This is a genomic window from Demequina sp. TMPB413 (assembly GCF_020447105.2).
In the GTDB taxonomy this organism is placed as follows: domain Bacteria; phylum Actinomycetota; class Actinomycetes; order Actinomycetales; family Demequinaceae; genus Demequina.
Genome location: NZ_CP096184.1, coordinates 1,870,737 through 1,986,079 on the forward strand (window position 1 = coordinate 1,870,737; position 115,343 = coordinate 1,986,079).

Annotated in this window: 101 protein-coding genes, 2 tRNA genes, 1 pseudogene and 1 riboswitch (2 of these 105 cut by a window edge); of the genes and pseudogenes, 31 read left to right on the forward strand and 73 right to left on the reverse strand. The window is 66.3% G+C overall.

Translation table 11 applies throughout. From position 1 onward, the window contains the following. On the forward strand, positions 1-75 hold the end of the coding sequence (locus LGT36_RS09030; protein ID WP_226097619.1) for a glycoside hydrolase domain-containing protein. The gene continues 2,133 nt to the left of window position 1, outside the view; only the last 75 of its 2,208 coding nucleotides appear in the window; its start codon lies beyond the left edge, outside the window; its stop codon occupies positions 73-75. A gap of 9 nt (positions 76-84) precedes the next feature. Next, complete coding sequence (locus LGT36_RS09035) at positions 85-1,434, forward strand: glycosyltransferase (protein ID WP_226097618.1); 1,350 nt, start codon at positions 85-87, stop codon at positions 1,432-1,434. On the opposite strand, the gene LGT36_RS09040 is transcribed toward LGT36_RS09035, so the two are convergent. Genes LGT36_RS09040 through glp form a run of 3 tightly spaced genes read right to left on the reverse strand, consistent with a single transcriptional unit; the run spans position 1,431 to position 4,316 of the window. Next, a complete protein-coding gene (locus LGT36_RS09040) occupies positions 1,431-2,450 on the reverse strand; it encodes a hypothetical protein (protein WP_226097617.1) in 1,020 nt (339 codons plus the stop codon). The two genes, LGT36_RS09035 and LGT36_RS09040, sit on opposite strands and share 4 nt — an antisense overlap. A 58-nt stretch (positions 2,451-2,508) precedes the next feature. Next, the gene (locus tag LGT36_RS09045) at positions 2,509-3,099 is read right to left on the reverse strand and encodes a GNAT family N-acetyltransferase (protein ID WP_226097616.1); all 591 of its coding nucleotides are present in this window, start codon (positions 3,097-3,099) and stop codon (positions 2,509-2,511) included. After that, positions 3,096-4,316 (reverse strand): gephyrin-like molybdotransferase Glp, encoded by a 1,221-nt coding sequence (gene glp / locus LGT36_RS09050; protein ID WP_226097615.1) that lies wholly within the window; start codon positions 4,314-4,316, stop codon positions 3,096-3,098. The genes LGT36_RS09045 and glp overlap by 4 nt, the downstream gene beginning before the upstream one ends. Positions 4,317-4,417: 101 nt before the next feature. Here glp and LGT36_RS09055 point away from each other — a divergent pair, with 101 nt between their 5' ends. Next, positions 4,418-5,047, forward strand: a complete 630-nt coding sequence (locus tag LGT36_RS09055) for a 5-formyltetrahydrofolate cyclo-ligase (protein WP_226097614.1) — start codon at positions 4,418-4,420, stop codon at positions 5,045-5,047. A gap of 9 nt (positions 5,048-5,056) precedes the next feature. Further along, positions 5,057-5,335 carry an FmdB family zinc ribbon protein gene (locus LGT36_RS09060; RefSeq protein WP_226097613.1) on the forward strand — a complete coding sequence of 93 codons (279 nt, stop codon included), beginning with the start codon at positions 5,057-5,059 and terminating at the stop codon, positions 5,333-5,335. On the opposite strand, the gene LGT36_RS09065 is transcribed toward LGT36_RS09060, so the two are convergent. From LGT36_RS09065 to LGT36_RS09085, 5 genes are all read right to left on the reverse strand, one after another. Then, the gene (locus tag LGT36_RS09065; RefSeq protein ID WP_226097612.1) at positions 5,307-9,443 is read right to left on the reverse strand and encodes a hypothetical protein; all 4,137 of its coding nucleotides are present in this window, start codon (positions 9,441-9,443) and stop codon (positions 5,307-5,309) included. The genes LGT36_RS09060 and LGT36_RS09065 overlap by 29 nt on opposite strands. A 139-nt stretch (positions 9,444-9,582) precedes the next feature. Then, on the reverse strand, positions 9,583-11,094 hold the full coding sequence (locus LGT36_RS09070) for a methyl-accepting chemotaxis protein (protein WP_226097611.1): 1,512 nt from the start codon (positions 11,092-11,094) through the stop codon (positions 9,583-9,585). 84 nt (positions 11,095-11,178) lie between these two features. Continuing rightward, a complete protein-coding gene (locus LGT36_RS09075) occupies positions 11,179-12,531 on the reverse strand; it encodes an EAL domain-containing protein (RefSeq protein WP_226097610.1) in 1,353 nt (450 codons plus the stop codon). 126 nt (positions 12,532-12,657) lie between these two features. Further along, on the reverse strand, positions 12,658-14,007 hold the full coding sequence (locus LGT36_RS09080; protein ID WP_226097609.1) for an NAD(P)/FAD-dependent oxidoreductase: 1,350 nt from the start codon (positions 14,005-14,007) through the stop codon (positions 12,658-12,660). Then, entirely contained in the window at positions 14,004-14,303 is a 300-nt protein-coding gene (locus LGT36_RS09085) for a thioredoxin family protein (protein WP_226097608.1), read from the reverse strand. The genes LGT36_RS09080 and LGT36_RS09085 overlap by 4 nt, the downstream gene beginning before the upstream one ends. 54 nt (positions 14,304-14,357) lie before the next feature. Here LGT36_RS09085 and LGT36_RS09090 point away from each other — a divergent pair, with 54 nt between their 5' ends. Next, the gene (locus LGT36_RS09090; protein ID WP_226097607.1) at positions 14,358-14,777 is read left to right on the forward strand and encodes a heavy metal-responsive transcriptional regulator; all 420 of its coding nucleotides are present in this window, start codon (positions 14,358-14,360) and stop codon (positions 14,775-14,777) included. Between the two features lie 36 nt (positions 14,778-14,813). Here LGT36_RS09090 and LGT36_RS09095 read toward each other — a convergent pair whose 3' ends face one another. The 15 genes and pseudogenes from LGT36_RS09095 to manA all read right to left on the reverse strand — a co-directional run bounded on the left by LGT36_RS09095 (position 14,814) and on the right by manA (position 36,919). Further along, entirely contained in the window at positions 14,814-16,121 is a 1,308-nt protein-coding gene (locus LGT36_RS09095; protein ID WP_226097606.1) for an FAD-dependent oxidoreductase, read from the reverse strand. Beyond that, entirely contained in the window at positions 16,118-17,011 is an 894-nt protein-coding gene (locus tag LGT36_RS09100; protein ID WP_226097605.1) for a hypothetical protein, read from the reverse strand. Before LGT36_RS09100 ends, LGT36_RS09095 begins: the two co-directional genes overlap by 4 nt. Positions 17,012-17,124: 113 nt before the next feature. Further along, the gene (locus tag LGT36_RS09105; RefSeq protein ID WP_226264542.1) at positions 17,125-19,272 is read right to left on the reverse strand and encodes a DEAD/DEAH box helicase; all 2,148 of its coding nucleotides are present in this window, start codon (positions 19,270-19,272) and stop codon (positions 17,125-17,127) included. 454 nt (positions 19,273-19,726) lie between these two features. Next, a complete protein-coding gene (locus tag LGT36_RS14145) occupies positions 19,727-19,858 on the reverse strand; it encodes a hypothetical protein (protein ID WP_255633197.1) in 132 nt (43 codons plus the stop codon). A gap of 66 nt (positions 19,859-19,924) precedes the next feature. Further along, positions 19,925-21,096: pseudogene (locus LGT36_RS09110) on the reverse strand (IS3 family transposase). Between the two features lie 289 nt (positions 21,097-21,385). Then, positions 21,386-21,628, reverse strand: coding sequence for a YrhB domain-containing protein (locus tag LGT36_RS14240; protein WP_226095074.1), 243 nt, complete (start codon positions 21,626-21,628; stop codon positions 21,386-21,388). Between the two features lies 1 nt (position 21,629). Then, positions 21,630-30,104 carry a DUF6531 domain-containing protein gene (locus LGT36_RS09115; RefSeq protein WP_226264494.1) on the reverse strand — a complete coding sequence of 2,825 codons (8,475 nt, stop codon included), beginning with the start codon at positions 30,102-30,104 and terminating at the stop codon, positions 21,630-21,632. Between the two features lie 259 nt (positions 30,105-30,363). Continuing rightward, a complete protein-coding gene (locus tag LGT36_RS09120; protein WP_226095386.1) occupies positions 30,364-31,170 on the reverse strand; it encodes a GGDEF domain-containing protein in 807 nt (268 codons plus the stop codon). Beyond that, the gene (locus LGT36_RS09125) at positions 31,167-31,553 is read right to left on the reverse strand and encodes an STAS/SEC14 domain-containing protein (RefSeq protein WP_226095387.1); all 387 of its coding nucleotides are present in this window, start codon (positions 31,551-31,553) and stop codon (positions 31,167-31,169) included. The genes LGT36_RS09120 and LGT36_RS09125 overlap by 4 nt, the downstream gene beginning before the upstream one ends. Positions 31,554-31,628: 75 nt before the next feature. Continuing rightward, positions 31,629-31,702: riboswitch (cyclic di-GMP riboswitch) on the reverse strand. A 100-nt stretch (positions 31,703-31,802) separates the two neighbouring features. Beyond that, a tRNA-Arg gene (locus LGT36_RS09130) sits at positions 31,803-31,875 on the reverse strand. Positions 31,876-31,906: 31 nt separating this feature from the next. Next, a complete protein-coding gene (locus LGT36_RS09135) occupies positions 31,907-32,893 on the reverse strand; it encodes an aldo/keto reductase (RefSeq protein WP_226095388.1) in 987 nt (328 codons plus the stop codon). A 45-nt stretch (positions 32,894-32,938) separates the two neighbouring features. Then, the gene (locus LGT36_RS09140) at positions 32,939-33,595 is read right to left on the reverse strand and encodes a C40 family peptidase (protein ID WP_226095389.1); all 657 of its coding nucleotides are present in this window, start codon (positions 33,593-33,595) and stop codon (positions 32,939-32,941) included. Positions 33,596-33,731: 136 nt separating this feature from the next. Beyond that, a complete protein-coding gene (locus LGT36_RS09145) occupies positions 33,732-34,448 on the reverse strand; it encodes a metal-dependent transcriptional regulator (RefSeq protein ID WP_226095390.1) in 717 nt (238 codons plus the stop codon). Beyond that, positions 34,445-35,770 (reverse strand): UDP-glucose/GDP-mannose dehydrogenase family protein, encoded by a 1,326-nt coding sequence (locus LGT36_RS09150; RefSeq protein WP_226095391.1) that lies wholly within the window; start codon positions 35,768-35,770, stop codon positions 34,445-34,447. The genes LGT36_RS09145 and LGT36_RS09150 overlap by 4 nt, the downstream gene beginning before the upstream one ends. 15 nt (positions 35,771-35,785) lie before the next feature. Continuing rightward, positions 35,786-36,919, reverse strand: coding sequence for a mannose-6-phosphate isomerase, class I (manA, locus tag LGT36_RS09155; protein ID WP_226264493.1), 1,134 nt, complete (start codon positions 36,917-36,919; stop codon positions 35,786-35,788). A gap of 41 nt (positions 36,920-36,960) precedes the next feature. Here manA and serC point away from each other — a divergent pair, with 41 nt between their 5' ends. Together serC and LGT36_RS09165 are read left to right on the forward strand one after the other, a co-directional pair. Further along, entirely contained in the window at positions 36,961-38,079 is a 1,119-nt protein-coding gene (gene serC / locus LGT36_RS09160) for a phosphoserine transaminase (RefSeq protein WP_248642058.1), read from the forward strand. Then, the gene (locus LGT36_RS09165) at positions 38,076-38,816 is read left to right on the forward strand and encodes a CAP domain-containing protein (protein WP_226095788.1); all 741 of its coding nucleotides are present in this window, start codon (positions 38,076-38,078) and stop codon (positions 38,814-38,816) included. The genes serC and LGT36_RS09165 overlap by 4 nt, the downstream gene beginning before the upstream one ends. 11 nt (positions 38,817-38,827) lie before the next feature. Here the strand turns inward: LGT36_RS09165 and LGT36_RS09170 are convergent, their stop codons facing one another. The 3 genes from LGT36_RS09170 to LGT36_RS09180 are packed head-to-tail and all read right to left on the reverse strand — an operon-like array spanning position 38,828 to position 41,311. Then, positions 38,828-39,994, reverse strand: coding sequence for an MFS transporter (locus LGT36_RS09170; RefSeq protein WP_226095789.1), 1,167 nt, complete (start codon positions 39,992-39,994; stop codon positions 38,828-38,830). Between the two features lie 25 nt (positions 39,995-40,019). Continuing rightward, the gene (locus LGT36_RS09175) at positions 40,020-40,928 is read right to left on the reverse strand and encodes a DUF3027 domain-containing protein (RefSeq protein WP_226095790.1); all 909 of its coding nucleotides are present in this window, start codon (positions 40,926-40,928) and stop codon (positions 40,020-40,022) included. Beyond that, positions 40,928-41,311: a cold-shock protein gene (locus tag LGT36_RS09180; RefSeq protein ID WP_226095791.1), complete on the reverse strand. Its 384-nt coding sequence runs from the start codon at positions 41,309-41,311 to the stop codon at positions 40,928-40,930. The genes LGT36_RS09175 and LGT36_RS09180 overlap by 1 nt, the downstream gene beginning before the upstream one ends. A gap of 117 nt (positions 41,312-41,428) precedes the next feature. Between LGT36_RS09180 and LGT36_RS09185 the strand changes: the two genes are divergently transcribed. The 3 genes from LGT36_RS09185 to LGT36_RS09195 are packed head-to-tail and all read left to right on the forward strand — an operon-like array spanning position 41,429 to position 43,852. Beyond that, a complete protein-coding gene (locus LGT36_RS09185) occupies positions 41,429-42,124 on the forward strand; it encodes a response regulator transcription factor (protein ID WP_226095792.1) in 696 nt (231 codons plus the stop codon). Then, the gene (locus LGT36_RS09190; protein ID WP_226095793.1) at positions 42,121-43,575 is read left to right on the forward strand and encodes a HAMP domain-containing sensor histidine kinase; all 1,455 of its coding nucleotides are present in this window, start codon (positions 42,121-42,123) and stop codon (positions 43,573-43,575) included. The genes LGT36_RS09185 and LGT36_RS09190 overlap by 4 nt, the downstream gene beginning before the upstream one ends. Before the next feature lie 10 nt (positions 43,576-43,585). After that, complete coding sequence (locus tag LGT36_RS09195) at positions 43,586-43,852, forward strand: DUF4031 domain-containing protein (protein ID WP_226095794.1); 267 nt, start codon at positions 43,586-43,588, stop codon at positions 43,850-43,852. Positions 43,853-44,310: 458 nt separating this feature from the next. Here LGT36_RS09195 and groL read toward each other — a convergent pair whose 3' ends face one another. The 3 genes from groL to LGT36_RS09210 all read right to left on the reverse strand — a co-directional run bounded on the left by groL (position 44,311) and on the right by LGT36_RS09210 (position 47,066). Beyond that, positions 44,311-45,945 carry a chaperonin GroEL gene (gene groL, locus LGT36_RS09200; protein ID WP_226095795.1) on the reverse strand — a complete coding sequence of 545 codons (1,635 nt, stop codon included), beginning with the start codon at positions 45,943-45,945 and terminating at the stop codon, positions 44,311-44,313. A gap of 221 nt (positions 45,946-46,166) precedes the next feature. Then, positions 46,167-46,760 (reverse strand): LytR C-terminal domain-containing protein, encoded by a 594-nt coding sequence (locus LGT36_RS09205; protein WP_226095796.1) that lies wholly within the window; start codon positions 46,758-46,760, stop codon positions 46,167-46,169. 9 nt (positions 46,761-46,769) lie between these two features. Next, positions 46,770-47,066 carry a DUF3263 domain-containing protein gene (locus LGT36_RS09210; RefSeq protein ID WP_226095797.1) on the reverse strand — a complete coding sequence of 99 codons (297 nt, stop codon included), beginning with the start codon at positions 47,064-47,066 and terminating at the stop codon, positions 46,770-46,772. A gap of 86 nt (positions 47,067-47,152) precedes the next feature. Between LGT36_RS09210 and LGT36_RS09215 the strand changes: the two genes are divergently transcribed. Next, a complete protein-coding gene (locus LGT36_RS09215) occupies positions 47,153-47,821 on the forward strand; it encodes a uracil-DNA glycosylase (RefSeq protein ID WP_226095799.1) in 669 nt (222 codons plus the stop codon). Positions 47,822-47,837: 16 nt separating this feature from the next. Here the strand turns inward: LGT36_RS09215 and LGT36_RS09220 are convergent, their stop codons facing one another. The 3 genes from LGT36_RS09220 to LGT36_RS09230 form a co-directional block, all read right to left on the reverse strand. Next, the gene (locus LGT36_RS09220) at positions 47,838-49,373 is read right to left on the reverse strand and encodes a signal peptidase I (protein ID WP_226095801.1); all 1,536 of its coding nucleotides are present in this window, start codon (positions 49,371-49,373) and stop codon (positions 47,838-47,840) included. A gap of 35 nt (positions 49,374-49,408) precedes the next feature. Then, positions 49,409-49,822 carry a hypothetical protein gene (locus LGT36_RS09225; protein WP_226095802.1) on the reverse strand — a complete coding sequence of 138 codons (414 nt, stop codon included), beginning with the start codon at positions 49,820-49,822 and terminating at the stop codon, positions 49,409-49,411. A 337-nt stretch (positions 49,823-50,159) separates the two neighbouring features. After that, entirely contained in the window at positions 50,160-51,188 is a 1,029-nt protein-coding gene (locus LGT36_RS09230; RefSeq protein ID WP_226264589.1) for a LacI family DNA-binding transcriptional regulator, read from the reverse strand. Positions 51,189-51,456: 268 nt separating this feature from the next. Here LGT36_RS09230 and LGT36_RS09235 point away from each other — a divergent pair, with 268 nt between their 5' ends. The 4 genes from LGT36_RS09235 to LGT36_RS09250 are packed head-to-tail and all read left to right on the forward strand — an operon-like array spanning position 51,457 to position 55,635. Then, positions 51,457-52,461: a glycosyl hydrolase family 32 gene (locus tag LGT36_RS09235; RefSeq protein WP_226095246.1), complete on the forward strand. Its 1,005-nt coding sequence runs from the start codon at positions 51,457-51,459 to the stop codon at positions 52,459-52,461. Beyond that, positions 52,458-53,777 carry an extracellular solute-binding protein gene (locus tag LGT36_RS09240; protein WP_226095245.1) on the forward strand — a complete coding sequence of 440 codons (1,320 nt, stop codon included), beginning with the start codon at positions 52,458-52,460 and terminating at the stop codon, positions 53,775-53,777. Before LGT36_RS09235 ends, LGT36_RS09240 begins: the two co-directional genes overlap by 4 nt. Before the next feature lie 56 nt (positions 53,778-53,833). Continuing rightward, positions 53,834-54,769 (forward strand): carbohydrate ABC transporter permease, encoded by a 936-nt coding sequence (locus LGT36_RS09245; RefSeq protein ID WP_226095244.1) that lies wholly within the window; start codon positions 53,834-53,836, stop codon positions 54,767-54,769. A gap of 5 nt (positions 54,770-54,774) precedes the next feature. Beyond that, positions 54,775-55,635 (forward strand): carbohydrate ABC transporter permease, encoded by an 861-nt coding sequence (locus tag LGT36_RS09250; protein WP_226095243.1) that lies wholly within the window; start codon positions 54,775-54,777, stop codon positions 55,633-55,635. 58 nt (positions 55,636-55,693) lie between these two features. On the opposite strand, the gene LGT36_RS09255 is transcribed toward LGT36_RS09250, so the two are convergent. From LGT36_RS09255 to LGT36_RS09275, 5 genes are all read right to left on the reverse strand, one after another. Next, positions 55,694-55,766 (reverse strand) — tRNA-Thr (locus tag LGT36_RS09255). Between the two features lie 45 nt (positions 55,767-55,811). After that, positions 55,812-56,618, reverse strand: coding sequence for a thioredoxin domain-containing protein (locus LGT36_RS09260; protein WP_226095242.1), 807 nt, complete (start codon positions 56,616-56,618; stop codon positions 55,812-55,814). Positions 56,619-56,646: 28 nt separating this feature from the next. Continuing rightward, a complete protein-coding gene (locus LGT36_RS09265) occupies positions 56,647-57,450 on the reverse strand; it encodes a thioredoxin domain-containing protein (protein ID WP_226095241.1) in 804 nt (267 codons plus the stop codon). Between the two features lie 11 nt (positions 57,451-57,461). Continuing rightward, positions 57,462-57,995 carry a MauE/DoxX family redox-associated membrane protein gene (locus LGT36_RS09270; RefSeq protein ID WP_226264590.1) on the reverse strand — a complete coding sequence of 178 codons (534 nt, stop codon included), beginning with the start codon at positions 57,993-57,995 and terminating at the stop codon, positions 57,462-57,464. Between the two features lie 76 nt (positions 57,996-58,071). Next, positions 58,072-59,685: a serine/threonine-protein kinase gene (locus tag LGT36_RS09275; RefSeq protein WP_226264591.1), complete on the reverse strand. Its 1,614-nt coding sequence runs from the start codon at positions 59,683-59,685 to the stop codon at positions 58,072-58,074. Between the two features lie 180 nt (positions 59,686-59,865). Here LGT36_RS09275 and LGT36_RS09280 point away from each other — a divergent pair, with 180 nt between their 5' ends. From LGT36_RS09280 to LGT36_RS09290, 3 genes are all read left to right on the forward strand, one after another. After that, positions 59,866-61,026, forward strand: a complete 1,161-nt coding sequence (locus tag LGT36_RS09280; protein WP_226094737.1) for an ABC transporter ATP-binding protein — start codon at positions 59,866-59,868, stop codon at positions 61,024-61,026. Positions 61,027-61,122: 96 nt separating this feature from the next. Beyond that, positions 61,123-62,568: a DUF4032 domain-containing protein gene (locus LGT36_RS09285; protein WP_226095068.1), complete on the forward strand. Its 1,446-nt coding sequence runs from the start codon at positions 61,123-61,125 to the stop codon at positions 62,566-62,568. 4 nt (positions 62,569-62,572) lie between these two features. Beyond that, positions 62,573-63,436 carry an HAD hydrolase family protein gene (locus LGT36_RS09290; protein WP_226095069.1) on the forward strand — a complete coding sequence of 288 codons (864 nt, stop codon included), beginning with the start codon at positions 62,573-62,575 and terminating at the stop codon, positions 63,434-63,436. A 24-nt stretch (positions 63,437-63,460) separates the two neighbouring features. Here the strand turns inward: LGT36_RS09290 and rlmB are convergent, their stop codons facing one another. From rlmB to LGT36_RS09315, 5 genes are all read right to left on the reverse strand, one after another. Further along, positions 63,461-64,414, reverse strand: a complete 954-nt coding sequence (gene rlmB, locus LGT36_RS09295) for a 23S rRNA (guanosine(2251)-2'-O)-methyltransferase RlmB (RefSeq protein ID WP_226095070.1) — start codon at positions 64,412-64,414, stop codon at positions 63,461-63,463. Continuing rightward, a complete protein-coding gene (gene cysS, locus LGT36_RS09300; RefSeq protein WP_226095071.1) occupies positions 64,414-65,835 on the reverse strand; it encodes a cysteine--tRNA ligase in 1,422 nt (473 codons plus the stop codon). The genes rlmB and cysS overlap by 1 nt, the downstream gene beginning before the upstream one ends. A 191-nt stretch (positions 65,836-66,026) precedes the next feature. Then, entirely contained in the window at positions 66,027-66,494 is a 468-nt protein-coding gene (gene ispF, locus LGT36_RS09305; RefSeq protein ID WP_226095072.1) for a 2-C-methyl-D-erythritol 2,4-cyclodiphosphate synthase, read from the reverse strand. Next, complete coding sequence (gene ispD / locus LGT36_RS09310; RefSeq protein WP_226096159.1) at positions 66,491-67,159, reverse strand: 2-C-methyl-D-erythritol 4-phosphate cytidylyltransferase; 669 nt, start codon at positions 67,157-67,159, stop codon at positions 66,491-66,493. The genes ispF and ispD overlap by 4 nt, the downstream gene beginning before the upstream one ends. Next, on the reverse strand, positions 67,156-67,638 hold the full coding sequence (locus LGT36_RS09315) for a CarD family transcriptional regulator (protein WP_226096160.1): 483 nt from the start codon (positions 67,636-67,638) through the stop codon (positions 67,156-67,158). Before LGT36_RS09315 ends, ispD begins: the two co-directional genes overlap by 4 nt. A gap of 170 nt (positions 67,639-67,808) precedes the next feature. On the opposite strand from LGT36_RS09315, the gene LGT36_RS09320 reads away from it, so the two are divergent. After that, positions 67,809-68,288 (forward strand): hypothetical protein, encoded by a 480-nt coding sequence (locus LGT36_RS09320; protein ID WP_226096161.1) that lies wholly within the window; start codon positions 67,809-67,811, stop codon positions 68,286-68,288. A gap of 301 nt (positions 68,289-68,589) precedes the next feature. Here the strand turns inward: LGT36_RS09320 and pstB are convergent, their stop codons facing one another. From pstB to LGT36_RS09350, 6 genes are all read right to left on the reverse strand, one after another. Next, positions 68,590-69,369: a phosphate ABC transporter ATP-binding protein PstB gene (pstB, locus tag LGT36_RS09325; RefSeq protein ID WP_226096162.1), complete on the reverse strand. Its 780-nt coding sequence runs from the start codon at positions 69,367-69,369 to the stop codon at positions 68,590-68,592. An 11-nt stretch (positions 69,370-69,380) separates the two neighbouring features. Continuing rightward, complete coding sequence (gene pstA, locus LGT36_RS09330; protein ID WP_226096163.1) at positions 69,381-70,349, reverse strand: phosphate ABC transporter permease PstA; 969 nt, start codon at positions 70,347-70,349, stop codon at positions 69,381-69,383. Further along, positions 70,349-71,353: a phosphate ABC transporter permease subunit PstC gene (gene pstC / locus LGT36_RS09335; RefSeq protein ID WP_226096164.1), complete on the reverse strand. Its 1,005-nt coding sequence runs from the start codon at positions 71,351-71,353 to the stop codon at positions 70,349-70,351. The genes pstA and pstC overlap by 1 nt, the downstream gene beginning before the upstream one ends. 91 nt (positions 71,354-71,444) lie before the next feature. Then, on the reverse strand, positions 71,445-72,566 hold the full coding sequence (gene pstS / locus LGT36_RS09340) for a phosphate ABC transporter substrate-binding protein PstS (protein WP_370634322.1): 1,122 nt from the start codon (positions 72,564-72,566) through the stop codon (positions 71,445-71,447). A gap of 154 nt (positions 72,567-72,720) precedes the next feature. Further along, positions 72,721-73,413, reverse strand: a complete 693-nt coding sequence (locus LGT36_RS09345; protein ID WP_226096166.1) for a response regulator transcription factor — start codon at positions 73,411-73,413, stop codon at positions 72,721-72,723. Beyond that, a complete protein-coding gene (locus LGT36_RS09350; RefSeq protein WP_226096167.1) occupies positions 73,410-74,522 on the reverse strand; it encodes a cell wall metabolism sensor histidine kinase WalK in 1,113 nt (370 codons plus the stop codon). Before LGT36_RS09350 ends, LGT36_RS09345 begins: the two co-directional genes overlap by 4 nt. 143 nt (positions 74,523-74,665) lie before the next feature. Between LGT36_RS09350 and phoU the strand changes: the two genes are divergently transcribed. After that, complete coding sequence (gene phoU / locus LGT36_RS09355; protein WP_226096168.1) at positions 74,666-75,325, forward strand: phosphate signaling complex protein PhoU; 660 nt, start codon at positions 74,666-74,668, stop codon at positions 75,323-75,325. 102 nt (positions 75,326-75,427) lie between these two features. Here phoU and LGT36_RS09360 read toward each other — a convergent pair whose 3' ends face one another. From LGT36_RS09360 to nadC, 6 genes are all read right to left on the reverse strand, one after another. Further along, positions 75,428-76,171 carry a phosphoglyceromutase gene (locus LGT36_RS09360; protein ID WP_226096169.1) on the reverse strand — a complete coding sequence of 248 codons (744 nt, stop codon included), beginning with the start codon at positions 76,169-76,171 and terminating at the stop codon, positions 75,428-75,430. 80 nt (positions 76,172-76,251) lie between these two features. Further along, positions 76,252-77,331, reverse strand: a complete 1,080-nt coding sequence (locus LGT36_RS09365; protein ID WP_226096170.1) for a beta-propeller fold lactonase family protein — start codon at positions 77,329-77,331, stop codon at positions 76,252-76,254. A gap of 62 nt (positions 77,332-77,393) precedes the next feature. After that, positions 77,394-77,705, reverse strand: coding sequence for an Lsr2 family protein (locus LGT36_RS09370; protein ID WP_226096171.1), 312 nt, complete (start codon positions 77,703-77,705; stop codon positions 77,394-77,396). Positions 77,706-77,853: 148 nt separating this feature from the next. Next, entirely contained in the window at positions 77,854-78,042 is a 189-nt protein-coding gene (locus LGT36_RS09375; RefSeq protein ID WP_226096172.1) for a hypothetical protein, read from the reverse strand. Then, the gene (gene lysS / locus LGT36_RS09380) at positions 78,039-79,505 is read right to left on the reverse strand and encodes a lysine--tRNA ligase (protein WP_226096181.1); all 1,467 of its coding nucleotides are present in this window, start codon (positions 79,503-79,505) and stop codon (positions 78,039-78,041) included. Before lysS ends, LGT36_RS09375 begins: the two co-directional genes overlap by 4 nt. Positions 79,506-79,573: 68 nt before the next feature. After that, positions 79,574-80,503, reverse strand: coding sequence for a carboxylating nicotinate-nucleotide diphosphorylase (gene nadC / locus LGT36_RS09385; protein ID WP_226096173.1), 930 nt, complete (start codon positions 80,501-80,503; stop codon positions 79,574-79,576). 121 nt (positions 80,504-80,624) lie between these two features. On the opposite strand from nadC, the gene LGT36_RS09390 reads away from it, so the two are divergent. From LGT36_RS09390 to LGT36_RS09410, 5 genes are all read left to right on the forward strand, one after another. Continuing rightward, complete coding sequence (locus LGT36_RS09390) at positions 80,625-80,894, forward strand: metal-sensitive transcriptional regulator (RefSeq protein WP_226096176.1); 270 nt, start codon at positions 80,625-80,627, stop codon at positions 80,892-80,894. A gap of 125 nt (positions 80,895-81,019) precedes the next feature. Continuing rightward, positions 81,020-81,289 (forward strand): hypothetical protein, encoded by a 270-nt coding sequence (locus LGT36_RS09395; protein ID WP_226096177.1) that lies wholly within the window; start codon positions 81,020-81,022, stop codon positions 81,287-81,289. A 5-nt stretch (positions 81,290-81,294) separates the two neighbouring features. Next, on the forward strand, positions 81,295-83,565 hold the full coding sequence (locus LGT36_RS09400; protein ID WP_370634323.1) for a DUF6571 family protein: 2,271 nt from the start codon (positions 81,295-81,297) through the stop codon (positions 83,563-83,565). Continuing rightward, positions 83,552-84,262 (forward strand): hypothetical protein, encoded by a 711-nt coding sequence (locus LGT36_RS09405; RefSeq protein WP_248642059.1) that lies wholly within the window; start codon positions 83,552-83,554, stop codon positions 84,260-84,262. The genes LGT36_RS09400 and LGT36_RS09405 overlap by 14 nt, the downstream gene beginning before the upstream one ends. Positions 84,263-84,269: 7 nt before the next feature. After that, positions 84,270-84,917 (forward strand): hypothetical protein, encoded by a 648-nt coding sequence (locus LGT36_RS09410; RefSeq protein ID WP_226094515.1) that lies wholly within the window; start codon positions 84,270-84,272, stop codon positions 84,915-84,917. Here the strand turns inward: LGT36_RS09410 and LGT36_RS09415 are convergent. Both LGT36_RS09415 and LGT36_RS09420 read right to left on the reverse strand, forming a co-directional pair. Then, positions 84,907-86,022 (reverse strand): PrsW family glutamic-type intramembrane protease, encoded by a 1,116-nt coding sequence (locus LGT36_RS09415; protein ID WP_226096501.1) that lies wholly within the window; start codon positions 86,020-86,022, stop codon positions 84,907-84,909. The two genes, LGT36_RS09410 and LGT36_RS09415, sit on opposite strands and share 11 nt — an antisense overlap. Further along, positions 86,019-86,591, reverse strand: a complete 573-nt coding sequence (locus tag LGT36_RS09420; protein WP_226096500.1) for a hypothetical protein — start codon at positions 86,589-86,591, stop codon at positions 86,019-86,021. Before LGT36_RS09420 ends, LGT36_RS09415 begins: the two co-directional genes overlap by 4 nt. 115 nt (positions 86,592-86,706) lie before the next feature. Between LGT36_RS09420 and LGT36_RS09425 the strand changes: the two genes are divergently transcribed. After that, positions 86,707-88,386 carry an FAD-dependent oxidoreductase gene (locus LGT36_RS09425; protein WP_226096499.1) on the forward strand — a complete coding sequence of 560 codons (1,680 nt, stop codon included), beginning with the start codon at positions 86,707-86,709 and terminating at the stop codon, positions 88,384-88,386. Positions 88,387-88,680: 294 nt separating this feature from the next. On the opposite strand, the gene LGT36_RS09430 is transcribed toward LGT36_RS09425, so the two are convergent. The 16 genes from LGT36_RS09430 to dacB all read right to left on the reverse strand — a co-directional run bounded on the left by LGT36_RS09430 (position 88,681) and on the right by dacB (position 108,409). After that, positions 88,681-90,372, reverse strand: a complete 1,692-nt coding sequence (locus tag LGT36_RS09430) for an L-aspartate oxidase (protein WP_226096498.1) — start codon at positions 90,370-90,372, stop codon at positions 88,681-88,683. Between the two features lie 106 nt (positions 90,373-90,478). After that, positions 90,479-94,255, reverse strand: a complete 3,777-nt coding sequence (locus LGT36_RS09435) for an endo-1,4-beta-xylanase (RefSeq protein WP_226096497.1) — start codon at positions 94,253-94,255, stop codon at positions 90,479-90,481. A gap of 173 nt (positions 94,256-94,428) precedes the next feature. Then, entirely contained in the window at positions 94,429-94,932 is a 504-nt protein-coding gene (gene panD / locus LGT36_RS09440) for an aspartate 1-decarboxylase (RefSeq protein WP_226096496.1), read from the reverse strand. Between the two features lie 18 nt (positions 94,933-94,950). Continuing rightward, entirely contained in the window at positions 94,951-95,829 is an 879-nt protein-coding gene (panC, locus tag LGT36_RS09445; RefSeq protein ID WP_226096495.1) for a pantoate--beta-alanine ligase, read from the reverse strand. A 1-nt stretch (position 95,830) separates the two neighbouring features. Next, positions 95,831-96,730, reverse strand: a complete 900-nt coding sequence (locus tag LGT36_RS09450; protein ID WP_226096494.1) for a Rossmann-like and DUF2520 domain-containing protein — start codon at positions 96,728-96,730, stop codon at positions 95,831-95,833. After that, positions 96,714-98,270 (reverse strand): PH domain-containing protein, encoded by a 1,557-nt coding sequence (locus tag LGT36_RS09455; RefSeq protein ID WP_226096493.1) that lies wholly within the window; start codon positions 98,268-98,270, stop codon positions 96,714-96,716. The genes LGT36_RS09450 and LGT36_RS09455 overlap by 17 nt, the downstream gene beginning before the upstream one ends. Continuing rightward, a complete protein-coding gene (locus LGT36_RS09460; RefSeq protein ID WP_226096492.1) occupies positions 98,267-98,746 on the reverse strand; it encodes a PH domain-containing protein in 480 nt (159 codons plus the stop codon). Before LGT36_RS09460 ends, LGT36_RS09455 begins: the two co-directional genes overlap by 4 nt. A 4-nt stretch (positions 98,747-98,750) precedes the next feature. Continuing rightward, complete coding sequence (locus LGT36_RS09465) at positions 98,751-99,230, reverse strand: DUF3180 domain-containing protein (RefSeq protein ID WP_226096491.1); 480 nt, start codon at positions 99,228-99,230, stop codon at positions 98,751-98,753. Positions 99,231-99,277: 47 nt separating this feature from the next. Further along, positions 99,278-100,306 carry a 2-amino-4-hydroxy-6-hydroxymethyldihydropteridine diphosphokinase gene (folK, locus tag LGT36_RS09470; protein ID WP_226096490.1) on the reverse strand — a complete coding sequence of 343 codons (1,029 nt, stop codon included), beginning with the start codon at positions 100,304-100,306 and terminating at the stop codon, positions 99,278-99,280. 4 nt (positions 100,307-100,310) lie between these two features. After that, entirely contained in the window at positions 100,311-101,165 is an 855-nt protein-coding gene (gene folP, locus LGT36_RS09475) for a dihydropteroate synthase (RefSeq protein WP_226096489.1), read from the reverse strand. A 5-nt stretch (positions 101,166-101,170) separates the two neighbouring features. Next, positions 101,171-101,794: a GTP cyclohydrolase I FolE gene (folE, locus tag LGT36_RS09480; protein WP_226096488.1), complete on the reverse strand. Its 624-nt coding sequence runs from the start codon at positions 101,792-101,794 to the stop codon at positions 101,171-101,173. Between the two features lie 7 nt (positions 101,795-101,801). Beyond that, positions 101,802-103,793, reverse strand: coding sequence for an ATP-dependent zinc metalloprotease FtsH (gene ftsH / locus LGT36_RS09485; protein WP_226096487.1), 1,992 nt, complete (start codon positions 103,791-103,793; stop codon positions 101,802-101,804). Positions 103,794-104,112: 319 nt separating this feature from the next. After that, the gene (locus LGT36_RS09490) at positions 104,113-105,021 is read right to left on the reverse strand and encodes an endonuclease domain-containing protein (RefSeq protein ID WP_226264642.1); all 909 of its coding nucleotides are present in this window, start codon (positions 105,019-105,021) and stop codon (positions 104,113-104,115) included. Between the two features lie 343 nt (positions 105,022-105,364). Beyond that, positions 105,365-105,904: a hypoxanthine phosphoribosyltransferase gene (gene hpt / locus LGT36_RS09495; protein WP_226095231.1), complete on the reverse strand. Its 540-nt coding sequence runs from the start codon at positions 105,902-105,904 to the stop codon at positions 105,365-105,367. Between the two features lie 29 nt (positions 105,905-105,933). Next, entirely contained in the window at positions 105,934-106,959 is a 1,026-nt protein-coding gene (gene tilS / locus LGT36_RS09500; RefSeq protein WP_226095226.1) for a tRNA lysidine(34) synthetase TilS, read from the reverse strand. Positions 106,960-107,002: 43 nt separating this feature from the next. Beyond that, positions 107,003-108,409 (reverse strand): D-alanyl-D-alanine carboxypeptidase/D-alanyl-D-alanine-endopeptidase, encoded by a 1,407-nt coding sequence (dacB, locus tag LGT36_RS09505; protein WP_226095227.1) that lies wholly within the window; start codon positions 108,407-108,409, stop codon positions 107,003-107,005. Between the two features lie 64 nt (positions 108,410-108,473). On the opposite strand from dacB, the gene LGT36_RS09510 reads away from it, so the two are divergent. Next, positions 108,474-108,995 carry an inorganic diphosphatase gene (locus tag LGT36_RS09510; protein WP_226095228.1) on the forward strand — a complete coding sequence of 174 codons (522 nt, stop codon included), beginning with the start codon at positions 108,474-108,476 and terminating at the stop codon, positions 108,993-108,995. Positions 108,996-109,109: 114 nt separating this feature from the next. Here LGT36_RS09510 and LGT36_RS09515 read toward each other — a convergent pair whose 3' ends face one another. After that, positions 109,110-110,438 carry a C40 family peptidase gene (locus tag LGT36_RS09515; RefSeq protein ID WP_226095229.1) on the reverse strand — a complete coding sequence of 443 codons (1,329 nt, stop codon included), beginning with the start codon at positions 110,436-110,438 and terminating at the stop codon, positions 109,110-109,112. 173 nt (positions 110,439-110,611) lie between these two features. Between LGT36_RS09515 and LGT36_RS09520 the strand changes: the two genes are divergently transcribed. The 4 genes from LGT36_RS09520 to LGT36_RS09535 form a co-directional block, all read left to right on the forward strand. Continuing rightward, complete coding sequence (locus LGT36_RS09520) at positions 110,612-111,808, forward strand: homoserine O-acetyltransferase (RefSeq protein WP_226095230.1); 1,197 nt, start codon at positions 110,612-110,614, stop codon at positions 111,806-111,808. Between the two features lie 543 nt (positions 111,809-112,351). Then, positions 112,352-113,707, forward strand: a complete 1,356-nt coding sequence (locus LGT36_RS09525; protein ID WP_226096557.1) for a bifunctional o-acetylhomoserine/o-acetylserine sulfhydrylase — start codon at positions 112,352-112,354, stop codon at positions 113,705-113,707. Between the two features lie 40 nt (positions 113,708-113,747). After that, a complete protein-coding gene (locus tag LGT36_RS09530) occupies positions 113,748-114,968 on the forward strand; it encodes a homoserine O-acetyltransferase (protein WP_226096558.1) in 1,221 nt (406 codons plus the stop codon). Positions 114,969-115,053: 85 nt separating this feature from the next. After that, positions 115,054-115,343, forward strand: the 5' portion of a protein-coding gene (locus LGT36_RS09535; protein ID WP_226096559.1) for an endo-1,4-beta-xylanase. Its footprint extends 991 nt past the window's final position; only the first 290 of its 1,281 coding nucleotides appear in the window; it begins with the start codon at positions 115,054-115,056; its stop codon lies beyond the right edge, outside the window.

Below are 115,343 nucleotides of genomic sequence, written 5' to 3' on the forward strand. Positions count from 1 at the left end.
CCCACACCCTCGGCGTGGGGCACCGAGACTCGTCCCCCCTCTCACCCCCACCCCGCTCTGCCCACCCACCCCTAGGAGGCAGCCATGAACAACCCCACCCACCGTCGTCTGGTCATCGTGGTGCGCGCCGATCCGGTGATTTGCGGCCACAGCGGCGAGGCTCGCAACCTTGCCGAGGTTGCCCTCACGCGCGGCTTTGACGACGTCAGCATCGTGACGTGGCCCCTCGAGAGGCTCGAACAAGCGGGCCTGCCGCTCAAGCCAATGGACACCGTGTTGCCGTACTCCCCCGGCATCACGGTGGAACGTCCAGGGCCCGTTGGCGGCTACAAGATTCCCGACGGCAGGTACCAAGCCGGCATGGTGGGACGGCTCGTGGAGCTCTTCACCGACGGCGTGCCCACCGTGTGCCTGTCGCTGTACTTGCACCCTCACACCACCGCGGTCGACCAAGCGCTCCGGATCGCGAGAGCCACCGGCAAGCCAGTGCGCGTCACGACCATCGCCGAGGCCGTCGGCTCGGACGTCACTGAGGCGGTGCGATCCGCAGTCGAACACGGCGAGATGGGCGCTGCCGCGGCGCTCCTCGCGACCTACCTGGGCCAAGACCACTGCGTCGCGGTGTCCCACTACACGAAGCGCGTCATCGTGGAGTCAGCTCAGCAGGTTGACCTCTTGTTCGGCACCTCCTTCGCCGAGCAATGCGAGAGCCGCATCGGCATCTCCTACCCCGCCATCGATACGTCGGCCTACCTCAATCTCGACCCCTCGACCACCGCCAAGGTCTTGAGCGAAAGGGGGCTCGATCACGGCCGCTACGTGTTGTACCTGTCGCGACTCCAAAAGGCCAAGGGCGTCGAGGACCTCATCAAGGGCTTCGCAGCCTCGGAGGCCTGCAGCGACAGGACGCTTGTGGTCGCCGGGCGCGGGCCCGACCTTGACCACTTCAAGGACGTCGCCCACGCCAGCACCGCGAGCGGGCGCATCAGGTTTCTCGAGGACGTGGGGGACGAAGAGAAGCCGCACCTCATGGCGGCGTGCGCGGCCTACGTGCTTCCCTCTCGGCCAAGCCCCGAGTTCACCGAGACCTTCGGGATCGCGCTCGTGGAGAAGATGCTGGCCGGCGGGGGCCCCGTCATCACGTGCGACACCGGCGGCATCCTTGAAGCCGTCGGCGACACCGCCATGGTGGTGCCCGTCAACGACCCTGGTGCCATCGGCGTGGCCCTCAACGTCGCTGTCGGCGGTCTCGACTTCACCGATCGCGAGTGGTGGCAAACCCGCGCGCGTGAGCACGCGATGCAGTTCGACAGGGAGAACGTCTTCGACAGGCTCTTCGCGCGCGTCACGATCAACACTGCGGAGACGCCACTCGTGGCGAACGCATCGAGGGTGAGGATCGCCGCCGCGCCTGACGGCTTTCGTGCGGCCTAGGCGCTTGCTTGACGACGCTTGGCGAGGATCGCGTCGAGCGCACCGGTGACCGGGACATCGCGAGCGGTCTGCTCGGCCCTCGTCTCGGCCTGAGACGCCTTGTGTGAGGCGTGGGACGAGGCCGCGTAGTCATCTTCCGACAGTTGCCGTGCGGCCTGCTGCCGTACCGAGGCTTTGAGCGCGTAGGCGGGTACCGGCATCGTCTTGGGTCGCCACGCGGCGTTGCGCGATTCCGTGGCTTCCCCGCGTGCCGAAGCATCTGCCGGGACGGAAGCCTGCTGTGCCGCGACCGCACGACGAGGCGTGGAGATCGCAGGCGCCTTCAGTGGAGCCAGGTCGGTCGCCGTGATGATCCTGATCGCCTGAGTCGCCACCTCGCTCGGCTGCACGTCCTGGCCGTTCGCACGGGCGGCGGCGACCACTCGCAGCGCGCGGGTGGCCGTGGCCGCAGCGCGCACCTCGCGGTCAACGGCGCGGATTTGCGCCAGCGCCTTGCGTTCGGCGGCGCCTGCGCGGGCAGATGTGCCGATCGTCGTCACCATCACGCCTGTTGCCACTCCGGCGATCAGGGCGGGCATGGCAGTCGTGACAGCGACTACCCATGCTGCCAGCGTGACGAGCGTCGCGAGCGCCGAGAAGAAGGCCCGGCGCCGTGCACGCGCGGCGCGCTGAGCGATCGACCCGAGCCGGTCGCGGCGCATCGCGTTGCTTTCGCGCTGGGCGTGGGTTGCAGCGCGATCAAGGGGGCCGTGGGGCCGAGACATGTGCGACTCGCTCACGGAGGCGACTCGCACTCGCGCCGCGCCTGTCACCAGCAGGGGCACCTCTGACGAAGCGCTCGCCGCGTCGATGGGTGCCACGCGCGCCGCGGTTGCCCGTACCACGCGCATGTCAGCGCTGTAACGGTCCTCTGTGCGCACCAGCGCGTAGTCGCTCCGCTCGCGGATGCGTTGGGGCAGGACATAGGCAAGCACCAGTCCTACGGCGATGATTGCGAGAAGTCCTGCGGGAGGCATGAGACGACGGTACGGCGGCGTCGGGCACGTCTCAGGGACCTGGCACGGCGTGTCAGTCTCAGGGATTCTCGACGGCGCCCGTCCACCAGGTTCCGGTGCGCTTTTCATTCGCCGTCACGGCGAAGATTCGGTGGTCGCGCCACGCGCCATCGATGAAGAGGTACGAGGATCGCATGCCTTCTTCACGCAACTCGAGTTTGTGAGCCACGGCGAGCGAGGCCTCGTTCTCTGGCCTGATCGCGATCTCGATGCGGTGCAGACCTTCAGCGAAGGCAAACTCACTGAGCAAGACGACGGCTGCCGGTGCAATGCCCTGACCGGCCACGCGCTGAGAGACCCAGTAGCCGAGGGTCCCCCCACGCTCCGGGCCCCACTCGATGCGGCCTAGGGAGGCCCTTCCCACCAATGCGCCGTCGCGCTCGATCACGAAAGGGAAGCTGCGGCGTGCACGCCACGAGGCACGCTCGCGGCGCACGTACGCACGAAAGGACAGGGGCGCGTCGTGCGCGCCTGGCGGGGAGGACGCCTCCCAGGGACGCAACCACTCTCGATTTCGCTCCCGCAGCCCGATCCACTCTTGCTCGTCGCGTGGGCGAAGGAGCCGCAGTTTAACGCCGTCGCGCTCGAGGCGCGGCTCACCGAACCTCATCGGCGCCACCAGAGAATCGGCAGGGAGTCGCCCTCGTTGACCTCAACGATTTCCTCGGCGACCAATGCAACGCCGTCGGCCGCGGCAATGTCTCGCAACAGCGGGCTCGCGGGATCGCCAACGGGGACCACCGCATGCGTCGACCCATGAGCGCGCTGAACGGGCACCACTTGAGCGAAACCAAACGGCGCCCTCCAGCCCTTCTCGACCGTCACGGTATGACGCTCGACCTCCAGGCCTCGCATGCGCGTGATCGCATCGATGCCGTAGCCAGCGAACGCCGCGGCAACGTCGACGGGGTTGCCCGGCAGAGCGAGTAAGGGCACCGCGTGCGCATCGCCGTCGCCCACCGTGCCGACTCCCTGGCGGTCGCCTGGCATCAGCCGCACCTGGTGGAGTTCGCCGCCGTACGCATGCCTCAGGAGCGGGCCCACGACATCGTGCCAGTCGTCGGAGACTCCGCCGAGCGTCACGACGAGGTCTGCCTGGAGCGCGGCGTCGGCCACCGCCGTGCGGAGCATCGGTGCGTCATCTGGCACGGCCAGTGTTCTCACCACGCGTGCCCCAGCTGACGTCAGCAGAGCGGCCAGCAGAGGGCCAGAGGCATCGATGGTTGGCTGAGCAGGCGCCAAGGAAGGGTGCTTGCTGCCGGCGTTGCCGCGCAACTCGCTGCCCACCGCAATCACCGCCACGCGGGGCGAGGGGAACACCCTCGCGGTCGCATAGCCGCAAGCCGCGAGGGAGGCGACGTGGCCGGCTCCCAGCACGGTGTCGGCCGCCACGACCACATCGCCAGCCTTCCAGTGGCCGCCAGCGTCCACGACTCCTTCGCCAACCTCGGCTTCCACGTCAAGGAAGAGCGCGGTATCCGCTTCCGTGGGGCGCGCCACCACGGCGTCGGCTCCGTAGGGAAGCGCTCCACCCCTCGCGATTCTCGCGACGGTGCCAGGCATCAGCCGCGTGGGGCCGTGGCCAGGCAACACATCGTGAGTCACGGGGAGCGAGACGGGTCGCATCCTGGCTCCCCGCAGGTCCCCCGACCTCACGGCAAAACCGTCCCAGGCGGCGATGGGAAGCGCTGGCACGTCAGTCCGCGCCACCATGTCCTGGGCGAGAACGCAACCCATGGCGTCGGCAAGCACCAAGTCGAGCGGTGCCAAGGGAGAAAGCCGCGCAAGGACATCCGACCGATGCTCTTCGAGGCTGCGCGACGTCACCCAGGCATTGTCCTGTGCCGCGCTCGCGCCGTGCAACAACTGCGCCAGCGCGGCGCTCGGGTTGTCACGCGGATGTCGCCAGGGTTTGACACAATGGGCCCATGACCCCCTTGTCCCACATCGATACGCGCACCATGCCTCCAGCCGAGGCGAAGTCCGCTTGGAGGAGCGCAGTGCGACAGGGGCGGTTGCAACGCGGCGAGCGCCGGATGGTTGAACACGCCGAATCATTCCGCGATCACGTGCTCGCGTTGCCAGAGATCGAGGGCATCACGTGTGTGTCGATTTACGCATCTCGCAACCATGAGCCGGGAACGCTCCCGCTCATCACTGCTTTGCATGAGCGCGGAGTGGAAGTGTTGATGCCGCGGCTTGGAGACGGCCTGGTGCGAGGCTGGGGCGTGTTCTCCAGCGCCGACGACATTGCGGAGCGCGCGCCTGGTCGCCCGCCAGAGCCGTCAGGCGAGTTCCTCCCGGCAACACGGCTCGCCGACGCCCAACTCATCGTGGTACCAGCCCTGGGAGTCGACAGCCTCGGCACCCGGCTCGGCCAAGGAGCAGGGTGGTATGACCGCGCACTCGCCGACGCGACGCCTGGCGTGCCGATCGTCGCGCTCGTCTTCGACGACGAGTTTTACGACGCCGAGGTGCGCGCCCTTCCGCGCGAGCGCCACGACGTGCCAGTGACCATCGTGGTCACGCCGTCAACCGTTGCCCGAATCCCCGCGTAAAATCTCCCCATGCCCACCTACTCGTACGCTTGCAGCGCGTGCGGACACCGATTCGATGAGGTCCAATCGATTCATGACGACGCGCTGACCACTTGTCCCGCGTGTGACGGCCAGATCCGTCGCGTCATCTCGGCCGTCGGAGTCACCTTCAAGGGTTCAGGCTTCTATCGGACCGACTCGCGTGCGAGCGCGAAACACAGCTCTTCCTCTTCTGCGAAGCCCAAGAGCGAGTCGAAGCCCGCGCCTGCGCCCAAGCCAGCTACCAGTGCGGCGGCCGATCCCGCTTAATCTCGTCGTCGCGGCTGGCGCCGGCATCGCCCCATGCGGCATCCTCGTCTTCCCACGCTCGCGTGGGGATGAGTGGCCGGTCGACACCCACACGCGACGGTTCCACCACCGCCGGCTCTGGGTCGGTGTCTTCTTCGCTCGGGTGGTCCTCGTCGCTACCCGACTCGTCGCCGTCCAGGTCTGAGTCCGGCTCGTCCGCGTCGTCGAGCTCGCCTTCGGCGGTGTCATCGTCGTCAGCTTCATCGGCTGGCTCGTCCGCTTCATCATCGGACTCATCGTCGTCCGCTTCGTCGTCGGACTCATCGTCGTCCGCTTCGTCGTCGGTCGGCTCATCGACGGCTGCTTCGTCGTCCTCCGCCTCATCGGCCGTGTCGAGCGCGTCGCCCCAGAGGGTTGCGTCGTCGAAGAGGGTCGGTTCGGCTGCGTCGATGTCAGGACCGGTGCGATCCGCTACCTGCACCGCTACCTCCGGCGCGGCTTCCACCTCGGCTTCGATCTGGGATTCCGTCCCGACCTCGGCCACCGAGGTTTCCTCCACGTCGCCGCCTGTGAGCGCACGCTTCACTTGGGCGGCCGCGGCCACCGGATCCATGAACACGTCGATCGTCCACAAGGGAACGACCTTCCATCCAAGGGCCTCGAGATGGCGGTACTGCCAACGCAAGCGATCGCGCACGGAGCCCCGCGGGCCCGACGGCGGCTCGTCGGTGACCACTGCGATGCTGTAGCCACGGTCGCGGGTGCCGCCGACCACCATCGGAATCGCCTGGCCACCCACTCCGTAGCGAAGGCGCACCGCCAATCCCTCAGCTTGAAGCAGTCGCGCCACATCGGCCAAGAGCCAGTCGGAGGGACCGGGACCCGAACGCTCCGACGGCACCGGAGGCTTCTTGGTCGCCTCGACCAAGTCTGCAAGTGCGAGGACGCCGTCGACGTGCTCGTGACTGTGCGCAATGTGGGTCAGGTGATAGGGCGCGAGGGCGCTGATCACCGTGACCGTCGATCGCGAAGCGACGAGCGCCTGGGCCAGTGCGCCTGCGCCGTGCTCCGTCGTCAATATGCCCATCTCAGCGGGGCCAACTCCGCGATGGTCGCGCGCAAAGCCAAGGCTCAGCACCACCTCGTCAACACTGAGGCCAGCGGCCTCCCCGCACACGACGACGGGAACCCGATCGGCGACGGCCACGTCGCGCTCTTTGAGAGCGTCGGCCACCCGAGCGGCGTGAAGATCGTTGCCTGCCACGACCGCAACGCTCCGGCGGGGTGACGTCGAGGCGGCACGCACGACCGTCTCTACCGCCGCCGCTACCTCGGCGCGCGTCGATTCGACCGTGGTGCGCCCTGCCACCGGCTGCGCTACGGCGTCGACAATCGTCACCGCCAAACCACCCTGGGTGCCCGGCTCCCCCGGGGCAGGAATGGCGGCAATCGCCTTGTCGTAGCCGAGCCCTGACAACACCGCGGTCACGCGCGTATCCCTCGCTTGGGGCAAAGCCCGCAAGGCGACGTGTGGCAACAGATCGGCGAGGTCGGTGACGGCCGATCGGGTCGCACTGCGCGCGTCGGCGACGACCACCACCTGAGTGGCGCGCGCAATGGCGGGGATGATCTGCGCGGTCGCGAGGGATTCGGCGCCATACACAATGACCAGGTCAACGCACCGCGTCGGGGGTAGCAGGTGCGCCACTTGCTCGGCGCGCGCAATCACCACCGGCCGCAGGGCGGCAACAACGGCTCCGAAGTCGCGCCGTACATCCCTGACGGAGACCTCCGTGCCTTCCATCAGCGTGGCGAAGAGGTCCCGTGCGTCGGCTGGGTGACGTGCGATCGCCTGGCGCCGATGCTCGGCCACCGCCCTCATCAGGGGGCCGACGCGCCGCTCGCCGAACTGCGCGTCAAGTTCAAGGTAGCGCCGTACCGCCGCGCCGAGCGCTCCCGCCTGAATCAGGGTCGGGTCGGCCTCGACAATGCCGTCGAAAGCGGCGGCCCACCAGGAGAACTCGAGGTCGACGCGAATCTGCTCTGGCGAGGCCTGTCGGGCCTCGAGGTCGGCAAGCAAAGCCTCAAAACCCGGCGCTGCCAAGTCCATGGATGCTGGCCGCATGGGCGCCCGATCAATACCGCCGGGCACGCCGTCGGCGAGGTCTTCGAGCGCTGCGACAAGTTCACCCCACTCGGTGTCAGCGGGCTCCTCAATCCCTGACGCGTTCGGCAACACGGGAGCCAATACCGCCCATGCCCTCTCGACGCGTTCCAGCCTGGCCGCGTAGTCGTTGTAGCCGTCGGGAACGACCGGCCATCCGCCTGACGAACAGTGAGCGCGCCACGTCTCCGCCTCCGCTGCTGCGGCCACCAAGCGCGTGTGCAGGGCGCGGCTGTCCCTGCCAGGCCGCAAGAGTTCTCCTGCCCGGCGCACGAGCGCGCGCCTGACCCGGCGCGGCATGTCCGAATCGTCGTCCTCACCACGAGGCGTGGTCGCAGTCACCAAGTCGGATAGCGAGCGGTGATACACGGCGGGAGAGAACGTGTCCAACGTGATCTGCACTGCGCTGAAGAGCTTCACTTGCTCTCGCCATACCGCCAGGTTCTGGGCCTCATCGACTCCCGTGTCGCGAGCGGCCGCTTGAGCATCGGCGCGCAGGCCTGGGACCATGCGCACCAACACCGCGAGCGCCTCGTCAAGCTCCCCACCGTGCTCGTCGGAGGTGGCGATGCGGTACCACCACGGCGCGATCTGGTCGGCGGGTTCGGCATCCGGCTCATCCGGCCACTCAGCCTCGCCGTGCAGTCGTTCCACGATGGCAGCGGCGACGTGACCCAGGCCGTGCTCCGCGACGGCGGAAGCCGCGTCCGAGCCGAGCCGCACGCCGGTACCTGGCTGGGGTTCCTGACCGGTAAGGCGGACGATGGCTTGGACGGTCTCGAACGCGCTCACCCCCCAGGGGCGGTGCGGCCGATGCAGGGCGTCGTAGCGGTTCGCCGCGTCGGCCCTCGCAGCAAGCAGTTGCTCCCCGAGCACTCGCAGCCCCTGCTCGTCGATCTGGGGAGTGTCGAGCGTGAGAGACGCGAGCAAGCGCGAGCGCGACTCGGCGTTCCACGCCGGCACGACGCCCGTGAGCGCCACGTCTCCCGCGCCCGTCGCGGCAAGCGCGGCGTCGACGGCCTCGAGGGCGTCATCGGATCCGCCCACGACCATCGCCGTGCGGCCGGACGCTGCGGCGTCGGCCGCGATGGCTGCGACGACGGCGGTCGCGTCCGAACCTGGTGGAGCGTCGACCGCTACTGAGCGCCCGAGCGCCACCGTGTCGAGCACAAAGAACGATGAGTCGTCGAGGTCGCCCATGCCTCGTTCGGCGAACGGATCGCGCTCCACGGTTGCCCAGCGCGGCAGCGGGTCTGCGAGGGCCGCTCTCGCGTCTTCGTCGCCAGCGATCGCGGCGACCACATCGGAGATGCCGATGACGGGGTCGAGGTCGTCCAGGTCGTCGAGCAACCGCTGTTCGGGATCGTCGAAGGCTCCGATGAGCAGTCGCTCTCGCACCTCGAGCTGCTCGAACAGGTCGCCCTGATCGCGCACCTCCGCCCACAGGGGGCGCGGGTCAAACTCCTTGCCGTCGAGCGTGCGCGGGGCCCTCGATGCGAGGTCGGCCGGGCCGCCCCTGTCCCGCAGAATCGCGGCAAACACAGGGTTGAGGAAGGCGTCGTGCCGCAGCGTGATGACGAGGTCATCTTGGCGCGCGGCGTCAAGTGACAACGGCCTCAAGAGGAGCGGCATCTCGCAGTCTTCCCACGAGACGGTGCCCACCACAAGCGCTGCCGTCCACATCCCCGTGGTGGCGGCAACGGTGAGGGATTCATCGAGGATGAGTCGCCCGCGCAAGGACGCTGCGGCGTACTCCTCCCGATCCTGCACGAGGGTAGACAGCAGGGTCGCGCGGCCAGCGAACAGTTGCGCAAGTCCGGAGGGGTGTGCGTGCTCGAGTTCGATGACCGCAGACTGCGTTGCGGTGAGGTTGCGCAGCGGCGACACCGTTGACCGGGAACTCAAATGCGCCCGCCATTGGCTCAGCGCGTCAGCAACCAGCGCGCGCGAGATGTAGTCCACCACGAACCTACGGTAACGATGTCCCTTGCCCGCGAGGGTCTGCCACGCCGCACCCGCTGATCACACGACAATGCGCGCCGACTTGTACAGCCGACGCGCATCGTTACGGAGATTGTGAACCCTGCTCCCTAGCCGCGTCAACTCAGCGAGAAGCGACTGTTTCTCGACCCGAAACTGAGCGTCTCCAGCCGATCATTGTCTCGGTGAGTACCTGCGACGCCTCGAAGAAACTGCCCCCGATCGCGGTGTCCGCGCGAGCCCCAGCGAGGTCCCTCGCATCGACCTTTTTCAGCACATTTGCGGCCTCACGGTGGAACGCGGCGTGGAGCGCCTTGCTAGTCGCGTACAACTCCTCCTGGCCAGGTTCTGCCACGCTTCCCTTGAGCCACGCACCGAAGGCGCACTGGTCGTCTTCGCCGACGGTGGCGACGTTGTGCTGGTGCGCGCCATTCGCGACGGCCGCCGCGAGCCTGAACTTCCATGCGCCGTGTGCGGCGACCGCGTTGGTGATCTGCTGCAACGTCGACGGGGTGCGCTGGGACTGCTCTGTGGCGGCAAGCCGAAAGCCCCTGAGCAGTTCCGACAACTCCACCGACATGCGGGTGAGTTCGCTCGACGACTCGAGAGTCGTTCCGACGCCGCGGTTGGCGGCCGTTGCCGCTTCCGCCACTCCCGTGATGCTGGCCGCGATCTCCGACGATCCCGACGATGCCTCGGTGATGTTCCGACTCATCTCATTGGTGACGGACGTCTGCTCTTCCACCGCCGAGGCGATCGTCGTCTGTGTCTCATTGATTTGCTCGATGATCTCAGAGATGTGTCCGATCGCCTCCACAGCGGACTCGGAATCGGCCTGGATCGCCTCGACTCGCCTGGCGATGTCTTCGGTCGCCTTCGCGGTTTCTTGAGCGAGGTCCTTGACCTCTTCTGCCACCACGGCGAAGCCCTTGCCAGCGGCCCCGGCACGCGCGGCCTCGATCGTGGCGTTGAGCGCGAGCAAGTTGGTCTGAGCCGCGATCGAGGCGATCGCCTTGACCACGTGGCCGATCTCTTCGGAAGACTCGCCCAGCTGGGTCACCGTAGCGTTGGCGGCCTGCACGGCCTTGACGGCATCACTTGCTACGGACGCAGCCGAGCCAGCATTGTGGGCAATCTCTCTGATAGAGGCGGACATCTCCTCCGTCGCGCCAGCCACTGTCTGCACGTTGGCCGACACCTGTTCGGCACCTGCAGCAACGGCGCTTGCCTCGCTCGCGGAGACCTCGGCGCTGTGGCGGATTTCGAAGGTCGACACGTTGAGTTCTTCTGCGGCCGCCGTGAGTCCTGTGGCATCCTCCGCAACGGTCGCGAGCAGCGCTGAGATGGCGCCGACCATGGCGTCGTAGCTGCGGAACGCGCTTGCGCATTCGCCGTGACGGGTGGTGGTGCCTTGCTGGGAGAGGTCGCCCTCAGCGGCCGCCTGCAGTAGCGCGTTCAAAGACGCGAGCGGGGTGGAGACCAGACGCGTCCACCACCAAGTACACGCGCCGACGGCGACGGCGCCGACCACGAATGGCACCACCGGCCCCCCTATCGGGGAGTAGGCAGCAGATGCGAGCACCACCGCAATGCACAAGGAGTAGCTGAGAGCTACCCGGATTCGAAAGCCCCACATGTTGCACCCCTGCCATCGGCGGTTGTCGTCAACGGCCAATCGACCCCGCTGCGACTGAAGTGGGGGACGTAATGCCTACCGTTGTTAACGTTCACGGCGCGCGAAGAGCCTGCGACCGCCGCCCGCACCCTCGTCGGGGTGCTCGTGGCTGGATTCTTGAGGATCCCTGGCAATGGGCGCGGTTGGTTCCAGCGCCATTCCGTTTCCGCCGACGCGAGGGATTCGCCTCATGAGGTGGCGCGCAATGTCGTCGACGGTCGCGTTGTCTTGAGTCACGAGTGCGAGTATCTTGCCGTCAGGTTCGCCCCTGCCAAGAAGCGCAAAACCTCCCGCCGGGCTGATGACCACCAAGAAGGGCACCGAGGCAAGCGGATCGTCGGCGGTGAGGCGCACGCCGCGGAGGCCGGGAAGCGGCTCTTCCTCGATGCCGACGCCGAAGGCAGCCGACAGAAGCGGGACATCCTGTTGAGGGAAGGTGGCGGCAACGTCGCCGTCAAACCCGTCGCGCCCCACGCCAGCAAGGATGATCGGCGCCGCCCCCGGCGCGATGGAACCTCGGGCGATCACCCTGGCCCACTCCACGAAATGGTCGGGATCCACCCTGCGCGTCTCGACGTGGTCGACAAGATCCCATGGCGTCCGCCCCGCGACGTCGCCATCGGACGGGGCTACGAGCGGTATCGGCTTGCGAGGGGCACGGAGGTTGTGCGGAAGCGGGCCGGGCGCACCGAGGTGGTGGCCCTGCCCATACGCGGCGCCCAGCGCGCGAGCGAAGTGAACGTCCTCTTCGTTCTCGATCGACTCGACACACAGTGAGGCGCCCGTGCGCTCGGCGTGCCTCGTCGCGGCAAGAATCACGGCGGCGGCCGACGCATCGGACACCGCCCGCAGCAAAGCGAGGTCAATCTTGACCATGTCTGGCCGCATGACCGGAATCATGGCGTTCGCTCCCGGACCGGAACCCACGTCGTCAAGCACGATGCCCCAGCCCATTTCCCGGGCCCTGCGCTCGACGGCGAGCAACTGGGCGGGATCCTCCGCGAGGGCGCGGTCATTGACCTCAACCATGACGCGTAGCGACGACTCGGCCTTGTGCACCACGGGTAGCAAGTCGTCGGGGCACTCGACCCCGAGCGACTCCGGTTCGGCATTGATCAGCAGTGTCAGGGCCGGGGGCGCGTCGGAGTCCAGGAAGGTCTCGAACGCTGCAGCCCGGCACACCCAGTCAAGCTCCGCGGTGTACCCGTGCTGACGGGCCGCACCAAAGAGCGCCCTGGGGCTCTCCATCGCACTCCCGTGCGGCCCCCTGGCTAACGCCTCAAAACCGACGATCTCCGTGGTCGCCAGATCAAACACGGGTTGAAATACCGGGTGAACCGCCCGCGAGCGAATCACCTCGGCGATCTGGGCGGCCTGGGCCATGGCTTCGCTCGTCATCACTTCTCACTCTCGACGGGGAGTCGCCCGATCGTGGCAGGGGGACAAAGGTCCCGCATTGGGCCTCGCAACCACTATCAGCCGGTTTCCGGGGACCGGTCAACTCGAGGTGGCCAATGCCTCCTCTCAGAGCATCGAACCGAGATCCGAGCCGACCGAGGGATACGCGGCGGTCGCCGACTTCATCTGCCTGGTGGTGATGCCCAGCTTCATCGCCATGGCGATGGTGTTGATCAATTCACCGTACTCGGGTCCGAGGAGGTGTGCGCCGACAACCAGGTCGGTCGAGCGGTCCACGAGGATTTTGCTGGCTGCGGTGGTTTCGCCGATGCGATAGTTGGAGTACCAGCCACTGGTGTCCCGGTAACGGACCTCGACGTCGAGGCCCTTGTCCCGCGCCTCCTGCTCAAGCATCCCGACGCGGACGAGTTCGGGGATCGTGAATACGGCCGTTGGGATACCCGTGTAGTCCGGAACGGCGGCGGCGCCCTTCAGCATGTTGGATGCCGCGACCTTGCCCTCAAACAGCGCGACTGGAGTGAGTGGCATTCCCGGGGTGTTTGCCGCATCGCCCGCCGCATAGACGGCCGGATTCGTGGTGCTCTGCAGGTGCCCGGCCACGCTCACCCCACGCTCACTCCACTCGACGCCCGCGGCGCCAAGGTTGAGCCTGGCGAGATCAGGGAGTCGGCCAGCGCCATGTACGACAAGATCGCACTCGATCGTTTCGGTCGCGCCGGATCGCTCGACGCCTACCTGGAGGCCAGATGCCGTCTGGTGGATACCGGTGATGGTGGTCGAGCGTCGTACGTCGATCCCTGCGGTAGCGCCGCGCGCGACAAGCAGCTCGACGAGATCGGGGTCGAATCCCTTAAGCGGCCGCGCTCCGCGATCGATGATCACCGGCGTGCTTCCAGCGCGTGCGGCAATGTGGGCGAACTCGAAGGAGATGAACCCACCGCCGACGAACAGGATCCGCTTGGGGAGTTTGTCGAGTTCCATGAACTCTGTGCTGTCGGCCATGTGCTCGTGACCCGGGAAGTCGAGCGGACGGGGGCGGGCGCCCGTGGCGATCAGGAAGTGTGACGCCTCGTACGGAGCGCCGTCCACCTCAATGTGGTTCCTATCGGTGAACGCGACCGAGCCGTGAAGTGTGGCCACTCTTTTGCTTGCGAGGCCATCTTCCATACTCTGCGGCATGGGGTCAACGAACCCGTGCTTGTGGCCCATGAGATCGCCCCAGTTGATCGACAGGCCGTTGGCATCGATGCCCTTGCCCTGCATCAGCCGGGCGCTGTCGATGACCTCCGCACCACGCCGCAGGATCTTCTTCGGGTCACATCCCCGCAGCGCACAGGTGCCGCCGTACGCTAGCTCGTCGACGATCGCAACACTCCATCCTTGGGACGCGCACTTGTTGGCAGCGCCGATTCCAGCCATTCCGGCGCCGATCACGATGAGGTCGTACGTTGTCATGAGTGCGCCACCGCCTGGCGCAACTGCTCAAGGGTGGGTGCCCCGGCCGGACCCTGTGGAGTCTCGTAAATGCGGCACGCCAGTCCGACACTTGCATCGGCATGTGCAAACGGGTCCATTCCGTCGATGAGGATGGTGGGCGAGCCGTGGAAACCGACCCGCTCGGCGTCCTCACCTGTCTCGACATTCTGATGCCTGATCCCGAGGTCAGGGCGCTCCGCCGCGAGCACAGCGAGGCGTTCGTCGGCAATCTTCCAATTCGGGCAGCCGTCAAAGTACTGCAGTGTGATGTTCATACGGCGACGGTAGACCTTGAAGCGGACTATAAGGTCAAGGGGTAGCCTGTAGGCATGCAGATCGGGGAACTGTCCCACGCAATAGGCGTGACGAGCCAGACCATTAGGTTCTACGAACGCGAGGGGCTCCTGCCCCCTCCACGGCGGACCTCTAATGGCTACCGCGACTACGACGAATCGAGCGCAAATCGCTTGCTTTTCATCCGCGGCGCACAGTCCGCCGGGCTCACCCTTGCCGAGATTGCGAGCGTGATCGACCTGCGCGAGGAGGGGCAAGCGCCGTGCACGCACGTGGTTGCCTTGCTTGGCGCAAAGCTCGAGAGCGTCCGAGCACGGCAAGCCGAGCTGCGCATGCTCGAGGCGGAACTGGACCGACTCGTCGCCCGTAGCCGCATCCTTGACCCCGCCGAATGCTCTGATGCGAGCATCTGCCACATCCTGGGCGCCGCGCAGCAAGAGCAACGCGACAACTGAAAGCGCGCGACGAGGGCTCTCCTTCGCACGGCCGAGTCACCGTGACGGGAGCGATACCTTGTCCGACTCTGCGTGAGGCACGCGCGGACCCGCCACCCGTGTGCTGGTCGCCGCGCGCACCTGAGCCCGCACGAAGGGCGCACGAGGCATCGTGGCGCAGAGCTTCAGTTGGTCGCGCCACGAAGCGTCCTCGTCCAAGAAGGACAGCACGCGGGGCGCTGGATTGCGTGCGAACAGTGTGGCGAAGATGTCCGGAGCCTGCGCCGGATCTGCGTGCATGACGCGCAGCAGCGCGTGGTCGAGGGTGCGGGCCCAGTGACACTCGCGTGCGGCGCTGGCGGGATGGCGGCCGCTCGCCACACAGGAGGCGATGGCGGCGCTATGGCGCTGGATGCGCTCGAAGCCGTAGCCGGTGCTCGCCTTGACCATGCCGGCCCTCGCGCCAATGGGAACAATCCAGCCGGAGGGCTTGGCGACTGGACCGCGCTCCAGCGGGATGATCCCCACCTCGTGCCCTGTCACGCGGTAGGCGCCCGCACGCACGTGTTCGCGCAAATACTGGCGCACCCGGCTCTCTTGGAGCGTGGCTTGGCGGGTGCGGTCATACCTGTCAGAGAACGCGAAGACCGTCCGCTCCACCAGCGCGCTCCGTGCGGTCAGCGGCAGCACGTAGACGAACGCTGTGCCCGCCGATTGGTCCGTGCGGAAGTCCATCAGCGTGGCCGTTCCGGTGTCGAAGACATCCGTGGGGCAGTCGATGTACAAGCCGTGGAAGTCCAAGTACGCGCGCGTGCCCGAACCGCGAGACGGCTCGCCGGGGCCCACACTGTCGAACACCCATCGCGCGGCAACCTCGACCGTGCGACGGTGTCCGTCATGCGGCACCTCGATCACCAGGCGAGCGCCGGTGGAGTCCTGAGCGATCGCTGTCACCGAGCCAGATAAGCGCTCGTAGCCGGGCCTCTCGGCAATGAACCGGTCGGTTGCCGCCGACAATTCGGGTCCCGTGATGCGGCGGTAAGAGTAGGGCGCGATGGCGAGATCCCGTTGCCACGTCGCGCCAGCAACCCGAAGCGTCCCGATGACCGCGGAAGCGGCCGCATCGAGCAGGCCGTCTCCCCTGCTCCACCATGCCCACGACTTCTGCTCCAAAGGCTGGTCGGCGTCGTCGACCACCAGCACCTTGTCTCCCCAGCCGGAGTCCGCGAGGTGGCATGCGAGCGACAGGCCCGCGGCGCCCGCGCCGACGATGATGGCGTCAAACCGTTCGCCAGGCAGCGGGACGCGTGGCGACGAGGCGGGTGACCCGACCGTCGCCCTCTCGCCGGACGACGTTGGGGTCACGTGACTCTCCCCGCGTCGGCGAAGAGCGGGCGGTAGGCGGCGACCGCGATACTCAGTGCCACCAGCGCAAAGAGGCTGAACGCCGCCGTGTTCGCGACGCTGGCGGCGGGATCCCCAGTGGCCTGCATCGTGATCGCCATCCCTGCCACTGCCGTGCCGAGCATGGCCATCCACCCGACGGCCGCATACCTCGCCTTCACCACCCATGCGGCGCCTCGAATACTCCCCCACCCGACTGCCACGAGCGCGGGGACCACGAGGCCAAGGTCCATGACCTTCACCAACCAGAACACGACCGGATCCGCAAGGTACTCCGGCCCGCTGGGTGCGTCGGCCCACGCGTCCACTAGCCCTGGCAAGTGCAGGCCGACGGCAAGGAACATCGCCACCACGAGTGCAAACCAGCCCACCGTCCGATCGAGCCTGCGCGATGTCCGTGGGAGGTCTCCGGGTGCGAAGGACGCCCACGCGCGTATCGCTATCGCGAGCGCGAGCACCAGCAGTCCCACGAAGAGCGGGAAGAACCTCTCGCTATTGCCCGCGTAGCGCGTGACGTCGCCGCCGACTGAGAGTTGGATCACCGTATACGCGACGTAGACGGAAGGTCCCAGCGCAAGGACCGTTCCCGCGTGGTGGCCGCGGGCCACGAGCCCGCTCGCGACGAGGCTCACGGGCGCGACCAGCACCAACCCGGCGAAGTCGCCTCCCGCGATCTGATTCGCCGCGCCGTCTGACACGTGATACTCGATCACGTTCGTCAGGAGCGGGCCCAGTATCGCGATCGCCGCGACGCCCAACCCCAGGACGACAAGGGCCACCGCGAGCCAGCCGTCGGCGCCTGCGGGCGCGACCAAGCGCGTGCGGCGGCGTCCCGCACCCAGTTCTCGCACGACACACCTCCAGCGGATCCTCTCGCAGTGTCGCATCGTGGCCCTCGCACGCGCCGGGGACGATGGTCCTGCGGGTGGCGGGCAGGGCGCTCGCTCGAATGGTGCGGCGGGTCTTAAGCGGGGCCGTCGTCCTCGAGGGCGTCCGTGAGCAGACTCACCAGGGCCTCGAGCTGCACGTCTGTCGACGACGCGCCGTCGTCTTCTCCTGCCCCGTCAAGTGCCCTCGCGGCCAGACCCGATTTGCTGTCGATGAGTTCGGCGATCTTCGAGTCGATGGTTTGGGCCGCGATGATGCGCCAGGCCGTGACCGGCTCTTCTTGGCCGATGCGGTGGATCCTGTCGATCGCCTGCGTCTGTTCGGCATCGGTCCACGAGAGCTCTGCGAGCACCATGTTGGAGGCGACCTGCAGGTTCAGCCCCACTCCGGCTGCCATCAGGGAGCACACCACGATCGACACCTCTGGATCGTTGGTGAACGCGTCGATGGCCTTCTCTCGCGCCTTGGGAGTCTGGTCGCCGCGGATCGAGGCGTACCGGATGCCCCGGTCGGCGAACATCTGCTCGGCCTGATCCATGACGTCGATGTGCTTGGCAAAGAACACGACCTTGCCGACGGTGCGGGCAAGTTGAGCGGCGTAATCGGCTGCCGGCCCTGCCTTGGCTTGGCCAATACGGCGAACCATGGTGAAGACGTTCTCGCCGGAGGTCTTGGACTCGGAGTCTTTGAGTTCTGCCGCCGCCACGCGACGAGCCAACTCATAGTCGACGCCCTCGACCGCGTCGTCGTCCCCTCGCCACTCCAGCGCCGCGCGGTAGCGCTCGACAAGTCGCTTCGCCAGCGCCGTCTCCGCCGCACGGATCGAGCGACCGGCCGCGCCGTCGAGTTCGACGGGTAGGTCAGCGACACGCCTGGCCGGGATGTCGGCGACCACGTCGACCTTGCGCCGGCGCACGATTCCCATGTCGATCACGGCGGACCTCGCGGCGGAAGGGAATCCGCGGTCGGCGGGGGTCAGTCCTGTGTCTTCGAGAGCGCTCATCAGTTTGCCGAGCGGCTTCTCGTCATCGATCCACCCGAGGAACTGCCAGATGGCCCTGAAGTCTTCGATGTCGTTAATCAGTGGGGTGCCGGTGAGCGCCATCATGAGCGGGCGCGCGGTGCGGGCACGGATGCGTTCGGCGATATCGAGCACGTGTTGGGAGCGTTGCGAGCGTTTGTTCTTGATGAAGTGCGCCTCGTCGACCACCATGCCGCGGAAGCCGATGTCGCCCATCCAGCCCACGTGGCGGTCGAGGAGTTCGTAGTTGACGATCACGACGTCGGCAAAGGCGTCGATCTGTTCGCCGTCGCCGTGGACGACGGTGGAGCGGCGCGTCGGCGTCCACATCCCGACCTCGTGGGCCCAGTTGGTTTTGACGACGTTGGGGACCACCACCAGCAGAGGGTAGGCGTCGGCGGCTTGAGCTGCGAGGAGCGCCTGTGCCGTCTTGCCAAGGCCTGGCTCGTCGGCGAGCAAGAAGGTGCGGTGACCGCGCGAGGTGGCGCCGACGACGCGCGCCTGGTGAGGCATCAGGTCGAGCCCGGCCGGCGAGGTCATAGAGCGCGGCTCGGGGAGTGTCATGCACGCTGGGGCGCCAGCGTCGGCCTGTTCAAAGGAGCGGAAGAGCGGCTCGAGAAGCTCCCACCCTGCGAGCCTGCGGGCCTTGCCTGCGCGTCGCTCTGCGGCGGCCTCGAAGTCCGGCGCAAGGAACGGATTGGCCAGCTGACGAGAAATCACGGATTGCGGAACTACGCGGTTCTGAGCGCTCGGATCGGGCGCGGCGGGTGGGGTGGGCGCTGGCTCCTCTGGCGGCTCCAGACCGCCTGCCCTCATCACGGTCGCCTTGTACTGGCGAGCGGAGTCGGACACCCGCGCGTCCTCGGCGAGCAACTCAAGCAGCGAGGTATCCCTGGCGGCGATCTTGGCCAACTGGGTGGCCACCCCGTCGAGGCGCTTGAGTTCCTTGTCCCGCTTCACGGTGGTCAGCGTGCTGTCCGCCTTGACCCGCGCCCGCTCCTCGCGCACCAGGAGCGCCACCACCTGAAACTTGGTGCGGATGCCTGAACGCGGCGGGGGGCGTCGCATCGCGCTATCGATGTCTCGGGCGATTCCCACGAGCACCGGGATCAGGCCAGGCTCGGTAGGGCGCTGTGGGCGGCGGCGCTGCTGGCGGGAATCCGCGCGCGCTCGGCCGGACCGGCTCTGGGCTGGTCGTGCCACAGTTCCTCCTTCATTCACTGCTCATCGCGGCAGCATTGCTTGCCACCCCGCGCTCCGTGCGTCGGACGGTTACCAGGCGTTTCGTGACGCCGTGGCCCACCCGGCCCTTCTCGTACTCTCGCTCCGACGGTGACAGACATAAGCCGTCGGCGATGCCGTGGGACTTTCGGCAGGACCGCGCGTTCCCGCGCTAAGAAGCGGCGTGAACGTCGACCCCTGGACACATCATCCCAAGACATGGCCTGGGAGGCGGTACCGACTCCCATTGTTCCAGGAGTTGGCGGTGTTGGTGTACGGCCGGATCCTTGGTCGCCTCAACCCTCAGCTGTCCTCCCAAGCCTGTCCGTCTTGGCGTTGCGCTCCTGGCTCCACTTGAGCGTATTGGCGATCGTTCTTCGAGCCTCGAACGAGGAGGCGGCTTCAAACCGCACATGGCTAGATCCCGATAGGAGACCTAGGAATACAGGTCCGGAAGCCCCAGCAACCGATCAGTTGTGCGGCTGAACTCCACCCACGAGTCCTCGTCCTCGCAGATTGCACGGATCACATCGAGGTGGTCCACAATGAAGTCGATCTCACCCGCCACGCCCTGCAATGGATCGACCACCTCACCGGCGACGGGGGCTGGTGCAGGAACTGGTGACAGTTCGGTTTAGGCCGCGAGGGCCAGTGGTGTGTTCATGATGGTCTCGTACTCGATGGGGGTCAAGCGTCCGAGCCGGTCTTGGCGGCGGCGCCGGTGGTAGGTCCGTTCGATCCAGGTCACGATCGCGATGCGGAGCTCTTGGCGGGTGTCCCACCGTTGCCTGTTCAGCACGTTCTTTTGGAGCAGGCTGAAGAACGATTCCATTGCGGCGTTATCCCCGGCAGCGCCGACGCGACCCATGGATCCGACCATGTGGTGACGGTTCAGTGCGTGGCCCATCTTCCGGGACCTGAATTGGGATCCACGGTCGGCATGCAGGACGCATCCGGTGACGTCGCCGCGGGAAGCGACGGCGTTGTTCAGGGCGCTCACGGCCAACTGGGCTGGCATGCGGTCACCGATCGAGTAGCCCACGATGCGGTTGGAATACAGGTCTTTGACCGCGCAAAGGTAGAGCTTGCCTTCACCCGTTTGGTGTTCCGTGATGTCCGTGAGCCACACCTGGTTCGGGCGGTCGGCCCTGAAGATGCGCCTCACGAAGTCGTCGAACACGGGCGGGCCGGCCTTGGTGGCCTTGCCCCGTTTGCGTCGCTGTGTGGCCGACACCAGGCCCGCCTGAGCGGACAGTGACCACGCGGTTCTGCGCGCCATGGGCCACCCCGCGACCTCGGCCTCGTCGCCAAGGAACCGGTAACCAAACTCAGGGTCCTCGCGGTGAGCATCAACGAGCGCATTCATCCGATGCGCCTGCACCCACTCCAGCGCTGTCACCGGGTCACTGAGCCACCGGTAGTACGGTTGACGTGCGATCTTGAGCACCCGGCACGTCACCGTGACGGGCACGCCGTCCACGGCCAACTCGCGGACGAGCGGGTAGATCATTTTGGGTGGCCACCGAGCCTGAGGTTGGCCTGCGACAAGTACGCTGCCGCACGACGCAACACCTCATTCTCTTGCTCGAGAAGCCGGTTCCGCCGACGCAGCTCCCGCACCTCTTGCGCCTGCTCACGGGTCACCCCTGGCTTCTCACCGTCTTCGACATCGGCTTGACGCAACCAGTTCGACAACGTCGCATGAGAGATCCCGAAGTCCTCGGCGATCTGTTTCTGCGGCGCCTCACGGCGCCGCGCGACCGCGACCACGTCACGGCGAAACTCCTCAGGAAAAGCTCTAGACATGACAACATCCTTCCACCAGGACCCGCCCGGATCCCAGAAGTCAGTTGTCACCAATCACTGCACCAGCCCCCATTGTATCGGCGAAGAGGCCGAAGTCCTGGTGAAAATACCCACCGAAGAATCCCGGCATATTCTGAAAGAAGCCCTGGTTCATCGATCTTCGCCTCTCTACTGGGGGTAAGCCGTCAAAATGCGATAACCCAACGCCGAGCCAACGTCGCGAACCACGACCACGCTAGTTCCGTAGGTGGGAACGGCAGTGGAGCCCCGGGGAGCACTGTCCAGGGTACTAACGCGGAAAGACTGAACGAATGTATGGTGCGTCGCCGGTGCGGGGAATCACGACCGGTCCATTTCCGACGAGAGCCTCACGAAATTCCTGATTCTCCAGGTATGCCCTGCTGTCGTACGCAAACTCCCAGCCCTCGTCCGTTTCCTCGCACCGACAAATGACAATCTCCACCCGGTGCACCGGACGTATGACCGTGTCTAGAAAGACTTGGGCCGCATCGAATGCGTCTTGGAGTAGCATCTCAATTCGTCCTCACAAATCGGAAATCATTCCATGCGTCGAAGGCCGCCGCTCCACTCGGCCCTATGCCCTGGAAGTCGACATAGTTCACGCGGCCGTTCTGAACAACTGCATTCCACACGTGCGCGCTCGTACCGTCAGTCCCGTAAACGATACCGCGCGCGCCATTCCCCGCTGCGAGCAGTTCGGAGTCGATGGCCGCCTGGCCCGAGACCGCGCGCCACGACGCCCCCGCGAAGTCCTCAATCAGCGCGTTTCCGCCAGGTATTGGCATACCGGGGTAGAGGTCAAGCGCAGAAGCGGGGTTGCCCGCGAGCGTGGAGTCGCCAGCGATAGCACACGCCACGCAATTGTGCGTACCACCTAGGTGATTGATAGTGCTCGCATCTGCGCCGAGCCCGCCGTTGGCCGCACCGCCTGCCGGGGCGGTCGGGGCCTGGGCGACTGGCCTGACGGTTGTTGGCGGTGTTCCGAAGATGCCTCCTGGGGTGGTGACAGGGTTGTGGAGTCCTGTTCTGAGGCTGGTGATGAAGTCGCCTGGTGCTTGAATGATCCGCACCACGTCGTCCGCCGCACCACTGAGCACGGTTCTGACCATCGGTATCACTCTCTGGGCGGCAGGAACGACCTGGGTGACAGCGTTCTTGATGCCGTTGACTACCCCCGGCAGATCGGTCACCAACCGCGGCACGGACCTCACGGCCGTCACACCCGCCGAGAACCCGTCCACGATGGCGCCGGCACCGCCGGTGGCCACGAACTCCACCGCAAGAGTCGTCACATATCCCGACGTTTGCGAGTACCGATACAAGTCAGGATCCCCATAGATCGGAACCGATGGAATGTTCGGGATCGCAGCACAGAACGTGTCAGTCCAACACGTCGGCGACAGAGCGTTGAACGTGGTCTGACCCACATCCACCACCAGGTCCACCGTGTCGGCCAGAGCGTTGGCGACACCGCCACCGAAGTTCACCACCCCGTGCCACGCAATATCGAGTTGCTCAACAGGGTCGAAGTCGTAGTACTGGGCCTGGTCGTACTGACAGTTCACCCCAGCGGAAAACACAAAATAGGCAGCCCCCGCAATCGAGGAGCACTTCGAGCCACCAGCCTGCGCCGTGACCACATTCGTCACCGTGTTGACCGTCGCATCCACCGCCCGGTCCCACCAGTTCTTGTGGCTATCCGCCTCACGTTTGGCAGCCGCCCGTGCGTCCGCGTCGCGTTGAGCTTGCGCCGCAGCCTTGTGTGCAGCCCACTCCTGCGCCTGCACTTGGCGACGCGTTTCGGCCGCCACCAAGAACCGCTCCAAATAGGCCTGATAGTTCGCGCTACCGACCAAACCCTGGGCGATGTATCTGGGAAGTGTGCCCAAACCAGGAACCGACACCGAACCGCGCAGATACTCGCCCTCCACGGCCCTCAACGCTTTCAAAGCCTCGTCATATGCCGCCTGCGCTGCTGCCAACGCTTGAGCCCGAATCGCTGCGGCAGCACGGTAGAACCCGAGCACGTCCACAAACGACTCCGGCGCCCCCTCGACATAGGCGTAGCGGTTCAAAGACGCAGCCCGCGTGGTGGCGCCCCGGTACGAGTCATCCTGCAACCACACCCTGGATGCCGGATCAAACGTCCGAGTCGCGAACTCCACCAACCCACCCGTCGACACCTGCCCGGTGAACCCCGTCACGGTGTCCCACGACGCCGCATCGGTCACGTCACCAAAGTCACCAAAGACCTGCAGATCCGCAGACACCACCCCATCCACGGCGATCCCGACCGGGGAACCCAACAAGTCCTTCAGCACGTCCTGGGTTTCGCTGACCGGGTGACCCCACCACGGGTGACCCGACCAACTCGTGGTCACCTCCGACTGCACACCACCCATCGGGTCCCGCACCACCTGCGTGTCACCCTCGACGACCACATCGAGCCCGGTGAAGACCCGCTCCGTGACCTCCCAGTCCTCGATCACACTCAGGGCACGGCCCACCCCGTCGCGCACAAACCTCGTGATGCTGTCGTCATGCCACGACCACTGGTGCTCCCCAAAGTCCTTCACCACCACCAGGTCATCACGACCGTCATACGTGAAGTCCTTATGCCCCACCACCCGCGAATGCCACCCACGGCCCTCCGTGACGGTTTCGCTGACTCGGTTGCCACGCTCGTCATACGCATACGTGGACACCTCAGCAAACTGATGCCACGCCGTGCCAGTGGTCCTCACCGACTCCACCAACTGGTTGGCCGCATCCACCTCACGATCCACCACAAACCCATCACGCGGACGCGCAGTCGACACATCATCCGTGTGAGATTCGAACACTAGGTTCGAGGCAGCATCCCACCCATAGGTGGCGCGATCCCCCGCCACCCGGGAGTGGCCGGGGCCCCACGCATCACCCGCGGACACCGACTCCACCAAACGGCCCAACGCATCATGCGCATACGTCGTCACATCCACAGACCCGTCCACCGTGAACTCACGGCGCGACACCAACCCACGCTCCTCGTAGGTGTAGTCGATCGAGATCGACCGGGGCGGCTCGGGCTTCACCCACCACTTGCTCCACCCATGCCGCGAAGCGCCCGGCAGGCAGGGCGACAACCAGGACCCCGCCTCGTCCGTGATTCCCACGTGATCCAGGCCGGTTACCCGACCCGCACCGTCGCGCTCCACCGTGGACGTCACGCCAGAGGGCAACAGCGCCTCCGCGAGACGCCCATTGGCGTCATACGAGTACTCGGTGGTGCCCGTCAGGTCCGTCTGCGACACCGCGAGTCCTCGCCCATCAAACTCACGCGTGATCGTGCGACCATCCGACAGCCCGGTGGCCACCTCGTTGCCAGCGGAATCGAATGTGTGAGTCTGCGTGTTGCCCCGCACATCCGTCTCCGAGACCACCCGGCCATCCCAGTCATAAGCCCACGACGACGTCCCCAAGCTGTCAACCAACGTCACCCGGTTTCCCGCACCGTCGTACGTGGAGGACACCGTCTTGTCCGGATACACCACCTGCGCCACGCGGCCATCAGGGGTGTACGACGTGTCCGTCACAGAGCCATCGGCCGCCGTCACGGCTACCGGCCGCCCCACCGCGTCGTACTCCGTCTGCGTCACCCGACCCAGCGCGTCCGTCTCCGCCGTGAGGCGCCCCGCGGCGTCGCGCGAGTAGGTGGTGGCGTTGCCGCGTGGGTCCGTCACCGACGTGGCCAAGCCGCGCGCGTCGTACGCCGTCAGGGTGGTCACATTGACCGACGCCGACGGTGTGGCAGCGGCCACGAAGTTCTCCGTCGTCGCGGTCAACAGACCGCGTGCGTCATACGTGAAACGCGTGACGACGCCGGCAGGGTCCGTGGTCGAGGACACACGCCCCGCAAGGTCATACGCCGTCGCGGTGGTGGAACCGACCTCGTCAGTCACCGTCACTGGGCGGTTCACCGCGTCATAGGTGGACGTCTGAACACCACCCAGCGGGTTCGTCACCGACAGCAGGTTGCCCACCTCGTCATACGAGTTGGTGGTGGTGAAACCCTCGCCGTCCGTTGACTGCGTGACGCGTCCCAGCGCGTCGTAGGTGTAGCGCTTGGTGGACCCATTGGGGTCCGTCTCGCTCACAATTCTGCCTACCGCGTCGTAGGCGGTCACCACTCGCCCGCCGTCGGGGTTCACCTGGGCGACGGCCCTGCCCAGCGCGTCGAACTCGACCGACACCACGTCGCCCAAGGGATTGCGCACCGTGGTCGCATTGCCGTCGGCGTCGTAGCCAAAGGTGGTGGTGGCGCCCTCCGGCGTCGTCACCGAGATCAGGCGGTCCCGCGCGTCGTACGCGTATGCGGTGGTCTGGCCCAGGGCGTCGGTGACGCCCACGACCGCGCCGACGGCGTCGAACTCACGAGCCGTGCGTGCCCCCAAGGGGTCGGTGCTCGCGACCTGCTGGCCCACGGCGTCGTACTCCATTGCCGTGCGCGCGCCGGTCGGGTCGACCGAAGCGACGGCGTTGCCCACCACGTCATACTCCGTGGCCCAACGCTCGCCCGCCTGGTCGATGCGCGCGGTCTCGCGGCCCGCCGCGTCGTACTCGTGGCGCACGGTCGCGCCCAGCGGGTCAATGACCGCCACGGTACGTCCCATCGCGTCGTAGGCGTACGTGGTGGTCGCACCGTCCGCCAACGTGGACGTAGCGAGCCGGTCCATCGGGTCATACGTGAAGCTGGCCGCTTTGCCGCGAGCGTCAGCGCTAGTCACCACGTTGCCCACCGCGTCGTACTCGGTGAGCGAGGTGCCGCCCAGCGTGTCTGTCGTCGACGTAGGCCGCGACAGAGCGTCGTATGCCGACGTGGTCTTGGCACCGCTCGCATCCAGGGTGGCCGTGATGTTGCCCACCGCGTCGTACTCGGTGGTCGAGGTGCCGCCCAGCGCGTCGGTTGCTACCGTCTGGCGCCCCAGGGCGTCGTACTCGAAGGACGTGGCAAAGCCGCGCCCGTCAGTGGACGCCACCACGTTCCCGCCAGCGTCGTACGCGAACGTGTTGGTGCTGGAATCGGGCAAGGTTACGGAGGTGACGCGACCCATCGCGTCGTAGTCGTAGCGCGTGGCGCGACCCAGCGCGTCCGTGGCCGTGGCCACCTGCCCGGCCGCGTCAAGCGTGACCGACGTGCGGGCACCCAACGCGTCGGTCGTGGCGACCTGCCGGCCCGCCGCGTCGTACTCCATCGTGGTTCGCGCGCCCGCCGGGTCCACATTCGCCACCGCGTTGCCTGCCGCGTCGTACTCCGTGACCCAGCGCTGCCCCGACTCGTCGATGCGCGCCGTCTGCCGACCCGTCGGGGCGTATTCATAGCCGATGGTCGCGCCAAGCGCATCCGTCACCGTGGCGAGATCACCCATCTCGGTGTACTGGTACGTCGTGACCGCGCCGTCCGGCAGGGTGGTCGAGACCAAGCGATTCATCGAGTCATACGAGAAGTCCGTCACGCGTCCCAGCGCGTCGGTCGAGCTCAGCACGTTGCCAGCCGGGTCGTAGTCGGTGGCGAGAGTCCCCCCGAGCGCATCCGTCACCGCGATGCGGCGCTGTAGCGCGTCGTAGTCGTACTCCGTGCGCGCGCCCACCTCGTTGGTGCTCGCCGTGACGTTCCCGATCGCGTCGTACTCCATCGTGCCGCGGCCCCCGAGGGCGTCCACCACGGCGGTTTGGCGGTCGAGAGCGTCGTACTCATAGGCCGTGGTGAAGCCGCGCTCATCGGTCGCCGCCGTCAGGTTCCCGTTCGCGTCGTAGCCAAAGGTTGCGGTGGATCCGTCAGGGTTGGTGTGACCCACAACCCTGCCCATCGCGTCGTAGGTGGAGACCGTGGTGCGCCCGAGCGCGTCGGTGGACGACGCGACCAGCCCGGCAGGGTTGTACGCCAGGCTCGAGGTGTTCCCCACCGCATCTGTGATCGCCGTGGGCCGCCCGAGCGCGTCGAACGACGTCTCAGTGCGGTTGCCCTCGGGGTCAATCGTCGCGGTGGCGTTGCCGATCGCGTCATACACGGTGATCCACCGCTCGCCAGCCTCGTCCACCATGGCAGTCGCGCGCCCCAGCGCGTCGTACTCCCAGGTGCGTGCCGTGCCGTCCTGGTTGGTCTGCTTCACCAGGTGGTGCTCCGCGTCGTACGCGAACGTGACCCGCGTGCCGTCGGGATTGTTTACCGCGGTGCGCTGCACGTTGACGTTGTACTCGTAGGTGGTGACCAGCCCCCGCACGTCGGTCTGGGAGATAAGCGAACCGTTCGCGTCGTGCTCGAACTCCGTCACCTGGCCCAAAGCGTCGGTGAGGCTCGTGAGGTTGTCTGCCGCATCCCACGCCATGGTCGTGGTGTTGCCCAGAGCGTCGGTCGTTGATGTTGCCCTGTTGGCGAGGTCGTAGGTGGTCGTGGAGGTGCCGCCCAGGGGGTCCGTCACCTCGACCACGTTGCCGCGCGCGTCGTACTCAAACGTGGTGACGTTGCCCAACGCGTCGGTGCTGGAGGTCACGTCGCCGTGGCCGTTGTACGTCGCGTAGGTGGTGGTGCCGTCGGGAAGGTGAGTCTCGATGGCCCGGCCGTCGGAGTTGAGCACAAATGACGTGGTCGCGGCGTTCCCGTTCGGGTCCGGCGCGGTGACCGAGGTCAGGTCGCCAGTGGCGTTATAGGTGTAGCTGGTGGTGTTCCCCAGCGGGTCTGTGCTGGTCAGAACCCTGCCGAAGGCGTCGAAGGTCGCCAGGAAGGTGTTCCCGTTCGCATCCACCGACGTGGTCGGGTTGTAGCTCGCGTCGTAGCCGGTGCGGGTGACTCCGCCTGCGGCGTCGTGGGATGCGACCGCCTGACCCTTGGCGTTGTGGTCGACCGTGCTCGCATTGCCCAGCGCGTCGGTCAGCGTCGTCGAGCGGTCCGCCCCATACGCGATGGTGCGCACGTTGCCGGCGCCGTCCGTCTGGGTGACCACCCGGTCGACGTCGTCGTACGCGTTGGTAATCTCCTTGACGCCATCCGCTCCGGTGACCACGGAGAGCAGTCCCCTGTCGTTGTACGCGAAAGAGCGGGTGCGGCCCGCCCCGTCCTTGACCGACGTCAGGTTGCCGCTGGCGTCGTAACCCAGCGTCCAGACGCGCCCATCGGGGTGGGTGAAGGCCGTGATCTGGCCTTCGGCAGTCGAGGACACGGCGACGGTCTGGCCCGCCTGGTCCGTGATCGACGTGAGCGGCGGGAACACGACCTGCCCGTCCGACGCTTCGGCAAGCGTCCCGTACGCGAGGGTGAAGGCATTGCCCTGGCGGTCGACGGTGCGCGTCAACTCGCCGTAGCCGGACTCCTCATCCACCGAGAACTCGAGCGTGGTGCGATCGGGGAAGGTCATCACGACCCCGTCGGCGACGTCGGCGAGCGACGCCTGGCCGCCACCGTTCGCCGTGTAGCCGCCATCACCGTCGGGCGTGAAACTGACGCGCCTGCCATCGGCGAGCGTCGCCAGGACAGCACCGTCGGAGAAGCGCTGGACGCGCGAGGCAAAGGCGAAGTTCCAGCCTCTGCCCACAGGGCTGTCGCGGCCATCGAGTGCGTTGTACGCGAGGACCAAGTCAAGTTCCTGGTCGCCCACACCCGTGAGGGTGAAGACCTCCTCCGAGCTGACAAAGTTGCCGGTCGAGAGGTTGACGGGGTCCGTGCCGTAGATCTGATAGTTGTTCTTGCCCAGCTGCGTCAGGCGGTCAATCTCGGCTTGAGAGGGAGGCTCCGGAAGCGTCACGGGCTCGGCGCACGCGATGCCGCTCGTCGTCTCGATCTGCTGGACGATACTCGCGAACACAGCGTCCACCACCAGGTCACGGCGGGTGCTGATCACGGGCCAGTCGTAGTTGTGGTCGAGGAAGAGCAACTCCGCGTGCGCGTAGGCGGGGGCCGAGCCCACCAACTGGGAGTAGGGAAGCCCATCGTCCGTCGGGTTCAGCCTGCGCCGGTCGGAACGACCCGTGTAGTTCGCGATGTTCGACTTGATGGAGTTTCCCAGGCCGATGCTCGCGGAGTTGTTGGCGGACCACGCGACTATTCCGCCATCGGACTCAATGCCCCACGGGCGTGCGATGCCGTCGGGAGCCGTGTTGTACGTGTTGAACGCGAGGGTCATCGCGATGTCAGCGTCGAAGTTTCTGATGAGGTTGGCGCGTGTCGTCCTATTGACAAAGGGGGTCGAGGCATCGCGCGTGATCAGGACTTCTGCCGAGCACTCCGCCACCAGTCGATTCTTGACCTCGGTCGCTACGGAGGCGCTGAACTGGAGCTCGTTGTAGTTGGTCCCGTTCCATCTGGCCTTGCCAACCAGGTCATCAGGGTCGAGTGCAATTCGGGGGACTCCCTGCCCGGCCGCAGTCGCCGCCATGGCGTTCTGCTGGGAGCCCATCACGGTGAACTCGCTCAAGTGGTCGGACTGAGCAACGACCGCACCCAACTCTGGATCGTAGGCGGAGGGCACCCAGACCCACGGCTCGTCGGCATTCTCTCGCGAATACACGCCAAGCGTCGAAAGGTCGATGCCCTCGATGTTCTCTGGCAACACGGGAAACGTCAGCTCGATCGCAGGTGTGACCTCGTTGAGCGCTGGGAGTTCCTCGGTGGCGGGGGTGATCACCACATCGTGTTCGAGGACCGTGATGTCATCGCCACCAGGCGTCGTCGCAGTGATCTCCACGCCGTCACCGATCGCGGCGACCTCGCCATCGGCCGCCGCTGCCGTAGCGCCGGACGTGTCGAGCGTTGCGACCTCGACCGTCGCGCCCGTGCCCGCGGGGTCTGTCGGATTGAAGACGACGGTGCCGCCCTCTGGCAGGTCGTAGCTTGAGGGATCGGTCGCGGATAACGTGCCGTCTGGCTCGTCAGCTTCAACGGCTACCGGCACCGCCACCAACAAGGCTCCAGCAACAACAGCGGACACGGTGGAGCGCAGTGAACGGCGCACGATTTCCCCCCCAGGCAGAGACTCACGCCCCTCGGCGGGCGTGGCCATACCCTGGCACAGGCCATTCCGTGGCGGCAAGGACTGTGGAGGAGCGTGGGCTGGCATCATGACTCGAGATGTCCCGTATCGCCGGTATGGGTGGCCCGCGTCCCGCACGCCCCAGCGAGACCCCTTTCCTGTGATATTTGTCACAGATCAAAGCGAATGGGCCCTGACGCACGTGAGTTTCGCGAGCACAAGGCCCTCCCCACCGAGCCTGTCAGACCCTCCGCGTATCGATGAGCGACCCTTCGCCATGGCGGACCTCGCCGTGGAGCACGCACAGGCCCCGGCCGCTTCGCTTCGCGTCGTACATCGCCGCATCAGCTGCAGCGATGATCGCGTCTGGGTTGGTGGGGCCATCGCCGGCGAGCGCCACGCCGATGCTGCTCGTTGTCGTGTACTGGTGCCCCTCGAATTCATACGGCGCGCGCAGGCTCGCTGCCACCCGACGCGCAACGCTGAGCGCGGCCGCGTCACTCACGACGTCGTCAAGCAACACCACAAACTCGTCGCCTCCGACGCGAGCGGCAGTATCCCCAGCCCTCAACTCCCCCTGGATACGAAGGGCCGCCTCAGCGAGCAACCGGTCGCCCGCCGCGTGACCAAAGGTGTCATTCACCATCTTGAAGTCGTCGAGATCGAGGAACAGGACTGCCATCCGGGAGCTACGCCTGCCGACTGCTTCCAGCCGCTGGGCGAGCTGGTCCCACAAGGCGACGCGGTTCGCGAGTCCTGTCAGATGGTCCTGCAGCGCCTGTTGCCTGAGCTCTCTGGTGGCGATCGCGAGTTCCGCCGTGCGCTCGGCAACCCGACGCTCCAACTCCTCATACGACGCCTCGAGCTCCTCGCCAAGCGAGTTCACGCCGGCCGCGACGGCATCCACAAAGTCGCCGGTTGTTCCGACAGCCGCCCTGGCATCGAATCGAAGCGCGGCAAGGTCTTGAATGACGTAGACGATCTCTTCCAGCCGGCGGTCCAGATCTGGCACGCCCTCCCCGCCCGGCGACTCGCCAGGCGCGCTCATGTGAGGTGCTTCCTCAGCCAAGCAACTGCGGCGTCCTCATCCTCAAAAAGTCGAATGGGCACGTCGGGCTTGCTGACGTTAATGAAGAAGGTCGCCATCATCCGACTCAGGGGATTGCCGACGACGAGGGCAACGGCGGACACCACCTCTTGCCTCCGGATGAACTCCATCCGCGCTTCCCTGCTCTGGGGGCCTGCGTCCTCCGTGTGCACCAGGAGCGGTGCGGCGTGACCGCCCGTGAGTTCGGACATCGCGTCGATCACGGCGAGCGCGTCCTCAAGCACGGAAGGGACGTGCGGCGCCCACGCAATCTCGACCATTCCGTCTGGTCGTAGCCAGATGCGGAACTTCTCGCCAACAATCTCGCGGCCCTCGGTGCTCATCGGGCAACCCCGTGCGTGACGATGTGACCGTTAGCGGTCCGGATAAGCGAGATCCGTGTCACGAGCTTCCCCTTGTTCGGTAGCCCGGCTAACCCTGTGGGCCCGTGGCTTTGCGTCCCCGCCTCGCAACGGGTTTGCCATTTCGTCTCTGCCCCCCAGCATAGGGGCGCTAAGCGTCGTCGCCGCGGGAGAGTAAGGAACCTCACAGTGGACGGTCGGAGGCACGTCGCCGGCCGAACGACACGAAAGTGCGCCTGGGCAGATTCGAACTGCCGACACCCGCTTTAGGAGAGCGGTGCTCTATCCCCTGAGCTACAGGCGCTGGGGCCCGACTAGCCTACCGGCAGCCGGGACTACCAGCGAGCGTGGACGTGCTCGCGAATGGAGTCGTTGTAAATGCGCGCCAGTTCCGCCATGGTCGAGTCATCGATCGTTGGCAGTTCGCCTACGGCCGCATTGGCCTTGGCCTGCTCCACCGTCCGCGCCCCTGGGATCGCGGTGCTGACTCCCACCTGGGTAAGCCATCTCAGTGCGAGTTGCGCCGTGGTCCAACCCTCAGGAGTCAGCGCGGCGACCTCTTGAGCGGCCCGCACGCCCACGTCGTACGGGACGCCGGAAAAGGTCTCGCCCACGTCGAAGGCCGCGCCTTCGCGGTTGTAGTTGCGGTGGTCGTTCTCGGCAAACTGGGTGTTGGCGTCGTACTTGCCGGACAGCAACCCCGACGCGAGCGGCACGCGGGCAATAATCCCGACGCCAAGGCGGGCGGCCTCTGTGGCGACCTGTTCGAGCGGCTTGCGCCTGAACACGTTGACGATGATCTGGATCGACGCCAGGTCTGGCTCCCTCAGCGCCTGCAGGGCCTCGTCAACCTTCTCCACCGACACGCCCCAAGCGCGCACCCGGCCCTCGTCTACCAAGACGCGCAAGGCGTCGTAGGTAGCCGGGTCGAAGAACACCGACGTGGGAGGACAGTGCAGTTGGATCAAGTCGAGGGTGTCGACGCCCAGGTTTTCCCGAGACCGATCAGTCCACGCCCTAAACGCGTCCAGCGTGTAGGCGCTGGCCTCGTGAGGGTCGGCCCTGCGCCCCATCTTGGTGGCGACGAAGAACTGGTCAGAGTCGTCACGCGAGGCGAGGAACTTGCCCACCGCCCGCTCCGACCGGCCGTCGCCGTAGACGTCGGCCGTGTCGAAGAAGGTGACGCCGGAGTCCGCGGCCGCCTCAAGAATCGCGTGTGAGCGACCCTCGTCGACGTTGCCCCAGTCGGCGCCTAGTTGCCAGCAACCCAGCCCGATTTCACTGACGTGGCGGCCTAGCCGCTCAATCTTTGACGTACGCACAGGCTCCACGTTACGGGACGGCGAACGCCACCCCCGCCATAGACGCTAGCCGGTGACGCGAACGTAGATCGGGTTGACCTGCCAGATGGGACGGAACTGAACAGTCTTGCCGGGTCGCGGTGAGTCGATCTGCAGGTTGGGTCCGGCGTAGATGCCCAGGTGACCAGGAGACACGATGATGTCGCCAGGCAGCGGCGAACTGACGCGAGTCCCCACGTTGTAGTACGCGGCGGAAGTGCGGGGCAACGAGATGCCGAACTGTGCGTACACGTAACTCACAAAGCCCGAGCAGTCGAAGCCTTCGCTCGGCGAGGCTCCACCCAAGACGTACGGAATGCCGACGTACTTGGCCGTCTCGGCGATGATGGCCGAGCCGGCGATGGCCTGGGCAACGTCGGCGCTGTTGGCCACGGTGCGGGCCTGCGAGGTGGGAGCTGAACGCGTCACCACCACTGGCTTGGGGTTTGGCTTCACGTCGAGAGACGGGGTCTCCACCGTGAATCCGGCCTCAGAGTCGGCCGCTACAGGAGCGCCAATCTGCTCGACCTGGTCGACAAACTCGGCGCCTTGACTGGCTACCGCGTCGACGTCGGGCGTCACCGGTGATTCACCGGCGATCGCGACGGCGACCGCTCCTGACAGTGGCACCACAATCAGCGCCACACCTGCAGAAACTGCCACCGCGCGCGTCTTGGCGCGCATGTATCCGTACCTCAAATTCCCGTTCCCTTCGCGCTGTCAGCGCTTACAAGCTTGGAGCCCGGCCTCGTGCGCCACCCCCTGTGGCTGACCTTGGGTACCATACCCGGAGCAGTAGTTACCGCTCCTGTTGACTGACCTACATTACCTGACCGCCAGCGTACCTGGCTTCGGGGCTAACGAACAGGTGACGCGCAACGTCCCCGGGAACCACCACCGATCCCTCTTCAGTGGAGAGCTCGGCATCCCCTTCATAGGACCGAAGTCCTATCGAAATACCAGGTAAAAGCCCAATCTCGGACGACGCTTGGAGGAAACCGGCAAGTGCTTGTGGGTTTTCACCAATTCTCACGAGCGTTGCGCGTGTCACGCCTGCGGCCAGCGCATCGGCCACGCTCAGAGGCTCGATTGCCTCCTTCTGCGGCTCGCCAGGGGCCACATCAAGCTCGTCAAGGCCGGGGATGAGATTGCCGTAGGGAGAGCGCTCCGGTCGCCCCAACATCTCCACCAAGCGGCGCTCGACGCGCTCGCTCATCACGTGCTCCCAGCGGCACGCCTCCTCATGAACGTGGCGCAAGTCCAGCCCGATGACGTCGGTGAGGAGTCGCTCGGCGAGGCGGTGCTTGCGCATCACCTTGGTAGCGCGGTCAACGCCCTCGGCGGTGAAGACGAGCGTGCGGTCCTCGCCGACGACCACAAGGCCGTCGCGCTCCATGCGTGCAATCGTCTGCGAAACCGTAGGTCCCGAGTGGCCAAGCTGCTCGGCGATGCGGGCCCTGAGGGGCGGCACCCCGTCCTCGATGAGTTCGTAGATGGTGCGCAAGTACATCTCGGTGGTGTCGATCAGATCCGTCATGCGGCGTGCCTTCCCATGCCTCGGTAACGCCATCCTGCGGCCTTCCAGGCCTCCACGTCGAGGCAATTGCGCGCGTCGATCACGAGGTCGCCCCTGGCGTGGGAGCGAAGCACGGCGGGATCCGCCTGGCGGAACTCTTGCCACTCGGTCGAGACCACCACGAGGTCTGCGTCTTTGACCGCATCCATCATGGATCCTGCGAAGTGGAGCGTGGGCCACACCGCCTTCGCGTTGTCCATCGCCTGAGGGTCGTACACCCGAACATCGGCGCCCATCAAGTGCAGACGTCCTGCCACGTCGAGGGCAGGCGAGTCGCGCACGTCATCGCTGTCGGGTTTGAAGGCCGCGCCAAGCACCGCGATACTGCGCCCGGCTATCTTGCCGCCGAGTTCCCGCTCAGCGAGGTCGAGTACATGTTGCCTGCGCCGCAGGTTGACGGAGTCGACCTCCCGCAAGAACGCGAGCGCCTGGTCCACGCCGAGTTCTGCGGCCCTCGCCTGGAAGGCGCGGATGTCTTTCGGCAGGCATCCTCCTCCAAAGCCGAGGCCCGCCCCAAGGAACTTGCGGCCGATGCGTTCGTCGTGGCCGATCGCATCGGCGAGCTCCAACACGTCGGCGCCCGTTGCCTCGCATACCTCGGCAATCGCATTGATGAAGGAGATCTTGGTGGCTAGGAAGGCGTTCGCGCTGACCTTGACGAGTTCCGCCGTGGGCAGGTCCGTCACCAAGAAGGGAGTGCCGCGCCCGATGATGTCTGCGTAGACCTCGCGCGTGACCGCCTCGATGCGCCCCGGCCTGTCCTTGTCAATGCCGAGCACTTGGCGATCCGGGCGCAGTGTGTCCTCGACAGCGTGACCCTCACGCAGAAACTCGGGATTCCAACCGAGTTCAGCACCGTCACCCACTGGGGCGAGTTCGCGTACGCGCGCCGCCAGCCTCGCTGCGGTGCCTACCGGCACCGTCGACTTGCCCAGAATCACCGTGGGGCGCTCGAGCATCGGCGCGAGCGTCTCAATCACCGCGTCAACGAACGTCATGTCCGCTGCATACTCGCCGCGCTTCTGGGGGGTGCCCACGCCAATGAAGTGAACGTCGGCGTCGGCCGCCTGCGCAGCATCAGTGGTGAAGCGCAAGCGTCCCGTCGCCACGTGCTTGGAAATCAGGTCAGGAAGCCCCGGTTCGTAGAACGGCACCTCGCCGCGAGAGAGTCGAGCCACCTTCGCGGCGTCAACGTCGACACCCACCACGTCGTGCCCCAGCTCGGCCATTCCTGCGGCGTGGGTCGCGCCCAGGTATCCCGTTCCGAATACGGAAACGCGCATCGTCATGTCGCCAGACTAGCGGCGAGTGTGCGGCGCGGAAGCGATCGCCGTCAGGCCCTTCGAGGTGACCGTGACGGGGCCAGCACAATCCCGCACGAACACGGCATGCCCTCTAGGCAACACACGCCGGTGATCGCGGGTCGACACCTCACAGTCGCCGCCAAGTGCCAGCACAATCCGCGGCCCGCGGGCAATCACAGCCGTCCCGCCCTCCACGATGTCAAGGCTGAACTCTTCTGCCGCCGTCGAGAAGTGCCGCACCGCACCGTCGCTCACCACCGACGGCCGCACAGGGTCAGAGTGCTCAAGCCGGGCGAGCTTGCGCAGGAGTTCCGTGTTGACCGGCTTCGAGGTCAGCCCAGCCCTGACGACGTTGTCAGAGTTGGCCATGATCTCCAGCCCCATTCCCCCCAGGTAGCAATGCACGACGCCGGCAGGAGTGAAGAGTGCATCCCCAGGGCCAAGGGACACGGCATTCATGGCGAGCGCTACCAGCACCCCCGGGTCATCGGGATATGTGAGAGCCGCGAGGCGGGCGGCGCCGAGCGATCCCGCCGCGCCTTCAGGCAGAGATGCGAGCGCCTCCACCGTGTCGAGATGTCCGCCGTCGAGCGCTGCCGTCACATATCCCGCGACCGCGCCGTCATCGAGCGCCTCCATCAAGGCGCCGGCACCGTCACCACCAAGCGACTCCAGATCGTGACGCAACGCCTCAGGCTCGCGGAACCCCACGAGCACGTCCATGGGAGTCATCGCGACAAGCAGTTCCGGTTTGTGGGAGGCATCCTTAAACGTGCGCGCCTTGTCGTCGAGAGCCACCCCCCGGGCCTGCTCGGCCGCAAATCCCTCGTGCGCCGCTGACGCCGTCGGATGCACCTGGATCGACAGTGGCCTCGCGATCGACAGCACCTTCAGGAGGTACGGTAGGCGTCCATAGCCTTCCGCGACCTCACGTCCGAGCGCCGCGACCGGATCTTGAGCGATCACAGTGTCGAGGGGCCCGTCGTCGGTGCCAGAAGGCAACAACGGGTGCGCTCCCCACCACGCCTCCGCGAAGGGCCCACCGTCGGCGGCAATCCCCAGGAGCTCTGGGATGCCACCTGGCGCCCCCCAGTCGAATCGTTGGACTGCCGGCGTCAGAGCGATCACGCACGCCATCATGCCACCGACACCCCTACTACTCTGTGCACATGAGCAGCCACGTCACGATCCCATCCCACTTGTTGCCCCGCGACGGACGCTTCGGATCCGGTCCGTCGAAGGTGCGTGCCGCTCAAGTCCAGGCGATCGTCGACGCAAACCCCAGTGTGCTGGGAACGTCCCACCGGCAGGCGCCCGTCCGTGGCCTCGTGGGCGATGTGAGGCGCATGCTCTCCGAGTTGTACGCCCTGCCAGAAGGCTACGAGGTGCTGCTCTCGAACGGCGGCTCCACGTTTGTGTGGGATGCGGCGGCCTTCTGCCTCATCTCCGACAAGGCGCAGCTGGCGGCGTTCGGTGAGTTCGGCGCGAAGTTCGCGGCGTCCGTCGCCGCCGCGCCACATCTGGCCGAGCCGACGGTGGTACGGGCCGTCCCCGGATCGATCGCCACCGCCGCCCGGGAGGCAGGCATCGACACCTACGCGTGGCCCCACAACGAGACCTCGACCGGCGCCACGGCCCCGGTGCGCCGTGTCGAGGGAACCGCCGACGCGCTCATGGTGGTCGACGGGACGTCAGCGGCCGGCGCGATCGAGTTGGACCCCACGCAGGTGGACTTCTATTACTTCGCGCCCCAGAAGTCGTTTGCGTCCGACGGCGGCCTCTGGTTCGCGCTCGCCTCGCCTGCCGCGATCGCCAGAATCGCTGAGATCGCGGCGAGCGGACGGTACATCCCGCCCTCGCTGTCACTCGCCGACGTGGTGACCAACTCGCGTGCAGAACAAACACTCAACACCCCCGCCATCAGCACACTGCTGATGATGCGCGCCCAACTCGAGTGGATGCTCGAACAAGGAGGCCTGGCCGCCATGGCCGCCAGGTCCCGTGCGTCGTCCACCGCGATCTACGAATGGGCCGACGCTCGCGACTTCGCGTCGCCGTTCGTCGCCGACCCCGCCCACCGCTCGCCGGTGGTCGCGACCGTCGATCTTGTGGACGAGGTGAACTCGGGCGAACTCCAAGCGGTCCTGCGAGCACACGGCATCGTCGACGTTTTCCCCTACCGCAAGCTGGGCCGCAACCAACTGCGCATTGGCGTGTTCCCCGCCGTGGACACCGCCGACGTAGAAGCGCTCCTCACCTGCATCGACTGGGTTGTCGCGAAGGGATGACCACGCCGCGTGCCCACCACGCCCCCTCGCGGTGGCGCACGTGGGCCGCGCCTGCAGCGCTCGCGATCATGGTGACCGCAGCTGCGGTCACGATCGCGCTCGCAGCGCTTCCCTCACACGACGACGCCACGCACGATGCTGAGGCTCCCGAGCATGCTCCCGCAGCCGCGGCGTCGATACCTCCGCTCGCCGCACCCGCAGCAACGGCCAGCCCCGAGCCCTACGTCTCGCCCATCGAGGTGGTGCTGCCACCCCCACCGACTCCGCCACCGGCGCAAGGCAGAAACTCTGCCGGTCAACGCATCGAGGCCGCCGCGAGCGCGGGAGTCACCACGCCCGCCGCGTGGTGCGAGGGCAACTACGGTGCCACCGCGTCGGCGTCCAGCGTGAGCGGGCTGCTCCAGGCCGCCAACGCCGAGCGTGCCCGCTGGGGACTCAGCGCACTGTCGTGGAACTCATCGCTCGCGTCGAGCGCCGTCACCTGGTCCGAGTCGCAAGCCGCCTCTGGAACCCTCTCCCATGGCATGGCGCCCAGCCCCGGCGGCCAGAACGTCGCGTACCGGTACTCCTCCGCAGGGCAGTCGGAGGCCGCCGCGGCAGCATGGGCGCACCCTGCCTGGATGGCATCGAGCGGTCACTGCAAGAACATCCTGAACGCATCGTGGAGCACCATGGGTGCGGGGGCGGCGTCCGTTGACGGCGGAAATACCTGGTATTTGACCGCAAACTTCCAATAGCGGCCGCGGTGCTATGCCCTCGAGGAATGGGGCAACTGCCACCGTGGCGTGAAGCGGTGCAGCACCCCCACCGTGGCAGCCCCCACCCCACCCACGGCGAAGAACCCCAACGGCAACGCGATCGCCGCACCCGCCGCGACGATCACCGGCCCCAAGAGCCCGCCTGCGTCCTGCAGAATCGACCACGCCCCCAGAAACACCGCCTTGCCTTGCTCCGGCGCGGCGTCGGCTCCCAACGTCATCACCACTCCCGAGCCCCACCCGTGACCCAGGCCGATCAGCAGTGCGACGACCCCCACCTGCCATGGCGTCGAGGTTGCAGGCAAGAGAGAAGCCCCCACGGCCAACGCGATCGCTGATGGCACCGCAGTCCACACCCTGCCGAAACGGTCCATCACATAGCCAGCGGGGATGAACATCGCCATATCGATGGCGGTGGCCACGCCAAAGACCAACGAGGCGCCAGAGTCGCTCATGCCAATATGCGCCGCCCACAACGGGATGACCACCACCCGCGCCTGGCGCAGCGCGCCCATCAACAGCACCCCCACACCCAGGGTGGTCAACACGCGCATCTGGGGCTTCAGCACCTCCCCCACGCGCACGCGCTGGCGTTGCGCCCGCGGCACGGAGAGGTGGCGCGGCGCGGTGAACACCAGTGTGCCGATGCCCAGGACCACCATGGCGGCGGCAAAGAGGTACGTCGCTGGCAGCCCCCACGCGTGAATGATCGCGGCGCCGGCGAACGGGCCCACAAAATTGCCGATGCGCCACGTCCCGGCGAGAGTCGTGAGGCTGCGCCCACGAGTGGCGAGCGGCGCCACAGCGTCGACGTGGGCTTGGCGCGCGACGTGGACGCCTCCGTGGCCTACACCGATAACGGCCACGCCCACCGCCAGGACTGCGATCTGGCCAGCGCTGGCGCATACTGCCGCACCGGCGGCGAGCACACCGTAGGTGCCGAAAGTGGCCGGGATGGGGCCCCACCGAGTGGACGCCCACCCGCCAAGCGCTGAGCCCGCCATGCGTCCGGCTGAATACACCGCGACCGCGATGGACGCGACTGCGGCTGGCTCGCCGAGTGATAGCGCCGACAAGGCAAAGATGGGAAGCGTGGCGCCGATGCCGATCTCGGCGAGCAACGTGGGGAGGTACATCGACAGCGCGAGTACCCGCACCACTCCCCTGGCGGGCTGCTCGTTGCTACTCAGCGGGCGCCTCCGGCGCCTTCTCTTGCTCCGCGTCGTCCGGCGTGGTGTCGTGATCGACTGGGCTCTCGGTCGGGGCGTCAGGCGCCACCTCGGTTTCAGGCGCCACCTCAGTCTCAGCCGTCGGCTCGACTTCGGTCTCAGGCGCTGGCTCTGGCTCGGGCTCCTGCGTCGTCAAGTCAAGCGCATCCATGGCGCCGGAGTCGATGACAGGATCCGCTGAGGGCCACTCGGAGGCGCGACGCTCGGCGTCCGTCTGAGAATGCGCGCCACAACCGTGATCCATGCTGACCACTCGGCCGTCGGAAGGCGACCACTCATTGGCACACACGCCGAACATCGTGCGCATCGATCCCGCCACTGGGAGCAGGAAGGCGCAGGTCGCACATTGTGCGCCTGCCGCGACGGCCGATGCCGCCGTGGGCCCATGCGAGCCCCGATACCAGCGCTGGGCAGTTGCTTCGCGCGCCTCGGGGGCGAGCACACGTTCACGACCAAGCCCGAACTCAAAGTTCGCGATCTCGTCGCGGTCCTCGTCACCCGTCTCGGTGTAACCGGGGATCAGACGCGGGTCCTCAGCCTGGAAGGGAAGGATCATTCCCGGCTCGAGGTCGCCCGGCTGGACGCGCTCGGACCACGGCACCCAGGTGGGAGCGAGCAACGCTTCGCTTCCGGGCAACAGCGCCGACTCGCATACCGTCACGACATCGTCCACGACCGCGAGATCAACGGTCCACTCCCAGCCCCTGTAACCGGGCAGCTGGCACGCGAATCGTACGGTCACCAGACCGTCGGCCCCTGGCTCGCTTCCGAGGAGTTGGCCTACCGGCGACTCATCACCAGCAGTCTCGATGACTGCCGTACGCGCGGCATCCGCGATCCTGTCCTCGACTGCGAGTGACATCAGGCTTCCAGTTGCTCGGCCACGGCACGCAACACTGAGGCAACCTGCTTGCCCTTCGCCGCCTCGGGGTAGCGACCCTTGCGCAGCGAGTTGGAGACCCCGTCGAGCATCTTGATGAGGTCTTCGACAATGATCGTCATATCGTCAGCGGGCTTGCGTTGGGCCTGAGCCACCGAAGGCGCCTGCTCCGCGATGATCACGCTCATGGCAGATGGTCCGCGCCTGCCGTCGACGACGGAGTACTCCACCTTGGTGCCCTGGCGGGGCGAGGACACACCTTCGGGAAGCGCCGAGGCGTGCAGAAACACCTCATCGCCCTCTTCGCTGGCGATGAAGCCGAAACCCTTGTCGGCGTCAAACCACTTCACTCGTCCGCTTGGCACGTGCACCTCTCTCACACGATGCAGTCGCATCGGGTGACTCCAAGTCTACAAGGGCGACGGCGCGCGCACGGGCGTGCTTCTCAGGGTTCTCCCAGCGTTGAGCGCCACACTAGAGGCATGACCCAGCAGCGCGCTCGCATCCTGGTGGTCGACGACGAGCCAGACCTGCGCGACCTCCTTGCCACGTCGCTGACCTTCGCGGGGTACGAGACCGTGGCCGTCGCGTCGGGAAGAGCTGCCCTCGATCACCTCCTGCATACCACCGCAGACTTGGTCGTCATGGACGTGATGATGCCCGCGATGGACGGCTTCACCACGGTGCGAAAACTGCGAGCCAGGGGCGACGATGTCCCTGTCCTGTTCCTCACGGCGCGCGACGCGCAAGAAGATGCCCTCACAGGCTTCACTGTCGGCGCCGACGACTATGTCACCAAGCCCTTTTCGCTCGCCGAGGTCGCGGCAAGGATCGAGGCGATCTTGCGCCGCGCACGGCCAACCGTCGACGATACGTCGGTGCTGAGCGTCGGCGATCTTGTCCTCGACGAGGACGCACACGAGGCGACAAGAGCTGGCACTCCGCTCGATCTCACGCCCACCGAGTTCGCGCTGCTGCGGTACCTCATGGCACACCGCGGGACGGTCCTCAGCAAGGCTCGGATTCTGGAGGAGGTATGGGGCTACGGAGGGAACTCTGACGGCGCGATCGTCGAAACCTATGTGTCGTACTTGCGCCGCAAGGTTGACACCCCTTTCGACGTGCCTCTGTTACATACCAAGCGCGGCGTCGGCTACGTGTTGAAGGCCCCTTCATGACCAACTGGCCGTTGCGGTGGACCATTCCAGGCATTGCACTTGTGCTCGTCTTGTTGACGGAGATCGTGCTGGGGGCGGCGGCGTTGGCCCTCCTCAATCGCACTCTGGTGGGGCAGATTGATCGCCGACTCGAAGACGCCGTCTCCGTGATCGAAGAGCGTCCTGGAACGGTGCTGCGTGAGATGGGCGGCGCCGGACGCGCCAACTCGGTTGACGCCTTGCGTCCGCGCAGTGACGTCATCGTCGCAGTCCTGCGCGCTGATGGCTCCGTCGCACGCGACCTGACGCAGGAACTCAACGACGGGCGACCGGTGCCTGACGTGACGTTCAGGGAGGACACGTCGGAGCCGTATACCTCGCGCGCGCAAGGCGAGGCCTGGCGAGTCGTGGTGCGCCCCATCGGCGGCGGCGGTCAGACCGTGGCCGTCATGATCCCGCTGCGCGACACGAGTGACGCCTCCAAGGTCTTGAGGCGAGGAATCATCGTTCTCGGCGTGGTGGTGGCAGTGCTCGCCGCCGGTCTCGCGGCCTGGGCGACCCGCAGGTCCCTGCGGCCCCTAGGTGAGGCGGAACGGACGGCCGCAGCCATTGCGCAAGGGGACCTCACACGCCGTGTCCCCGCATACCCAGGGTCGACGGAGGCTGGCTCGCTCGCCGCGTCACTCAACGTCATGATCGATCGCCTTCATGGCGCCCTTGCGCAAGGGGAGGCGACTCAGGAGCGGCTACGTCGATTCGTTTCCGACGCTTCACACGAGTTGCGCACACCGCTCGCCGCCATCAGAGGCTATGCCGAGTTGCACCGCATCGGCGCGGATGAGCGCGGCGACGCGGTCGGCAGGATCGAGGCGAACGCCGCCAGGATGTCGGACCTCGTGGACGACCTGCTCCTGCTCGCGCGGTCGGACGAGGACGCGTCCCAGCTCACGGCCGACGCGCGCGTGGATTTCTCCGCCCTGGTCAATGACGCGGCCGAGGACCTTCGCGCCCAGGATCCAGCTCGCACGGTCACCGCCGGTTCACGCGGACGATGCGTGGTCAAGGGTTCGCCGCGGCATCTGAGCCAGGTGCTCGCCAACCTGACCGGCAACGTGTTGCGGTACACGCCGTCAGGCTCGCCTATTGAGTTGAGCGCGCACCGATCCGGCGATGCGGTGACTGTCACGGTGCGCGACCACGGCCCAGGGTTCCCCGACGGAAGTGTGGAGAGGCTCTTCGAACGCTTCTACCGCGCAGACGAATCGCGCACGAGGGACACAGGGGGCTCGGGTCTCGGCTTGGCGATTGTTTCGGCGATCGTGACCGCCCATGGCGGATCGGTGGAGGCCGCCGACCTTGGCGACGGCGCCCTGATCACCGTGACGCTCCCGGCGGCAGATTCCGGTGCAGTTGCAGGTGGAGACACCGAGGCCGACACGAGCGAGGGAGAGCAGAAGCCGACCGCGGGTTAGGGTCGCTCGCATGACCATTCTGATCGATCCGCCGCTATGGAGCCGCCACGGCCGCGTGTGGGGGCACCTCGTTTCCGACGCCTCGCTCGGCGAGTTGCACGAGTTCGCGCGGTCGATGGGCATCCCCGAACGCGGCTTCGACCTGGACCACTACGACGTTCCAGAAGAGATGCACGACCGCCTGATCGCGGCAGGCGCGCAACTGGTGGATGGGCGGGAGTTGGTGCGGCGCTTGCGGGCCTCCGGTCTGCGCGTCACCGCGGCCCAGCGCCGCTGAACAGCTGTGACCAGCCTCCTCAGCCCCGCTCAACGCCCGCCGGACTTGCGCCAGCAAACCCCGTCCGGGACTGCGCCGCTGAACAGTTGTGACCGCTCGGGCGAGCGACACGCGGCATCGCGCGCCCAGCGTCGGCGTGTCGCGCACTCGCGCGGTCACCAGTGTTCGGCACGGGTCGGGGGCACGGCCAGAGCTGAGCCGGAACCGGGCCTCTGCTAGACCCCAACCCCGACAGTCCGAACCGTCGCAGTGGGCGACACGCCGAGGCGAGCCTCCGGCGCACGGACCCTCCCGGAGTGGCGCGGCTGGGATTGGTTCGCACCGTCGGGGTGCGGCGCGTCGAAGTGCGGCGGCGTGCGGCGGAGTGCCGCGGCGCGCGGTGCCGTGTCGTGGTGGCGAGAAAACAACGGGCCCCGAGGATCTCTCCTCGGGGCCCGTCGAAGGTATGAGCTGAGGGCCTAGAAGCCCATGCCACCCATGCCACCCATGTCGCCGCCGCCCTGAGGCATCGACCCGTGGGGTTCTGGCTTCTCGGCAATGACCGCTTCCGTGGTGAGGAAGAGGGCCGCGATCGAGGCAGCGTTCTGCAGGGCAGAGCGCGTCACCTTGACCGGGTCGTTCACGCCAGCGGCGAGCAGGTCCTCGTACACGCCGGTCGCGGCGTTGAGGCCGTGACCCACTGGGAGGCCCTTGACCTTCTCGACCACAACGCCGCCCTCAAGGCCTGCGTTGATGGCGATCTGGCGCAGCGGCGCAGAGACGGCAATCTCCACGATGCGAGCACCGGTTGCCTCGTCACCCTCGAGCTCGAGAGTGGCGAACGCCTTGATGCCTGCCTGGATGAGCGCGACGCCACCACCGGCGACGATGCCCTCTTCGACGGCGGCCTTCGCGTTGCGTACGGCGTCTTCGATGCGGTGCTTGCGCTCCTTGAGCTCGACCTCAGTCGCCGCTCCGGCCTTGATGACTGCCACGCCGCCGGCCAGCTTGGCCAGGCGCTCCTGCAGCTTCTCGCGGTCGTAGTCGGAGTCAGAGTTCTCGATCTCGGCACGGATCTGCTTGACGCGCCCGGCGAGCTGCTCTTCGTTGCCAGCACCCTCGACGATGGTCGTCTCGTCCTTGGTGACGACCACCTTGCGGGCCTGACCGAGCAGGTCGAGAGTGGCGTTCTCGAGCGAGAGGCCCACCGACTCGGAGATGACGGTTCCACCCGTGAGGATGGCCATGTCCTGGAGCATCGCCTTGCGACGGTCGCCGAAGCCGGGAGCCTTGACGGCAACTGCCTTGAACGTTCCCTTGAGCTTGTTGACCACGAGCGTCGCGAGGGCCTCTGACTCGACGTCCTCCGCGATGATCGCGAGCGGCTTGCCGGTCTGCATGACCTTCTCGAGCACAGGGACCAGGTCCTTGATGTTCGAGATCTTGTTCTCGACCAGCAGCACGTAGGCGTCCTCGAGGACGGCTTCCTGACGCTCGGAGTCGGTCACAAAGTAGGCGGAAAGGAAGCCCTTGTCGAAGCGCATGCCTTCGGTCAGTTCGAGGTCGAGGCCAAGCGCCGAGGACTCCTCGACGGTGATGACGCCTTCCTTGCCGACCTTGTCCATGGCCTCAGCGATGAGCTCGCCGATGGCGGGGTCGCCTGCGGAGATGCCAGCGGTAGCGGCGATCTCTTCCTTGGTTTCCACGTCCTTGGCGGCCGCGAGCAGTTCGCGCGTGACGGCCTCGACGGCCTTCTCGATTCCCTTCTTGAGGGCGATCGGGTTGGCGCCGGCGGCAACGTTGCGCAGACCCTGCGTTACGAGGGCCTGGGCGAGAACGGTGGCGGTGGTGGTGCCGTCGCCTGCGACGTCGTCCGTCTTCTTGGCGACCTCCTTGACCAGTTCAGCACCGATCTTTTCGAAGGGCTCGTCGAGCTCGATCTCCTTGGCGATGGAAACGCCATCGTTGGTGATCGTGGGGGCTCCCCACTTCTTCTCGAGCACCACGTTGCGGCCCTTGGGACCGAGGGTGACCTTCACGGCATCGGCCAGGGCATTCATGCCCCGTTCCATACCGCGACGGGCCTCCTCATCGAAGGCAATGATCTTTGCCATGGGTGTGTGTTCCTCTTTCGATGGGTTGTGGCGCCGCTGATGCCCGCGACGGACGACGCTCGCGGCGGTGTTCACATCACATCGCCTGAGCGCCTCATCGTTGGCGCCGAAGTCTTAGCACTCTCGTAGTGCGAGTGCTAATGCGATTTTGGCACTCTCCCCCTGAGAGTGCAAATGGCAAGGCGAACTTTCGCGGGCGGCGAAGAGCACCGTGAAGTCGCCTATGCGGCAGGGTCCGTCACCAGCAGCACCGCGAGATTGCCCTCAGGGACGACGCCGAACTCGACAGTGGTGATCCCCAGCACCTCCGCCACCTTGGCAGCAGTGCTTTCGAGGCTCGCATCCGAGTACCTCACGGTATTGCTCGCAGGCTTCGTCCCCGTCAGGTTGTCTGCGGTCGCGGCGGTGAATCCCGCAGCGGCAAGCTTCTCTTGATTCGCGCCCGCGAGGCCAGAGATACCGGCGCCGTTGAGCACAACCACCGGCGCGCCGAACTGCACTGGCTCGACCGTCGGCGTGGGACTTGGAGTCTCCGAGGGCTCAGGCGACGGCGATGGCGACGTCGTCACCTCGGGCGTTTCTGCCTGAGTCGCGGTGATCGTCGCTCGCGGGATGGAGTCGAGCGGGGGAACGCCATCGTTGCCTTGCGCCCGCCACAGGTAGACGACGACTCCGTAGGCCAGAGCGCCTGCGGCGATGGAGATCACCAAAGGAGCGGCTACCGCCCACACCCAACTCTTGCGCTTCCGGTGGACGCCCACGGGGCCGCGCTCGTCGGCGGCAGCATCAAACTCATCCGGAGGGAACTCTGGCACGGGGATACGTTACCGCTGGCGAGCGGCATCTACGACCCGACCCGCGCGTCCGCGCTGACGGGACGATCGCATGCGACGTAAGCGCTTCACGAGCATGGCGTCGTGAGCGAGCGCCTGCTCCGAGTCAATGAGCGCGTTCAGCACCTGGTAGTACTCGGTCGCCGACATGCCGAAATTCTCTCGCACGGCGTCCTCTTTGGAGCCTGCGAACTTCCACCACTGGCGCTCGAACGCGAGAATCTGCGCGTCGCGCTCGCTCAGAGGCGCGACATCGGCACGTGAGGCGTGAACTGAGACCGCGGACATGTGGCTAGAGTACCCGCGAATCACACCGTTGTCATTCGTGGCATGACCCCCGCCGAACGGTGCGTCAGCGTGGATACCCTGAGGCCATGACCGACGCATGGCGCGAGCACATCGCCCCCGACTGGGCGGACGCTTTAGAGCCCGTCGCACCACTCTTGGCAAGCATCGGCGCGTTCCTTCGTACCGAACTTGCCGACGGGCGCGCCTACCTGCCAGCTCCGTCGGCGATTCTCAATGCCTTCACTCGCCCCCTTGCCGACGTGAGGGTGCTGATCGTCGGCCAGGACCCCTACCCGACTCCCGGTGACCCCATGGGCTTGTCCTTCTCCGTGCCCCGCGGTCGCGCCATGCCTCGCTCACTCGCGAACATCGCGCGCGAACTCGCGGCCGACACCGGGGACACCATGACCACGGGTGACCTGACGCCGTGGGCCGATCAGGGCGTCATGCTTCTCAACAGATGCTTGACGGTCCGGCCCGGCCAACCGGGCTCGCACCGCGGTCATGGATGGGAAGGCTTTACGGAGCACGCAATCCGCGTTCTCGTCGAACGCGGCGGACCGCTCGTCGCCATCTTGTGGGGATGCGATGCACAGAAACTCGGTCCGATGCTGGGCGACGTCCCACTCATCGAGTCCGCTCATCCGAGCCCGCTGAGTGCTTCGCGCGGTTTCTTTGGATCGCGACCCTTCTCTCTAACGAACGCGCTGCTCGAGGAGCAGGGGGCCGAGCCCATCACGTGGCGCGTCGCCTAGGGCCGCGGCACGACCCTCAGCTACACACCTGAGCGGCGCCGCTCGACCATGGGAACGCGTTCGGCTGTGTCGTCATTTGGAAGTACAAGGTCCACGAGCCGTTGTTGGTGTTCCTGTTGAACTCAACGATGGGCAGTTGAGAGCACTGGTACGCAGGGCTCGGCAGCGTCGCAATCCGGAAGTCGCCGTTGCCGTTGATCGACGCGGGCGTCCAGCCAGGGAACGGGTAGCGCGACAAGTCGAGAGTCACGCGTGCATCTGAGTGAGACGAGGTCACGGTCATCGACACATTCGCCCATTCATACCCGCCTGAGCTCCACGTCGTGATGCTCGGGGTGGACACGGTGCAGGTCCCACCCTTGGGTACGTTGCCGCCATTGTTCACGGGTACACAGAACACCGACGGGGTCGAGACAGGCGGAACCCAGGTAGCAACGAACACCCAGCCGTCGATCTTCACAATCGCTGATGCAACCGCGCTGCCCGTGTACGGAACCGACGTCGCAAAGACGGTGCTGGCTGAGGTCGACGTGACGGCGCCAGACGCCAACAGCGCTCCCGTCGACGAGTACAGATAGACCTGTGCCGATTCCCCGATGCATGGCGCCGCGAAGCCGGTCACTTGCACCGCCGAGTAGGAGCCCCCGGACGGCGTGCCGCTCGGGGAAGCACTCAGCGCTTGGCTTGCACAGATGGAGTACTCCATCGAAGCCGTGTTGCCTGAGGTGACGACCGCCAGTTGAGAAGCAGAAGCGATCGACGGGCCAAACACCGCCACGAGTCCTAGCACCGCGACGACGCCTGCGCCGCGGAGATATGCGGGAGCGGCGAGGCGCGGCGAGCCAACAGCGTGACGGGGCGCGCGACGTGCGTGCGTCGCCAGGGCGAAGGCGGCAACTACTGTGCGCGCAACGGAAGCAGCCATGCGCGCGAGGGCCGCCTCGGTGCCTTCCACCACGCGGTCAAGCAGATCGGGTTCCTCTTCCGATTCAGAATCACCGTCGGTGCTGTCTCGGTTCTTACGATCATCGTCTTCGTCATCGTCGTCGTCGCAGTCATCGCCCGTGTACCAGAGCATGAGCACCATTGCTGCGAGCAAAACGAAGGCCCACACCATGGGGTTGAGGAGGAGAACCGTGACGCGCCCGAAGTTCGAGTAATGGAGCAATACGACGCCCTTGACCTCCTCGCCCCGCGGCGTAAAGGGGTCGACGAAGTCGTTGTTATCGCCTTGCATCTGCCAGCCCTCGTCGGCGTTGCCGCCAATGATGCGGTGGACGACCTGAGACCCTCCGAGTCCCTCAGGCGCGTAGATGATGATGTCGCCGACGCTCGGCTCCATGTCACGTGCAATAACCAGGTCGCCATCGAAGTACGTGGGCTCCATCGATCGCCCTGACACGATGACGATTGACGTCGCTCCTCCGAGCTGTGTGGGCCAGAGGAACCATGCGTCGATCGCAACGACGAGCCAGATCAGCACTGATCCGATCAATGACAGATACCGGCGAGTGGTCCACTCGCCGGTATCAAGCCATTGTCGAATCTTCACGTCGCTCGCTCGCTACGTCCTTTGCGCGGTCGTTCTTAGTAGATCGCGACGTCGATCGAGCCGAGCGTCGTGGTCAGGTCGACCGTCGAGATGCTGACAGTGACGGTGGAGGTCGTTGCAGGCGCAACGGGGGCAACTACGGTCACGGTGTCCGAGACGATGCTTGCCGGCGAGTCGTCGCTCAGCGTGTACTCGAGAGTGTTGCCAACACAGCCAGCGTCAATGTCGCTGATCACCAGGTTGGTGTACTTGCCCGTCGGAAGGTCGTACGTGTAGTCGATCGTGACTGCATCGTCGCAAGCCGCCGCGAAGGTGTTCGTGCCGACGGCAATGTTGTCGTCGTTGACGTTCAGCGTCAGCTGCGATGCGGATGCAACGCTGAGGCCGGCAACGCCCATGATGCCGAGTGCGACAGCGAGTGCCTTACGTGAGTTCTTCTTCTTCGCCATGATGTGTGGCTTTCCTTTCGTAGTGCGAACAGGACGCGCCCCCTTCCGAGCGCGCCCCGCAACGCGGGTCATGGATTCCCATCGACAGAGTCATCGGTGTGATATTTCCGACACTTGAGAGGCACAAATGCCCCACATATGACGTCGATGCCTCAGATTGTGAGATATGTCACACAGGTGTGTTGCGCGGGCAAGCATGTGGAATTGTCCACATCTGCCGTACGCACACCGAGCAGAGGGCGTCCGGCACTAGCGCGCGAACGCGGCGAGGCACTGGAGAATCCTACGCGTGTAGCATCCGTCACACGCACCCCCCAGTTGTGGGGGAGGTGGTCGACTACGTCGGCAGGCCGCGGACCGACCCGCGATGCATGACGGGCATGGGGATGAGGTGCTCCTGCGGCTGGGTGGCGTTCGTCAGGATCAGTTGGGCGGCAAGCCCGCCCATCGTCTCGTAGGGAAGCGCAGCAGTGGTGAGCCCTGGTCGCACGAACTGCGCGAACTCGTCGTCGTCAAAAGAGACAACAGAGACGTCGTGGCCCACGCGAAGACCTCGCTCGAGCATCGCCTGATAGGCACCGAAAGCCAAGCGGTCGTTCATCGCGATAATGGCATCGAACCTCTCGCCGCGGTCAATGAGGTTCGCGATCGCTTCGTACCCCGGCTCCGGCTCCCAGACGGAGAGCGGAAGTTGGGCAGAGAGCTGCACACGGTGCTCCTCCACCGTTTGCGCAATGCCTGCAGTGCGCCGCCGCACCGTCAAAGTGTCCACCCAGTCTGGCGGTGCGCCAATGTCCCGTCCGAGCACGACGATGCGCTCACGGATTCCTGCGTCCGCCAACACGCCCGCGATCGCCCTGCCCGCTTCGAACTCGTCGGGCAGAACACAAGCGTCCCCCGCCGCCGACGTCGCATTGAGCATGACGAAGGGGACAGGAATCGAGCGGTCCGGCAAGTCGAGCTCCCTCGCGCGGGACGCCGCGAAGATGATGCCGTCAACCGACCTGTCGAGGAAGGAATCGAGCGCCTCGGCAGCCGTGGCGATATCGGTGCCCGTCTCGGCGATGTGAAGGATGTGATCGCGGGAGTGCGCCTCGCGCAAGGCGCCGAGGATCAGGGCGCTGGCCCACGGTCGCGTGGTGACCGAGTCCGAGATCAAGCCGATGGTGGCGGAGCGGGACGTGAGCAGAGTCCTGGCCGCCAAGTTGGGCCGGTAGCCGAGGTCCCGCGCCGCGATCCTCACGCGTTCTCGTGCCGCAGGAGAGATGCGAATGCCTGGCCTGTCGTTGAGAACGAGCGAGGCGGCGCTGATTGACAGGCCTGCTCGCGCCGCTACATCCGCGAGCGTGACTCTCTTGTCAGCCACCCGTCACCTCCCTGACTCACTCTTAGTCTATCGGCCACGGAGGGCTCACCTGCGGGAGGTAAAGCGATACACCTGACCTGATCAATCGTTACATCACCGTGATCTAGCGCGGTTGCCAACGACCGCAGGCGGTGCTCTACTGAGTTTGGTAAACCGATTGACCGGACGACGACGTCGGGAAGAGTGGCCGCGTCTGCCGGACTAATGAGGAGTCGCGACGTGGAAAAACCGTGCAGCCCATCAGTGCCTCGACGACGGCTGGAGCGTCATGCTCTCCGTTGACGGCCGGTGGGTCTGGGACTTCTGGATTGCCGACGACGGCGACCAGTATCACCTCTACTACTTGAACGCGCCGGACTCCCTTCATGGCGAAGATCTCCGCCACCGACACGCGAGGATCGATCACGCTGTGTCGACCGATCTCGTCAGCTGGTCCGTGCGCGGCAACGTCTTGTCGGCCTCTGGTGGCGATCACGACGACGCCACCGCCTGCTGGACCGGCTGCGTGGTGTCACATGAAGGCCGCTGGACGATGTTCTACACGGGCAGTCGATTCCCGGACGAGGCTCGCCCTGGCGCGAACGTCGAGACAATCCTTGCGGCGAGTTCGGCCGACTTGGACACGTGGCGGCGTCGCGAACAGATTGTCGTGCGCGCCGATGCTCGCTGGTACGAACTGCTGCACGCTTCCGAGTGGCGCGAAGAGGCATGGCGAGACCCGTGGGTTGAGTACGACGGCGAACGATGGGTCATGTACGTCACTGCGCGCGCCAACCACGGCGCTGTCGATGACCGCGGCGTCATCGGCTTCGCGGTGTCGGAAGACCTGGAGACGTGGGACGTGCAGCCGCCGCTCAGCCAGCCGGGCTCTGGTTTCTCCCACCTTGAGGTTCCACAAATCGTGCAGGTTGAAGGCCAATGGGTGTTGGTGTTCTCGTGTCCCACGTCGGCGCTTTCGAGCGCGCGCAAAGACGCAGGCCACCGCGGCGGGATTTGGAGCCTGCCGGTCGATGGACCGGGCCTTCCCTGCGATACGTCGGCAGCGAGACTCCTGCACGACGAGTCGCTCTACTCGGGCCGCGTGGTGTTCGACAGGCGACATCGGCCACAACTCCTCGGGTTCCATGCCGGCTCGGGAGAGGACTTCGTCGGCGCGATCAGCGACCCATTGCCACTGACCTTGACGAGCGATGGCTACCTAGCCATCGGATCAGATCTTGGGTTCACCCGCATTGAGGGCGGAACCAAGCCACACAAGGAGGAATCATCATGAAACACCGCAGGATGACGGGCGCCAGCGTTGTCGCAGTCACAGGCGCCGCAATGCTGCTCGCCTCATGCAGTTCGGGCGGCGGCGGGACATCGGAGGCCGGCGACGGCACCGGCGATATCGAGGTCTGGGCCCACCAGGGCAAGGACAGCGAATTTGCTGCCCTCCAAGACGCCGTTGCGAATTTCAACGCGTCGCAATCGGACATCAAGGTCAACCTCACGCTGGTTCCAGAGGCGGACTACACCACCACCATTCAGTCCACCTCTGCCGACGACCTACCAGACGTCCTCGAGCTCGACGGCCCGACGTTGGCAAGCTTCGTGTACGACGCCAAGGTCTCGCCGATCGGCGACTACGTGTCGCAAGAGACGATCGACAACGCGACCGTCGGCAACGTGAACCAGGGAACAGTTGACGACACTCTCTACGCTCTTGCGCAGTTCAACTCTGGCCTGGGCCTGTGCGCCAACGGCGCGATGCTCGACGAGGCAGGGGTGAGTTATCCCGACTCAATCGACAGCGCGTGGACGGCCGACGAGTTCCTCTCAGCACTCGAGACCTTGGCGGCAGCGAACGACTCTGGCTACGCGCTCGACATCAAGGAGAACTATGGGCTGGGCGGCGAGTGGGGAACGTATGCGTTCTCGCCACTCCTGCAGTCGGCAGGAGGAAACCTGATTGCCGACAACAAGGCCTCCGGCGTGATCGACAGCCCCGAGTCCGTCGCGGCGTTGGAGGCCTTCCAGAGTTGGATGCCCTACGTCGACCCCGACGAAGACGACGCTGCTCTCGTTGAGGGGCGAGTAGCGATCAGCTGGTGCGGGCACTGGCTCTACCCCGGATATAGCGAAGCGCTGGGCGACGATCTCGTGATCCTGCCGCTGCCAGACATGGGCACCGGCACCAAGAGTGGCGCCGGCTCGTGGACGTGGGGCATGGGTTCCACCACTGACCAGGGGGCCGCGGCTGGTGCCTTCCTTGACTACCTGCTCAATGACGAGAACGTGAAAGCCATGACGACGGCCAACGGCGCGCCGCCGGCAACCGAATCAGCCTTGGCTGCGGACGCTCTCTACAGCCCAGGCGGACCGCTCGAACTGTGGGGGCAGCAACTGGAGGCCGGCTGCAACGCGGACTCGATCACGAGCGATTGCGTCACCGTGTTGCGACCCCTCACGGCTGGTTACCCGGTCATCACGTCGGAGTTCGCCTCAGCCCTCGCGGCGATCGCAACGGGCGATGACGTCCAGTCCGCACTCACCGACGCGGCTACCGCGATCGATCAGTCGTTCTCGGACAACAACGACTACGAGTAGACCGAGCACAATGTCCGCAGCGGGCCCCACCGCCCGCTGCGGACATTGGAGAGGCAATGATGTCGAACTCCACTCTTGAAGGTCCCAAGAAGCGTCGACTTCCCTGGAGCAAGCGCGAGCTCCCCGGCGTCGCGATGGCGGCGCCCGGAATCGTCGGGCTCATCGTCTTTGTCGCCGCCCCGTTCTTGGTGGCCGTCTTCTTGTCCTTCCACAACGCGCAACTGAACTCGCCGCGCTCCCCCAACTTCATCGGTATCACTCAGTTCACGCGGCTCTTTGACGACGCCGAGTTCTGGCGGGCGCTCGGCAACAACGTCACGTTCGCCGCCGTCGTCATTCCTGTGCAAACGGCGATCGCGCTCGGGCTCGCGATGCTCGTCAACCAACGTCTCAAAGGGATCTCGATCTTTCGCGCCCTGTTCTTCTTACCGGTCATCTTCCCCATGGCGCTCGTCGCAGTGATCTGGCGACTCATCCTCGCCCGTTCCGAGGGCGGCATCCTCAACTCGATCGTGGACGTCATCACGTTCGGCAGGGTGGAAGCCCAAGACTGGCTAGGAAACCCGACCACGGCGCTCCCCTCCATCATCTTGTTGTCCATCTGGCAAGGGGTCGGATTCCAGATGATCATCCTGCTTGCCGGGCTCCAAGAGATTCCGCAAGAACGCTACGAAGCGGCACAACTTGACCGGGCCAACCGCTGGCAGCAGTTTCTGTATGTGACGCTTCCTGGGCTCCGCAACACCCTGATCTTCGTGGTGCTGCTCACGTCAATTCTCGCGTTCAGGGTGTACGACCAGGTCTACATCCTCATCACGTCCGGCGGAGCAAACGAGGCCGCCACCCAAACGGTGCTCTACCAGGCGACGACGAGCGTCTTCGACCAAAACAACTTGGGGCGCGCATCCGCCATCACGGTCGTGTTCTTCGCCATCGTGCTGGGGATCACCATCCTTCAACGGCGTCTGATCAGGCAAGAGAGCGAGGCGTGAACCCCATGACCACCACCCGCAAACGCAGCCTTCGCACGTCCCGGTGGCGTACGGCGCGCAGCTACGTCATCCTCACCGTTCTTGCGGCCGTGTATGTCGCGCCTGCGTACTACCTTCTCGTCGGATCCTTCAAGCCAACGGCCGACGTCCTCGGTGGGTTGAGAGGATTCGTGCCGGAGAACTTGAGCTTCGACAATTACCGTTCCGTCTTCGACTCGCTCGCCTCGGACAGCACAGGGTACTTCTGGCGATTCATGGCGAACTCGATCGTCATTTCGGCGGCGGTCGTCGTCGTGGGTTTGGTCATCAACTCGATGGCCGCTTACGCGTTCGCCAGGCTCTCGTGGCGCGGTCGCGACAAGGCCTTCCTCATCGTGGTCGCCCTCGTGATCGTTCCTTTCGAGGCTGTGGCGATCCCGCTGCTCTTCATGCTCAACGACATGCGCAATTCCCTGCTCGTCCAGATCCTCCCGTTCTTCGCGAACGCGTTCTCGATCTACCTGTTCTATACGTTCTTCCTTGGGCTCAGCAAGGACGTTGAAGAGGCCGCAAGACTGGACGGCCTCGGCTCCTTCGGGACCTTCGTGCGCATCGCGGTCCCCTCCGCCAAGCCAGTGTTCGCCACCGTCGCGATCCTGACCTTCCTCACCACGTGGGGTCAGTACTTGTGGCCCTCGCTGGTGGTCTCCGATCCCACCTACCGGCCACTCCCGCTTGAGCTCAGCGTCTTCTCTGGCCAGATGCCGGTCGACTGGGGCGAGGTGCTCGCGTTCGGGGCGCTACTCGTGTTGCCCGTGCTGGTGTTCTTCGTGGCGTTCCAGCGCTTCTTTGTGCAGAGCCTCGCGTCGTCGGCCGTCAAGGGATAGGCAAGCTGGACTGTGACGTCACACCACGGTGGCGTCACAGAACAGTGACGTCATACAGAGCTGGCAGCGGGACTCGAACCCGCAACCGCCCGATTACAAGTCGGGTGCGCTACCAATTGCGCCATGCCAGCGTGCATGCGAGTGCACCAGAAAAGGGTACCCGGGTCGTGGCCGACTTACTCCCCGCCGTCCGCGTCACGGATGGCTTGCTCGAAGGCACCTTCGACTGTCCAGTTCAAGTCGCCGGGGTTGTCGCGAGGGTTCTGCATCTCACCGTTGATCGCGATCGTGGGGGTGAACAGCAGGCCATCTTCGCGAGCGGTCTCGGTCGACACCCGTACCCACGACTCGTACTCGTGGTCGGGGATGCGTGCGACCACCACGTCGGCAACGCCCACCTGGCTGGCGATCGCCTGGATCTGCTCATCGGTGAGGCCCTCGGTGCCTTCGGCAGGCTGATTGACGAACATTGCTTCCATGAACGCCAGGAACTCAGTCGGCGACTCGGCCCCGACAAGCGCGGCGGCGGACGCGGCACGAGTCGAGTACTTGGTGCCAAGAGAGGTGCGGTCGAGCGTCGCAATCGGGTGGTAGTACACGTCAAGGATGCCCTCGGCGCGAAGCTCGCTCATCGTCTCGCTGTGCATCTGCTCGAAGCCTCCGCACGCGGGGCAGATGAAGTCGAAGTAGACGTCAAGACGCACGCGCGAAGGGTCGACATCCTGGCCAACGACGCCCTCCGCCCCCACGGGGATGCCGCCATTGTCGCTCGCCACCGCTAGGTCGAGCTGTCCTTCGCCGCCCACCTCGCTCACATCGCCCTGCCGGACGATGTACGCGATCAGCGCAACGAACAGAGCGACCACCACCAGGCCCGCGACACTCCACCCCACCGCTCGCCTGCGCGATTGCGCCCGCGCTTGGGCTAGCGCCGCGCGCTTCGCCTCCGCTACCGCCGACGATGCCCCTGTGGACTTGGCCATGGTTCCCCCCTCTCGACCCGCTGGGCCGCTACTCGTTCGCTGCTTCTTGAACGGCGCTCAGCAGGGCGCCGGGTTCGGTCCAGTTCAGATCATCGGGGTTGGCGCGCGGGTCCTGCATCTCGCCGTTGATGGCGATGGAGGGCGTGCCCTTCATGCCGTCGATGCTTGCCTGCTCGGTGGCGCTGCGCACCCATGCGGCGTAGGCGTGGTCGGGGATCTTCGCCACCACGTCGTCTGGCACTCCCGCAACGCGCGCGATCTCTTGGATCTCCGCGTCGGTCAAGCCGGTGGTGTTCTCCGCAGGCTGGTTGAGGAACATCGCCTCGACAAAGTTCAAGAAGTTCTCTGGTGACTCCTGAGCGATGAGCGCCGCGGCCGAGGCGGAACGCGTCGAGAACTCGGTGTCCTGCGAATATCGGTCAAGAATCGAGATTGGGTGGTAGTAGACGTCCGCAGTGCCGTCCTCGCGCAACTGCTCCAACACTGGACCCTGCGACTCTTCAAAGACACCACAGATGGGGCACATGAAGTCGAGGTAGACGTCGACCTGCACGCGGCTGTCGTCCAGTTCCTCGCCGACGACGCCGCTGGTGCCGATCGGGAATCCACCGTTCTCCGTGGCGACGGCTGGCGTCAACTGATCGCCCGAACCGACGTCGGCCACTTGCCCCTGACGCACGACATACGAGACCAAGGCGGCGAACAGCGCCACCACGACAACGCCGACGACGACCCAAATCAGCGCCGTACGGCGCTCCTGGGCGCGCACTTGCGCTTGCGCCTTCTTCTTGGCGTCGGCGACCTTGTCAGATCCCTGGACGTTCTTTGCCATGCGGAGACTCCTTATTCGGGTCGGCTCGTGGCGACCAGCGGCTCGCCGCGCATCCACGCGTCGAGCGAGAGGGGTGTACGGGGAAACACAAGCAGGAAAACGCCGAGCGCAATGAATCCCGCGCGCTCGAGCATGTGGCCAGGGTAGTCGGTCGTGCCCTCGGCGATGTCGCCGCCGCCGCCGAAGCATCCACAGTCGATGCTGTAGCCCTGTGACCACGCCCACGCGACGCCAAACGTGAAGGCGGCCATCATCACGAGCCATGCGACCGACGCAAGACGCGTGAAGACGCCAACGATCAGCACGAGCGCGAGCACCAGTTCCAGGTATGGCAGTGCGGTGCCCACGAACGGCACGACGGCTTCCGGCAGGAGGCGGTAGGCCCGCACGGCGCGCACGGACTCGTCTGGCTCCATCATCTTGGGTAGGGCCGCCGCCACCAAGATGCCAGCCATCGCGAGCCGGACCACCAAGCTGATCCACGGCTGGACGAGTCGCCATCGCTGTGTTGATGCGGTGCGCTCGTCCGTCGCGGTTTCTGACATCACGTTCTCCTTGTTCGTCGGCTCAACGCGCTGCATGGCATGCGAGTTTCCTCTCACACCGCAACAGACCGCACCGTCAACCCATGACTTGCGGGATTTGCGGGAATGGCCACCACCAAGGATCGGCGCCCACGTAGACGGCAACCACGAATGACCCTGTCACGATCAGCGCAACAACAATCCAGGCCGCACTTACTCCCGTCGTCGGCGCAAGCGCTTCTGCCACGCGGTAGGCGCCCTCTCGGGTCCGCCATGACCACAAGCCCCACCACAGGGCGCCCACGAACGCGAGCGCGCCGATCGCCAGTGCGATGGCATGGCCCCAGGCCTGCGCGTCGGCGCCTTCTGGTGCGGCTGCGCCGCTCGACACCAGCCACCACCCGAGCGCACCGATCCCGACACCGATCACGAGGGCCGCGATCAACGAGGGCAGCATTTCGACGAATGCCCTGAGAACATGCCACGGAACCCCGACGGTATGAAGGAGCGCGTCCATGCGCCGCTCGCCCCGCCTCGCGCGCGCCTGCCGTATCGCTTCGGAGCGCTGGAACACGGTCCGAGCGATCAAGGCGGCCAACGTGATGATGGCCGCGGTCACGATGGGCGCGAGCATCGCCCCCGCCGACGCGGCCACCGCCCACGCGACCACCAAGACGGGGCGGCGTGGCGAGAGTTCTACGTCTTCAACCACCTCGTCAGAGGGCGACAGGAGGAACTGATCGAAATCCTCCCCTGAACCGTCCTCCAACGTCTGAGTGTCGTCCCAGCTACCGTCACCGTCGGCCCCGCCGTCAGCGTCGTCGCCTTGCCAGCCGACGTCGACCGGAAGGACCGCTGTGCCGCCAGGGGCGTCGTCCGCGCTGTGCATCACCGTCGTCGCTGGCACGGCCTCACGCGGTAGCACCGTCGTCGCTCCGCGCAAGGCGGCGATCACGTCTCTCATGCCTGGGCGGGCGTCGAGATCGCGATCAAGGGCGGCGGCGAGCGCGTGGGCACCCTGGATTTCGGGAACCTTCCACTTGCCCTGCAAGGTGCGGCGAATCGCCGAGTTGCCCGTGCCAAACGGAGCCTCGCCGGTCATGGCGTAGGCGACCGTCGCCGCCCACGACCAGCGATCGGCGACGATGCCGGGTTCGACTCCGTCGATCACCTCAGGCGCCACGTAACCGGAGGTGCCGCTCACAAGGCCCTCCCTGGTGAGGCGGTCGTCGTCCTCCCGGTGTGACAAGCCAAAGTCGATCAGCACGGCTCCTGCGGGAGACATCATCACGTTGGACGGCGTGACGTCGCGGTGCACCAACCCTGCGGCGTGAGCGGCCTCGAGCGCTCCGGCGATCCGCTCCGCACAAAAAGCGAGGTCTTCACCCACGAGCGGTCCGCGTTCGGCCACCTCTGCCGCGAGGCTCTCGCCCTCGATGAACTCGAACACCACGAACGTCTCGTCCTCTTCGAGTTCGGCGTCTCGCACGCGCGGCACCGCCGGGTGGCGGATCGCCATAAGGGCCCGGACCTCGCGACGCAATCGCTCGGCGGCGACCTCGTCGTGCTGAGCATCGACCCGCTTCAGCGCCGCCGGATTGCCTGCGCCGTCGCGCACCAAATAGACCTCGCCGGAGCCTCCAGCGCCCAGTTGACGCTCCACGACGTATCCGCCGATGCTCACACCTGGGTCGAGTGCGCGGCGGGCCATGGCATCACGTTACCGCTGCCACGCTCGCACGCACAGAATCTCGGTCCCCAGTCCCGGCCCAGTTGTGGCACCATAAGAGGGCCGCCGCACTGATGCGTCGGCAAGTGTCAGTGTGGACACCGCACAGGCGCTCTTCACAACGGATCGTCCGGCACGTACCTGCCGGTGAAGGGACCAGCAATGGCAACCGTGACCTATGACAAGGCCACCAGGATTTATCCAGGCACCGACCGCCCCGCGGTCGACCAGTTGGACATCGACATCGCCGACGGAGAATTTCTCGTTCTCGTCGGCCCCTCCGGTTGCGGAAAGTCAACCTCACTGCGCATGCTCGCAGGCCTTGAGGACATTGACGAAGGCGCCATTTGGGTGGGCGACCGCGATGTGACGAACGTGCAGCCGAAGGACCGCGACATCGCCATGGTGTTCCAGTCCTACGCCCTGTACCCCCACATGACCGTGGCGGAGAACATGGGCTTCGCGCTCAAGATCGCCAAGGTCGACAAGGCCGAGATCCGCCAGCGCGTCGAAGCAGCCGCCAAGATCCTCGACCTCGTCGAGTACCTTGACCGCAAGCCGAAGGCCCTCTCCGGTGGTCAGCGCCAGCGTGTTGCCATGGGTCGCGCCATCGTGCGTCAGCCCCAGGTGTTCCTCATGGACGAGCCGCTGTCGAACCTTGACGCCAAGCTGCGTGTCCAGACCCGTACCCAGATCGCCGCTCTCCAGCGTCGCCTTGGCGTCACGACCGTGTACGTCACGCACGACCAGGTCGAGGCCCTCACCATGGGCGACAGGATCGCCGTGATGAAGGACGGCGTGCTCCAGCAGGTGGGCACGCCGCGCGACATGTACGACACCCCCGCCAACGTGTTCGTTGCCGGCTTCATCGGCTCCCCCGCCATGAACATCGGCACGTACCAGGTGTTCGACGGTGCCGCACAGGTGGGCCGCGGCAAGGTTCCGCTCAGCCGCGACGTGCTCGCTGGCCTCAAGGACGAAGACAAGAACCACGTGGTGCTTGGCTTCCGTCCCGAGTCCCTCGACCGCTCGGCCCCGAACGCCGAGGGCGCCATCCCCGTCGAGGTCGACGTGGTGGAAGAGCTCGGATCGGACGCCTTCGTCTACGGCTCAGTGCCGAACGAGTTCGGTGACAGCAAGGACATCCACTTCGCAGCGGGCGACTCGCAGATGGTCGTGCGCATCGACCCCCGCGACGTTCCCAAGAAGGGTGACACCATCTGGGTCACCATTCGCGAGGGCGAGCAGCACACGTTCTCCGCAGCTTCCGGCGCACGCCTGAGCAGCGGCGGCGTGACCACCAAGGCTTCGCCTAAGAAGTAATTCACGACTCACGCCGAGGGGCGGTCCGGTTCTCCGGGCCGCCCCTTTGCGCGCCCGGGGGGTAGTGGCACCCTCGACACCCCCTACCCTTGAGGTATGCCATTGCGCATCACAGGTACAGCCGACGCGTCGCTGATCAATCTTCCGTGGTCCATTCCGCTCACGGTCTGGCCAGAAGACCGCATTGCCGCATTGCCTCGCGGCCTGTCGCGTCACGTCGTCCGGTTTGTGCGTTACGGCGACGGGGTCCTGGCCATCAAGGAGACCAATCCCGAGATCGCTCAGCGCGAGTTCTCGATGCTCAGCGAATTGCGCCGCATGGGAGCCCCTTGCGTCAGGCCCATCGCCGTGGTGGCAGGCCGGGTCGATGGCGCGGGCAACGAGCTCTCTGCCGCCCTCGTGACAGAGCATCTCGCGTTTTCCTTGCCCTACCGAGCCCTCTTCAGCCAGGGCCTTCGCAAGTCCACCGTCAAGCGGCTCATCAACGCGCTGTCGGTGCTGCTGGTGCGGCTCCACCTCAACGGCTTCTACTGGGGCGACGTGTCCCTCTCGAACGCGCTCTTTCGCCGTGACGCTTCGGAGTTCTCCGCATACCTCGTGGATGCCGAGACGGGCGACATGCATGACCACCTCACCGATGGCCAGCGAGACTACGACCTCGAGATTGCCGTCACGAACATCACGGGTGAGTTGCTCGATCTCCAAGCAAGCGAGGACCTCGACGAGGCGATCGATCCTTTCGAGATCGGTGAGCGGATCCGCAAGCGCTACATGGACCTGTGGAGCGCTCTGACGGAGACGGAGACGATCGAGGCCAACGTGCCTTACGAAGTGTCGCAACGCGTCAGGGCACTCAACGACATGGGCTTCGACGTGGGCGAGATCGACATGGAGCAGACGTCCGACGGCACGGCCGTGCGGATCCGTCCCAAAGTGGTGGACGCTGGCCACCACTCGCGCAGGCTCTTGCGCCTCACGGGGCTCGACGTGCAGGAGAACCAGGCCAGACGCTTGCTCAACGACGTCGACGAGTTCAGCACCATTCACGCGGACGAATACGCGAGCTACCGTGCCGATGACCTCGACACGGAGACCTTTGCCGCCCATAGATGGCTGACCCACATCTTCGAGCCCACCGTCAAGGCCGTCCCTCGCGACCTGCGTGGAAAGCTCGAGCCAGCGCAGATCTTCCACGAGATCATGGAACATCGCTGGTATCTTGCCGAATCCGCAGGCCACGACGTACCGATGCCGGTGGCCACAGCGTCGTACGTCAAGAACGTGCTGCCCACCAAGGCCGACGAAAAGGCCGTCCTCGGTCGCTCCCTCGCCGAGATGACCGCCGAACTGCCTGCGCTCACCGCTGAGGTGGGCACCGTGTATGGCGAGACGCGAGACGCCTACGAAAATGACAACACCCACGGTTGGGGCCGCATGCCTGAACCTGACGACGCGGAGCCTCCGGCAGTGCGGCGCGCCAGCACGCGAATCCCCGTGACCGCCAAACCCAACCCGCACCGAGCACCCGACCCTGACGAGTAGCCGCGTGACTCTGTCCTCATACGGCGGCACATCCGCGCGCCGCGCGATCTTCCTTGACTTCGATGGCACCTATGCCCACCACGGCGAGGTGCCTCCTGCCCACGCCGACGCCGTCGCCGCCGCGCGCTCGAACGGTCACCTCGTCTTCTTGTGCACTGGACGCCCCCTCTCCCTCGTCCCCCGGCACGTGCTGGACTCCGGCTTCGACGGCTTCATCGCCACGGCCGGCGCCTACGTCGAATACGAGGGAGAGGTGCTGCTCGACCTGCGTTTCTCAGCTGAGCTCACCGCGAGGGCGCTGCACCACCTGGACGCGAGCGGAGCCATGTTCATCATGGAGACGCCCGTGACCACGTTCACCAGGCAAGGGGTCGTCGACGCCATGACCGAGCACGCCCTCGCACTCTCCAATCGTGACGCCGCACGCGGAATCCGTGGCATTCTCGATGCGCTCACCGTGCAGTCGGACTTGAGCGCCATCCGGCCGTCGAAGGTGACGTCCTTCGCTGGACCTGTCCTCCTGAGTGAAATTGGCGCTCGCATCGGGCCGGAAGTGGACGTCATTCCTGCCTCGCTCGACGATCTCGGGGAGGGCGCTGGGGAGATGTTCCTCGCCGGCGTCAATAAGGCCACCGGGATTGAAGCGGTGATCGCTCACCTTGGCCTTCACCGGGCCGACGTTGTCGCGTGCGGGGATGGCCCCAACGATCTGGAGATGCTTCAGTTCGCCGGCACGTCAGTGGCGATTGCGGGGTCCGCCCCTGCGCTGCTCGCAGCCGCCGACCTCGTGGCCGCCGGGCCCGGTGAGGCTGGCTTGGTCGATGCCTTCGTGACGCTCGGCCTGATCGAGCAAGCCAAGGCGTCCTAGAGCGCCGGGCGGGGCCCGCCGGAGTCAGCGCTGAAGCGCCCGCGACGCCTCGTACAGCGCGATTGAGGCGGCGACGGACGCGTTGAGGCTCTCGGTAGCACCAGAGATCGGGATGGAAGCCACCTGGTCGCACGTCTCCCGCACCAGTCGCGACAGTCCCGCGCCCTCTGCCCCCACCACGATCACCAGCGGACCGTCGAGCAGGTTCGACTCCGCCAGTTCGACATCCCCGTCCGCGTCGAGGCCCAGGACAAAGAGCCCTGCCTTCTTGTAGTCCTCGAGCGCACGGACCAGGTTGGTGGCGCGGGCGACAGGAAGACGCGCGGCGGCACCCGCGGAGACCTTCCACGCCGCCACTGTCACTCCCGCGGCCCGGCGCTCGGGAATGACAGCGCCGTTGGCCCCGAAGGCGGCCGCGGAACGCAGGATGGCGCCAAGGTTGCGCGGGTCCTGGATGCCGTCGAGAGCGATCAGCCTGATGGGGCTCGGCGCCTCGAGCAGGTCGCCTGGCTGCAGATACTCGTAGGGAGCCACCTCGAGCGCGACGCCTTGGTGAGGGCTGCCGTCGGCGATCCGATCCAGTACCGGCTTGCTGACCTCCCGCACCTCGATCTCGCGCTCGACCGCCTTGGAGACAATCTCGGTGATGCGGTCGTCGGCGTCCACACGCTCAAAGACGAGCAGCACGTTCGCGGGAAGCCCTGCGCGCAATGCCTCGAGCACCGAGTTGCGGCCGATGATGACGTCGTCCGCCTTGGAGGTCCTGTCGCGCGGGCCGCCACCTCGAGCGCCCGCCCGCTTCTCCGCACCAGCGACAGAAGCCTGCTTGGCCTTGTACGCCTTGTGATACGGGCGATCCTCGGCCCTCGGCGTCGGCCCCTTGCCTTCAAGAGCCTTGCGCCCCTTGCCACCGGTGCCGATGCTGGGGCCCTTCTTGATTCTGCGGGTAGCGCCTGGACGCTTCTGGTTGCCTGCCATCAGTTCTCCTCCGCGAGCGACCAGCGCACGCCTTCTGCCGAGTCTTCGAGCACGATACCCGCCGCTGCGAGCCTGTCCCTGATGGCGTCGGCCGTCGCCCAATCCTTGGTGGCACGAGCGGTTGCCCTGGCCTCAACGTCGGCGTGCACCAAGGTGTCAAGCGCACGCATCGCCGTCGATGTTGTCGTATCCGAGCCGGCCCACATGTCCGAGGCGGGGTCGAGCCCGAGAGTATCGAGCATCGCGCGCACGTCCAACAGGGCGGCCGCGAGCGCGTTCGTGTCGCCTGCCGTCGCCGCGGCATTTCCCGCGCGCACCGTCTCGTGGACGTGAGCGAGGGCGCGCGGCACTGCCAGGTCGTCGTTCATGGCCTCAACGAAGGGCTCTGGCAACGCTGCCTGACGCACCTCGTCGAAAGATGGCGAACCAACCCGTTCAGAGGCCCTCTTCACAAAGCCTGCCAACCGCGCCCAGGTGGCCGTCGCATCGTCCATGGTGGCGTCCGAGTACTCGAGCATCGACCGGTAGTGGACTTGGGCGAGCGCGAGCCGCAAAGCAGGCGCCGGGTAGCGCGCGAGCACTTCACCGACGAGTGCGCCGTTGCCAAGCGACTTGGACATCTTGGCGCCTGACTGGGTCACCCATGCCGCGTGCATCCACAACTGAGCAAAGCCGTATCCGGCTGCTCTGGATTGGGCCTGCTCGTTCTCGTGGTGAGGGAAGCGCAAGTCGAGCCCGCCGCCGTGGATGTCGAAAGTGTCGCCGAGGAAGCGTCGCGCCATCGCCGAGCACTCGATGTGCCAGCCGGGACGCCCTGGTCCCCACGGCGAGTCCCACGACGCGCTCTCGGGCTCCGTTGGCTTGCGCGCCTTCCACAAGGCAAAATCGCGCGGGTCGCGCTTGTCCTCTGGGGGCGCGTCCGGCGCCGCCGTGAGATCGTCGAGTCCCTGGTTGGTCAGCGAGCCATAGTCGGCGAACGCATGCACGTCGAAGTAGACGGAGCCATCCTTCTCGTACGCGTGGCCGAGATCAATCAGTCGCGCAATGAGCGCGAGAATCTCAGGGATGTGCCCCGTCGCACGCGGCTCAGCAGCTGGCGGCAGGACGCCGACGGCCGCGTAGGCGGCCTGAAACTCGCGCTCGAAGCGCAGTGCCCACGCCCACCATTCGGCGCCGGCTTCGGCCGCCTTCGTGAGTGTCTTGTCGTCAATGTCCGTGACGTTGCGCACGAGCGTGACGGTCAGCCCAGACCGCTCAAGCCAGCGCTGCAAGACGTCCATCGCCACCGCGCTGCGAAGGTGACCAACGTGAGGACTTGACTGCACCGTCGGCCCGCACAAGTAGATGCCCACGTGGCCAGGCACGACGGGGACAAGGTCGCGCTCCTCACGGGTAGCGGTATCAAACAGGCGCACAGTCACGAGTGCAAGGCTACCGGTCAAGTCGCCACGCGACTCCGCTGCCGCCCGCTGGCGGACATCCGCCGGACAGTGCGAACCGTTTCCATGCCGACGCGCCGGGCTCGCGTGCCCGCGCGGTCGAGCATGCGGCGTGCCGCGCGCCAGAACGGTTCGGAGCGTCGTGAGGCACCGGGCGGCGGGTTTGGCCGACGCTAGGCCCGGGTGACGAGCGCCGTCGCGATCGCCGCCAGCCCCTCGCCGCGACCGGTGAGGCCAAGGCCGTCAGTGGTGGTTGCCGACACGCTCACAGGGGCGCCGACGGCGGTGGACAGCGCCGCTTCTGCCTCCGCCCTGCGTGGGCCGAGCTTGGGACGGTTGCCGATCACTTGGACGGCCACATTGGAGATCTGAAAGCCGGCCGCGCGCACCCGGCTCGCGGTCTCGGTCAAGAGCGTTGCGCCCGAAGCGCCAGCCCACTCCGGCCTGTCGGTGCCAAAGTTTGACCCGAGGTCGCCGAGACCAGCCGCGGACAGCAGCGCGTCGCAGGCCGCGTGCGCCGCAACGTCGCCATCGGAGTGCCCCGCCAGTGCCGTCTCTTCTGGCCAGGACAGACCGGCCAGATGCAGGCCCTTGTGGTTAGCGAACGCGTGGGTGTCGGTGCCGATCCCTGTGCGCATCATGCCGTGATCCTCAACTGTGCAGCCGCGAGGTCCGCTGGATAGGTGATCTTGGACCCGAGAACATCGCCCTCGACTGTCGCAAGCCGGAAGCCATATCGCAACGCAAGCGCGCCATCGTCGGTGGCCTCAACACCGTCCGCCTGCGCTCGCTCGTGCGACTCGCGAAGGACGCTCAGGAGAAGGGCCTGAGGAGTTTGGACTGCCCCGAGGCTCTGCCGGTCAAGGTAACTCACCTCGCCGCCGACGCCCGTGACGATCGTGTCGACCACCGGGAGCACGGGAATGACCGCGTCGCACGTCTCGAGCGCGTCGAGTAGTCGGCCAAACACGGCCACCGGCATGAAGGGCCTGGCCGCGTCGTGAACGAGCACGGCGTCTCCGCCTCCGAGGTCGGCGAGCGCGTCCAGCCCGCGAGCGACGGAGGCTTGCCTGGTGCCGCCACCCACGACTACCTCGACGCGCGCCGCAACCCCCGCTACGGCGTCGACGAAATCAGCAACGGCGTCGGCCGGGGCCGTCACCACGATGCGTTCGCACACCGTGGCAAGAGCAGACGCCGCCCATGTCACCAGCGGGGTTCCACCGACCGTCACAAGGCCTTTGGGAATGTCGCGGGCAAGTCGGGAGCCGCTCCCTGCGGCCGTCAGGACGGCCGCCGTTGTCACGACGCGAGGACCGCGTCGAGCCGAGTCTCTGCAGTGGGCTCGTCACACTTCTCGGCGAGAGCCAACTCGCTGACGAGGATCTGGCGCGCCTTGGAAAGCATGCGCTTCTCGCCTGCACTCAGGCCCTTGTCCGTGTCGCGACGCGACAAGTCGCGGACTACCTCGGCCACGCGAATGACGTCGCCGGAAGCGAGCTTCTCCACGTTGGCCTTGTAGCGACGCGACCAGTTGGTCGGCTCTTCGATGTAGGGCTCCTTGAGGACTGCGAAAACCTTCAGCAGTCCCGCCTGGTCGACCACATCGCGGACGCCCACGAGGTCAACGTTCTCTGCGGGGACCTCGATGGTGAGGTCGCCTTGTGCCACTCTCAACTTGAGGTACATCTTTTCTTCGCCCCGAATGGTGCGCTTCTTGATGTCCTCGATGAGGGCCGCACCATGGTGCGGGTAGACGACTGTCTCGCCAACGACGAAGTTCATGTGTTTTCGTTTCCCCTTCGATCCGAGGGCCTAGTCTACCACCGCGAACAAGTGCTATACAGGTCGGTTACGGAATGGGGTCGCAACGACACGCCGTCAGGGCCGTCGCCCGCTCCCGGTATCCTGATAATCGTCCCCTCCCGCGAATGTCCCCCGCGAAAGGAAATCTCGTGCACTCACGCGCGAAGGTTGCAGCCGTCGCCCTCGGCGCCGCGCTCGTACTCAGTTCCTGCTCCCTTACCTCGAGCGTCACCACGTCGCTGGAGTACGACCCTTCTGACGGCACCTCCGTGGCCGTAGGCGACGTGCGAGCGCTCAACATCACGCTCATCACGACAGCTGAGGGCGAGCCTGGCGCCGTCATCGGCGCGCTCTACAACGCCCATCTGACAGAAGAGGCCACCGTCACCCTGGAAATCGGCGGCACGGAGGAGACGTACGACATCCCGCCGATGGTGGGCATTCAACTGGGTGTCGGCGAGGGCACCGAGGAGTTCGTCACGACGGCGCCCACCAACCCCGGGCTGTTCGGCACCTACACGGTCACCGTCGAGGGTGAAGGGGCAGCGACGGGCGCGCTCCCCGTCATGGACGGCACTCTTCCGCAGTACGCCGACGTGCTCGAGGAGTTGGAAGCCTCCGCCTCCTAGTGCGAGTGGCCGGGAGGTCGCGGGGCCGACTAGCCGGCCGCCGAGGGTCGGGAGGCCCGGCCGCCGAAGGCCGAGAGGCCGAGAGGCCGAGAGGCCGAGCGCAGCAGCTGTCGGTTTGGCGGCCGAACAGTTCTGACCGCGCGAGGGGCCGACGCGCCGCCCCTAGCGCATGTAGACCGCGTGCCGCATCCGCCGACGGTCAGAAGTGTTCAGGGATGCCGCACCGTGTCGCCACGCGACGGCGCTGACCACTCGAGACGCAGCTCCGGCGCGATCCAACGCACCGGTGCGCCCGCAGGGTTCAACCGAAGCGGCCGGAGATGTAGTCCTCTGTCGCCTTCTCTGACGGCGCAGAGAAGATGGTGGTGGTGTCGTTCATCTCGATGAGCTTGCCGGGCTTGCCCGTACCGGCAATGTTGAAGAACGCCGTCTTCTCACTCACGCGCGCAGCCTGTTGCATGTTGTGCGTCACGATGACGATCGTGTAGTTGGCCTTGAGCTCCTGGATGAGGTCCTCGATCGCGAGGGTCGAGATCGGGTCAAGCGCCGAGCAAGGCTCGTCCATCAACACCACGTCAGGCTTGATCGCGATCGCGCGGGCAATGCATAGGCGCTGCTGCTGACCGCCCGACAGCGACGAACCAGGCTTGTCTAGGCGGTCCTTGACCTCGTCCCACAAGTTGGAGCCGCGCAGCGACTGCTCCACGAGGTCCTCCGTGTCCGACTTGGACATCCGCTTGTTGTTGAGCTTGACGCCAGCCACCACGTTCTCGGCGATCGACATGGTGGGGAACGGGTTGGGTCGCTGGAAGACCATGCCGACGTGGCGGCGCACGGCCACGGGGTCGACAGCCGAGTCGTAGAGGTTCACCCCGTCCATCAGGACCTCGCCCTCGACGCGGGCGCCAGGAATCACCTCGTGCATCCGGTTGAGGGTGCGCAAGAAGGTCGACTTGCCGCAGCCCGATGGGCCGATGAACGCCGTCACCGAGTTGGGCTCGATCGCGAGCGAGACATCTTCGACAGCAAGGAAGCTGCTGTAGTAGACGTTCAGGTTGTTGACGTCAATGCGCTTGGCCACGTGGGATTCCTTTACCGACCGGTTTTGGGCGAGAAGTACTTGGAGATGAGGCGCGCAATGAGGTTGAGCGCCATGACGATGAGGATGAGGACGAGGGCGGCAGCCCACGCGCGGTACTCGGTGATCTCTGGCACGCAGGCAACGGAGGGGTCGTTGCACGGTTGGTCGCCCTTGCGCCATTCGGCCACGATGTACACGGGAAGCGTCATCATGCGACCGTCAAAGAGATTCAGGTTGTACGCATCCGTGACGCCGACCGCAATGAGCAACGGCGCAGTCTCGCCAATCACTCGCGCGATCGACAGGGTGATACCCGTCGTGATGCCAGCGGCCGCTGTGCGAATGACGACCTTGATGATCGTCAGCCAGCGGGGCACACCCAAGGCGTACGACGCCTCACGCAGTTCGTTGGGGACCAGCTTGAGCATCTCCTCTGTGGCGCGCACGACGACGGGAATCATGAGTACCGACAACGCGACGGCGCCCACGATGCCGAGCTTCGTTCCGGGGCCGACGATGATGGCGAACATCGCGTAGGCGAACAGACCGGCGACGATCGAGGGGATACCCGTCATGACGTCCACGAAGAACGTCACGGCGTTCTTGAGCCAGCCCTTGCCGTACTCGACGAGGTACACGGCCGTCAGCAGGCCGATCGGTACTGAGATGACCGTTGCGGCGAGCGTGATCGCAAGAGTGCCGAATACAGCGTGGTAGATGCCCCCCTCCGGCATGCCACCGAACACCCCTCGCATGGACTGGTTGAGGAACTCGAGGTTGAAGGTGGAGTCTCCATTGGAGTCCACCATGAAGCGGTCCATGCCACGCGTGACCACGGTGACCGACAGCCACACGAGCGGGATGAGCGCGACGGCAAAGGCGCCGTAGATCAACACAGTCATGCCGACGTTGGTCCACTTGCGGCGCTGCGACAGTTCGCCAAGCGGCGACGACGACGACGTCATGGTCTGGGTGGCCATCAGTTAGCTCCAGAGAATTCGGATCGCTGAGCGACCACCCAGCGGGCGGCCATGTTGACGAGCAGCGTGATGATGAACAGTGCCAGGCCCATGGCGATCAGGGCGGAGACGCCCGACGAGTTCGCCTCGGGGAACTGCAGTGCGATGAACGAAGCGATCGTGTTGTGCTCGCCAGCTTGCAAGATGTTGAACGAGTAACTGAGACCCGGAGAGATGATCATGTAGACGGCCATGGTCTCCCCTAGCGCCCGGCCAAGGCCCAGCATGGTGGCGCCAATAACGCCAGAGCGGCCGAAGGGGAACACCGCCATCTTGATCATCTCCCACCGGGTCGCACCCATCGCGAGCGCCGCCTCCTCATGCAAGGTGGGCGTCTGGAGGAACACTTCGCGGGAGACGGCGGTGATGATCGGCAGGATCATGATGGCCAGAACGATGCCGGCGGACATGGCCACGCGGCCGGTGCCTGACACGGTGCCGTCTTCGGCGGCCGCAAACAGCGGAATCCATCCCAGCACCTCAGAGAGGAACTGGTAGAAGGGCTGAAGCACGGGAATGAGGACGATCGCGCCCCACAACCCGTAGACCACCGACGGGATCGCCGCGAGGAGGTCGATCAGGTAGCCCAGCCCTGCGGCGAGCTTTCGCGGCGCATAGTGCGAGATGAAGAGCGCGATTCCCACCGACAGCGGCGTAGCAATCAGCAGGGCGATGGTCGAGATGATGACGGTTCCGAAGACCAAGAAGCCGATGATCTCGATGAGCGACTCACCGGTCTCAGGCTTGATCCACTGAACCCTGTCAGCCACGTCACCAGCGGTGTCAGTGAGCGCTGGCCACGCCTCCACCAAGAGGAAGGTCGCTACGGCCGCCAACACGACCAGAATCAATGACGCTGACGTGCCGGACAGCCCGAGGAAGACCTTGTCGGCTGCCGACTCCTTGCGGGCGGTGAGCGCAGGCTGGTCGTCAGCGACGACGGCACGGTGCTGAGTGGTTGTCACTCGGTATCGCTCCCTGTGATGTGGAAAGGTCCGGTGGCGGCGCACCCCGAGCGGGATGCGCCCACCACCGAACCTATACCGACGTGACTAGTTAGCCGGCCGCAATCTCGTCGAGAATCGCGGTGATGTCGCTCGACAGCTGAGCCGAGATCGGCGAGGAGCCTGCCGCCGAGGCGGACTGCTGCTGACCGGCGTCGGAAGCGACGTACTTCAGGAACGACGTCACGAGCGCGCGCTCGTCGGCGTCGTCGTACTGCTGGCACAGGATGTGGTACGACACCAGCACGAGCGGGTAGGCACCCGACGCCGTGGTGGTGCGGTCCAGCTTGTAGGCCAGGTCGTTCTCGCCGTTGGCACCTTCTGCGAGCGGCGAAGCGTCGACGACGGCGGCGGCGGCTTCGGCCGAGAACGGCACCCACTCCTCGCCCACACCGAGCGCAACGGTTCCGAGGTCACCGGCACGCGAGGCGTCGGCGTAACCAATGGCACCCTCGGTGTCCTGAACGATCTGCACCACGGCAGAGGTGCCTGGACCAGACTCGCCCAGCGCGTTCGGCCAGTCGCCCGACTTCTCGTAGGGCCACGAGGTCGAGGCCTTCGCGAGGTAATCCGTGAAGTTGGACGTGGTGCCCGACTCGTCGGCACGGTGCACCATGGTGATCGTGGTCGAGGGCAGTTCGATGTCGGGGTTGATCTCGACGAGCGCCGGGTCGTTCCACGCCGTGATCTTGCCGTCGAAGATCTGCGCGATGACGTCGGCCGTCATGTTGATGCTGTCGATGCCGGGAAGGTTGAAGATCACGGCGATCGGGGAGATGTACATGGGCAGGTGGATGGCACCGGCGTCGGCGTCGCAACGATCGACAGCGAGGGCGTACTCCTCCTCGTCCATGAGCGAGTCGGACCCGGCGAACGACGTGGCGCCGTCAAGGAACTGGGTGCGTCCGCCGCCAGAGCCGACGGGGTCGTAGTTGACGATCACGTCCGGGTAGTCGGCGGTGAAGCCAGCGCGCCAGGCCTCCATGGCCGACTCCTGCGAAGAGGCGCCCGCTCCGTTGAGCGTGCCTGCCAGGTCAGCCATGGCCTCGGTGGTGGTCGCGCCGCTGGTCTCAGGCGAGGTCTCTTCGTCCTCGTTGGACGGCCCACAGGCCGCAAGCAGCAGGGAGAGCGCGGCCACAGAGGCGACGGCTCCCGAGCGAAGTGCGATGTTCACAGAGATTCCTTACGTGTTGACACTTCCCGGCGTTTGCCGGTCACCCCCCACGTTAAGGATGCAAGGTAACGCGCATCGACGGAAGGTCTGAACGGGGGGTGAACGTTCGGTGAACGCACATCACGGTTCGACAACGCCCCCCGTTCAGGGGGCTTTACGGCTCAAAGGTGTAGCCGACGCCGCGCACCGTTTGCAGGTGCTGTGGCGAGCCTGGCTCGTCCTCTATCCGGCCGCGGAGCCGCTTGATGTGGACGTCGAGAGTCTTCGTGTCCCCGAAGTAATCGGCTCCCCAAACGCGGTCGATGATGACCTGGCGGGTCAGTACGCGGCCAGCATTGGCGGCGAGCAAGTAGAACAGCGCGAACTCCTTGGGCGGCAGGGACTGTGCGACACCGTCCTTGGTGACGGTGAGGCGCTCTGGATCGAGAGTGAAGCGGGAGACGGTGAGCCGCGTCGGTTCGTCATCGAGGTCGGCCGGTAGCGCACTCGCCCTACGCAGCACGTTGCGCACCCTCGCCACCAACTCCCTGCCGCTAAAGGGCTTGGTGACGTAGTCGTCGGCGCCGAGTTCCAGCCCGATGATCTTGTCGACCTGGTCGTCTCGCGCCGTCACCATGACGACCGGAACGTCGGAATGCGTCCTGATTGCGCGAAACACGTCCGTGCCCGATACCTCGGGAAGCATGAGGTCGAGAAGCACCACGTCGGCGCCGTCGCGTTCAAAGGCCTCGATGCCCTCCCGGCCGTTGGCTGCGAGGGTGACACGGAAACCCTCGCGTTCGAAGATGAATCGCAGCGAGTCGCGATAGGTCTCCTCGTCCTCGACGATTAAGACGTGGTCGGTCATGGTGACTCCTGGTATCCGGGAAGGGTCAAGGTGAAGGTGGAGCCCACCGAGGGCTGGGACCAGACTGTCACCGCCCCTGAGTGTTGCAGCGCCACGTGCTTGACGATGCTCAGCCCCAGGCCGGTGCCTCCCGTCTGCCTGGCCCTCGCGGGATCGGTGCGGTAGAACCGCTCGAAGATGCGCTCTTGATCTTTGGCGTCGATGCCGATTCCCTGATCCATGACCGCGATAGACACGGCGTCTTCGTGGGTGGTCACGGAAGCCGTGACGCGCGATCCCGCGTCTGAGTAGGCGATGGCGTTGTCGACGAGGTTGCGGACTGCCATGACCAAGAGGTCCCTGTCACCCAAGACCATGGGGCGGGCCCTCAGGTCGGCGACCAGCTCGATTCGTTTGGTCTCCGCAGCAAGGCGCGCGCCCTCGAAAGCCTCGTGGACCACGCCAGCGACGTCGATCTCCTCATGGTCGAGCACCGACTCGCCGCCCTGGAGCCGCGAGATGTCGATGATCTCCTGGATGAGTTTCGTAAGCCTCCTGGCCTCGCGGCGCATCTTGACCGCGAACTGGCGCACCAGTTCCGGATCGTCCGCCGTGTCTTCGACGTTCTCTGCCAACAAGGACAAAGCGCCGATCGGAGTCTTCAGTTCGTGCGAGACATTGACGGCAAACTCGCGCCGTGTTGCCTCCGCGGCCCGTTGCTCCGTGTTGTCGTTCGCCACCGCTAGCGCCAGTTCCTCGTCGATGGGCGTCACCCTCACGTGGACAAGAGACACGGCGCCAAGCACCCCGCGCCGCACTTCGACTTCTTCCTCGACCACCTCGCCCGTACTCCACGCCCGCTCGGCCAGGTCGGCAACGCCGTCGTGAAGCGCGCCGTCCGGTCTGGCGATTCCCAACGCCGCGGCCGAATGGTTCGAGAAGGATGCCCTGCGATCGCGCCGCACGATGACTGCTCCCGACTGCAAGGCACCGACGATTTGGCGCGTGCGGTGCGGCACCAAGGTGCGCGCGACCACCTCCTGCTTGGCGCGTCGGCGCAATAGGAGCGCACCAAGGAGCACTCCGCCGCAAAAGGCAAGGGCCATCGCAAGCCATGCGAGCGGTGTCATGCCGCCACAGTATCCATAGGAGGTCGGCTTTACCGAAAGTTCACAGTCGTCATCGATTGTTCACCACGCCCAACGCCCACTTCTTCTTCCCGACGCGTCACGAGTGCCACACTAGGAACGATTAGCGATACCAAGGGAGACCCATGCGCACGCTGTTTACCGCCGAGATGTCGGAACTTGCCGATGATCTTGCCGCCATGGCTCGGCACGTGTCGACCGCCATCGACCAGGCGGGCGAGGCACTACTGACCAAGAACGTGGAAATGGCCCAGCAAGTCATTGCCAACGACGCCACACTCGATGACATCGAGGGAACAGTCGACGAACGCTGCGTCCTGCTCATCGCACAACAGCAGCCCGTTGGCCTTGACCTGCGGACCATCATTGTCAGCTTGCGCATCTCCGCAGCGCTCGAGCGCATGGGCGACCTGGCTCAGCACATCGCCGAAGCCGCGCGTCGCGCGTACCCAGACAGCGCCTTCCCCGACTCGCACGCCGATGTGGTCGAGGGGATGGTCGTGGCCGCCAGGAAGGCCGCTCAAGAGGTCGCCGAACTGATCGAGGGGCGCGACCTGAACGTCGCCGCAGGAATCGTGAGCGACGACGACACTCTCGACCAGCTCCACGCCGAGGCATACCAGCGACTGCTCGCCGAGGACTTCGTGGGTAGCCCGCAAGAGATCCTCAACATCTCGCTGCTCGCACGCTACTTCGAACGCTTTGGCGACCACGCCGTCGGCGTCTCCCGCAGGATCGTCTACTTGGTCACGGGTGACCACACTGGCGAGTCCGCTCGCATCTAGCGTCTCCTGACGCGCAAACGACGAAGGGCCCCGCCGTGAGGCGGGGCCCTTCGCTTTGTCGGCCGACAATGAGAGGTCGACCGAACGCTTACTTTGAGGCTACTACTTCTTGCCCTGATTGGCCACGGCCTGAATGGCAGCTGCCGCGGCGTCGGCGTCAAGGTACGTGCCGCCCGGCTTGATGGGCTTGAGGGTCTGCTCGTCGAGTTCGTAGACGAGCGGGATGCCCGTGGGCACGTTGACGCCCACGATGTCGTCGTCAGCGATGCCGTCCAGGTACTTGATGATGGCGCGCAAGGAGTTGCCGTGTGCGGCCACCATGACCGTTTTGCCTTCCTTGAGATCAGGAACGATCGCGGACTCCCAGTACGGCAGCGCGCGCTCAAGGACGTCCTTGAGGCATTCGGTCTTGGGAATCGGCTCGCCGGCGTAGCGGGGGTCTCCCTCTTGGGTGTACTCGTTGTCCGCAGAGATCACGGGCGGCGGCACGTCGTAGGAACGGCGCCACGTCATGAACTTCTCTTCGCCGTACTGCTCGAGGGTCTCGGCCTTGTTCTTGCCCTGGAGGTCTCCGTAGTGGCGCTCGTTGAGGCGCCAGTTGCGCTTGACGGGAACCCAGTGCCTGTCGGCGGCGTCGAGCGCGAGGTTCGCGGTCATGATGGCGCGACGCAGCAACGAGGTGTGGACGACGTCGGGAAGCACGCCTTCCTCCTTGAGCAGCTCGCCGCCGCGTACGGCCTCGCCCCAGCCCTTCTCGTTCAGGGGCACGTCGACCCAACCGGTAAACAGGTTCTTGGCGTTCCATTCGCTCTCGCCGTGGCGGAGCAGGATGAGTGTGTAGGTCATGGGTCCATCCTGACGCATGGCGGCGGACGGTGCACGCATCGAACGTCCCGACGGCGCGACGTGCGGACCGTTTTCTCGGTTTAGGAGAGGGGAACGACGCAGGCGGGGCTCGTGATGGGGGCCGACGTGTGCGGCAGCGAAGCGACCGCGCCAGATTCCGATTCAGGAGGCAACGCCAAAACGTCGGCCAAAGCGTAGGCACGCACTTCGTGGCCGCGCTCGGCACCCACGATCAGTTGCTCGCCGACGACCGCGAAGTGGCGCGGCCAGTGACCGGCATCGAAGGCGGCCCTGTAGGTCAACTCGCCTTCAGGAGCGATGTCGAACACGGAAATGACGTCCGCCCCCCTCACGGACACCAGCAGGACGTCGCCTCGCTCGCGATGCACGATATCGACGTGAGCGTCGTACAAGGTGTCGCCGGAGCGCAGCGGAACCAGCGTGGTCTGGTGCTCTGCAATGACCTCGGCCGTGCCAGACGCGCCATCCCACCGCAGCGTCCGCACGTAATGGTCGAGCTCGCACACGACGTAGATCAGGTCGCCGCGCACGGCGAGATGGCGCGGGCCGGACCCTGGCTGCAGCGTCGCGGCAATGCCGGGTTGATACAGCAGCCCGTCGGCACCCACGTTGTAGCGCCGCAGTTGGTCGGTGCCGAGATCAGCAATGAGCAGGTGCCTGCCACCGGGCGCGAAGGCGGCGAAGTGCGCGTGCGGCCCTTGTTGGCGATCGCTGCGCGGCCCCGATCCCTCGTGTGACACGGTCTGCGCGGGTGCGGTGGCGTGGGGAATGCCGCCAGGCGCGAGAGGGATCACGCTCACATCCCCGTTGCCGTAATGGCTGACGTAGAGGGTCGCTCCGTCAGGGGCAACCAGGGCGTGGCACCCGTATGCGCCCCCTGCGTCGATCCGAGCCAACTCTCGCGGGGGCTCGGTACCCACATCCCACACCGCCACGGTGGTGGGCTCCGTCTCCTCCACCACGTAGATCACCGGTGCTTGCGGATGTGTGACCGCAAAGGACGGAGCGGGCTCGACAGTGACCTGGGCCGCGGTCATGTCGCCCTCGGCGTCGATCTGGGCGCGCCACACGCCCTCGCCCTTGCCCGGCTCAGTGCCAAGGCCTGCCTGCGGATACGTTCCCACGAAGAAGGAGGTCATGTCCTAAGACTGGCACGAGCATGGCCGCGACACGAGGGGGATGTGTCGCGGCCAGCCCTGGCCTAGTGAGCCGCGTCGTACGCGGAACGTACGGTGGCCGAAATGCGGCCGCGCTCCGATACCTCGAAGCCGTTCTGCTTAGCCCACGCCCTGACCTTGCTGGTGTCGGCACCGCCGCGCGGCTTGCTCGTACCCCTGGCGGATACCTTGCGAGCGGCGGAAACCCACGGCGCGAACGCCGCGCGCATCTCGGTGGCGTGGGCGGTCGACAGGTCGATCTCGTACTGGGTGTTGTCGACCGCGAACCTCAGCGTCTCATCTGCCGAACCACCATCAACATCGTCGACCAGGACAACCTGGACTTTCTGAGCCATGCGACTTCCTTTCTTCAGCGTCCCGACCATCTTTGCATCATCAGCAGGATAGTGCGTATCGAGAGCGATTTCCCTGTCAATTCTTGATTGGGGGGTCGACCCTTTCCCCTAAGCGACAAAGTCGAACCACGCAAACGAGCGAAATCCGCTATTGCGCGTCCTGGCCGCCGTGTTCGGCCGTCAGCCGCTGGGCAGCCTCTTCCTCTTCGCGGTCCAACTGAGCGATCGCTTCTCTCTCGCGGCGATCCGCTCTCATGATTCCGCGCATCACAAAGAAGAACAACCCGCCGACACCAAGCGACGGCAGGATGCCTGCAGCAAGGGCGGTGGCGTTCATGGCCTCTCCTCAGGCTTGACCAAGGGAAAGAGAATCGTCTCCCGAATCCCCAGTCCTGTCAGCGCCATCAGCAGTCGATCAATTCCCATGCCCATGCCGCCCGCTGGGGGCATGCCGTGCTCCATCGCGGTCAGGAAGTCTTCGTCGAGCCGCATCGCCTCGGCATCGCCGAGCGCGGCGAGTCGCGCCTGCTGTTCAAAGCGTTCGCGCTGGATCACAGGGTCAACCAACTCTGAGTACGCGGTCGCGAGTTCGAAGCCGCTCACGTAGAGGTCCCACTTCTCCACGAGTCCAGGAGTCTCCCTATGGTCTCGCGTGAGCGGGCTCGTCTCTACGGGGAAGTCCCTCACAAAGGTCGGCCTCGTCAGGCTCTCGCCCACGTGGTGCTCCCAGAGCTCCTCGACAAGCTTGCCGTGATTGGTGTGCTTGGGATCCACCGAGATCTCGGCCTTGTCGCACCAGGCCTGCAGTTCAGCAACCGGCGTCTCGGGTGTGATGTCGGTTCCGATTGCCTCCGACAGAGATCCGTAGAGCGTGATGGACGGCCACTCACCTCCGAGTTCGTATTCCTCGCCGTTCGCGTGGGTCACGGTGGTGGTTCCAAACAGATCAACGGCCGACGTTTGAATCAGGTTCTGCGTGAGCGTCGCCATGGTCGAGTAGTCGCCGTAGGCCTCGTACGCCTCGAGCATCGAGAACTCGGGCGAGTGCGACGAGTCGGCGCCTTCATTGCGGAAATTTCGGTTGATCTCGAAGACCTTTTCAATGCCGCCCACGACGGCCCGCTTGAGGAATAGCTCCGGCGCGATGCGCATATAGAGATCAATGTCGAACGCGTTCATGTGGGTCACAAATGGCCGTGCCGCCGCGCCGCCGTGCTGCGTCTGGAGCATCGGCGTCTCAATCTCGATGAACCCGCGACCGTGCAGGGACTCTCGCAAAGAGCGCATGAGACGCGCACGTTGGCGAGCGGTGTCACGTGCGAGCGGCCGCACGATCAGGTCGATGTAGCGCTGACGGACTCGGGTGTCTTCGGCAAGATCCTTGTGAAGGACGGGCAGCGGCCGCAAGGCCTTGGCCGCGAGGGACCACTCGGAGACAAAGACGCTCACCTCGCCGCGGCGGGACTTTCCCGCTCGCCCTTGGGCGAACAGGTGATCGCCGAGGTCAACGTCGGTCTTGAATGCAGCAAGCGAGTCTTCGCCGACGGCGGCAAGGCTCACCATCAACTGCAGCCTGTTGCCTTCGCCATCTTGGATGGCGGCGAAGCACAGCTTTCCCGTGTTACGCACAAAGACCACGCGACCGGCTACCGCCACGACGTCGTCCGTCTCCACGCCGTCCTCGATCGACGCGTAGGCCGCCGAGACGTCGGCGATCTGGTGCGTCACCGGAACGGACACGGGGTATGCCTGCCCGCCAGCGGCGAGAATGCGGTCGCGCTTGTCGCGCCGCACGCGCATCTGCTCGGGGAGGTCTTCTACTATCGGCTGCTCAGTCACGGGCTCAAGGCTACCCGGCGCACGGAGCCCTACGTGAGGGCGCTGCCCGCCTTCGCCTCGCGCACGTCGAGCGCGATATCCAGGATGGCCGAGCTATGGGTGAGCGCGCCCACCGACATGAAGTCCACGCCGGTTGCCGCAACGTCGGCCGCGTTCGCGAGCGTGAGCCCTCCCGTGGCCTCGAAGCGCACCGCACCGTACTGATCGTCCATGCCGCGGATCTCGGCGATCAACTCCGCCATCTGTGCGGGGGGCATGTTGTCCAGCATGAGGAAGCGAATGCCCGCGGCGAGGGCCTCCAAGGCCTGGTCGCGCCCCTCGACTTCCACCTGAAGGGGAACGTCGGGAAAGGCCTGTCGGATCGCGGCCACGGCGTCGGCGATGGACCCCGATGCGATGATGTGGTTGTCCTTGATCATCGCGCAGTCGTACAGACCGAATCGCTTGTTCACTCCCCCGCCGCACCGCACCGCGTATTTGTCGAGCTCTCGTAACAGAGGAGTGGTCTTGCGGGTGTCCAGCACCCGTGCTTCGGTGCCTGCGAGCGCGTCGGCCCAGCGCCTCGTGTGGGTGGCGACTCCCGACGCCCTGGACATGAGGTTGAGGACGGTGCGCTCCGCAATGAGGACCACGTGCCCTGCACCCTCGACGCGGGCCACGCTGGTTCCCGCCGCGATGGCGTCGCCGTCGGCTGCGAGGTGTTGCACGCGCGGGACGTCAAGGCCGAGCCGCTGCGCTACCTGTGTCATCGCGTCCTCGACGACGCCGATGCCGGCGAGCACGCCGTCGTCTCTGACCACGACGTCGCCGGTGACCTGGAGCGTCGGCGCGATGGTCGCCTGCGTGGTCACGTCTCTACCAGGGCGTCCGCCCAGGTCCTCGTCGAGCGCGGCGGCGACGGTGGCCTTGAGCCACGCGGGGTCGAGTTCACGGTCTTGAGGCAGGTCTTCGGGCATCATGTGCCTATTGTGGCGCGCTCACGAGGTGGGCGCGGGACCGAAGACCTTTCGCGCAGGGTACGGGCGGGGGTATATTGAGCGCGGACGCGGTGCGTGTGCGCCGCGCCGAAAGGGAGGCGTCATGTCGGCTGTTCACTTGGAGCCGCAAGACCTCGAGCCTGTCATCAAGCGCTTGCGCCGCGCGCAGGGTCAACTTGCCGGTGTGCTCAACATGATCGACGAGGGCCGCGACTGCGGCGACGTCGTCACCCAACTGGCCGCCGTCTCGAAGGCCATCGACCGCGCCGGCTTCACCATGATCGCGGCGGGCCTGCAGCAGTGCATCCGGTCGGACGAGGACGAGACGGACGCGCGCGAGCGACTCGAGAAGATGTTCATGTCGCTGTCCTGAGGATGGATAGTTATCCCCACCTAGGCGACACCTCTTGTGCGAGCGTGACCCCACCCCGCTAGCCTGTCTGCCAGGGGTGTGCTCTGGGCGCGCCTCACACCGGGGGGCGAACGATGAGTTCGAGAATGTCGGCCGATACGGACGCCGTACGCGACGCTGGCCTCGCCATCGGCGGGTGGGCGAGCACGCTGGCCGCGGCGCCACACACGGCACACTGTTCTCTCAGTCAGTGCGGGTCCTCTCTCGTCGCCGGCGCCGGTGCCACCAGCGAAGACAACTTCCGAGTTCAGGCTCTCGTGATCGAGACTGAGATGCGCGACCTCGCCCAGGCGGCGGGTCTTGCCGCCTCCGCCCTTGAGGTGTGGGACCGCCACGGCATCAACTTGGAACTGTGAGCACGATGAGCTCCTATCCAGAGGTCGGTCACACCGGACAAGTGCGCGAGTTCGCCGACACCCAGAGGCTTCGCTCGCAGTCGCTTCACACCTTGGCGGACGACGTGGGGCGGCTCCAAGGGAGTTCCTCTTTTGCGGGGTGGAACAGCCAGGTCGCGGATTCCTACCGTGCGCGGCTGACCCGCCTCGGCGCACTTCTCGGTGACGTCGCGGCGGTGACCGACAGGTGGGATCGTTCGGCGCGCAGCTACGCCGACAGCCTCGACGCAATGGGCCGCACGGCAGAAGGAGCCCGCCAGGACGTCAGTTCAGGGACGGCGATGCGGGCGGGACTCATGCACGTGAGTCCCGAATCGCTCCCGCCGGGCTATTGGGCACAGCGGGTGTCAGAAGCCGACGACCTGATCGCTCAGGGGCACGGCGCTCTGTACGCGCTCCAGCAGCAGCGCAGTGTGATCGACACGGCCTTCGCCTCGTCCCTGGCCTACGTGGGCGGCGTCGCGCAAAGTGTCGACTGGGCAGGCATGGTCTCGCTCTACGCGGGAGCCCAATCCGTGGCGGACATCCGCGAGCGCAGGGCCGAGCTTCTCGCCGAGGCCAACCGCCTTGCCGACGCCGTTGAGGGGTTCTCTTCTGACGCCGATGACATTGCCGCGCTGACTGCGCTCCTACAGAGCATGGGCGCCGACCCAGGGCTTGCGGGCGCCTTCTGGAGTGGGCGCGGTGGGGACACGGTGCTCGACCTCATGGAGGCGGGGCTCAGGCAATATGGCGGCGACGGCTTCACCACCGCTTTCCACAGCGACGAGGACCGCGAAGCCGCCCTGGCCTTTGCGCGCGCCATCCGCGAGTCCCTCGCGAGCGGTTCGGCCACCTGGGGCGAGGCGGCCGCAAGGAACTTCGCCTCGCAGATGTTGACCGGCGACGATTGGCCCGGTGGGAACGGGTTCCGGACCAATCACCTCGCGGGCGTCGGCTTCTTGTTTGACGACGCCGACAACCACCCCATGGGTCCTGGCTTCACCACCGCGATGGCCGACCTGTTCGACATGCGGGAGCGCGGAGAGGGTGTGCCTGGCGAGGCCAGGGGATCATCCCAACTTGAGGCTGGCGCCACCTACGGATTGTTCGATGGGATCGCGATCGTTGACCAACTCGAGCGCGGCGAGGCGTACGGCAGCAACGTCGGCTCTGGAACCGGTACGCCGGTGCGGGATCCCATGGGCAGGGTGCTCGACACGCTGGGCCACTACCCTGACGCTGCCTGGGAATGGCTGTCGGCCGACGGTGGCACCCTCGCCAACGGTGCGCCTGCGATCGCGGGCGACAAGGTCGCGTACTGGTCCTCGCGCGACTGGTCGGCCGACGGTTGGGACGGCTTCGGGTCGATGTGGGAGGGGTCAATGCGTGCCGATGGCGGGTTCATGGACGGACCGCCGAATTCCTCTACGTGGGACGCCCAATGCGACGTTGCCGTGCGCGTCGTCGATGGGCTCGAACGAGGCCTCGAGCCAGTGCGCCCAGGGGACCTCTCCGTGGGAGGCGCCCTCGCGCTGGGCACCGGACTAGCCGAAATCATGCCGCTCATCGAGCCCACGATATGGTCGAGCGGCACGATCGAGGGCAACCTCGATCACGGCCGGTCCGTCGCCGGGATGCCGGGCGACGTCACGGTTCCGAATTTCAACGATGACGCGCTCGGCGAGGTGATGGGCCACGTGGGAAGCACTGTTGATGGCTTCGCTGCTCTGCGCTCGGGCGTCTCTCATACCCAGGACCTGTTGCTTCACGACGCTGATGCGGGGGGGACCTACCAGACGTGGGATTCGGGCCTCAAGCGTGTGACCGACCTGGAAGGAGCCTTCGAAGGCGCACTCGGCGGCGCCGACATCCTCCAGGGTCGCTTCGATGACAACGTGGTGCGCCAGAAGCTTGCCGCCATGGACCTCCTATGGAGCGTAGCCCCGCTGCCGGACCTTGGCGCAGTAGGAAACCTCGCTGTGGGCCAAGGCTCGTCTGCGGTGGCTGGCAGCTTCGAAAGCGCGGTAGTCAACAACGAGAGACTCGCCGTCGAATTCACCGATGTCTCGAGCATCGCCGGGAGCGGAGTCATTGCCGCTCAAATCTCACGCCTCGACAACGATCCGTCGTTGTCGCTTCAAGGAGTCGTACTTGAGGGCGACGTGAACGGGACCGACAGGACAGAGTGGCTGAACAGCTTTGCAGACGAATACAGGGCGTACTTCGGCGAGGGGGCACGGGATGGTTCGCACTAGCTCGAGCGGAACCAGCATCGGGCCAGCTACGACGCGCCGCAGGTTGGGGATGGGCGCGTTGCTGTCGGCACTGCTCCTAGCCGGGTGCTCTCCGTCCGCGAGCGACCTCGAACCGCCAGACATCGTCTGGCCTGGCGGTATACCGAGCGGGCCCCTCGAGGACTCGGAGTGGGGTCAGGCGTACCGGAACGCCGAGATCCAACTGTCGACCGCGCAGGCTTTTGGTGACTTCTCCGACCCCGATCTCATCGCTGCCGTCGGATATGACTACGCTGACACGGCCGCATGGGCTTCGAGCATTGCGGAGTTCGACATTGCTAGTGAGAGCCAAGAGAGCATCGACTCCTACACGGCCTTTGCCTCCAAGGGCGTCATCATCGATATCTTGGAGCAGCCGGACGGACAGTCGGCAGAGGTACTCGTCTGCGGCGGCTGGAATAGCACCGCCACAGGTGTGAGGACCCTCCTGTATGCCTGGACACTGACGCGCGAAGCGAATGGCTCCATCACCGCGGGTTACCAAATCGGGGACGTAGGCCATTACGAGGACGACCCTGGTGGACCCCGGTGCCGTCACGAGGTATCGCAGCCCGGTCTTTGGGTAGAACCGTTTGACCCGAAAGATATCGACCTCAAGAACATCAAAGAGCCTCTGCCCCGCGAGTACTACATCGACCTGGGCGTCATCAGTGAGTAGGCGAACCATGGCGCGACGAGCAGGCGCGGCGGTATGCGTCATCGCTCTGTCGCTGCTGCTTGGTGGATGTTCGGAGACGGCAAGCGACCTAGAGCGGCCCGACGTCGTATGGGCAGAAGGGGAACCCACCGGCGGCGTGTGGGACTCCGAGTGGGCACAGGCCTACATCGATGCCACTATCCAGCGGAACCTCGCCGCTGTATACGCGGACGTCTCCGACCCAGACACTGTGGCCGCGCTGGGCTACGACGGAGCGACAGCTGAGGCGTATGCGCTAAAGCAGCAACGCTTCTCAGGCGCTCTTGTCGACACGCGAGCCACCGAGCTTGATGCCGAGTTTGCGTTTTACGGCAACATCCTTGCTATCGAAGAGTCACCGGACGGCAACTCCGCGGTTGTCGAAGGGTGCTACTCGGCCGTGCGAGGCGGGCAGCAAGTGCTCTACGCGCTCGACTGGACCATCACCAAGCATCCCGACGGCAGATACTCCACGGAGCACGAGTGGGGAGTCACTGGATACGGCGAGTGCTTCAACGCCGAGCCCGTCATCGCCCGCTGGGCCGAGCCCATCGACCTTGACTCCATCACGCGCGACACCGTCAAAGAGCCGCTACCCCGCGAGTACTACATTGACCTGGGCGTCATCAGCGAGTAACGGCAGGGACCAGCCTCGCCTCAAGCGTTGCCCTCAACCGCGCTGCGTCGGCGTCGTCGCCCATAGCCACGGCGTCGGCGAGGTCCGTCAGTTCTGCCTCGGTAGCCCGTTGGGCAGGCATGGCCTGACGGCCGTAGGTGCGTACGACGGAAGCGCGGTACTTGCGGCGCTGCCACCACGTCGGTCGCACGGCATCAAGGTAGGCGGGCGGAATGGCACCGAGCACCCCTGGCTCAGCGAGCGTTCGGCGAAACCACAGATACTCACTGCGCCGCACCGCCCACAACACCCACCACACGAGGAACGGCACGACCACCAGGAACAGCGCGCGCAGCCACAGGGACAGGAACCATGGCGAGTTCCACAGCCCGTGGAGCACCGGTCCGAGCAGGATCAGTGCGATACCCAGCGGAACACGGCCCTTGTCGCGGCCCACCAGCAGGTAGCCGAGCCCCGCGCCCACGAACGCAGCGAAAGCCGCGTGGGCCACGGCGCCAAAGAGAACGGCGCGCACAAAGTAGATGACCACCGTCGAGATCACCTGGTTCTCGCCAAGGTTGATGTACGCGATGTTGAACGCGTAGAGCACGTCCTCTGTCAGGGTGAAGCCCACACCGGCGAAACCGGCTAGCAGCGCGGCATCCATCGGCGTACGCAGCCTCTGACCGGCGGCGAGCAGCACGACGCCGATCACCATCGCCTTGCCCGTCTCCTCGGTGAGGGGCGCGATGAGCCCTGGTCCCCACGCTTGCGCGGTGTCGATGCTGATTCGCTGACCCATGACGGTGATGAGCGCGGAGTTCGACGGCAGTGCGTAGATGCCGGCCGCCACCGCAGCACCCCAGGTGATGGACGCGACGGCGGCAGAAGGTGCGATGCGGGCCCACAGTTGAGGCAGCCTCAACAGCCACCACCATGTCACGGCGAGCGGCACCGTGAGCACCAGCGCGGTCACCCCGACGGTCGGGAAGTCTTGCCAGCCGGGCTCGAGCGCAAGCCACACGCTCACGGCACCGGCGACGCAGGCCACGACCAATAGCCACCAGCCGGCTCGGCGGGGTGCCCACCACGGGACGGCGAATCGCTTGCGCGTCAGTTCCCTCACGCGGCCACCTCCACGTCGACGGTCGACAGGTCGAGTGTGATCGAGTCCCTGATCTCGTCGATCTGTTCGGTCAGCACCTCCGCTTCAGCGGCATCGCCCCTTACCACCACGAGCGCGACGCCCTCGCCCTCACGCACCACGTCAACCCAGACGGGAGCGTCGTCCGCGGCGTCGGCCGATGGCGTGAGCTGCCACACCTCGCGCGACGGCTCCCCACCCTCGGCGTCGGCGTCGTCTGTATCTATCTCGGGCACGACGGCGTCGCCGTCGAAGAGCAACCGCGCAACGTTGTCGAGCAGTCCGGAGCTGCCCCCCAACCATGCGGCGTCGGCGATCGTGACCTCCACGCCGCCCATGGACGCGACAGGGGTCTGCTGCGACGTCGCCGCGATGTCGACCTCCCACCGCGCGGGGATCACGACGGAGCCGGTCGCCATGCCGACCTCGGTATCCGCATCGAGCGTCCGCGTCTGGTCGCCCAGCGCCGGAAGCTGAGGGACCACAAGACCGAACGCGACCAAGGTCACTAGCACGGTGAAGAACCACGCGGCACGCTGAGATTGGGTCACATTCAGAGGTTAGCGTGGGCCGCGCGCGGCGATACCCCCGGGGGTATGTGCTAGACTGCGGGAAGTCGCCGGTGACACCCCACCTTGCCCGGCATCGACAACCCAAGGAGTACCCATGCGTATCGTCATCGTGGGCGGAGTGGCCGGCGGCATGTCGGCCGCCGCCCGAGCCCGCCGCCTCGACGAATCTGCCGAGATCATCGTGTTCGAAAAGGGTCCGTACGTGTCCTTCGCGAACTGCGGCTTGCCCTATCACGTCGGCGGAGAGATCACCGCGAAGGAGTCGTTGCTCCTGCACACTCCCGACACCCTCGCAGCCTCGCTCGGCCTCGACGTCCGCGTCGGTACCGAGGTGGTTGGCATCGATCGCACCGCGCAAACCGTCACCGTTGTCGGCCCGAACGGCGAGGAGCGGGTCGCGTACGACGCCCTCGTCCTCTCCCCGGGCGCCAACGCCTTCATGCCGCCGATTCCCGGCGTCGATCTGCCAGAGGTCACCCACCTGCGCACCGTCGACGACGCGATCGCCCTGGCAGACAGGGTCACGGACGCGAAGACCGCTGTCGTCCTCGGCGCCGGCTTCATCGGGCTCGAGACGGCGGAAGCGCTCCGCGAGCGCGGCCTTGAGGTCGCCCTCGTCGAACTGGCGCCACAGGTGTTGCCCCCGCTATCGCCCGAGCTCGCGCGCCTCGTGGAACTCGAACTCACCGCCAACGGCGTGGACGTCATCACCGGTGCCGGCGCATCGGCGATCGAGCCCGCGGAGCGCGGCGTCACCGTCACCCTGACCAATGGTGCCGCAGCCACCGTGGACCTTGTGGTGGTCTCGGTGGGCGTGCGCCCCAACTCGCGGCTTGCCTCCGAGGCGGGACTCGAGGTCGACGAGCGCGGCGCGATCATCGTCGACGCACAGCAACGCACCGCGGACCCTCACATTTGGGCCGTGGGCGACGCCATCGCGGTGCGCCACGGCGTCACCGGTGTTATCGGACCCGTGCCGCTCGCAGGCCCCGCGAACCGCCAGGGACGACGCGCGGCCGAGTCCATCTACGGTGTCGCCACGGATGCGCAGCCAGTGCTTGGCACGGCCGTGGTGCGCGTCTTCGGCTTGACGGCGTCCGTCACCGGCGCAAGCCCTCGCATGCTTGACCAGGCGGGCATGGACTACGTGGTGCACCACACGCACCACCTCAACCACGCTGGCTACTACCCGGGCGCGCAACAACTGCACCTGATGGCGACATTCGCTCCCGACGGCACTCTGCTGGGCGCACAGGGCGTTGGCCGCGACGGCGTGGACAAGCGCATCGACGTGCTTGCGACGGCGCTGCGCGCCGGATTCGGCGCCGACGACCTGGCCGAGTTGGAACTTGCCTACGCCCCGCCCTTCGGTTCCGCCAAGGACCCCGTCAACATGCTGGGCTTCATGATGCAGAACTACGTGGCCGGCAACCTGAAGTTGTGGCACGCCGAGGACGTCGAGTGGGCGCGCGAGAATGCGCTCATCATCGACGTGCGCTCGGCGGGCGAGGTCGAGAGGGGCCACCTCCCGGAGGCGATTCACATCCCGCACGACGAGATCAGGGAGAACCTTGACCTCATCCGCGAGCGTGCGGCGGGGCGCCCCGTCCGGGTGCACTGCGAGTCCGGTTTCCGCTCGTACCTTGCTCACCGGGTGCTCGCTCAGTCGGGATTTGACTCAGCAAACTTCGACGGTGGCATGCTGACGATGCGCACATCGCTGCCGGATCTGGAGCTGGAGAACGGACCGATCGCACCGCTCGTTCCTGCATAAGACGTGGCGGCCAATGGCCGCCGCGAACCGAGATCGTGGGGATATCCACCGGCCGAGGGGGCACTGCCCTCCCGGCCGGTGTCGCATTCGCTTCAAGAACGGACAAGCCCCCGCGCGCCCGTCCGCCCGACAGTACGAACCGTTGCGCCATGCGCCGCGCCGGCGGAACGCCGTGTTCAGGCCCCCAGCCCGGCGTGTCGGGCCGAGATCGGTTCGCAGTGTCTGGGGGTGTACCGCGAGGGTGCGCCAGGGTGCCCGCTTCGTCACGCCAAATGGCTCGATTCGTACCGGCCGCTATGTGAGCTCGATCGGGGCCCTCATGAACTCGAGTGCACCATCGGGGTTGAGGGTCGCCGCAAGCCGCACGCGCCACGCCTCCGAGGTGTCGGGAAAGTCGGTGCGCTGGTGGCCTCCACGGCTCTCTTCGCGCTCGAGCGCCGCCTCCGAAATGACGGACGCAGCGCCCAGCACGTTCGACGTCTCCCACTCGGCGACCTGCGGCATCACCGTGGTGCCGTTGGTGGTGTGGAACTTGGCTCGCGTCGCCGCCAAGGTATCGACCGCCCGCCGCAGGCCGTCGGCGTCGCGAAGCGGCCCGGCTCCCCGGTGCGCAACCGACTGGATCCGCCCGCGCATCGTCGCAGGGACGAGCGAGGTGGGTCCTGGTCGCTCGACGGGCTCACCCTGCGCGAGCGTGCCGTCGGCGACCAGCGCGGCGGCGTCGGCCGCAGCCCTCGTCGCGAAGACCAGGCCCTCGAGCAGCGAGTTTGACGCGAGTCGGTTCGCGCCGTGCACGCCGGAGCACGCCGCCTCTCCCACCGCGTAGAGGCCCCGAATGGTCGACCGTCCGTTGAGTTCCGTGAGAATCCCACCCGAGTGGAAGTGGTGAGCTGGTGCCACGGGAATCAGGTCCGTGGCCATGTCGATGTTGCGTTCCTCGAGGCGCTCCCAGATGGTGGGGAAACGCTCGCGCAGGAAGGTCTCGCCCAGGTGCCTGCAGTCCAGGAACACATTGTCGGAGCCTTCTTCCTCCATCATGCGCACGATGTTGCGCGACACGACGTCGCGAGGCGCGAGTTCCGCCAAGTCGTGACGCCCCACCATGAATCGCTCGCCAGCGGCGTTCAGCAGGTGCGCCCCCTCCCCCCGTACGGCTTCAGAGATGAGGGGTTGCTGGTCGCGGGCCGAGGCGCCTTGCCACAGGACGGTCGGGTGGAACTGGACAAACTCCATGTCGGCGACAGCCGCTCCCGCACGCAGGCCGGCGGCCACCCCGTCCCCCGTCGCCGACGCTGGGTTGGTCGAGGATCGATACACCTGGCCGATGCCTCCGGTGGCTATCACCACTGACTTCGCCAATGCTGCGCCGATGCCGTCGCGCGTTCCCTCGCCGATGACGTGCAGTGTCACCCCGCAGATCGAACCAGCGTGACCGTCAGCATCGGGAGCGCACGTCAGCAGGTCGACCACCATGGCGTTCTCGATGACCTCGATGCGAGGGTCGGCCTTGACCGCGTCGAGCCGAGCCACGAGCGCGCGGGAGATCTCTGCGCCGGTGGCATCGCCGCCGGCGTGGGCGATCCGATCGCGGTGATGACCGCCCTCGCGAGTGAGGGTCATGCCACCGGTGGGCCCAGTGTCGAACTGGGCCCCACGTTCCACGAGCTTGCGCACGCGATCAGGGCCCTCCGTCACGAGGGCGCGGACGGCGGCCTCCGAGCACAGCCCTGCACCCGCCTCAAGGGTGTCGACAAGGTGTTCTTCGGGAGTGTCCTCCGGGTCCATGGCCGCAGCGATTCCGCCCTGCGCCCACACCGTGTTGCCCGAACTGAGCGGCCCCTTGGTCACGATCAGGACGCGATCAACCTTGCGACGCAGTTCGAGCGCAGTCGTGAGCCCAGCAATGCCAGAGCCGACCACGATGACATCGGCCGTGGCCGTCCAGCCGGGTGTGGGGGCGGACAGCTTCTGAACGTAGCGCGTCATGGCCACAGCCTAAGCCCGTCGAGCGCTCCGGCTGCCGTGACCGGCTGGAGGCCCGTAGGGGACCGGGTGTCCCGCCCGACCCCCTACGTCGCCTCGAAGGTGACGGCTAGCGCCACCATCCTCCAGACCCGAAGCTGTGGTGCTTCATGGGCGAATACCAGGGCTTGAACCATCCGAAACCGTGGCCGCTCCAGCCACCGCCATGACCCCAACCGTGGCCCCAGCCACCCCAGCCGCCGCCGTGGCCCCAACCTCCGTCGTGCGGCCAGCAGGCCTTGCCAGGGAACCAGCCCCACTTGCAGGGCGGCGGGCACGGCTTGCCGGGACCGCAGGTTGGCGGTTCGACCTCCGCCGCGACCAGTTCCCCGACGCCCCAGTGCGCCGTCGACTGATACCCGAGCCCCGTGGGGTCGGCCCAGTTGCGGATGGAGGTGCGCTCCCCGTCCGTCGCATCGTTGACCTGGAAGTCCAGGCCGTGGAACGTGCCCTCGCCTCCGTACTCGAGGAGGCTGATCGCCGCTTCGACCACGTAGCCGCCCTCCACGAGAGCCGTGGCCGATTCAAGCCTTGACGCCTGGATCGCCTCGTCTCCCGTGCCGAACGAGACGACGTTCTCCGCGTTGATGCGGATCTGCGTGTCGTCAGGACGATACGAGCCTGCCTTGGCGTTGCCAGCGTCGACAAAGATCTCCACGGAGTCTTGAGTCCACGGGTCGGAGCCGGTGAGGTCCACAGTGGGATCCGCCACCTCTGCCAACACGTAGAGCGTGTCGTCCTTCCACAGAGTGCGAACCGTCGCAATCGCGCCGTCCGTGCCACTGACCTGCTTGTCGGTGGTCACGGCGTTGGCGTCCTCCCAGACGTCGTCGATCGAGGCGTCGATGGCGGGTGCCTCCGTCGCTTCCTCAACCTCGACAAAGGAGAGCTCCTCGATCAACGTGAGGGTGCCAAGGACGCCTTCCGTGTTCCACCCCGATGAAGCGCCTTCGGAGAGCACCGCGACGTCAAAGGACAGCGTGTCCCCTTGCGCCGCATCGGCGAGCGGCAGGTGAGCAACCACGACGTAGCCGTCTTCAGTCTCCTCGGCCTCGGCCGCCACGTCCCCGCTACCGTCGCGATTGACCGTGTAGACCGCCTCGCCCACCTGGAACTGGACGGCGTCACCCGCCGACGCCGTGGCGTCGTCCGTCTCGACGTAGACGGTGAGGTGGTCGCTTGCCCAACGCGTCTGGAAGGAGCCTCCTTCGAATTCGATCAAGGGCAGGCGCTCCCACACGGGCGAGCCGACGGCGTCGCCATCGAGCGGAACGTCCCCAGCGAAGACGTTCGCCGAGCGCAACGGAGCCGGCAAGTCCCCATCGACGATGCCGTAGTAGGCAGGCTTTGCCTGGAGATCGTCGTCGAAGACGAGCGGGCCACCGTTGTCGTCGCGCCAGCTGCGGGCGTCGTACAGGCCCCACACGGTGACGGAATACAGATCATCGGCATGCGCCCTGAAGATGTCGAAGGCCTGCTTGTAGTAGTAACCCTGGTCTATGAACTTGGCCTCCGACTCGGGTGTGCCGGTGGGCACGTCGAACTCGGTGACAGCCTGGATGACTGGCAGGTCTTCGAAGTCCGTCAGCGCGGCCTCGACGTTCTCCACGGGGTACGCGAGGTTGAGGTGGAACTGGTGACCCACGCCGTCCACAGGGGCGCCGCGGTCCAGGAGCCTCTCAACGAGGTCGTGGTAGCGCGCTCGCTTTCCTGCCTGCTCGGTGTTGTAGTCGTTGATGAAGAGCGTCACCGGGCGGTCGGCAGCAGCGTCGGCGTAGACGTCGTTGAACGCCTCATCCGCGTAAGCGAATGCGTCGTCAATGAACTGCTCGCCAAGGATGGCGTACCAATCCGAGCGCCGCAGTCCGTCGGCGTACTCGCCCGAGTCGGAGATGACCTCATTGACCACGTCGAAGGCGATCAGCGGGTTCGTCTCCGAACCGAACAGCCCGTACTCGTCGCTCAAGTACTGCGCGACATTGAAGATGTGGTCGCGCATCCGCTGGCGCAACAACTCCTGGTCGGCAGGGTCCGAGGTGAGCGGCGTGCCGTCCTCGTGCTGGAAGAAGAACTCCGGCGTCTGGCTGTGCCACACGAGCACGTGTCCGTAAACGGTGAGGTCGTTCGCTCGAGCGAAGTCCATGACGGCGTTGATCTCGCCAGCATTGGGCGCCCAGTTGCCCTCATCGTCGTACCAGGCCTCTGGCTTCATGTAGTTCTCCGGCGTGACCTGGCCGAAGTGGCGCTGCACGAGTTCGGCCGCCGCGCCGGTGGTCTCCCTGCTGTCGATCGCGACCCCTATCGGGAACGGGACGTTGTCCTTGATCGGCGGCAAGTCCTCGATGACCACGGGGTCTGGCACCTGCAGGGTGATGTCGTCGAAGTACAGGTCCGACGTGTTGGTGCCCGAGTACGCGGTTTCGAAGTACAGCAGCGCCGTGTCAAAAGCCGCTGGCGTGAAGCGCGCGGTCACTTGCGTCCATCCAGAGTTGGTCACTCCGGTGAATTGCGCGAGGGTGTCGAAGGAGTCCGAACCGTCGGTGGTGCGCTGCATCGATAGCCAGACGTCGTCCGTCGCCTGTCCTTCGCCAAAGCGGACCCACGCGGTCAACTCGACCGGCGCGCCTGGCGTGAGCAACTCGGTGACGTCGATTCCCATGCCGGAGCCTTGGCTCACGCGGTCCGTGACGGCCGCCGACTGGCTGCCGCCGTGCGCATAGGCGGTGCTGAGGGAGACGGTTGGCGCGCCCTCGCCGTTGTCACGCGCGCCCCAACCGCCCAGGTCGCTCTCGAAGTCATTGGCGAGGAGCACGGTGCCTGGCGCTGGCCCATCAGGGCCGCCCCCGTCGTCGCAATTGTCGCCGTTGGCGGTCACCACAATGTCGTCGACGTAGTACGTGTAGTCCGCGATGCCCTCGATGTCATCGGTGCCGATGTAGACCTGGAGGTCCGCCGCAACTGCGTCGTCGGGCACGGTGTACGTGCCCGATACCGTCGCCCAACCGGAGGAGTCGACCGTCGTGTTGCCCACCCACGTGTACGCGGGCTTGACCACAAAGCGCACCCCAGCGGCCTCGGTCGCATCGGCGCCCAACTTCACGCGCATCGACAGGTGATACGTGGTTCCAGGCGTGAGGTACGCCGCCGGGCTCTGCAGGCCCTCGTAGTCGGCGGCGCGGCCAGCGATCTCAAGGACCTTCGTGTCGTCGTCGATCACCGCGAGAGCGGCGCCTCCCGACGCACTCCAGTCGCCCGTGGTGCCGTCCTCGAAGTCAATCGATGCGACGGGGACCACGTCGGGCACGCACTCGGGAGCGTCGGCCGTCTTGGTGACCACGATGTCGTCCAAGTAGTACGTGAAATCGTCAAGGCCGGCAATGTCGTCGGTGCCGATGTACGCCTGCAGTTCACTCGCATTCGCGTCGGCGGGGACCACGATGCTGCCAGTCACCTGAGTCCAGCCAGCGCCATCGATCGTCGTGTTGCCGATCCACGTGTAGGCGGGCTTCATCACGAAGCGAATACCGGTGGACTCGGTGACCGCATCGTCGAGTTTCGCGCGCATGGTGAACTCGTACGTCGCGCCAGGCTCGAAGATGCCGGTGGCGGTTTGGATCCCTTCGTAGTCGGCGGCCCTGCCGGCCACTTCAAGCACCTTGGTGTCGTCGTCGACGACGGTGAGTTCCGCCTCCCCAGAGGCGCTCCAGTCGCCGAGGGTGCCGTCTTCAAAATCGACAGACGTGACCGTCTCCGGTACGGCCGCCTGTGCGGCGGCGGGGATGACCACCGCTCCCACCAAGGCGATGAGGCCCGCGATCACCGCGGTGGAATGAAGCCTTCTTCTCATGAGTGTGCTCCCGTGTCAGCATCGTTGCGTGAACCGTGAGACGTCCTCAGCAGGGAGCCGCGCTAGCGACGCGGCAGGACCCCTTCGTCCCATGGAAAACGATATCGAAACGGGCAAAAGCCGCAACTCGGCATGAAAAATGGCCCTGCCACCAGGGCAGATGCAGTGGAGTCTTATGGCAGGTCGGGAGCGGGCGTCGTCGGCAGTTCGGCGGTCTTGTACGCCTTCCAGCCTCCCGAGCGGAAGTCGTGAATCGGCAGCCCGGACGGCTCCAGCCCTGAACCGGCAGGCACCCTGCCGGGCTCATCACAGACATCCATGATGCGGTTGGCGGCGTCAACGAACACCACGTGCGGCTCGTACTGGTGAGCCTCCTCATCGCCGATCAGCCCGTAAGCGATGATGATCACCACGTCGCCCTCGTGCACCAAGTGCGCGGCCGCGCCATTGATGCAGATGACTCCCGAATCGGGTTCGCCAGGGATCGCGTATGTGGTCAGTCGCGAGCCGTTCGTGACGTCAACAACGTCGACCTGTTGGCCTGGGAGCAGATCAGCGGCCTCCATGAGCGTGGCATCGATCGTGATGGAGCCCACGTAATGCAGATCGGCTTGGGTGATCGTGGCCCGATGAAGCTTGGAGATCATCATCGGCCGCTGAAGTGTCTTGAAGGTCATGCCGTGCCTCTCAGGGGTCTACGCCTCGGCCGCACCCTCGCGGGGGCCAACGCGTGTCATCACGTTGTCGATGAGTCGCGTCTCGCCCACGTGGGCGGCGACGGCGATCACCACCTCTCCACGGTAGTCGCCCTCGACCACTCGCGCGGACGCCGGGTCCATGGCGGCAACATAGTCAGGGACGACGTCAGGCACCTCCGCGAGGGCCGCTCGCGCCACCGTGAGCGCAAGCGACAGCGGTCCGCCCTCCTGAATGACCTGTTCGGCCTCTCCGAGCGCGCGCGACAACACGAGGGCGTCGGCCCGCTCGGACTCCGACAAGCGCGCGTTACGGCTCGACAAGGCCAGCCCGTCCGCGTCACGCACTGTGGGCACCACCTCGATCTCCACCGGCACGTTGAGATCACGACACATCGTCCGAATCGCGATCACCTGTTGCGCATCCTTCTGCCCGAAGTACGCGACATCGGGTCGTGTGAGGTGCATGAGCTTCAGCACGACGGTGAGCACCCCGTCGAAGTGCCCCGGCCGATGGCTCCCCTCGAGGACGTCGTTGATCTCGCCCGCCGACACCGTCACCACGGGCCTGCCGCCAGGGTAGACATCCTCGACGGAAGGGGCATACAGCACGTCAACGCCGAGCGGCTCGAGCAAGGCCGCGTCGGCGTCCAGGTCCCGCGGGTAGCGTTCAAGGTCGCTCGCGTCGTTGAACTGGAGCGGATTGACGAACACGGTCACCACGACGTGCTCGGCGGCCTCGCGTGCGGCACGCACCAGCGCGAGGTGCCCCTCGTGCAAGGCCCCCATCGTCATGACGACGGCCCGACGGCCGCGCTCGTCATCGTCGGCGCGAGGGGCAAGTGGGGCAAGATCGGCGGCGGTGTGAACGATACGCATGTCAGTTGTCTCCCAATGCGGCGATCACTGCCGCGTAGTCTGCAGGGCCGATCCGGCCTGCGGCGAGCGCAAGGTCTGCCGTTGACCGCGCCATCGCACGATAGGCGTCCTTCACGTCAGCATGCGCCCTGAGCGCCTCGAGGTGCGAGGCGATGGTCCCTGCGTCTCCCCTGACAACGGGTCCCGTGAGGGTCGCCGCCGTCCCTGGGGTGTCCGCGAGCGCCCCCTCAATCGACGCGTGAACGAGCGGCCCCAGCAGCCTGCCGGGATACTCAACCCCGGCGTCGGCGAGGAGCGCGGCCGCTTGAGAAACCAACGTCACCACATGATTAGCGCCGTGCACGAGCGCCGCGTGATAGAGCGCACGCGCAGCGTCGTCAAGAACAACCGGCTCGCCTCCCATCTCCACCACGAGCGCTTGAGCAATGGGCAAGAAGGCGGGCGGCGCCGTCACGGCAAAAGTGGCGCCGACCATTCGGTCGAGATCGAGGGACGTCCCCGTGAACGTCATCGCTGGGTGGATTGCGAGCGGCACAGCGCCGGCTCCAGCCGCGGCGGCGAGTGCCCCGAGACCGAGACGACCCGAGCAGTGCGCCACGAGCTGGCCACCGCGCCATGCACCCACCGCGGCGAGGCCCTCTACCAACTCGACCACGGCGTCGTCCGGCACCGCGAGAAACACCAGCTCGCAGCGGCGCACCACTTCCTCGACGTCGAGCCGGGGCACACCGGGCAGCATCGTGTCGATGCGGTTGACCGACGCTTCAGACACGCCAGAGGCGCCGACGACGAGGTGGCCGGCCAATCGCAAGGACGCGCCAAAAGACGCGCCGACCTTCCCGGCGCCCACAATGCCGACGTTCAGGCGACCGGGCTTGGAAGGGTTACTCGGAGCCGTCATCGATGAGCCCGACCTTTTGCATCCACTGTTCCGGCGTCTGCACCTTGCGCCGTGCTCGCGCCCTGCGAGCCTGAGCGGTCAGCAACTCGATCGCGTCCACTACCGCAAGGTGCTGCGCCACTGGGTTCACGACGCCCTTGGTCGAATGCACCGCGACGTCGGCCAGCCCCAGTGCCCTTTGGACGGGGCCCTGCTTGAGTGCGAGCGACTGCGTGCGCTCGTGGGGCACCACGATGAGCTCCTTCACCAACCAGCCGCGGCGAATGAACAACGCCGTGTCGGTCGCCAGTACCCCGCGGAATCGGCGTTGGAGAGGATCGAGCCACTTGGCCGACTCCGGAGTCGTGATGAAGCCGCCATCGGCACCGCTGCCAGACAGCGCGCGCGACACCGTGCTGTGCGGGTCGGGATCGCCCAGGTCGGGCAGCACCGTCCACAAGGCTTGGAGGGCATCGTCGCGCGTGCCGACAGGCAAGAGCGTTGACACCGCTTGTTGGTCGTCCTGATAACCGGCGACATTGACGACGATCTGCCACCAATCGCGCCGACGCCACAACAGGGATTGCTTGAAGTGCACAGCCTGGACGCGGCCGGGTGGGACGGTCTGCTTGCGCGTCTCGAGCAAGCCATGAGCGATCCGCACTCCGTCGGACGAGATGCCCAAGCGGAAGTTCATTCCCCTGTTGATCGAGGACAGGGAGTAAGAGATCATGCCAGCGCCTGCGGAGAGGAGGCCGATGAAACCGCCACCGAAGAAGGCGCCGACGATGTCGATGTCGGGAACAAAGACGCCGACGGCGACGATCCCTGCCATGAGCACCACCGCCGACGCTACCGCCACCACCGTCCCCCACGACAGCAGGATCGACACGAGCAGTCGCGGCACAGGAACGGTCACGAGGAGGCGCTCCTCCGCAGCGGCGATCGCCGTGCGCGCCGAGCCTGGCGCTGGGGCAACCCTGAAGTGCTCTAGCTCTTCGCGCATCGTTGTCCCACGGCGCTCGCCGTCCTGCTCGCCGTGGCGCGCGGCGACCTCGGCGCGGTAGCCAGCGGCCAAGGAGAGGATCTCGTTGCGGAGCGCCTCGGCGTCGGCAAGACGGAGGAACTGCAAGGCGATTCCGGATTGAGCGCCTCCCGCGACCTCGACAGTGATCTTGGCGAAGCCGAAAATCCTGGCGATCAGGGGCTGCACCACGTCGACGGCCTGGAGTCGGTCGAGTCGCGCCTGGCGCTGTTGGCGAAACACCATGCCCTTGCGCTGCTCGATGGCCTCGTCGGTGATGCGGAAGGTGTGGAAGTACCACGCGAGGTAGCTGAAGCCCACGGCGAGAATGACGCCGAGCACGATGGCGCCCACGAGGAACGCGATGGACAGGTGGAGTTGCCCTCCCTCGTCGCCGGACGCGGAGCCAGGCCCCTGGTTGTAGAACCAGTAACCGGCGATACCGGCGAGGACCGCCCAGCCGCCGAGTAGCGGCGAGACGGGGTGGACTCTCGTCCACTCGCGCGGCGCGGAGTACACGCGGTCAGGAGCGCTCACAGCCCCGCCAACCGCGCCTCGCCCCTCGACGTGAGGCGATCCCTCAGCCGCGCAGCATCGTCAGCGGGCACCCCATTGAGCGACGCATCGGTACCGGGCGAGGCGGTGTGCAACTGCACCGTCGCGATCCCGAACGCCCTCGCGATCGGTCCTGAGGAGACCTCGACGTACTGCATGCGGCCATACGGAACGACGGTGACCGAGCGCCACAACCGGCCTCGCTTGACCAACAGGTCGTCCTCGCGTTCTGCCCAGCCGTGCGCGAGCACCAGTCGTACACCGATCCAGGCACACCACGCGCCCAAGAGCAGCAACCCGGCCGTGAACCACCACATGCCGCTCCAGACAAGCGCGGCGAGGATGGCCGTCGCAGCGACGGCAGGCACAAAGACGATGCCGATCACGATGAGGCGGACGGGGATGAGTTGTCGAGATGCGGGGGTCCACGCGACGTCGTCGGGGCTAAACCAGGTCATGTGGCTAGTGTGCCACTCCCGCCTCCGCTGAGTCGCTGCCGTCGTCGTCGTCATCGGGGCCAATGCGGCACCAGTATTCGGCGATGACGCCCGCCACGAGCATGACGAGCCCTCCGAGCGCCGCCAGCCCTGCCGCAATCGCGGCCTCCCTGCGTGGCGTGTGGGACCAGTCGGGAAGGAGCGACGCCGCGTAGCCGCCGTACGAGCCAGCCAGGAGCGCGCCGGCGTAGGCGCAAGCCTGTCCTAGCACGGCCGTGCGCACGGCACGAGTGGGGTCCATGCGCCGACGTCCCAACTTGACTTGGCGCACGGTCCAGCCTGCGGCGAGGACGACGCCTCCGAGCACGATGCCGACGATGAGCGTGGTCCAGGGCACGAGGATGGGGGTCGCGCCTCCCCGGAGGGCAAGCATGGAGCCGCCCCAACCGAAGAGGGCCGAGATGAGGGTCGCCGAGGCGAGCACCTTCCACCGCAGTGGCCTCACAGAAGCCTGCCCTTCACTGCCCGATTCCCGTCACGACCATCGGCGGCTCATGCCGACGCGTGGCTGCTCTGCGCTGGCCAGGGATCGGCCACCAGAGCTACCGAAGCGGCGAGTCTGCGAGCGAGTTGGGCGACGGAACCCACGCCAGGCAACTGCGCATCTGGTTCCATGTGCGCCCACGGCACGACCACAAAGCCGCGCTCGTGCGCTCGAGGGTGAGGAAGTGTCAGATCGTCGGTTTCTCCCACCGCGCCGTCGAAGTCGATGATGTCGATGTCGAGCGTCCGCGGGCCATTGACCTCCGTGCGCTCGCGATCGTGCGCGATCTCCAGGCCTTGGCAGGCGCCCAAGAGCTCCCGGGGCGACATCTCCGTTTCGAGGCGCACCACGGCGTTCAGGTAGTCGGGCTGGGGCGGCCCGCCCGCCGGTGCAGACTTCACCAGCGCCGACGTTCCACGCACGGTGTTTCCAGGGATGCGGTCGAGTTCACCAACGGCCTGGCGCAGCGTCTGCTCAACGTCGCCGACGTTGCCGCCAATCGCCAGGAGGACAGGCACCGGGCGGACAGGACGCTGATCAAACTGGTCGAACACCGGGGGCTGCGAATCGAATGCCAGCGGATCGTCTGGCATCCCTGCGGAGGAGCCGATGCGCTTGTCGGCCCACAGTCCACCAGTGCGCAGGTCCCTCCGAATGGTGACCGAGACGTCTTTGAACTCCACGTGCAAGGGCGCTTGCGGCTTGTGCACGCGCACGTCCACGCAATACACGCCATCCATCTCGAGTACTGCGAGCGCGATGCGTTCTGCCACCGTCTCGATGAGTTCCGCAGGCTCGCCGCCCAGCACTTCGGCGGCACGGTCGGCGATGGTCGAGTAGTTGACCGTGCGTGCCAAGTCATCGTTGAGAGCGGCCGCGCGGGTCGACACGTGAGCAACCACGTCGGCCTTGAATACCTGGCCGGTCTCCCGTTCGCTGTCGAGCACTCCGTGATAGCCATTGACGCGAATCCCTTCAATGGCAAGGCGATCGAGTTCAACGCCGGAGCGCATGTAAGGGGTGGACATCCACGTCATGGCTTCATCGTGTCGCCTTTGTGGCCGCTTGCCAAGCGGACACGACCGCGATCGCGTCACACGCCGCGCGGGCGTCGTGCACCCTGACCGCCCACGCCCCCGTAGCGGCAGCGAGCGTCGTCACGGCCGTCGTCGCGTGTTCGCGCTGGACGGGCGACACTGCGTCGTCTTCGCCACGAGAGATCGCGGCACCCAAGAAGCGCTTTCGCGATGCGCCAATCAGGACCCTCTTTCCCGCCGACCACTCGGCCAGGTTCGCCAGGAGCGGCCAGTTGGAGTCCGCGACTTTCGCGAAGCCAAGGCCGGGGTCGAGCACGATGCGGTCTTCTGGCACTCCGGCTCGCACCAGGGCGTCGACGCGGTCGGCGAGCTCCTTCGCCACCTCGGCCACGACGTCGTCGTAACGGTCCCTCGCGTCCATGTGGGTGCTGTGCGCGCGCCAATGCATCGCCACGAAGTCGACGCTCGCGCCAGCCACCACGCCAGCCATCTCAGGGTCAGCCAACCCGCCAGAGACGTCGTTGATGAGGCAGGCGCCAGCCTCCACAGCTGCTTGCGCCGTCGACGCCCTCATGGTGTCAACGCTCACGGGGATGCCGCGGGCGACGAGCGCCTCGACGACCGGTAGCACCCGGCCTTGTTCCTCGCGAGGTTCCACGCGTTCGGCGCCTGGGCGAGTGGACTCACCTCCGACGTCGACGATGTCGGCCCCTTGTGCGGCCAACTCGAGACCGCGGGCGATCGCCGCCTCAGTGCCGTCGTAGAGCCCGCCGTCGCTGAACGAGTCAGGCGTGACGTTGAGAATGCCCATCACGAGAGTGCGGTCGGCGACCGGTAGCCGCGGCGCCTCGCTCGCCATGGGGCCTACTTCCCGACGATGAGGCTCATGGCCTCCGCGCGGGTCGCTGCGTCCCTCATGACGCCCCTCACCGCCGACGTGACCGTGCGAGAGCCCGGCTTGCGCACTCCTCGCATCGACATGCAGAGGTGCTCTGCCTCGACCACGACGATCACGCCACGGGCGCCAAGTTCCGCGACCAGGGCGTCGGCGACTTGCGTGGTGAGGCGCTCCTGAACCTGGGGCCGCTTGGCGAACACGTCCACGAGGCGCGCGATCTTGGAAAGACCAGTGATGCGCCCGTCTGGGCCAGGGATGTACGCCACGTGGGCCACCCCGTGGAAGGGCACCAAGTGGTGCTCGCACATCGAATACAACTCAATGTCTTTAACCAGGATCATCTCTTCGTGACCCAGTTCGAAGACGGTGCTGAGAACGTCGGCGGGGTCTTGACCGAGGCCCGCGAAAAACTCCTCGTAAGAGCGGGCGACCCTGGCGGGAGTGTCGCGAAGGCCGTCCCTGTCGGGGTCCTCGCCGATGGCCGCGAGAATCTCCCATACCGCCGCTTCGATGCGCGCCTTGTCGATGCTGCCGTCAGCTGGCCGCGGCGGGACATCGTCCACTGGCGTGCTTCCGTAGCTCTCGCTCATGCGACTTCTAGCCCTTCTCGGCGGCGTCGTCGGCCTTACCGTCCGCGAGCGTGTCCTTCGGTTCGGTCCGACGCGGTGCTGGCGCCTTGGCGATGCGGCGCTTGGGGGTGCGCTTGGGCGCCCATTCGCCACTGACCCACTTGGCGCGCTCGGGGGCCTTCTTGACCTTCGAGAAGATCTCTTTGAGTTCGGCCTCGTTGAGGGTCTCCTTCTCGAGGAGCTGCTCCGCAAGCGTGTCCAACAGCTTGCGGTTCGACGTGAGGGCCTTCGTGGCCTCTTCCATCGCGTGGTCCAAGAGCTTGCGAACTTCGGTGTCGACGACGGCGGCGAGTTGCTCCGAGTACTCGCGGCCGTGGCCCATGTCGCGACCAAGGAAAACCTCGCCAGAACTGCCTGCCAGGCGCACGGAGCCCACCTCGGTGGACATGCCGAACTCGGTCACCATCTGCTTGGCGATCTCGGTGGCTTGAGAGATGTCGTTGCTCGCACCCGTCGACGGGTCTCCGAAGACGACCTCTTCCGCCACGCGACCGCCCATCGCGTAGGCGAGGTTGTCGAGCAGTTGGTTGCGGGTCTTCGAGTAGCGGTCCTCGACCGGCATCACCATCGTGTAGCCCAGCGCCCTGCCGCGCGGCAGGATCGTGACCTTGGTGACGGGGTCGGTGTAGTTCATGGCGGCCGCCACGAGGGCGTGGCCGCTCTCGTGATACGCCGTCACCGACTTGTCGTGGTCATTCATCACGCGCGTGCGCTTCTGGGGACCGGCGATGACGCGGTCGATGGCCTCGTCGAGTTCGGTGTTGCCGATGGTGGTGGCGCTGCGTCTGGCCGTCAGCAGGGCCGCCTCGTTGAGCACGTTTGCCAGGTCGGCACCCGTGAAGCCTGGCGTGCGCTTGGCCACGGCGTTCAGGTCAACCTCTGGCGCCATGGGCTTGCCCTTGGCGTGTACCTCGAGCACCTTGAGCCTGCCCTTGAGGTCGGGTGCGTCGACGCCGATCTGGCGGTCGAAGCGTCCGGGGCGCAGCAGCGCTGGGTCAAGGATGTCGGGACGGTTGGTAGCGGCGATCATGATGACGTTGGTGCTGATGTCGAAGCCGTCCATCTCCACCAGCATCTGGTTGAGGGTCTGCTCGCGCTCGTCGTGCCCGCCACCAAGACCTGCACCGCGGTGACGGCCCACTGCGTCGATCTCGTCCACAAAGATGATCGCTGGGCTGTTCTTCTTGGCTTGCTCGAAGAGGTCGCGCACGCGGCTCGCGCCCACACCCACGAACATCTCCACAAAGTCGGAGCCAGAGATCGAGAAGAACGGGACGCCCGCCTCGCCTGCGACGGCCCTCGCTAGCAGGGTTTTTCCTGTGCCGGGTGCGCCGTACAAGAGCACGCCCTTGGGGATCTTGGCACCCACGGCCTGGAACTTCGCTGGGTTCTCCAGGAACTCCTGGATCTCCTTCAACTCTTCGACGGCCTCCTCTGCCCCAGCCACGTCGTCGAACTTGACCTTGGGAGTGTCGGGGGTGACCTGGGTCGCCTTCGAGCGGCCGAACTGCATGATCTTGCTTCCGCCGCCCTGCATCGAGCTCAGCAGGAACCAGATGAGGCCAAGGAACAACAGCAGGGGAAGAATGTTGAGCAGCAGCGACTGCAAGAGCGAACCGCGCGGCACCACAGAGTTGTAGCCGAGCTCTGGATTCGCGGCCTTCACCGCGGCGATGACGTCATCACCCTGGGGCTCGACGTAGAAGAACTCGATGAGCGCGCCGCCCTCAAGCTCGTAGTCGGCAAGCACCTCGGGCACCTCGTCACCCAGCGTCACTTGGACGCGCTGGTCCCCATCGGTGATCTCGATCTGGTTTGCGGAACCAGACTCGAGCACAGCGAAGCCCTCGCTCGTCTCGATCTTCGTCACCGGCGTGCGCGTGGCAGCGGAGAACGCAAAGACGGCGATCGAAATCACCGCGAGGGCAAGGAACAGGTACGACCAGCGCAGTCTTCTCATGGTGAGCACGACTTTACGCGAGTCGAGGCTACGGGTGACCAGGTTTCGCGCTCAGCGGGACGCGGGCCGCCAGCGACCTGACTAGACACTGCGAACCGTCTTGACGTTCAGCCCCGACCGCCCACCCCCCAGACACTGCGAACCGTTCCAACCTTCTGTCCCGACTGCCAACCCTCCGCCACTGCTAATCGGCCCGGCCTCCTGTCCCTACCACCGCCCCCTCCCGGACACGGCGAACAGTTCTGACCGGGCATCGCCGTGGCACGCCGTTCCTGGAGCAACCGTTCCGCGTGTCGGGCCCGAGCACGGTCAGAACTGTTCACCGCTGGCGACCCTGAATGGCGGCGTGCGCCGAACGAGCCCCGAGAACAGCGCCCACGTCCTCCACCACTCGGCTGCCAGACGGAAGCACATCCGAGTACGTGAACCTCAACACTCGGAGTCCCCACGCGTTCAACGCCCGGTCGCGGCGCCTGTCTGCCGCGAACGCCTCTCGGTCTCGGTGATGCTCCCTGCCATCGAGTTCCACCACCAACGAGTTCTCCACCAACAAGTCGACTCGGCCCACGCCTGGGATCGGGACCTGAGTGTCGACCAGATACCCGGCGTCGGTCAGGGCCCATCTCGCCACCGTCTCCAGGAGCGACTCGGCGCGTGGGTCGCAGTGACGAGCCAACCACAGCCCTCTTTCAGTAGCGCTTGGCCTCGAGAAACACAGGTCTTTCAGGGAAATCAGATTCATTCGCAACGCACCATCCACGGCGATGAGGTGATCAAGTGGCCCCAGGCAGCCGGATGCAATCTGTATCGCCGTCGCGACGCCCGTGGGACCGGCGCCGCGGCGATGTGCCCCTCCACTCGCGTCAGACAGCAGCACCGACCGGTGGATCACCACGTCGCGCAGCGCCTCCGAGGCTATGGCCCGGTGAAGATCGACTCCCAAGCCCACGTGAATTCGGTCGGGATCCTCGCGCAGCGGCACCTTCAGGTGACGCAGCGCCGACACGCAGGTCAGTCGCCCGCCCAGCGCAGCCACGGCAATGGCATCTCGAGATGCCCCTTGCACGGCGACCACTCCGCGCGCAGGACGCTCCACCGCTCCGCGATTGACCGCACGCTGGAGCGATGACGGCGCGAAGCCGAGCTCGACAAGTGTCTTCCAGCGCACGGCGCCACCGCGCTCGACCAACGCGCTCTCAAGATCCCCCATTCCTACTGCGCCCGCCATGGCGCAAGCATCGGCTCTGTGGCTCCGATGCCGCGCGCGCGCTCGCCAGGACCAGGGGAAGCGGTCGCCTGGCCGGGGCTGGGCACGACGCGTCGGCTCGGCTAGGTAGTTGGCGGCGGCTCAGCTTGCTGCGTGGCGGCTGTGCTCCGGCGTCCTTGCCAGATGGCGAGCGGCGGTGCTCCCGGTGCGCGCCGGGTGGAGAGTTGTGACCGTTGGCGACCCCGACACGCCGACGTGAGACTACGCCCACGGCGCGTCGCACCGCCGCCCGGTCAGAACTGTTCAAGCCATGGGGGCCGCCGGCGCCCGGCGGCGCCGGACAGAGACCACGACGGGAGGCGGCTCAGTCCTCCGCGTAGACGCTCGGCTTGAGCACCGCCACGAAGGGCAAGGTCCTGTACTTCTCCGCCCAGTCGAGGCCGTAGCCGACCACAAAGTCGTTCGGGATGTCGAAGCCGATGTAGCGGACGTCGATCTCCACCTGAACGGCGTCAGGCTTGCGCAACAGGGTCGCAACCTCGACAGACTCGGCCCCTCGCGAGCGCAGGTTGCCCAGCAGCCACGACAAGGTGACGCCCGTGTCGATGATGTCCTCCACGATCAGCACGTGACGGCCGGTCAGGTCGGCGTCCAAGTCCTTGAGGATGCGCACCACGCCGGAGGACCGTGTGCCGGAGCCGTACGAGGAGACCGCCATCCAGTCCATCTGGACGTAGGGCGGGAGGCGGCGCGCGAGGTCCGCCATCACCATCACGGCGCCCTTGAGGACGCCAACGAGCAACACCTCTTTGCCCTCGTAGTCTTCGCGAATCTGCGCGGCTATCTGGTCGAGCCTGGTGCTGATCTGCTTCTCGGTGACAACGACGCTGCTGAAGTCATCCATGGTGAAGGCGGCTTTGGTGAAGTCGGGGCTCACTCTTCGGGTCCGTTCTGGTCTGGTTGATCGAAGCGTTCGAGGGGGTGCGTGATGATCAGCCTGCCATATTCACGCCGGGCCTCGAAGCCACCTGGCAGCGACACCGCGCCCTGTCCTGAATACGTGGTGACCAGCCGATCGAGCGCCGCCACGTGCGAAGCGGCGAGCGGTCGCGCCCCGCTGTTCTCTGCCAGCATTTTGAGCATGCGGGTCCTGATGGCATCGGGCAGGGCCGCGAGCATGTCGCAGCGCCACTCCTCCCCTGCGACCTTGGACTCCGAGTTCTGAATGGCGGTGCGAGCCTGGCGCTCCAACTCATCCGCGTCCGACTGCAGCATCGCGGCCGAGCGCGCGAGCCCCGAGATGACACCTGGCCCCAAGACGTCGACCAAGGCGGGCATCACGATCCCGCGCAGCGCCGAGCGCCGGGGACCCCCATCGGGCTCGTTCGTGGGGTCGAACCATGGCTCGAGCCCGAGCGCCTCGCACGCCGCCACCGTGTCCTTGCGTCGCAACGACAAAAAGGGCCGCACATAGCGCCCGCGCTTGACCGGCATCCCGGCAAGCGCCCTGGCCCCCGATCCACGCGCGAGCGCGAGCAGTACCGTCTCCGCCTGATCGTCCATCGTGTGACCGGTCAGGATGTGGGGGGTGAGGCCGCCTTCCAGGTCCGCGCGAGCATCGAGCGCGGCATACCTCGCGCGCCGTGCGGCAGCCTCAAGCCCGCCTTCGCGGCCCACGATCACCTTCTCCACAAACGCCGTCACGATCCCGGCCTTGCGCGCTTGAGCGACCGCCTTCTCCGCGACAACGGCCGACTCGGGAGACAAGCCATGGTCGACGACGATGGCGCCAACGAGGAACCCCTCCTTGCGGGCCACGAAACTCGCGGCCGCGGCCAGCGCGAGGGAATCTGGCCCGCCAGAGCAAGCCACCCAGATCTTGGCCCCCATGTCGATGCCATCGAGGGCCTCGCGCACAGCATTGCGCGTCGCCGCCACGGCAGGATGAGGTCCAGTCACACTTCTCCCAGGAGGTCTGTCATGGCGGATTCGGCGAGGTCGGTCACTGCCGACAACCACATTCTGCCAGCGCGTCGACAAAGGCATCGATCGCGGCCCGCGGTTGGTCTTGACCATAAGGCATTCCATCGGCCAAGACGGCAAACACAAGCGGCCTGCCCTGCTCGGTGAACACGATTCCAGACAGCGCCGTCACGCCGGTGAGCGAGCCAGTCTTGGCCCGCACGACTCCGCCTCCCGGCGTCGAGATGAAACGGCCCTCGAGGGTGCCGGTCAGACCGGCCTCCGCCAGCCAACCTGGTATTTCGCCAGTGGTGTCCGCGAGCGCGGCCGCTCGCAACGTTCCCGTCAGCACTTGCGGCGGAATCCGGTTGCGCACCGAGAAGCCCGCACCGTCATACAGTTCGAGCCCAGCGAGATCGACCCCAAGCTCTGCAAGCTCCGCCCGCACGGACAGCATCGCCTCGTCGGCGACCGCGCGTCGGCCGTCGTGAACGGCGAGCACCCTGGTCAGCACCTCGGCGATCGTGTTGTCCGACTCGTGAAGCATGTACTCGACTACTGAGCCAAGTGGCGCCGACTCGACCACGCCCACTTGCGCGCCAGCAGCTCCCGACCGGGCAGCGACCGACGTCACGGTGATCCCGCGCTCGCGCAGTCTCTCCGCAAACACGTCAGCCGTGCGCGCCGCAGGGTCGGGCCAGCGCTTCGCGTAGTCGTCGTCGGTCATCTTCCCGACGTTGATGGCCAGTCCCGTGACGGGTGCGGCGTAACCGCTGTTCAGTGCGTACGAGGGCCATTCGGTCGGGAAGGCGGGTCCTGGAAAGGACGACGTATCGAAGGCGACTTTGACGCTCGAGACGCCCTGGTCTTTGAGCGCGTCGGCCACCTGGTCGGCAAGATCGCCGACGCCAGCGAAACCGACCGCGTCACTACCGTTGCCACCGTCTTCCGCCAGCAGCATGTCGCCCCCCGCAACGATGGCGACCTCGCCGCGCACAGCGTTGTACGTTGCGACGGTCTTGAGCGTGGCGTCGGGCCCGAGCGCGCTGACCACGGCGATCGCGGTCAGCAGTTTGGTCGTGGATGCAGGGACTTGGCCGTCCGCGGCGTCCACGTCGGCAAGCACCTCGCCGGTGATGAGGTCCGTGACGGAGACATTGACGGACGTTCCCGTGCGCGGATCGTCGCGGAGCGCCTGGGCCAGGCCCTGGACGACGGTGGGGTCAGGTAGCAGCGCCGACGCGTCCAGCAGGGGCCACACGCTGGTACCAGGGGCCTCGGCCGCATCGACGGAAGGCACCTCAACGAACGCCGCAGGAGGGCCCTGCGGGACGGACGTCGTGATCCACCCGGGCACCACGTCGGCGGCATCGGCCACGGCATAGCCGCCCGCCCCCACGACGAGGGTCAGCGGCACGAGGGTGGCCACCAATATTCGCGCCCGCACGCGTCACCTCCCGTCGGCATGAGACTATGGGCCCAGCAATCAGACTCTACGCGCGGGAAGTGGCATGGAATTCAACGTCACCGTCGAGATCCCCAAGGGATCACGGAACAAGTACGAGGTGGACCACCACACGGGCCGCATCGTGCTCGACAGGATGCTGTTCACGTCCACCAGGTACCCCGATGATTACGGCTTCATCGACGGGACGCTTGGCCAAGACGGCGACCCACTCGACGCGCTCGTGCTGCTCGAAGAGGCGACCTTCCCAGGCTGCCAGATCCGGTGCCGCGCGCTCGGGATGTTCCGCATGCGCGACGAAGCGGGGGGCGATGATAAGGTGCTGTGCGTGCCCGTCGCCGACCAGCGCGCCGCCTGGCGTCAAGAGATCGCCGACGTCTCCGACTTCCACCGCCTTGAGGTCCAGCACTTCTTCGAGGTCTACAAGGACCTCGAGCCGGGCAAGTCGGTCGAAGGCGCCCACTGGGTGGGTCGCGAAGAGGCAGAGGCCGAGATCACGGCGTCGTTCGAGCGAGCCAAGGGCACTCCCTTCGAGCACCACAACCCGCTGGTTCCGCCGCCTCACTAGCCCTAGCCGGCCCGTGAGCGCGTTGCCGTCCGCGCGGTCGGAAGCGCGCGGTTGGCACAGCGCAGTCTCGGACGTGAAGACCACCCCCTAGAGCGGTCCCGCTGCGGACGACGCTTAGGGTCGCCCCGCCACCGGCATGAGGTTACCGACGCGCCACGAGGCGTCGAATGACCTCACCTGAGACGGATTGCCGGGAGACGTCGCCTCCGCCACCTTGCCATTGCCCAGGTAGATCGCCACGTGGTAGATCAGGGCCGGGTCGCGGTTGGTGCCGTAGAACACCAGGTCGCCAGGGCGCAGCTCCGTCAACGGCACGTGCGCCACGGCGGCGTACTGGGTCCGAGAACTGCGCGGCAGGGTGACTCCCTGTGAACGCCATGCGGCGTAGGTGATGCCCGAGCAGTCATAACTGGGGCCGTTGCCACCGAGTTGGTAAGGCGCGCCCATGAGCGTGAGGGAGTGGTCGGCGGCTCCCTGGCCCTGCGCCGCGGTTGAGCTCCATGCGCCCGACGCTTCACCTGGGGGCGGCGTGGTCGGCGGCGGAGTCGTCGCTGGCGGGGTGGTGGCCGGAGGATTCGTGGCTGGCGGGTTGGTGGCAGGGGGGCTCGTGGGGTCGGGCGTCGACGGCTGCTGCGCGGCGTCGGCAACGGCTTGCGCGAGAGCATCCCGCTCACGCTGAGCCCGCGCTGCCGCAAGACCATCTTGGCGTTGCTGCTCGAGTTGCACGGTGGTGTTCTGGAGCGACGCGAGGCGTTCGACCGCGGCTTCGTGGGTGGCCTGCGCGTCGGCGACGGCCTGCTCGGCCACTCGCTGCGCGTCCTCCGCCTTCGCCAAGGCGGCGGCGGCGGCTTCCGCGGTCTCGGCCGCCTCGGTGGCAGCGTCGGCCGCGAAGTCGCTCATGGTGCCGGCGACCACTTCGGTGGCACGCACCTGCTGCACCACGGAGTCGACCTCTGCCGCGGCACGGCTGTAGTCCTCAGAACGCGCGACCACGTCGTCGAAACCGTCGGCCTCGAGGATCGCCTCAAGGGAGGTGAAGGATCCGCCAGAGCGATAGGCCTCCATGGCGACAGCACCAAGGTCCGAGCGTGCCTGATCCAACTCAACCGCGGCGTCGTCAGCCCTCGTGGCGGCGGCGTCGGCCTGGGCCTTGGCGCGTTCGGCAATTTCCTGTGCTTCCAGGTAGACGTCTGCCGCCAACAACGCAGCGTTCTGAGCGTCGGCGCGGGCCTTCTCCAACTGGGCGACCGCGGCGTCAAGTTCTGCGACGGATGTTGCTGCGTCGGCGACGGCCGCCTTCGCGGCGGCGATCTCTGCAAGTCCTGGGTACGTGTCGGCATCGGCGGTGCGCGGCGAAACAGCGACGACCCCTGCTGCTACAAAGGCGATGGCAAGAGCCAGCACCACGGGGTGCGCCCAGCGCCCAAAGAGCCGATGTGTCACGTGAAGTACTCCTTTGCCCGATCCTTGGAGATGGTAGACGGGATGCAAGACGCCGCGAAAGAGCCCTGTGGCAAGTTCCACGCGCCTGCACTGCTTATCGGCGCGACCACGCGGTGACTTGAACCGTCGCGCACCGGGACCCACGGCGATTGCTGCCCTAAGGTGGTCTCGGCATGGATGACGACGGCATTGAGACAGATGCATGGGCGGCGGACGAGGGTCCGGCCGCCGATGCGCCCTTGCCCGCGAGCGCCGCTTGGCGGGAGGGAGACCACCCCGGCCGTCGTCAGTTTCTCGCGCTAGGCGACCTGCCGCTCGAGGCGGATCCGATGGGGACGCTGCCAGGAGCGACGCTGGCCTACGAGACCTGGGGCGAACTCAACTCGGCGGGCGACAACGCGATCTACGTGGCACACGCACTCACGGGAGACAGCCACGTGTGGGGGCCTTCAGAGCCGGGTCACCACACTGGCGGCTGGTGGAACGCGATGGTCGGGCCCGGCCGGCCGATCGATCCTGACCGCCACTTCGTCGTCTCGGCCAATGTGATAGGCGGCTGTCAGGGATCGACGGGACCAGCGTCGGCGCATCCTGACGACGGGTTGCCATGGGGGTCGCGGTTCCCTTACGTCACGATTCGCGACATGGTCTCCGCTGAGATTGCGCTCGCGGACCACTTGGGCATCGAGCGCTGGCGACTCATCACAGGTCCGTCGATGGGCGGAATGCGCGCCATCGAGTGGGCCGTCACGGTGCCGGACCGGGTGGGAGCCATCGCGCCAGTGGGCTCCGCCGCAGCGACGACGGCCGACCAGATCGCGTGGTCGACGTCGCAAATCGCGGCGGTCAAAGCCGATCCCAAGTTTCGCGGCGGGGATTACTACGACGCGGCCGACGGCGACGGACCTCACGTGGGCCTGGGGATCGCGCGCATGATCGCGCACACCACCTATCGTTCAGAGGACGAGTTGGGCGAGCGCTTCGGGCGCTCGTTCCAAGGCGAAGGGGACCCGATCGGCAAGGGCGGACTGTTCGCCGTGCAGTCCTATCTTGAGCACCACGGACGCAAGCTCGCGCGACGCTTCGACGCCAATACCTATATCCGGCTCGTGCAAGCGATTCAGTCGCATGACGTGGGGCGCGGACGAGGCGGAGTCGAGACGGCCTTGGCTCGATACACCGGTCCGGCCCTGGTGGTGGCCGTGGACTCCGATCGCCTCTATCCGCTCAAGAACTCGCAGTTGCTGGACCGAGGGTTGTCAGGATCGTCGGGCGTGAAGGTGGTTCACTCGCCCGTGGGGCACGACGGATTCCTCGTGGAGTCAGGCCAACTCAACGCGTTCATCGCGGAGTTTGAGTCGGGTCTGTAGTCGGGCGTTCGTCGCGTGACGCCTCGAGGCAGACGGTGCGAACCGTCTGGTCTTGCGACACGCCGACGCCTGCGCCCCGGGAGGAGCCCCAACCGGCGCGTCGGCCGCAGAAACGGTTCGCAGTGCCGGGGGCGCGGGCCCAGCCCCGTCCACTACCCCGCCGACTGGTAGCGCCCGCCACGGTACAGATGGAGCCATTCGGGGTCGCGCGGGGCTGAGGGCGGTACGAATGGAGCCATCTGCAGGGCGAGACTTGCCAATTCGCGGCGCGCGACCCTAGAGTACGAGCCATGTTCCGCCGAATGTGTCGCTAGTCAAGCGCACGTTTGGCGTGCGCCCGCACAGGGCGTCCCGCTCGCAACCTTGAGTCGCGAGCGAAGAACCTCCCGCGGGCCCACTCCCCACGTGTCGCTTATCCGCAGACCTGTCACGGTCGCGGGACTGGCGGCAACCTGAACGTAGGCGGCCGGAGCAGCTCCCGGCGGTGGCCGGTCATGGAACATCCCATCCCCCATCCCCACCCCACGCAAATCAGGAGCTGACATGACCACCGAATGGGCCTTCGAAACACAGCAGATCCACGCCGGCCAGGTGCCCGACCCCACCACGGGCGCCCGTGCACTGCCGATCTACCAGACCACCTCGTTCGTGTTCGAGGACACCACCCAGGCTGCGGCGCGCTTTGCGCTCGCTGAGCTCGGCCCCATCTACACGCGCATCGGCAATCCCACGCAGGATGCCGTCGAGCAGCGCGTGGCCGCGCTCGAGGGCGGAGTCGCGGCCTTGCTGGTCGCCTCCGGCTCCGCCGCGAACGCGCTCGCCATCCAGAACCTCGCGGAGGCTGGCGACCACATCGTCTCCTCCCCGTCGCTCTACGGGGGCACCTACAACCTGTTCCACTACACGCTGCCCAAATACGGCATCGAGGTCAGCTTTGTCGAGAACCCCGACGACCCGGAGTCGTGGCGCGCGGCCGTGAAGCCCAACACCAAGGCGTTCTTTGGCGAGTCGATCTCCAACCCCAAGCAGGACGTGCTCGACATCGAGGCCATTGCGGCCGTCGCCCACGAGACGGGCGTCCCCCTCATCGTGGACAACACGGTGGCCTCTCCCTACCTGGTGCAGCCGCTCAAGTGGGGTGCCGACATTGTCACCCACTCGGCCACCAAGTACTTGGGCGGCCACGGCACCGCGATCGGCGGCTTGATCGTCGACGGCGGCACCTTCGACTACGCGCAAGACCCCGAGCGCTTCCCGCAGTACAACACTCCCGACCCCAGCTACAACGGCCTGACGTACGCCAAGGACCTTGGCGTCGGCTCTGCGCTTGGCGCGAACCTCGCGTTCATTCTCAAGGCGCGCGTGCAGTTGCTGCGCGACCTCGGGCCCGCCGTGTCGCCTTTCAACGCCTTCCTCATCGCACAGGGCATCGAGACCCTGAGCCTGCGCGTCGAGCGCCACGTGGAGAACGCCGTCAAGGTCGCGGACTTCCTGGAGGGCCGTGACGACGTGGAAAGCGTCGCGTACTCCGGTCTGGCCTCCTCGCCGTGGCACCAGTTGCAGCTCAAGTACGCGCCCAAGGGCGGCGGCTCGGTGCTCGCCTTCGAGATTGCGGGCGGCGCCGACGCTGGCCAGGCCTTCGTGGACGCGCTCGAGTTGCACTCACTCGTGGCCAACATTGGCGACGTGCGCTCGCTCGCGATTCACCCCGCGACCACCACGCACTCGCAGTTGACGGAGGCCGAGCAGTCGAGCGCCGGCGTCACACCCGGGCTGGTGCGACTGTCGGTGGGTCTGGAGAACATCGTCGACATCCTGGCCGACCTGGAGAAGGGCTTTGCCGCGGCCGCAGCCTTGCGCGAAGGGGCTGCCACCTCAACCGTCGCGGCCAACGCCTAAAGGCCGGATCGAGAGACACAGGAAGGGCTGAAGGAGTCCCATGGACGACGACGCCTCCGAATGGGTTGACGCTCCCCCGACGCCGGTACCGGCGTCGGGGGCGTGGCGCCCTGGAGACCACCCTGGCGAGCGCCAGTTCCGACGCATCGGCGACCTGCCGCTCGAGGCCGACCCGATGCGCATCCTGCCGGACGTGACGCTCGCCTACGAGACGTGGGGCGAACTCAACGAGGCGCGGGACAACGCGATCTATGTCTCCCACGCCCTGTCGGGCGACAGCCACGCGTACGGGCACGCTGGCCCCGGCCACCTCACGGGCGGCTGGTGGAACTCGCTCATCGGGCCCGGCCGCCCCCTCGACCCCACTCGCCACTTCATCGTCTCCGCCAACATCGTCGGCGGCTGTCAGGGCACCACCGGCCCCGCACACCCCTACCCCATGGACGGCCGTCCGTGGGGTTCTCGCTTTCCATGGCCGACGCTGCGCGACATGGTCGAGGCGGAGGTGCGCCTCACCGACGCGTTGGGGATCGATTCCTGGCTGCTCATGCTGGGCCCGTCGATGGGCGGCATGCGGACACTGGAGTGGGCGGCGCAGCACCCCGACCGCGTGCGCTCCATCGCCGCCGTCGGCACCACGGCCGCGACCACGGCCGAGCAGATCGCCTGGGGAGCGGCCCAGTCCGCGGCCATTCGCGCCGACGCGCGGTTTGCCGGCGGCGACTATTACGACGCTGCCGACGGCGAGGGACCGCACGTTGGCCTTGGCATCGCGCGCATGATCGCGCACACCACGTACCGCTCGGAGCCGGAGCTACATGCTCGCTTTGGCCGCACGGTCCAGCCGGACGACGACGGTGTGGCAGGGAACGTGTTGCGCGCCCCCGGCCAACCCGGGGCAGGGCAGTACGCGATCGAGTCCTATCTGTCCCACCACGCGGAGAAGCTCGCCAGGCGCTTTGACGCGAACACGTACCTGCGCATCGTCCACGCGATTAACACGCACGATGTGGGGCGTGGGCGTGGCGGCATCGAGGCGGCGCTCGCTGGCTTCACTGGGCCGGCGCTCGTTGCCGCGGTGGATTCTGACCGGCTCTACCCGCTGTCGCACTCCCAAGAGTTGGCCGACGCCCTACCCGGCTGCGACGGCGTCGACCTCTTGCATTCTGACGTGGGTCACGACGGCTTCTTGGTCGAGTCGACGGCGCTCAATGCGCTCGTCGAAGGGCTGCTGGCGAGGGTGGACGCGGTGCGGCGGTAGCCCTCCCGTGATCCGCCGCCCATACGATAGAAGCAGCCGCCCTTTTGCCTGCCTCTCCCTGAACCAGAATCGGAACCCTCTCGCCATGAACACCGCCAGCCATTCCGTCGATAACGTTTTCGCCCATCGCACCACCTCCACCACCGTGACCCTGGTGGATGGCGCAGGCAACCCGCTCGCAGGCCGCGAGGTCACCGTCGAGCAGACCCGCCACGCCTTCGGCTTTGGCAACATCGGTTTCGACTTTGTGGGCTACGTCAACGGCGAGACCGTTGCCGACCCTGCCAGCCACTTTGGCGGCGCCAAGCCGTCAAGCGCCGAGCACCTGGAACCCCTGTGGTGGGGCTTGTACAACCACGTGACGCTGCCGTTCTA

What these genes read in the sequence shown, in the direction of transcription:
- LGT36_RS09035 (WP_226097618.1), top strand. Translation starts at nt 85, where the DNA reads ATGAACAACCCCACCCACCGTCGTCTGGTCATCGTGGTGCGCGCCGAT.
- LGT36_RS09040 (WP_226097617.1), bottom strand. Translation starts at nt 2,450, where the DNA reads ATGCCTCCCGCAGGACTTCTCGCAATCATCGCCGTAGGACTGGTGCTT.
- LGT36_RS09045 (WP_226097616.1), bottom strand. Translation starts at nt 3,099, where the DNA reads ATGAGGTTCGGTGAGCCGCGCCTCGAGCGCGACGGCGTTAAACTGCGG.
- LGT36_RS09055 (WP_226097614.1), top strand. Translation starts at nt 4,418, where the DNA reads ATGACCCCCTTGTCCCACATCGATACGCGCACCATGCCTCCAGCCGAG.
- LGT36_RS09060 (WP_226097613.1), top strand. Translation starts at nt 5,057, where the DNA reads ATGCCCACCTACTCGTACGCTTGCAGCGCGTGCGGACACCGATTCGAT.
- LGT36_RS09070 (WP_226097611.1), bottom strand. Translation starts at nt 11,094, where the DNA reads ATGTGGGGCTTTCGAATCCGGGTAGCTCTCAGCTACTCCTTGTGCATT.
- LGT36_RS09075 (WP_226097610.1), bottom strand. Translation starts at nt 12,531, where the DNA reads ATGACGAGCGAAGCCATGGCCCAGGCCGCCCAGATCGCCGAGGTGATT.
- LGT36_RS09080 (WP_226097609.1), bottom strand. Translation starts at nt 14,007, where the DNA reads ATGACAACGTACGACCTCATCGTGATCGGCGCCGGAATGGCTGGAATC.
- LGT36_RS09085 (WP_226097608.1), bottom strand. Translation starts at nt 14,303, where the DNA reads ATGAACATCACACTGCAGTACTTTGACGGCTGCCCGAATTGGAAGATT.
- LGT36_RS09090 (WP_226097607.1), top strand. Translation starts at nt 14,358, where the DNA reads ATGCAGATCGGGGAACTGTCCCACGCAATAGGCGTGACGAGCCAGACC.
- LGT36_RS14240 (WP_226095074.1), bottom strand. Translation starts at nt 21,628, where the DNA reads ATGCTACTCCAAGACGCATTCGATGCGGCCCAAGTCTTTCTAGACACG.
- LGT36_RS09120 (WP_226095386.1), bottom strand. Translation starts at nt 31,170, where the DNA reads ATGAGCGCGCCTGGCGAGTCGCCGGGCGGGGAGGGCGTGCCAGATCTG.
- LGT36_RS09125 (WP_226095387.1), bottom strand. Translation starts at nt 31,553, where the DNA reads ATGAGCACCGAGGGCCGCGAGATTGTTGGCGAGAAGTTCCGCATCTGG.
- LGT36_RS09140 (WP_226095389.1), bottom strand. Translation starts at nt 33,595, where the DNA reads ATGCGCGCCAAGACGCGCGCGGTGGCAGTTTCTGCAGGTGTGGCGCTG.
- LGT36_RS09145 (WP_226095390.1), bottom strand. Translation starts at nt 34,448, where the DNA reads ATGACGGATCTGATCGACACCACCGAGATGTACTTGCGCACCATCTAC.
- LGT36_RS09150 (WP_226095391.1), bottom strand. Translation starts at nt 35,770, where the DNA reads ATGCGCGTTTCCGTATTCGGAACGGGATACCTGGGCGCGACCCACGCC.
- serC (WP_248642058.1), top strand. Translation starts at nt 36,961, where the DNA reads ATGAGCAGCCACGTCACGATCCCATCCCACTTGTTGCCCCGCGACGGA.
- LGT36_RS09165 (WP_226095788.1), top strand. Translation starts at nt 38,076, where the DNA reads ATGACCACGCCGCGTGCCCACCACGCCCCCTCGCGGTGGCGCACGTGG.
- LGT36_RS09175 (WP_226095790.1), bottom strand. Translation starts at nt 40,928, where the DNA reads ATGTCACTCGCAGTCGAGGACAGGATCGCGGATGCCGCGCGTACGGCA.
- LGT36_RS09185 (WP_226095792.1), top strand. Translation starts at nt 41,429, where the DNA reads ATGACCCAGCAGCGCGCTCGCATCCTGGTGGTCGACGACGAGCCAGAC.
- LGT36_RS09190 (WP_226095793.1), top strand. Translation starts at nt 42,121, where the DNA reads ATGACCAACTGGCCGTTGCGGTGGACCATTCCAGGCATTGCACTTGTG.
- LGT36_RS09195 (WP_226095794.1), top strand. Translation starts at nt 43,586, where the DNA reads ATGACCATTCTGATCGATCCGCCGCTATGGAGCCGCCACGGCCGCGTG.
- groL (WP_226095795.1), bottom strand. Translation starts at nt 45,945, where the DNA reads ATGGCAAAGATCATTGCCTTCGATGAGGAGGCCCGTCGCGGTATGGAA.
- LGT36_RS09210 (WP_226095797.1), bottom strand. Translation starts at nt 47,066, where the DNA reads ATGTCCGCGGTCTCAGTTCACGCCTCACGTGCCGATGTCGCGCCTCTG.
- LGT36_RS09215 (WP_226095799.1), top strand. Translation starts at nt 47,153, where the DNA reads ATGACCGACGCATGGCGCGAGCACATCGCCCCCGACTGGGCGGACGCT.
- LGT36_RS09225 (WP_226095802.1), bottom strand. Translation starts at nt 49,822, where the DNA reads ATGGCGAAGAAGAAGAACTCACGTAAGGCACTCGCTGTCGCACTCGGC.
- LGT36_RS09235 (WP_226095246.1), top strand. Translation starts at nt 51,457, where the DNA reads ATGCTCTCCGTTGACGGCCGGTGGGTCTGGGACTTCTGGATTGCCGAC.
- LGT36_RS09240 (WP_226095245.1), top strand. Translation starts at nt 52,458, where the DNA reads ATGAAACACCGCAGGATGACGGGCGCCAGCGTTGTCGCAGTCACAGGC.
- LGT36_RS09245 (WP_226095244.1), top strand. Translation starts at nt 53,834, where the DNA reads ATGATGTCGAACTCCACTCTTGAAGGTCCCAAGAAGCGTCGACTTCCC.
- LGT36_RS09250 (WP_226095243.1), top strand. Translation starts at nt 54,775, where the DNA reads ATGACCACCACCCGCAAACGCAGCCTTCGCACGTCCCGGTGGCGTACG.
- LGT36_RS09260 (WP_226095242.1), bottom strand. Translation starts at nt 56,618, where the DNA reads ATGGCCAAGTCCACAGGGGCATCGTCGGCGGTAGCGGAGGCGAAGCGC.
- LGT36_RS09265 (WP_226095241.1), bottom strand. Translation starts at nt 57,450, where the DNA reads ATGGCAAAGAACGTCCAGGGATCTGACAAGGTCGCCGACGCCAAGAAG.
- LGT36_RS09270 (WP_226264590.1), bottom strand. Translation starts at nt 57,995, where the DNA reads ATGTCAGAAACCGCGACGGACGAGCGCACCGCATCAACACAGCGATGG.
- LGT36_RS09275 (WP_226264591.1), bottom strand. Translation starts at nt 59,685, where the DNA reads ATGGCCCGCCGCGCACTCGACCCAGGTGTGAGCATCGGCGGATACGTC.
- LGT36_RS09280 (WP_226094737.1), top strand. Translation starts at nt 59,866, where the DNA reads ATGGCAACCGTGACCTATGACAAGGCCACCAGGATTTATCCAGGCACC.
- LGT36_RS09285 (WP_226095068.1), top strand. Translation starts at nt 61,123, where the DNA reads ATGCCATTGCGCATCACAGGTACAGCCGACGCGTCGCTGATCAATCTT.
- rlmB (WP_226095070.1), bottom strand. Translation starts at nt 64,414, where the DNA reads ATGGCAGGCAACCAGAAGCGTCCAGGCGCTACCCGCAGAATCAAGAAG.
- ispF (WP_226095072.1), bottom strand. Translation starts at nt 66,494, where the DNA reads ATGATGCGCACAGGGATCGGCACCGACACCCACGCGTTCGCTAACCAC.
- LGT36_RS09315 (WP_226096160.1), bottom strand. Translation starts at nt 67,638, where the DNA reads ATGAACTTCGTCGTTGGCGAGACAGTCGTCTACCCGCACCATGGTGCG.
- pstA (WP_226096163.1), bottom strand. Translation starts at nt 70,349, where the DNA reads ATGGCCACCCAGACCATGACGTCGTCGTCGTCGCCGCTTGGCGAACTG.
- LGT36_RS09345 (WP_226096166.1), bottom strand. Translation starts at nt 73,413, where the DNA reads ATGACCGACCACGTCTTAATCGTCGAGGACGAGGAGACCTATCGCGAC.
- LGT36_RS09350 (WP_226096167.1), bottom strand. Translation starts at nt 74,522, where the DNA reads ATGACACCGCTCGCATGGCTTGCGATGGCCCTTGCCTTTTGCGGCGGA.
- phoU (WP_226096168.1), top strand. Translation starts at nt 74,666, where the DNA reads ATGCGCACGCTGTTTACCGCCGAGATGTCGGAACTTGCCGATGATCTT.
- LGT36_RS09360 (WP_226096169.1), bottom strand. Translation starts at nt 76,171, where the DNA reads ATGACCTACACACTCATCCTGCTCCGCCACGGCGAGAGCGAATGGAAC.
- LGT36_RS09365 (WP_226096170.1), bottom strand. Translation starts at nt 77,331, where the DNA reads ATGACCTCCTTCTTCGTGGGAACGTATCCGCAGGCAGGCCTTGGCACT.
- LGT36_RS09370 (WP_226096171.1), bottom strand. Translation starts at nt 77,705, where the DNA reads ATGGCTCAGAAAGTCCAGGTTGTCCTGGTCGACGATGTTGATGGTGGT.
- LGT36_RS09375 (WP_226096172.1), bottom strand. Translation starts at nt 78,042, where the DNA reads ATGAACGCCACCGCCCTTGCTGCAGGCATCCTGCCGTCGCTTGGTGTC.
- lysS (WP_226096181.1), bottom strand. Translation starts at nt 79,505, where the DNA reads ATGCGCGTGCGGCGCGACAAGCGCGACCGCATTCTCGCCGCTGGCGGG.
- nadC (WP_226096173.1), bottom strand. Translation starts at nt 80,503, where the DNA reads ATGATGCCCGAAGACCTGCCTCAAGACCGTGAACTCGACCCCGCGTGG.
- LGT36_RS09390 (WP_226096176.1), top strand. Translation starts at nt 80,625, where the DNA reads ATGTCGGCTGTTCACTTGGAGCCGCAAGACCTCGAGCCTGTCATCAAG.
- LGT36_RS09395 (WP_226096177.1), top strand. Translation starts at nt 81,020, where the DNA reads ATGTCGGCCGATACGGACGCCGTACGCGACGCTGGCCTCGCCATCGGC.
- LGT36_RS09400 (WP_370634323.1), top strand. Translation starts at nt 81,295, where the DNA reads ATGAGCTCCTATCCAGAGGTCGGTCACACCGGACAAGTGCGCGAGTTC.
- LGT36_RS09405 (WP_248642059.1), top strand. Translation starts at nt 83,552, where the DNA reads ATGGTTCGCACTAGCTCGAGCGGAACCAGCATCGGGCCAGCTACGACG.
- LGT36_RS09410 (WP_226094515.1), top strand. Translation starts at nt 84,270, where the DNA reads ATGGCGCGACGAGCAGGCGCGGCGGTATGCGTCATCGCTCTGTCGCTG.
- LGT36_RS09425 (WP_226096499.1), top strand. Translation starts at nt 86,707, where the DNA reads ATGCGTATCGTCATCGTGGGCGGAGTGGCCGGCGGCATGTCGGCCGCC.
- LGT36_RS09430 (WP_226096498.1), bottom strand. Translation starts at nt 90,372, where the DNA reads ATGACGCGCTACGTTCAGAAGCTGTCCGCCCCCACACCCGGCTGGACG.
- LGT36_RS09435 (WP_226096497.1), bottom strand. Translation starts at nt 94,255, where the DNA reads ATGAGAAGAAGGCTTCATTCCACCGCGGTGATCGCGGGCCTCATCGCC.
- panD (WP_226096496.1), bottom strand. Translation starts at nt 94,932, where the DNA reads ATGACCTTCAAGACACTTCAGCGGCCGATGATGATCTCCAAGCTTCAT.
- panC (WP_226096495.1), bottom strand. Translation starts at nt 95,829, where the DNA reads ATGCGTATCGTTCACACCGCCGCCGATCTTGCCCCACTTGCCCCTCGC.
- LGT36_RS09450 (WP_226096494.1), bottom strand. Translation starts at nt 96,730, where the DNA reads ATGACGGCTCCGAGTAACCCTTCCAAGCCCGGTCGCCTGAACGTCGGC.
- LGT36_RS09460 (WP_226096492.1), bottom strand. Translation starts at nt 98,746, where the DNA reads ATGACCTGGTTTAGCCCCGACGACGTCGCGTGGACCCCCGCATCTCGA.
- folK (WP_226096490.1), bottom strand. Translation starts at nt 100,306, where the DNA reads ATGACGTGGATGTCCACCCCTTACATGCGCTCCGGCGTTGAACTCGAT.
- folP (WP_226096489.1), bottom strand. Translation starts at nt 101,165, where the DNA reads ATGGCGAGCGAGGCGCCGCGGCTACCGGTCGCCGACCGCACTCTCGTG.
- folE (WP_226096488.1), bottom strand. Translation starts at nt 101,794, where the DNA reads ATGAGCGAGAGCTACGGAAGCACGCCAGTGGACGATGTCCCGCCGCGG.
- ftsH (WP_226096487.1), bottom strand. Translation starts at nt 103,793, where the DNA reads ATGAGAAGACTGCGCTGGTCGTACCTGTTCCTTGCCCTCGCGGTGATT.
- LGT36_RS09490 (WP_226264642.1), bottom strand. Translation starts at nt 105,021, where the DNA reads ATGGCGGGCGCAGTAGGAATGGGGGATCTTGAGAGCGCGTTGGTCGAG.
- hpt (WP_226095231.1), bottom strand. Translation starts at nt 105,904, where the DNA reads ATGGATGACTTCAGCAGCGTCGTTGTCACCGAGAAGCAGATCAGCACC.
- LGT36_RS09510 (WP_226095228.1), top strand. Translation starts at nt 108,474, where the DNA reads ATGGAATTCAACGTCACCGTCGAGATCCCCAAGGGATCACGGAACAAG.
- LGT36_RS09520 (WP_226095230.1), top strand. Translation starts at nt 110,612, where the DNA reads ATGGATGACGACGGCATTGAGACAGATGCATGGGCGGCGGACGAGGGT.
- LGT36_RS09525 (WP_226096557.1), top strand. Translation starts at nt 112,352, where the DNA reads ATGACCACCGAATGGGCCTTCGAAACACAGCAGATCCACGCCGGCCAG.
- LGT36_RS09530 (WP_226096558.1), top strand. Translation starts at nt 113,748, where the DNA reads ATGGACGACGACGCCTCCGAATGGGTTGACGCTCCCCCGACGCCGGTA.